The sequence below is a fragment of the Flavicella sp. genome, assembly GCF_029238425.1.
In the GTDB taxonomy this organism is placed as follows: domain Bacteria; phylum Bacteroidota; class Bacteroidia; order Flavobacteriales; family Flavobacteriaceae; genus Flavicella.
This window is the reverse complement of the sequence record NZ_JAQWGB010000106.1, coordinates 1-104,628: the sequence shown is the minus strand read 5'-3', so window position 1 is coordinate 104,628 and position 104,628 is coordinate 1. Positions and strand designations below refer to the sequence as shown.

84 protein-coding genes are annotated in these 104,628 nt (G+C 32.2%); 65 read left to right on the top strand and 19 right to left on the bottom strand.

The features are described from left to right. The 30 genes from P8H68_RS08140 to P8H68_RS07995 form a co-directional block, all read left to right on the top strand. Positions 1-1,060 (top strand): ABC transporter ATP-binding protein (locus P8H68_RS08140; protein ID WP_300323280.1); only part of this gene is annotated, 1,060 nt, incomplete at its 5' end. A gap of 1 nt (position 1,061) precedes the next feature. After that, on the top strand, positions 1,062-2,141 hold the full coding sequence (locus tag P8H68_RS08135) for a DegT/DnrJ/EryC1/StrS family aminotransferase (protein ID WP_300323277.1): 1,080 nt from the start codon (positions 1,062-1,064) through the stop codon (positions 2,139-2,141). Positions 2,142-2,143: 2 nt separating this feature from the next. Further along, positions 2,144-3,256 carry an ATP-grasp domain-containing protein gene (locus tag P8H68_RS08130; protein ID WP_300323275.1) on the top strand — a complete coding sequence of 371 codons (1,113 nt, stop codon included), beginning with the start codon at positions 2,144-2,146 and terminating at the stop codon, positions 3,254-3,256. Further along, on the top strand, positions 3,253-4,008 hold the full coding sequence (locus P8H68_RS08125) for a class I SAM-dependent methyltransferase (RefSeq protein WP_300323272.1): 756 nt from the start codon (positions 3,253-3,255) through the stop codon (positions 4,006-4,008). The genes P8H68_RS08130 and P8H68_RS08125 overlap by 4 nt, the downstream gene beginning before the upstream one ends. Position 4,009: 1 nt before the next feature. Beyond that, positions 4,010-4,942, top strand: a complete 933-nt coding sequence (locus P8H68_RS08120) for a hypothetical protein (RefSeq protein ID WP_300323269.1) — start codon at positions 4,010-4,012, stop codon at positions 4,940-4,942. 15 nt (positions 4,943-4,957) lie between these two features. Further along, positions 4,958-5,920 (top strand): glycosyltransferase, encoded by a 963-nt coding sequence (locus P8H68_RS08115; protein WP_300323266.1) that lies wholly within the window; start codon positions 4,958-4,960, stop codon positions 5,918-5,920. Positions 5,921-5,924: 4 nt separating this feature from the next. Next, on the top strand, positions 5,925-6,944 hold the full coding sequence (locus tag P8H68_RS08110) for a glycosyltransferase family 2 protein (protein ID WP_300323263.1): 1,020 nt from the start codon (positions 5,925-5,927) through the stop codon (positions 6,942-6,944). A gap of 45 nt (positions 6,945-6,989) precedes the next feature. After that, a complete protein-coding gene (locus tag P8H68_RS08105; RefSeq protein WP_300323261.1) occupies positions 6,990-8,150 on the top strand; it encodes a glycosyltransferase family 4 protein in 1,161 nt (386 codons plus the stop codon). After that, positions 8,147-9,169: a hypothetical protein gene (locus tag P8H68_RS08100; RefSeq protein WP_300323258.1), complete on the top strand. Its 1,023-nt coding sequence runs from the start codon at positions 8,147-8,149 to the stop codon at positions 9,167-9,169. Before P8H68_RS08105 ends, P8H68_RS08100 begins: the two co-directional genes overlap by 4 nt. Before the next feature lie 159 nt (positions 9,170-9,328). Then, entirely contained in the window at positions 9,329-10,480 is a 1,152-nt protein-coding gene (locus P8H68_RS08095; RefSeq protein WP_300323255.1) for a glycosyltransferase family 4 protein, read from the top strand. A 1-nt stretch (position 10,481) separates the two neighbouring features. Continuing rightward, positions 10,482-11,633: a glycosyltransferase gene (locus P8H68_RS08090; RefSeq protein WP_300323252.1), complete on the top strand. Its 1,152-nt coding sequence runs from the start codon at positions 10,482-10,484 to the stop codon at positions 11,631-11,633. Beyond that, entirely contained in the window at positions 11,630-12,820 is a 1,191-nt protein-coding gene (locus P8H68_RS08085) for a glycosyltransferase (protein ID WP_300323249.1), read from the top strand. Before P8H68_RS08090 ends, P8H68_RS08085 begins: the two co-directional genes overlap by 4 nt. Next, the gene (locus P8H68_RS08080) at positions 12,820-13,818 is read left to right on the top strand and encodes an N-acetylneuraminate synthase family protein (protein WP_300323246.1); all 999 of its coding nucleotides are present in this window, start codon (positions 12,820-12,822) and stop codon (positions 13,816-13,818) included. The genes P8H68_RS08085 and P8H68_RS08080 overlap by 1 nt, the downstream gene beginning before the upstream one ends. Continuing rightward, a complete protein-coding gene (gene neuC, locus P8H68_RS08075) occupies positions 13,815-14,972 on the top strand; it encodes a UDP-N-acetylglucosamine 2-epimerase (protein ID WP_300323243.1) in 1,158 nt (385 codons plus the stop codon). Before P8H68_RS08080 ends, neuC begins: the two co-directional genes overlap by 4 nt. Then, positions 14,972-15,664: an acylneuraminate cytidylyltransferase family protein gene (locus tag P8H68_RS08070; protein ID WP_300323240.1), complete on the top strand. Its 693-nt coding sequence runs from the start codon at positions 14,972-14,974 to the stop codon at positions 15,662-15,664. Before neuC ends, P8H68_RS08070 begins: the two co-directional genes overlap by 1 nt. Next, the gene (locus P8H68_RS08065) at positions 15,661-16,599 is read left to right on the top strand and encodes a D-isomer specific 2-hydroxyacid dehydrogenase family protein (protein ID WP_300323237.1); all 939 of its coding nucleotides are present in this window, start codon (positions 15,661-15,663) and stop codon (positions 16,597-16,599) included. Before P8H68_RS08070 ends, P8H68_RS08065 begins: the two co-directional genes overlap by 4 nt. A gap of 2 nt (positions 16,600-16,601) precedes the next feature. Continuing rightward, positions 16,602-18,317 (top strand): asparagine synthase (glutamine-hydrolyzing), encoded by a 1,716-nt coding sequence (gene asnB / locus P8H68_RS08060; protein ID WP_300323234.1) that lies wholly within the window; start codon positions 16,602-16,604, stop codon positions 18,315-18,317. Continuing rightward, entirely contained in the window at positions 18,314-19,702 is a 1,389-nt protein-coding gene (locus P8H68_RS08055; RefSeq protein WP_300323231.1) for a hypothetical protein, read from the top strand. The genes asnB and P8H68_RS08055 overlap by 4 nt, the downstream gene beginning before the upstream one ends. Beyond that, positions 19,702-21,126 carry an MBOAT family O-acyltransferase gene (locus P8H68_RS08050; RefSeq protein WP_300323228.1) on the top strand — a complete coding sequence of 475 codons (1,425 nt, stop codon included), beginning with the start codon at positions 19,702-19,704 and terminating at the stop codon, positions 21,124-21,126. Before P8H68_RS08055 ends, P8H68_RS08050 begins: the two co-directional genes overlap by 1 nt. Beyond that, positions 21,126-22,040, top strand: a complete 915-nt coding sequence (locus P8H68_RS08045; RefSeq protein ID WP_300323225.1) for a hypothetical protein — start codon at positions 21,126-21,128, stop codon at positions 22,038-22,040. The genes P8H68_RS08050 and P8H68_RS08045 overlap by 1 nt, the downstream gene beginning before the upstream one ends. Before the next feature lie 7 nt (positions 22,041-22,047). Beyond that, positions 22,048-23,637: a glycosyltransferase gene (locus P8H68_RS08040; protein WP_300323222.1), complete on the top strand. Its 1,590-nt coding sequence runs from the start codon at positions 22,048-22,050 to the stop codon at positions 23,635-23,637. A 31-nt stretch (positions 23,638-23,668) separates the two neighbouring features. Then, the gene (locus P8H68_RS08035) at positions 23,669-24,772 is read left to right on the top strand and encodes a glycosyltransferase family 4 protein (protein WP_300323220.1); all 1,104 of its coding nucleotides are present in this window, start codon (positions 23,669-23,671) and stop codon (positions 24,770-24,772) included. Further along, entirely contained in the window at positions 24,769-25,905 is a 1,137-nt protein-coding gene (locus P8H68_RS08030; protein WP_300323218.1) for a glycosyltransferase, read from the top strand. The genes P8H68_RS08035 and P8H68_RS08030 overlap by 4 nt, the downstream gene beginning before the upstream one ends. Further along, positions 25,892-27,226 carry an O-antigen ligase family protein gene (locus tag P8H68_RS08025; protein ID WP_300323216.1) on the top strand — a complete coding sequence of 445 codons (1,335 nt, stop codon included), beginning with the start codon at positions 25,892-25,894 and terminating at the stop codon, positions 27,224-27,226. The genes P8H68_RS08030 and P8H68_RS08025 overlap by 14 nt, the downstream gene beginning before the upstream one ends. Further along, on the top strand, positions 27,216-28,229 hold the full coding sequence (locus tag P8H68_RS08020) for a glycosyltransferase family 4 protein (RefSeq protein ID WP_300323214.1): 1,014 nt from the start codon (positions 27,216-27,218) through the stop codon (positions 28,227-28,229). The genes P8H68_RS08025 and P8H68_RS08020 overlap by 11 nt, the downstream gene beginning before the upstream one ends. Position 28,230: 1 nt before the next feature. Then, the gene (locus P8H68_RS08015; protein WP_300323212.1) at positions 28,231-29,550 is read left to right on the top strand and encodes a hypothetical protein; all 1,320 of its coding nucleotides are present in this window, start codon (positions 28,231-28,233) and stop codon (positions 29,548-29,550) included. Then, the gene (locus tag P8H68_RS08010) at positions 29,537-30,754 is read left to right on the top strand and encodes a glycosyltransferase family 4 protein (protein ID WP_300323210.1); all 1,218 of its coding nucleotides are present in this window, start codon (positions 29,537-29,539) and stop codon (positions 30,752-30,754) included. The genes P8H68_RS08015 and P8H68_RS08010 overlap by 14 nt, the downstream gene beginning before the upstream one ends. A gap of 60 nt (positions 30,755-30,814) precedes the next feature. Next, a complete protein-coding gene (locus P8H68_RS08005) occupies positions 30,815-32,224 on the top strand; it encodes an exopolysaccharide biosynthesis polyprenyl glycosylphosphotransferase (RefSeq protein WP_300323209.1) in 1,410 nt (469 codons plus the stop codon). A gap of 85 nt (positions 32,225-32,309) precedes the next feature. Further along, positions 32,310-32,849: a 1-acyl-sn-glycerol-3-phosphate acyltransferase gene (locus P8H68_RS08000; protein ID WP_300323207.1), complete on the top strand. Its 540-nt coding sequence runs from the start codon at positions 32,310-32,312 to the stop codon at positions 32,847-32,849. Positions 32,850-32,930: 81 nt separating this feature from the next. Next, positions 32,931-34,265, top strand: coding sequence for a dicarboxylate/amino acid:cation symporter (locus tag P8H68_RS07995; RefSeq protein ID WP_300323205.1), 1,335 nt, complete (start codon positions 32,931-32,933; stop codon positions 34,263-34,265). Here P8H68_RS07995 and P8H68_RS07990 read toward each other — a convergent pair. Then, positions 34,257-34,688 (bottom strand): DCC1-like thiol-disulfide oxidoreductase family protein, encoded by a 432-nt coding sequence (locus P8H68_RS07990; protein WP_300323203.1) that lies wholly within the window; start codon positions 34,686-34,688, stop codon positions 34,257-34,259. The genes P8H68_RS07995 and P8H68_RS07990 overlap by 9 nt on opposite strands. Before the next feature lie 10 nt (positions 34,689-34,698). Then, entirely contained in the window at positions 34,699-35,658 is a 960-nt protein-coding gene (locus P8H68_RS07985) for a Gfo/Idh/MocA family oxidoreductase (RefSeq protein ID WP_300323289.1), read from the bottom strand. Between the two features lie 173 nt (positions 35,659-35,831). Here P8H68_RS07985 and P8H68_RS07980 point away from each other — a divergent pair, with 173 nt between their 5' ends. The 8 genes from P8H68_RS07980 (at position 35,832) to P8H68_RS07945 (ending at position 44,357) form a co-directional block, all read left to right on the top strand. Further along, on the top strand, positions 35,832-36,473 hold the full coding sequence (locus P8H68_RS07980) for a protein-L-isoaspartate(D-aspartate) O-methyltransferase (protein WP_300323201.1): 642 nt from the start codon (positions 35,832-35,834) through the stop codon (positions 36,471-36,473). 65 nt (positions 36,474-36,538) lie between these two features. Further along, the gene (locus P8H68_RS07975) at positions 36,539-37,831 is read left to right on the top strand and encodes an MFS transporter (RefSeq protein WP_300323199.1); all 1,293 of its coding nucleotides are present in this window, start codon (positions 36,539-36,541) and stop codon (positions 37,829-37,831) included. Between the two features lie 6 nt (positions 37,832-37,837). Then, positions 37,838-38,530, top strand: coding sequence for an ion channel (locus P8H68_RS07970; RefSeq protein WP_300323197.1), 693 nt, complete (start codon positions 37,838-37,840; stop codon positions 38,528-38,530). Positions 38,531-38,660: 130 nt separating this feature from the next. Beyond that, a complete protein-coding gene (locus tag P8H68_RS07965) occupies positions 38,661-39,347 on the top strand; it encodes a hypothetical protein (RefSeq protein ID WP_300323195.1) in 687 nt (228 codons plus the stop codon). Positions 39,348-39,513: 166 nt separating this feature from the next. Beyond that, positions 39,514-40,530 (top strand): trypsin-like peptidase domain-containing protein, encoded by a 1,017-nt coding sequence (locus P8H68_RS07960; protein ID WP_300323193.1) that lies wholly within the window; start codon positions 39,514-39,516, stop codon positions 40,528-40,530. A 254-nt stretch (positions 40,531-40,784) separates the two neighbouring features. Beyond that, positions 40,785-41,813 carry a histidine kinase gene (locus tag P8H68_RS07955; RefSeq protein ID WP_300323191.1) on the top strand — a complete coding sequence of 343 codons (1,029 nt, stop codon included), beginning with the start codon at positions 40,785-40,787 and terminating at the stop codon, positions 41,811-41,813. A 5-nt stretch (positions 41,814-41,818) separates the two neighbouring features. After that, positions 41,819-42,583 carry a LytTR family DNA-binding domain-containing protein gene (locus tag P8H68_RS07950; RefSeq protein ID WP_300323189.1) on the top strand — a complete coding sequence of 255 codons (765 nt, stop codon included), beginning with the start codon at positions 41,819-41,821 and terminating at the stop codon, positions 42,581-42,583. Between the two features lie 37 nt (positions 42,584-42,620). Next, the gene (locus P8H68_RS07945; protein WP_300323187.1) at positions 42,621-44,357 is read left to right on the top strand and encodes an alkaline phosphatase D family protein; all 1,737 of its coding nucleotides are present in this window, start codon (positions 42,621-42,623) and stop codon (positions 44,355-44,357) included. Between the two features lie 3 nt (positions 44,358-44,360). Here P8H68_RS07945 and P8H68_RS07940 read toward each other — a convergent pair whose 3' ends face one another. From P8H68_RS07940 to P8H68_RS07930, 3 genes are read right to left on the bottom strand one after another with little or no spacing between them, the layout of a single operon-like run. Next, entirely contained in the window at positions 44,361-45,845 is a 1,485-nt protein-coding gene (locus tag P8H68_RS07940; RefSeq protein ID WP_300323185.1) for a TolC family protein, read from the bottom strand. Between the two features lie 2 nt (positions 45,846-45,847). Further along, complete coding sequence (locus P8H68_RS07935; RefSeq protein WP_300323183.1) at positions 45,848-47,203, bottom strand: HlyD family efflux transporter periplasmic adaptor subunit; 1,356 nt, start codon at positions 47,201-47,203, stop codon at positions 45,848-45,850. A gap of 9 nt (positions 47,204-47,212) precedes the next feature. Next, complete coding sequence (locus tag P8H68_RS07930; protein ID WP_300323182.1) at positions 47,213-48,862, bottom strand: ATP-binding cassette domain-containing protein; 1,650 nt, start codon at positions 48,860-48,862, stop codon at positions 47,213-47,215. Positions 48,863-49,088: 226 nt separating this feature from the next. On the opposite strand from P8H68_RS07930, the gene P8H68_RS07925 reads away from it, so the two are divergent. The 4 genes from P8H68_RS07925 to P8H68_RS07910 all read left to right on the top strand — a co-directional run bounded on the left by P8H68_RS07925 (position 49,089) and on the right by P8H68_RS07910 (position 56,139). Continuing rightward, positions 49,089-49,412, top strand: coding sequence for a DUF6660 family protein (locus P8H68_RS07925; RefSeq protein WP_366144934.1), 324 nt, complete (start codon positions 49,089-49,091; stop codon positions 49,410-49,412). Positions 49,413-49,486: 74 nt separating this feature from the next. Beyond that, the gene (locus tag P8H68_RS07920; protein WP_300323178.1) at positions 49,487-53,830 is read left to right on the top strand and encodes a CusA/CzcA family heavy metal efflux RND transporter; all 4,344 of its coding nucleotides are present in this window, start codon (positions 49,487-49,489) and stop codon (positions 53,828-53,830) included. Between the two features lies 1 nt (position 53,831). After that, positions 53,832-55,049, top strand: a complete 1,218-nt coding sequence (locus tag P8H68_RS07915; protein WP_300323176.1) for an efflux RND transporter periplasmic adaptor subunit — start codon at positions 53,832-53,834, stop codon at positions 55,047-55,049. A 55-nt stretch (positions 55,050-55,104) separates the two neighbouring features. Then, positions 55,105-56,139, top strand: coding sequence for a bestrophin family ion channel (locus P8H68_RS07910; RefSeq protein WP_300323174.1), 1,035 nt, complete (start codon positions 55,105-55,107; stop codon positions 56,137-56,139). 38 nt (positions 56,140-56,177) lie between these two features. On the opposite strand, the gene P8H68_RS07905 is transcribed toward P8H68_RS07910, so the two are convergent. From P8H68_RS07905 to P8H68_RS07895, 3 genes are all read right to left on the bottom strand, one after another. Beyond that, positions 56,178-57,341, bottom strand: a complete 1,164-nt coding sequence (locus P8H68_RS07905; protein WP_300323172.1) for a right-handed parallel beta-helix repeat-containing protein — start codon at positions 57,339-57,341, stop codon at positions 56,178-56,180. Positions 57,342-57,514: 173 nt separating this feature from the next. Then, entirely contained in the window at positions 57,515-58,147 is a 633-nt protein-coding gene (locus tag P8H68_RS07900) for an NAD(P)H-dependent oxidoreductase (protein WP_300323170.1), read from the bottom strand. Positions 58,148-58,157: 10 nt separating this feature from the next. Continuing rightward, positions 58,158-58,736 carry a TetR/AcrR family transcriptional regulator gene (locus tag P8H68_RS07895; RefSeq protein WP_300323168.1) on the bottom strand — a complete coding sequence of 193 codons (579 nt, stop codon included), beginning with the start codon at positions 58,734-58,736 and terminating at the stop codon, positions 58,158-58,160. Between the two features lie 116 nt (positions 58,737-58,852). Here P8H68_RS07895 and P8H68_RS07890 point away from each other — a divergent pair, with 116 nt between their 5' ends. Further along, a complete protein-coding gene (locus P8H68_RS07890; RefSeq protein ID WP_300323166.1) occupies positions 58,853-60,490 on the top strand; it encodes a glycoside hydrolase family 25 protein in 1,638 nt (545 codons plus the stop codon). Here P8H68_RS07890 and P8H68_RS07885 read toward each other — a convergent pair. Beyond that, positions 60,487-61,386 (bottom strand): EamA family transporter, encoded by a 900-nt coding sequence (locus P8H68_RS07885; protein WP_300323165.1) that lies wholly within the window; start codon positions 61,384-61,386, stop codon positions 60,487-60,489. The two genes, P8H68_RS07890 and P8H68_RS07885, sit on opposite strands and share 4 nt — an antisense overlap. Positions 61,387-61,765: 379 nt before the next feature. Here P8H68_RS07885 and P8H68_RS07880 point away from each other — a divergent pair, with 379 nt between their 5' ends. The 3 genes from P8H68_RS07880 (at position 61,766) to P8H68_RS07870 (ending at position 66,738) form a co-directional block, all read left to right on the top strand. Next, on the top strand, positions 61,766-62,575 hold the full coding sequence (locus tag P8H68_RS07880) for an SDR family NAD(P)-dependent oxidoreductase (RefSeq protein WP_300323163.1): 810 nt from the start codon (positions 61,766-61,768) through the stop codon (positions 62,573-62,575). A 4-nt stretch (positions 62,576-62,579) separates the two neighbouring features. Beyond that, complete coding sequence (locus P8H68_RS07875; RefSeq protein WP_300323161.1) at positions 62,580-63,593, top strand: zinc-binding alcohol dehydrogenase family protein; 1,014 nt, start codon at positions 62,580-62,582, stop codon at positions 63,591-63,593. 187 nt (positions 63,594-63,780) lie between these two features. Then, positions 63,781-66,738, top strand: coding sequence for a sulfatase-like hydrolase/transferase (locus P8H68_RS07870; RefSeq protein WP_300323159.1), 2,958 nt, complete (start codon positions 63,781-63,783; stop codon positions 66,736-66,738). A gap of 50 nt (positions 66,739-66,788) precedes the next feature. On the opposite strand, the gene P8H68_RS07865 is transcribed toward P8H68_RS07870, so the two are convergent. Continuing rightward, positions 66,789-68,618, bottom strand: coding sequence for a sodium:proton antiporter (locus P8H68_RS07865; RefSeq protein ID WP_300323157.1), 1,830 nt, complete (start codon positions 68,616-68,618; stop codon positions 66,789-66,791). A gap of 265 nt (positions 68,619-68,883) precedes the next feature. Here P8H68_RS07865 and P8H68_RS07860 point away from each other — a divergent pair, with 265 nt between their 5' ends. The 9 genes from P8H68_RS07860 (at position 68,884) to P8H68_RS07820 (ending at position 80,277) form a co-directional block, all read left to right on the top strand. Beyond that, on the top strand, positions 68,884-70,671 hold the full coding sequence (locus P8H68_RS07860) for a hypothetical protein (protein WP_300323155.1): 1,788 nt from the start codon (positions 68,884-68,886) through the stop codon (positions 70,669-70,671). 18 nt (positions 70,672-70,689) lie between these two features. Continuing rightward, positions 70,690-71,853 (top strand): ferritin-like protein, encoded by a 1,164-nt coding sequence (locus tag P8H68_RS07855; protein WP_300323153.1) that lies wholly within the window; start codon positions 70,690-70,692, stop codon positions 71,851-71,853. Positions 71,854-72,166: 313 nt separating this feature from the next. Beyond that, a complete protein-coding gene (locus tag P8H68_RS07850; protein WP_300323151.1) occupies positions 72,167-72,994 on the top strand; it encodes an EboA domain-containing protein in 828 nt (275 codons plus the stop codon). Positions 72,995-73,011: 17 nt separating this feature from the next. Further along, positions 73,012-73,917 (top strand): TatD family hydrolase, encoded by a 906-nt coding sequence (locus tag P8H68_RS07845; RefSeq protein WP_300323149.1) that lies wholly within the window; start codon positions 73,012-73,014, stop codon positions 73,915-73,917. A 1-nt stretch (position 73,918) separates the two neighbouring features. After that, on the top strand, positions 73,919-74,806 hold the full coding sequence (eboC, locus tag P8H68_RS07840) for a UbiA-like protein EboC (RefSeq protein ID WP_300323147.1): 888 nt from the start codon (positions 73,919-73,921) through the stop codon (positions 74,804-74,806). A 45-nt stretch (positions 74,807-74,851) separates the two neighbouring features. Continuing rightward, a complete protein-coding gene (locus P8H68_RS07835) occupies positions 74,852-76,036 on the top strand; it encodes a 3-dehydroquinate synthase (protein ID WP_300323145.1) in 1,185 nt (394 codons plus the stop codon). Next, positions 76,033-77,238 carry a metabolite traffic protein EboE gene (eboE, locus tag P8H68_RS07830; RefSeq protein WP_300323143.1) on the top strand — a complete coding sequence of 402 codons (1,206 nt, stop codon included), beginning with the start codon at positions 76,033-76,035 and terminating at the stop codon, positions 77,236-77,238. Before P8H68_RS07835 ends, eboE begins: the two co-directional genes overlap by 4 nt. A gap of 5 nt (positions 77,239-77,243) precedes the next feature. Beyond that, positions 77,244-78,614 (top strand): nucleotide pyrophosphatase/phosphodiesterase family protein, encoded by a 1,371-nt coding sequence (locus P8H68_RS07825; protein ID WP_300323141.1) that lies wholly within the window; start codon positions 77,244-77,246, stop codon positions 78,612-78,614. Positions 78,615-78,822: 208 nt separating this feature from the next. Further along, complete coding sequence (locus tag P8H68_RS07820) at positions 78,823-80,277, top strand: DUF3360 family protein (RefSeq protein WP_300323139.1); 1,455 nt, start codon at positions 78,823-78,825, stop codon at positions 80,275-80,277. Positions 80,278-80,319: 42 nt separating this feature from the next. Here P8H68_RS07820 and P8H68_RS07815 read toward each other — a convergent pair whose 3' ends face one another. After that, on the bottom strand, positions 80,320-80,946 hold the full coding sequence (locus P8H68_RS07815) for a DEAD/DEAH box helicase (RefSeq protein WP_300323137.1): 627 nt from the start codon (positions 80,944-80,946) through the stop codon (positions 80,320-80,322). Between the two features lie 590 nt (positions 80,947-81,536). Here P8H68_RS07815 and P8H68_RS07810 point away from each other — a divergent pair. Then, on the top strand, positions 81,537-82,049 hold the full coding sequence (locus tag P8H68_RS07810) for a ferritin (RefSeq protein ID WP_300323135.1): 513 nt from the start codon (positions 81,537-81,539) through the stop codon (positions 82,047-82,049). Between the two features lie 143 nt (positions 82,050-82,192). Here the strand turns inward: P8H68_RS07810 and htpG are convergent, their stop codons facing one another. Continuing rightward, on the bottom strand, positions 82,193-84,106 hold the full coding sequence (gene htpG / locus P8H68_RS07805; RefSeq protein WP_300323133.1) for a molecular chaperone HtpG: 1,914 nt from the start codon (positions 84,104-84,106) through the stop codon (positions 82,193-82,195). Between the two features lie 385 nt (positions 84,107-84,491). Here htpG and rpmH point away from each other — a divergent pair, with 385 nt between their 5' ends. Both rpmH and carB read left to right on the top strand, forming a co-directional pair. Next, positions 84,492-84,653 (top strand): 50S ribosomal protein L34, encoded by a 162-nt coding sequence (gene rpmH / locus P8H68_RS07800; protein WP_300323131.1) that lies wholly within the window; start codon positions 84,492-84,494, stop codon positions 84,651-84,653. Positions 84,654-84,779: 126 nt separating this feature from the next. Further along, positions 84,780-87,635 carry a carbamoyl-phosphate synthase large subunit gene (gene carB / locus P8H68_RS07795; protein WP_300323129.1) on the top strand — a complete coding sequence of 952 codons (2,856 nt, stop codon included), beginning with the start codon at positions 84,780-84,782 and terminating at the stop codon, positions 87,633-87,635. Between the two features lie 103 nt (positions 87,636-87,738). On the opposite strand, the gene P8H68_RS07790 is transcribed toward carB, so the two are convergent. After that, positions 87,739-88,653 carry a choice-of-anchor D domain-containing protein gene (locus P8H68_RS07790; RefSeq protein ID WP_300323127.1) on the bottom strand — a complete coding sequence of 305 codons (915 nt, stop codon included), beginning with the start codon at positions 88,651-88,653 and terminating at the stop codon, positions 87,739-87,741. Between the two features lie 156 nt (positions 88,654-88,809). Here P8H68_RS07790 and P8H68_RS07785 point away from each other — a divergent pair, with 156 nt between their 5' ends. Continuing rightward, positions 88,810-89,985 carry a GlmU family protein gene (locus P8H68_RS07785; RefSeq protein WP_300323125.1) on the top strand — a complete coding sequence of 392 codons (1,176 nt, stop codon included), beginning with the start codon at positions 88,810-88,812 and terminating at the stop codon, positions 89,983-89,985. Between the two features lie 55 nt (positions 89,986-90,040). On the opposite strand, the gene P8H68_RS07780 is transcribed toward P8H68_RS07785, so the two are convergent. Beyond that, on the bottom strand, positions 90,041-90,487 hold the full coding sequence (locus P8H68_RS07780) for a DUF1573 domain-containing protein (protein WP_366144933.1): 447 nt from the start codon (positions 90,485-90,487) through the stop codon (positions 90,041-90,043). Positions 90,488-90,647: 160 nt separating this feature from the next. Between P8H68_RS07780 and P8H68_RS07775 the strand changes: the two genes are divergently transcribed. From P8H68_RS07775 to P8H68_RS07750, 6 genes are all read left to right on the top strand, one after another. Continuing rightward, positions 90,648-93,275 (top strand): valine--tRNA ligase, encoded by a 2,628-nt coding sequence (locus P8H68_RS07775; RefSeq protein ID WP_300323123.1) that lies wholly within the window; start codon positions 90,648-90,650, stop codon positions 93,273-93,275. Between the two features lie 413 nt (positions 93,276-93,688). Continuing rightward, a complete protein-coding gene (locus P8H68_RS07770; protein WP_300323121.1) occupies positions 93,689-94,843 on the top strand; it encodes an SAM-dependent methyltransferase in 1,155 nt (384 codons plus the stop codon). 11 nt (positions 94,844-94,854) lie between these two features. Then, a complete protein-coding gene (locus tag P8H68_RS07765; RefSeq protein ID WP_300323119.1) occupies positions 94,855-95,322 on the top strand; it encodes a tRNA (cytidine(34)-2'-O)-methyltransferase in 468 nt (155 codons plus the stop codon). An 88-nt stretch (positions 95,323-95,410) separates the two neighbouring features. After that, entirely contained in the window at positions 95,411-97,030 is a 1,620-nt protein-coding gene (locus P8H68_RS07760; protein WP_300323117.1) for an ATP-binding cassette domain-containing protein, read from the top strand. Between the two features lie 165 nt (positions 97,031-97,195). Beyond that, positions 97,196-97,555, top strand: a complete 360-nt coding sequence (locus tag P8H68_RS07755; protein ID WP_300323115.1) for a hypothetical protein — start codon at positions 97,196-97,198, stop codon at positions 97,553-97,555. Positions 97,556-97,895: 340 nt separating this feature from the next. After that, positions 97,896-98,255 (top strand): hypothetical protein, encoded by a 360-nt coding sequence (locus tag P8H68_RS07750; protein WP_300323114.1) that lies wholly within the window; start codon positions 97,896-97,898, stop codon positions 98,253-98,255. A 65-nt stretch (positions 98,256-98,320) separates the two neighbouring features. On the opposite strand, the gene P8H68_RS07745 is transcribed toward P8H68_RS07750, so the two are convergent. The 5 genes from P8H68_RS07745 to P8H68_RS07725 form a co-directional block, all read right to left on the bottom strand. After that, the gene (locus P8H68_RS07745; RefSeq protein ID WP_300323112.1) at positions 98,321-99,592 is read right to left on the bottom strand and encodes an adenylosuccinate synthase; all 1,272 of its coding nucleotides are present in this window, start codon (positions 99,590-99,592) and stop codon (positions 98,321-98,323) included. Between the two features lie 20 nt (positions 99,593-99,612). Further along, positions 99,613-100,059: a transcriptional repressor gene (locus P8H68_RS07740; RefSeq protein ID WP_300323110.1), complete on the bottom strand. Its 447-nt coding sequence runs from the start codon at positions 100,057-100,059 to the stop codon at positions 99,613-99,615. A 198-nt stretch (positions 100,060-100,257) separates the two neighbouring features. Beyond that, positions 100,258-102,474: a RelA/SpoT family protein gene (locus tag P8H68_RS07735; RefSeq protein WP_300323108.1), complete on the bottom strand. Its 2,217-nt coding sequence runs from the start codon at positions 102,472-102,474 to the stop codon at positions 100,258-100,260. 30 nt (positions 102,475-102,504) lie between these two features. Continuing rightward, on the bottom strand, positions 102,505-103,737 hold the full coding sequence (locus tag P8H68_RS07730; RefSeq protein WP_300323106.1) for a M48 family metallopeptidase: 1,233 nt from the start codon (positions 103,735-103,737) through the stop codon (positions 102,505-102,507). Between the two features lie 78 nt (positions 103,738-103,815). Beyond that, positions 103,816-104,625: an RNA methyltransferase gene (locus P8H68_RS07725; RefSeq protein ID WP_300323283.1), complete on the bottom strand. Its 810-nt coding sequence runs from the start codon at positions 104,623-104,625 to the stop codon at positions 103,816-103,818. Positions 104,626-104,628: the final 3 nt, after the last annotated feature.

The window sequence follows — 104,628 nt, the reverse complement described above, 5'->3', positions numbered from 1 at the left end:
AGACATCAATTTTGAAGTAAAACGTGGAGAGGTTCTAGGAATAATTGGTAAGAATGGAGCAGGAAAATCAACCTTGTTAAAAATTTTATCTAAAGTAACAGGTCCAACTACAGGTTCTATCAAATACAATGGGCGTATCGCTTCTTTATTAGAAGTGGGTACAGGTTTTCATCCGGAAATGACAGGGAAAGAAAACGTATTCCTAAACGGTGCTATTCTGGGTATGACCAAGAAAGAAATAGCTTCGAAGTTAGGTGAAATTGTTGAGTTCTCAGGATGTGAACGTTATATAGATACTCCAGTTAAAAGATACTCTAGCGGAATGAAAGTGCGTTTGGCATTTGCAGTTGCTGCATTTTTAGAGCCTGATATTTTAATTGTTGACGAAGTGTTGGCAGTTGGGGATGCAGAATTTCAAAAAAAGGCGATTGGTAAAATGCAAGACATTTCATCGGAGGGAGGAAGAACTGTATTGTTTGTGAGTCATAATATGGCATCCGTAAAAAGTCTTTGTAATAGAGCTATCATATTAGAAAACGGAGAGGTTTCTGTGGATACCGATATTGATAATGCTATTAGTCATTACTTGAGTAAAAATGCAGGCAAACAATTGTTTGAGGATGGAAAATATGAAACAAATGTTTTTAGGCTGAATAGTATAGAAGTAGTTTCGGGTATAGATAAAGCTAAGTTGGTGGAAGATGATGAACTGTCACTAGTGACAGAGATTTTCTTAAAGAATATTAAAGAAGATCATTATCATCTAACATATCATTTGTATAATGAGATGGGAGAGGCGATGTTTTCTTTTAGTAGTAATAATAACATTTCATTAACAGAAGGGAAAAATATTTTAAAATGTAATTTCCCAAAATCATTTTTTCAATCTGGTCAATATTTTTTATCTTTCTTTTTAGTGAAAAACAGAAAAGAAGCTGTGTTTGTAGAAAAAGATATTATCACGTTTACTGTGATAGATAGAAAAAGAGAAGTAGGGGTATATATGGGAAAAGAACCTGGATATATTAGACCACAATTTAAATGGGAATCCATAGTGTAGTATGATAAATGTAACACAAACTTTTTTACCTCCACAAGAGGAATATCAAAAAATTCTTTCTGAGTCTTGGAACAAAAAATGGATGACCAATAGGGGTGTGTTGGTTAAACGATTAGAGCAGAAGCTATCTTCTAAGCTTACTATTAATAATGTAATACTAACTGCAAATGGAACATTGCCTTTACAATTAGCGTTACGATCTTTAGAGGCTAAAGGAAAAGAAATTATTACAACGCCATTTAGTTATGTTGCTACTTCAAGTGCAATTGTTTGGGAGGGGTACAAACCCGTGTATGCAGATATTGACCCAGAGTACTTAACGATAGATGAAACTAAAATTGAAGCACTGATTAATAAAAATACAGTTGCTATTTTGGCAACTCATGTTTTTGGAAACCCTTGTAATATTGATGCTATTGAAAAAATTGCAAAAAAACATGATCTGAAAATTATTTATGATGGGGCGCATTCATTTGGAGTGAATTATAGGGGGAAGGCCTTATTGAGTTATGGTGATATGAGTACTTGTAGTTTTCATGCAACAAAAATTTTCCATACGGGTGAAGGAGGTTGTCTAGTATCGAAGAATGATGTGGTTCACAAAAAATTACTTCAGTCACATAATTTTGGACATGTTACTTCTAATACTTTTGAGCATGTAGGTATCAATGCTAAAATGTCTGAGCTTAGTGGAGCAATGGGGTTGGCGGTTTTTCCTTATTTTGATACGATAATTTTAGAGAGGAAAAAAGTAGTAGATTTGTACAATAACTTATTGGATTTTTCTAGACTAAAAAAAATTAATTTAAGAGAAGATACTGAGTGGAATTATGCATACTATCCTGTTATTTTTAACTCTGAAGAGGTTTTGTTAAAAGTAGTTGAAGAGTTAAATAAAAATGAAATATTTCCTAGAAGGTATTTTTCTCCATCTTTAAATATGTTGCCTTATGTTGATTATATAGCTTGTGAGGAAAGTGAGAGTGTTTCAAAAAGAGTTTTGTGTTTGCCTCTTTTTGTAGAATTATCATTTGAATCTATAAAACAAATTTCATTTATTGTTAATTCAATAGTTTCATAATTATGAGTAAAAATGTTGTTTTAATATTTTCTGGTTATAATAACAGAGCAGTTGTTGCTTTCTGTAGGTTTGCAATTGAAAAAAAGATACCATTTTATATCGTTTCAAAAGGAATAGATGACCTAATCTACAAAACGGATTATATAAAGAATATTCTTTTTGAAAGAAAAAAACCTGCTTTAACGATTGAGGATGTTTTATATTATTCAAGTTTAATTAGAGATAAAGGGACTTTAGATAAAATTATTATTTTACCCTCAACAGAATATTTAAATAGATTCTTATTAGATAATAATAAAGTATTAATTGAAAATAATATTGAGTTTGGTCTATGTAAAAAGGATGTGTATGAATTACTTTCTAATAAACATTCTTTTGGAGAACTTTGCCAGGGAAATTCGATAAATATTCCATTACAAATTTCAAGAAATTGTGTGGAATATCCTTTAGTGGTAAAACCTAAAACTTATTTTAATCAACAAAAAGAGATTTTCTCTCCAGAAGTTGTTCATAATGAAGAAGAATTAAATAATTATTTTAAAGATAAAGATGAACAAGATTTTTATTTACAAGAATATATAAAAGGTAAAAGTATTTATTTATTATATTATATTTTTTCTAATGGAAACTATTCGGCTTACTCCCAAGAGAATTATATACAGCAGTATAATGGAGGTTCAATGATCTTGGCAGAATCAAGTGAATATCATCTTGATAAAATTACTACTAAATTTATAAACCTTTTTAAAAAAGTTGGATACAAAGGATTAATAATGATTGAAGTAAAATTATATAAAGAAAAATTTTATATGATTGAGGCAAACCCTAGGTTGTGGGGACCTTCTCAATTGATTCTAGATGCCCAAATGGATTTATTTGATTGTTTTGCATATGATAATAATTTAATAAATGAATTAACGGAAAAAAAATACCTGCCAAATACTTGGTATTATTGGTCTGGGGGTTGTATAGAAAACTCCAAAGAAGAGCTGCCTGTAACTTTTTATAATTTCGATGAAAACAAGCTAGAAATTAAAAAAAGTGAAATTAAAAACAATGAAGTGTATAAAAGAAACGATACACTAAAGATTTATGAATTTGAAAACAAATTATGATTGATTCAAAAAAATTAAAAGAACTATATTCTAAAACGAGTAAGCATTCTAATTATCAACTAATTCCAAATTCCTTAAAACCAATTTTATCTAATAAAGATATTGTTGTAAAAACAAGGCAAGAGCTAGAACGAATGAATTACTTAAAGGAACATTTAAATTTTGAGGGGAAAAAAATATTAGATGTTGGAGGGAATACAGGTTATTTTTCTTTCGAAAGTTTAGATGCTGGAGCTTCAGAAGTTGTTTATATTGAGGGGACCAAGGCGCATGCTGAATTTGTTAAAGAAGCTTCGATACAAATAAATAAAAAAATAAAAGTTTATAATAAATATCTAAATTTTAAAGAACAGATAGGTGAGGAACCTTTTGATATAGTATTGCTTTTTAATGTAATTCATCATTTAGGTGATGATTACGGAGATAAAAATATTTCAATAATTAAGGCAAAGGAAGAAATGGCTAATTGTATAAATTATTTTTATGATAAAACAGATATATTAGTTCTTCAAATGGGGTTTTGTTGGCAGGGTGATATTACAAAATTGTTATTCGAAAATGGGACAAAATCTGAAATGATAGATTTTGTAAAGCAAGCAGTGAATAATAAATGGGAAATTTCAGAAATTGGTATTGCAGAAGAAATAGGTGAGAAAACAATTTATAAGGTACTAAATGATAGTAATGTTAAGCGCTTTGATGAATTAGGTGAGTTTAGAAATAGACCAATATTTATTTTAAAAAAGAAATAATATGTGGAAAAAAAAAGGGATGATTTACTTGCCGGATGGTAAAAACGAATTTGATTTATCTCACTGCCATAAACCAACGCCATTAATTATTAGTGATACCCTAGTAAGAGTTTATTTTGGAGTAAGAGATGAAAACCCAATAACTAGAACAACATTTGTTGATATTGATATTTCAAATTTAGAATCAATAAAAATAAATTCCATTCATGATAAACCTATTTTGGATATTGGTAAAATTGGTGCCTTTGACGATTCAGGAGCAAATGTTTCCTCTGTTTTAAGGGTGAATAATGAGGTTTATATGTATTATATTGGCTGGAATCCAAGCACAACTGTTCATACTAGAAATTCAATAGGTTTAGCTGTAAGTAAAGATAATGGGCTTAGTTTCAGTAGGATGTACGATGGGTCAATATTAGATAGAAATAAAAATGAACCATATTATACTGGAGCAGTTGATGTGATTTTTGACGAAGGTATTTATAAGATGTGGTATACTTCGGGAAGTGAGTGGAAAATAATTAATAATAAACCTGAGATTTCTTATCATATAAAATATGCAGAGTCTGTTAATGGAATAGACTGGGTAAGAGATAATATAGATTGTATATTGCCGAGTCATGAGTTTGAAGCAACCGCACGCCCTTGTGTTATTAAGGAAGGAGGCATATATAAAATGTGGTATAGTAAAAGAAATATTGATGGGTTTAGGGATAATATGAATAAAGGATACAGAGGGGGATATGCTGAATCTAAAGACGGTAAAAACTGGATTAGACTAGATCATTTATTTGGTGTGGATTTATCTGATAAAGGGTGGGACTCGGATTCTATAGCATACCCTTATGTCTTTAAGGTAAAAGATAAAAAAATTATGTTGTATAATGGAAATGGGTTTGGGAAAACAGGTTTTGGATATGCTATTTATGAATAATTTAAAACGTGTAAAATGATAACTGTCAGTATTAGTTGTTTAGCTTATAATCATGAAAAATTCATCAAAGAATGTTTAGACGGTTTTTTGATGCAGCAAACTAATTTTAATTATGAAGTGATAATTCATGATGATGCATCAACAGATAATACGACTAAAATTATTAAGGAATACGAGAAAAGATACCCTGATATTATAAAACCAATTTATCAAACCGAAAATCAATATTCGAAAGGCATTAAACCAACATGGAAGTATAATGCACCTAGATGGAACGGTAAGTATGTAGCAATATGTGAGGGAGATGATTATTGGACTGATCCATTGAAATTACAAAAACAAGTAGATTTTTTAGAAAATAGCCCTGATTTTATCATGTGTTATACAGATAGAATTGTTATTGATGAGCTAGGTAAAAAGCAAGACAATTCTGAATTGGGAGAATTAAAAAAAAACGAATTTTCTCATCACGAGATGCCCCTATTCTGCCCAACACTTACTAGAGTTTTTAGAAATACCCCTATGCCTAGTACAGTATATGGTGCACCTGGAGGAGATGCTTTTATGACAATTTATTTATCATCATTGGGGAAAATTAAATATTTAAATTTTGTTTCATCAGCCTATAGGGTAACAGATAAAGGAATTTATTCTGGGCTAAAGAAAGTAGCGAAACAGCAATTTGAACTAAAAACATCAATAGGATGTTTGGTTGTTTCTGATAGAATCTTAAGACAAAAAACGATAAATTTAATATTATTTGATTTATTAAAATTAAAATTAAAATCTGAGGAAGGTTATAAAGCGTTATGTGAAGAAAAAAAGGAAGATCTATTAAATTTTATAGATGAAACTTTTAAGTATTTTCAATGGATTAGGATCAAATTATTTTTAAGATTAATAGATTCAAATTTTATTTATAAAAAATATTTCTTTTATAAAATTTTAAGATCAAATACGAACAAATGGTTGAATTAGTGAAATGACTCAAAATAAACACAATATAAAAGTATCAATAATAATACCTGTTTTTAATAGCGGTGATTTAGTGTTCAGAACATTAGACTCTGTTTTAGAACAGACCTATGATAATTGGGAGTGCTTACTAATTGATGATGGATCGACAGATAATACCAAAGTGATTGTTAAAAATTATTGTGCGCATGATACTCGTTTTAAAATTTTGGATAGAAAATCTAATAATAAAGGGCCGTCTGCGGCTAGAAATACGGGTATTGTAGAAGCTAACGGTGATTATATTGTTTTTTTAGATTCAGATGATTTTTTATCTGAGAGTTGTTTAGAAAAGAGGATTGATTATATTCGAAAATATCCTAGTTTCGATGTTTGGGTTTTTAAGATGAGAATAATAAATGAATCTGGAAAGTTAAAAGATATTTGTAATGTATATCCAGAAGATATTAATAATCAAAACCAGTACATTAAACTATTTATTAGTTTTGTTTTTCCTTTTACCGTTACTTGTCCCATTTGGAAAACAAGTGTTCTTAGAGAACTAAATGGCTTTAATGAATTATTATTACGTTTTGAGGATCCTGAATTACATATTAGAGCATTAATATCGTGTTATAAATTTAAAATTAATGTTAATGACAAAGAAGATTGCTTTTATTATAAAGACAAAAAATATAAATCAAAATTTAATGAACAAAAAATGATCCAAACTATTTATATAAATTATTATAAATTTATATCGATTTGTTTGAATGATTCTTTAAGAAATTTCGAGAAGAATGAACAAATAGTAATATTAAGAAAATCATTGTATCATTTTTTAAGAGGTTATTTTTCAAAATTAAAAAATAATAATTTACATTTTTCCAAGATCTTAATAAAATTAGCATTGCATCAAATATTAAATTATAAAATATTTTTTAGTTTGATGTTCTTTAATTTCTTAGTGTATTTTGGTTATTCTCAGAGTAATGTTGGATTCTTCTGGTTAAAAAAGAAAATTTTTAATCTGTTTGTAGAGAAATAAAAACGGCTATTCCTCATTATTTAGATTATGATATAACTCCAGACAATGAATTTAGTAAATAAAAGTATAGTTTTAATAATAAAAACTCCAGTTTTAGGAGGAGCTGAACGTCAAGCTTTAGGTTTTGCTGATTATGCACAAAATACATTAAATTGTAAAGTGACAATAATCTCCACACACTCAAAAATATGTTCAAACGAATTTGAAGAATATGCGCAAGAGTTAAAATTGGATAATATTCATTATCGAGATGACTATTTTTTAAAATTTTCAAAATTATTTAGCTTTCAGAATTTTAAAAATGTTATCAAAACATTTTTGTATATATTTAGTATGATTTGGTTTGTAGGGAAGTTTAAACCATTTATGATAATTCCATTTCTAAATCCTCCTAGTAAATTAGCAGTTTTAATATATAAATTTACAGGTGCAAAATATACGTTTTGGCATCAATTAGGTCTAGATTTTTTTAGAGAAGATTTCTTAGAAAAAATTGCAATTAATAAAACACCCTTATTCATTGCAAATGCTAATAATGGAATTGATGAAATTCTAAAAACTTATGAAGTACCAAGAGACAAATTATACTGCCTTCCTCAGTATGCCTCATTGAAATTTGAAGATCAGGATTCCAGTAAAATTAGAGAACAATTAAAAGTTGATTCTGATGCTATAGTTATTGGTATGATTTCTCATTTCAGAAAAGAAAAATTATTTGATTTGTTGTTTGATGCTTTTCAAGAATTAAAAGTTGATAGGAAAATACATTTAATTTTATCGGGAGATGCTAAAAACTCAAATGATACAAATGAAAAATATAAGCAATTATTAAAAAAGGAAAATAAATCTTCCAATAAAATTACGGTTTTAACAAACAAATCTGTTTCTGAAATTTTGAATGTACTGGATATTGGCGTATTGGTTTCTACAATTGAAGGAACACCAAATGTTGTGATGGAATATATGTTGTATGGGTTACCTGTAATAGCAACAAATCATATTGGATGTAAAGAGTTACTAAACTCAGATGAATTAGTGATAAATAATAATATTGAAGAACTTGTGTTAAAATTAAATTTTTTAATAGATAACCCTGGTGAGGCAAAAAGAATAGGTTTAAATAATCAGAAAGAGATTCAAAAATACTCTAAAGAAAATTATTTTAAAAAATTGACATCAATAATTTCACAAAATCAGTTGTCATGAAAATAGTATGTGAAGTAGAATTGGTGGATAGTCCTCATTTATATCAATTGTATTCAGGTTTTATAAAACTTGAGTCATTAGGAATTGTCTCTCTTAAGTTTATAAAAAATAAAACGATAAATAAGACATTAAAACCTGTTATTAAGGTAAAAGTCAATAAAACGATAAACATTATTTACGACTTATTGGATGGTTTTAACTGGATTCCTGGTACTAGGGAAGAGAATTTAAAACATTTTCAAACGTCATGTATTGATGTTGATTATTATTTTAAACGAAGTTATAACGAAGAGTTGTTACGATACAATCTTAATAACTGCAAAATAATGCCTCTAGGACTTTTTTATAGAGTAGAGAAGCTAGATGTTTTTAAAAATAAACTTAAAGTAAAAGCAAGACGTGTTTTAGAAGTTTTACAAATGTATGAACAAAAAGAATTAAGATATGAAGCACTGCCAGTTTTTGAAAATTTAGACTCAATGTTATTTACAAGACTTTGGGATCCAAATGATGTTAATTCTAAAACTTTGAAAGAAGAAAGGGAATTAATCAATTTCAACAGAATAGAGTCTATTGAAGCTTGTCGAGAAAAATTTGGAAAATATTTTTCCGGTGGAATATCTGATACTCCTTTTGCACGCAAAACGGCCAAACATCTTGTCTTAAACCAAAATTTGACCAATAGAAGAAGTTATTTGATGAAGTTGAAAGAAACTCCAATTAACATAGTGAATCTAGGCTTGTTCGGTTCAACAGGAGGACGGTTTGCTGAATCAGTTGCTGCAAGTAGAGCAATTATTACAGAGTTTATGCGGTATGAAGTACCGGGTAAGTTTCAAGAAGAAAATAATTATTTGGAATTTTCAGGAAAAGATACTTTATTAGAGAAAGTAGATTTGTTATTAAGTTCTCCTGAAAAAGTTCGAAGTATGATGTTTGAAAACTATAAGTATTATAATACTTATTTAAAACCAGAAAATTTGGTGTTAAATTCATTGTTAAGAATATTTCATGATTAATTATGAAGATGTTTTTGTTTACATTTATTGCATCAATATAGCTAGATAAGTGAAATAATAGAAGTTTTAATACTATGATATGGCTTTCTATTTTGCAAGCTTTAAAGTTTATTTGATATAAACTAGAGGATTGTATTATACCATTAAAAAATAACACAAATGAAAAGTAACGTAAGAGTAGGTTTTTTGTCTATTTTAGATCCTTTTGATAAAAGAGCTTGGTCAGGTACACACTATAGAATGAAAAATTCTTTAGAGTCGGAATTTGAGCATGTAAAAATTATTGCACCAATAGCTAGTAAAAAATATATCAATACTATAGTAAGGGGGATTGATAAAATTCATAGAATATTGTTTAATAAAAAATTTAACAAGCATCAAAATATGATAATTAGTTTGCATAATGCAAAGCAACTACGAAATAAACTAAAAGATGTGGATGTTCTATTTGTTCCTTCAAGTTCAACTTTGTTACCGTTTTTAAATACAACTATTCCAATTTGTACTTTTGAGGATGCTACTTTTGACTTATTACTTGATTACTATCCAAATTATAGTTCTTTTTCCAAGCTAGCTATAACAGAATCAAAATACGTTTTTAAAAGATCTGTAAAAAAGGCCACATTTTCGATTTATTCATCAAATTGGGCAGCAAATAGTGCAAAGCAGATATATGGCTTAAGTAATAAGCAAGTTTTTGAGGTAGGTTTTGGCCCAAATATTGACGTAATCCCTGAACGAAAAGATGTTCTAAATAAAGATTTTACTAAAACCATAAATATTTTATTTTTAGCCAAGGATTGGTCTCGAAAAGGAGGAGAAATAGTTATTGAAACTTTTCACACGTTATTAAAACAAGGTATGGACGTATCTCTTACAATTTGTGGTTGCATTCCTCCTAAGAACTATCCCGAAGTGTCTGTTATTCCGTTTTTAAATAAAAACTTGAATGAAGATTTGAAAAAGTTTAATGAAATAATAGCTCAGACCCATTTACTATTTGTTCCAACTAGGGCTGATTGTACCCCTATAGTTTTTTGCGAAGCGGCTGCATATGGAATTCCGGTTTTAACAACGGACACTGGAGGTGTTTCAAGTATTATTGAGGACGGAGCGAATGGCTATTCTATGCCTTATGATTCGGAAATAGAAAACTATGTGTCTAGAATTAAATTTCTAATGAATGATGTGAGTCTTTTTAAAAGAATGTCCGAAAGTTCTCGAAGTAAATTTGAAAAAGAGTTAAATTGGCAATGTTGGGGAAAGAAGATGAAGGAAATATTGATTAAAGCAAGTAAAAAATATTCTTAGAATGAAGATACTTTTTGTTTGTATGCAGTATATCCATTCAGCTAGATGGATCAACCAATTGAAAGATTCCGGTCATGAAATTTATGTGTTTGATTGTTTAGATAAGCCAATCCATGAAGATTTGTTATGGACAAATTTTATTACAGGTTGGTCAAAACGAAAGCTGCCGTACCTTAAAGGAGAGTACTTTTTGGAAAAAAAACTTCCCTATATTTTTCGTAATATTGAGCCGTTTTTAAAAATAACCGCGTCTGAAAAATTAATTCAAGTAATAGAAGAGATTCAACCTGATTTGGTACATAGTTTAGAAATGCAATCTGAAACGTATCCCTTACTTAAAGCAAGAAAAAAAATAGATTTTAAATGGGCGTATTTTTCTTGGGGAAGTGACTTGTATTTATATCAAAATAATTTATTTCATAGAAAGCGGATTAAAAATATTTTAAAGAATTTAAATTATTTATTTGTAGACAATTCAAGAGATATTGAACTAGCTAAAAAACTGAGCTTTAAAACCACTGTAGCTGGAATTTTTCCTGGTGGAGGGGGGTATGAAATGAAAAGTATGAATCAGTATAAACTTCCACTATCTGAAAAGAAACTTATTTTGATAAAAGGATATCATCATTGGGCTGGTAGGGCATTAGTGGTATTAGACGCTTTTGAAAAAAACATCGATCTAATTCGAGAATTCAATATTTATTTATACTCTGCGCATGATAAGGTTGTTGAAAGAATAAGTTATTTAAACTCAAAGTATAAATTAAATATTGAGTATTCATCTCGATATAAAGAGATCTCTCATGAACAACTTTTAGAAAAATTTGGACAAGCAAAGGTTGCCATAGGTAATAGTATTTCAGATGGTGTTCCAAATACACTTTTAGAAGCCATACTTTTGGGAGCTTTTCCAATACAATCAAATCCTGGAGGAGCATCTGAAGATTATATAACACATGGTGAGAATGGATTTTTAATAGAGAATCCAGAAGATCCAAAAGAGATAGCTTCTCATATAATGAATGCATTAAATAATGAGGATTTACTTTCGCATGCGTATTCATTAAATCATGAGATAGCAAAGGATTTGGATTATCAAATTATTAAGGATAAGGTAGTTGCATTATATAAAAAAATAGAAAAGGAGTTATGAAAAATATTCTTTTTATTGTTAATAACGGGAAAATCTCTCCAAATGTAAATGGGGGGGCTGCTGTGTATTATAGTCATCTCGAATTATTATACAAATCAGGCTTCAATATTACTGTTCTATCTGTGCAATGGGGAGAAACAGATACTTTTAATGATGTTGATTTTTTTGAAATAAAGGATATGGTAAAGAAGATTGTTTCCTATAAGATATTTCAAAAAACACCCACAAATGGAACTGATAGGTTGTTCAATGCTTTTTTTAGACCTCATATTTTTGAGTACTATTTCTTGAACAAGAAAAACCAGAAATACTTAAAAATAATTACGAAAGAACACTCTATTGATCTTGTTTGGGCAGAATGGAGGTGGGCAGGTTTATGGGCAGGTTTTTCAAACTTATCGATACCCGTCATTTATGCGCATCACGATTGGGAATTTAAATTAGCAAAGCTTCGAAAAAAAGGAAATTTATTACAAAAATTTCATACGTTTCAAAAGAAAAGAGTTGAATACAAGTTGGTTAAATCTGTTTCTGCTTGTATTTCTGGATCTAATACAGAAGCTTTGGAAATTGAGAAAGTGAGTAATAAAAAAGCTTTGTATATTCCAACAACATATAAAGATATGATAGTTCAATTACAGGTAAATGACAAACCAAATATTATACATTTAGGAGGAATGGGAACCACTGCCAACCGATTGGGGCTAGAGCGGTTTTTGGATGTTTGTTGGGATTCAATCAAAAAAGAAAATCCAACTATAAAATTAATAATAATTGGAGGCTTAAGTGAAGCCCCTGCTTCCTTATTAAAAAAATTAAAAGATACGAATATAGAATGTTTGGGGTTTGTTAAAGAACTATCCGATGTATTGCATCCGCAAGATATACATATTATTCCTTGGGAATTTAATACCGGCACCAGAACTAGGTTGCCGTTGATCTTTAATTATGAACAAGTGTTAGTTGGGACAAAAGCATCGGTAGAAGCTTTTCCTGAAGTATGGGATAAAGAAAATTCGTTGCTTTGTGATACATTGGAAGAAATGACTTCAAAAATTAACCTAATTTTATCCGATAAGTCAGCTCGACAAAGAATTTCAAAAAAAGGGAAAGAAACTTTTTTAAAGAGTTTTACTGTTGAAAATAGAGTTCAAGAATTGAAAAAATATTTAGAAAATTTAGAATAATGGTATTTACAATTGCAGAAATAGGTCAGGCGCACGAAGGTAGTTTAGGAATTTTACATTCATATATTGATGCCGTTTCAAAAACAGGTGTTGATGCTATTAAATTTCAAACCCATATTGCAGATGCAGAAAGTAGTATTCATGAGTCATTCCGTGTTAATTTTTCTTATGAAGATGATACAAGGTTCGCTTATTGGAAACGGATGGAGTTTACTTTAGAGCAATGGGCTGGGATAAAAAAACACTGCGATGATGTAGGCTTAGAATTTATGAGCTCTCCCTTTAGTAACGCTGCGGTAGAGTTGTTGGAAGAAGTAGGAGTAAAGCGATATAAAATAGGGTCAGGAGAAGTGAATAATTTTCTTCTTTTGGAAAAAATAGCAAAAACAGGAAAACCCGTGATTATTTCTTCAGGAATGAGTTCTTTAGACGAATTGGATGCAACGGTTGCATTTTTAAAAGAAAGAGACGTTGACTATTCTATATTGCAATGCACAACTTCTTATCCAACCAAACCTGAACAATTTGGTTTGAATGTTATTCAAGAATTAAAAGAACGATATAATGTTACAGTTGGTTTTTCTGATCATTCAGCCTCTACTGAAGCCTGTATTGCAGCTACAGCCCTAGGTGCTGAAATTTTGGAGTTTCATGTAGTGTTTGATAAAGAAATGTTTGGTCCAGATGCAAAGTCGTCCTTAACCATCCCAGAAACAAAACATTTAGTCAAAGCCGTTGCTAATATTTCTCAAGCTGTTAAAAACCCAATAAATAAAGAAAAAAATTATGCTTTTTTCGAATTAAAAAGTATTTTTGAGAAATCATTGGCTGTAAATAAAACTTTACCCCTAAACCACATTCTTACATTTGATGATTTGGAAGCCAAAAAACCTAAGGGTTTTGGAATTCTTGCTTCTGATTATGAAAAAGTTTTAGGGAAAAAATTGAGTAGGCCTTTAAATAAATGGGATTTTTTAAATGAACCCGATTTGATATGAGCAAGAGAAAAATATGTATTGTTATAACAGCACGCCCATCCTATAGTAGAATAAAAACGGCCTTAAAAGCTATTGATAAACATCCAAAACTAGAATTACAATTGGTTGTGGCAGGATCAGCTTTATTAGGACGCTATGGGAATGCTGTGGATACTATTGAAAATGATGGTTTTACCATAGATGAAAAGGTGTTTATGGTACTTGAGGGGGAAAACCCTACATCAATGGCAAAGACAACAGGATTGGGGGTGATGGAACTTTCAACGGTGTTTTATAATTTACAACCAGATGCTGTAATTACAATTGCAGATCGCTTTGAAACTATTGCAACCTCAATTGCAGCTTCTTATCAAAATATTCCTTTAATTCATATCCAAGGTGGTGAAGTAACTGGGAATATTGATGAAAAAGTTCGACATGCAAATACTAAATTAGCTGACATTCATTTAGTAGCTTCAGAAGATGCAAAAGAGCGCGTATTGAAAATGGGAGAAGAGGAATATTTTGTCATCAATACAGGTTGTCCGTCAATAGATTTAGCAAACGAAATTAAAGAGAATCCTGATTTAAACTTTAATCCAATTGAAAAATATGGAGGCGTAGGTGAAAATTTAGATTGGCAGTCAGGGTATATTGTTGTTATGCAACACCCTGTAACCACAGAATATCAAAAAGCAAAGGAAGATGTTCTAAAAACTTTAGAAGCTGTAGATGAGTTGAATATTCCAACATTTTGGTTTTGGCCAAATGTTGATGCAGGTTCTGACGGAACTTCAAATGGTATTAGGTCTTTTAGAGAAAATAAAAAACCTAAAAACATTCATTTCTTCAAGAATATGGAACCACATGATTTTTTGAGACTATTGACTAATAGTCAATGCCTAATTGGTAATTCAAGTGTTGGAATTCGTGAATGTTCGTATTTAGGAGTTCCCGTTGTAAATATTGGTACAAGACAAAACAGACGCCAGCGTGGAAGTAATGTTTTAGATGTTACTTATGATAAAGCGGCTATTAAAAAAGGAATTGAAGATCAAATTATCAATAAAAAGATTGTTTCTGAAACAATCTATGGAGATGGTGAATCTGGTGAAAAGATTGCCAAAATTTTAGCAGAAATCCCATTAAAATTTCACAAAACTATTCAGTATTAATGAAGGTATTAGGTTTAATTCCAGCAAGAGGAGGATCCAAAGGTGTTCCTAAAAAGAATATCCGAAAGGTTGATGGTATTCCATTAATAGGATATTCCATTAATATTGCTAAGCAAAGCAAACTCATTACTGATGTGGTTGTTTCTACTGATTCTGATGAAATTATTGAGGTTGTAAAATCATTCAATTGTGAGTATTTAAAAAGAACTTCTGAAAATGCTCAAGATAATTCAAAAATTGATGATGCAATTCTTGAAGTTTTGAGAAAATTAGAGGCAACTTATGATTTAATTGTTTTATTACAACCGACATCTCCAATACGAGAAGTAGAAGATATTGATAATGTTATTCAAATGTTTGTTGAAGATGTTAATTTGGATTCTGTTGTTTCTTTAGTTGAATTAGAGGATATTCATCCAGCTAGAATGTATAATTTGAATGAAGATCATAGAATGATTGGATTACGCCCTGAACTAGAAAGAAAAAGAAGGCAAGATTTGAAACCTGTATATCTAAGAAATGGTGCTATTTATGCCACAAGAGTTTCTGCGTTTTTAAAGACGGGGAAGTTTATTTCAGATAATAAAAAAGGTTATGTAATGCCTGAGTCTAAATGGTCTAATGTAGACACGGAAAGAGATTTGTTAATTACTGAAACACTTATTAAAGAGTGGAAAAAAGGAAACTTATGATGCATACGTGTATTTCAGGGATAGCAAAACTTTCGGAGGATAATGAACAAAAATTACGCTCAGTTTCTACAATTAGTTATGAAAGAATTCAGACTATTGAAGAATTAAAAATAGCACTTCAAAATTGTGATGTATTTTGGTTCCGATTGAATCATAAAATCACTGAAGAGATTGTTAAGAACGCTCAGTGTAAATATATCCTTTGTGCTGCGACTGGTTTAGATCATATAGACGTTGAAGCCTGTAAAAAAGTAGGAATACATATATTGAGTCTTAAAGGAGAAAGTGAATTTTTAAAGGAAGTAAGAGCAACTGCTGAACATACAATCGGATTGATTTTAAGTTTGATTCGTAGATCTAAAAGAGCTTTTCAACATGTTGAAAATGGCGAATGGAACCGTTATGAATTTCAAGGTTTTGAACTGTATAAGAAAAAGGTTGGGGTTTTAGGAATGGGACGTTTGGGGAAAATTGTGGCTGAATATTATTTGGTTATGGGAATGGAAATTTTCTATTATGACATTACTCATGAAATAATCGACTCGAAATTCAAAAGAGCTAATTCTATGATAGAATTGTGTTCTAAAGTAGATATTCTCTCAATACATTTACCTTATCAAAAAGCAACGCATAATATTATAAATGGACATGTATTATCCCATTTAAAGAATACTGCATTTATTGTCAATACTGCTAGAGGAGGAGTTATTGATGAATTGGATTTAATAAACGCTTTAAAAAACAATGAAATTGCAGGATATGCAACTGATGTCCTTTTCGGCGAACCTGATATTTCTAAACATCCATTAGTAAGTTATGCACGTGAAAATGAAAATGTTATTATAACACCTCATATTGCGGGAAATACTTTTGAATCTATTGAAAAAACGGAAGCTTTCGTTTTAAATAAACTTATTGCAAAAGTTAAAAATTAAGTATGTGTGGAATCTCAGGAATTATAGGAAAAGAAGCACTTCCAAAGATATTAAAGAAAATGGCAGATGTGCAAACACATCGTGGGCCAGATCATACTGGGTATTGGAATGATACACTTTGTTTTTTCGGACATAATAGATTGTCTATAATCGACTTAACAGAAGATTCAAATCAACCCTTTCATGATGTTTCGGAAAGATATTGCATTGTTTTTAATGGAGAAATTTATAATTATCTAGAGCTTAAAAGAGAACTTTCATACAACTTTAAAACACATTCTGATACTGAAGTTTTATTAGCTTCCTATTTAAAATGGGGAAAGGAATGTTTGCATAAATTAAATGGAATGTTTGCTTTTGCTATATGGGACAAACATGAAGAAAAATTGTTTGCGGCAAGAGATCGTTTTGGTGTCAAGCCTTTTTATTATCATTTGTCTCAAGGTACACTTTATTTTGCTTCTGAAATTAAGGGATTGCATGCAGCAGGAATTTCTAAAGTTCCGAATGAAAAAACATGGGCTAATTTTTTATGTTTTGGTAGTTATGGTACTTTAGACACAACTTTTTGGAAAGATATTTCTCAATTACCAGCAAGTCACTGTTTAGAATATAAAAATTGTGAACTAGCAATCGAAAAATGGTATTTTTTTGAAAAAGAAGTTCAAAAACACAAAGAGAAACTTACGTATCAAGAGGTTAAAACTAGATATACAGACTTGTTAAAAGATAGTTTGAAATTGCGTTTCCGTTCTGATGTACATGTAGGCTTTAATATTAGTGGTGGGTTGGATAGTTCAGCATTGTTAGCTTTTGTAAATCATCAAGAAACAAAAGAGAAAATACAAGCCTATACTTTTTATACAAACGATTCTCGTTACGATGAGTTGCCATGGGTAGAAGAGATGATTTCTCTTACAGAGAATCCGTTATCTAAAGTCGCTTTGAATGCTAAAGAAGTGCCTCAATTGACAAGAGATATTTCATTTTTTCAAGATGAACCTTTTGGAGGTGTACCTACATTGGCTTATGCAAAAATATTTAAAGAAGCGCGTGAAAATAATGTATTGGTATTGTTAGATGGGCAAGGTATGGATGAGCAATGGGCAGGCTACGATTATTATTTGTCAAATGCCAATCAGAATATCATTCAAGCCACAACAGAATCACCCTTTAAATTAAATGTTTTTTCAGATAAATTAAGAGGTTTAGCTGAAAAACCTGAATATCCAAAACCTTTTGATGATGATTTGTTGAACAAACAATACCGTGACTTATTTTATACTAAAATTCCACGTGCATTGCGTTTTAACGACCGAGTATCGATGGCTTCAAGTACAGAATTAAGAGAGCCCTTTTTAGATTATCGACTGGTTGAATTTGCTTTTGCTCAGCCTTTAGAATATAAAATAAAAGACAAGATTCAAAAATATGTATTGAGAGATATTGTCTCAGAGTTTTTAAGTGACAACATTTCTTATGCACCGAAAAGACCATTACAAACTCCGCAAAGAGAGTGGTTAGGAGAAGATTTAACAGGTTTTGTGTCTTCAGAAATTCAAAAAATAGAAACTTCTGAATATGCTTCTTGGTTTGATCTTGAGGAGTTGAAATTAGAGTGGGAGAAATACATAAAAGGAAATAAAGAATCAAGCTTTCATATTTGGCAATGGATAAGTGTCAGTATGTTGTTAAATGACAAAACTAGTAGCATATGAAAAAAATGGTCATCATACTCCCGAGAGGAGAGTCTATAAAGAACTTTGTCTATTCTGGAATTACAGATAAATTAAGAGAAGAATATAAAATTATATTTTATTCAATTATTCCAAATATTGAAATTAAAGAATATTTAATTTCAAAGTGTGATGAATTTTATGAATTGCCAGAAGAGTCATCGAGTAATAAATATGCTGATGAACTTAAGAAAATAGTGCAACTGGCTCATTTATACAGGTTGAATTGTGTTACAGGAAATTTAAAGATATTAAAAGATGATATTTCTAGTAAAAAAAGTATAAAGAATAGAGCTGTTAGGATTTTTAGGAGACTGATAGCAAAACTATATACTTCTGATGGAAAAATCTTGCGTCTTACCAATCGCTATATAAAAGCCAATTTTAGTAATGCCGAAGTTTTAGGTTTTGAAAAAGAACTAAAGCTAATACAACCAGATATTGTTTTTAATACGTCACATATTCATAATCTTTTGTCGTTAGATTTGATGTATGCTGCAAAAAAATTAAATTTAAAAACGGCTACTTTTTTGTTCTCTTGGGATAATTTAACTTCACAAGGAAGGATTCTGCCTGATTATGATTTCTATTTTACTTGGAATAAAAAGATAAAAGACGATTTATTAAATTACTATCCTAACTTATCTTCAAAAAATATATTTGTTACAGGTACACCGCAATTCGACTTTCATTTTAATGAAGATTATATTATGTCGAAAGATGAATTGTATAAATATTTAAAACTAGAGCCTCAAAAGAAAATTGTTTTGTATTCAACGGGAATGTCATATTACACCCCAAAAGAATATGTAATCGTAAAAGATATTCAAGAAAGGCTTAAAAAAATTGATGAAAATTTAGTGTTGGTTGTACGTATTTATGCAAAAGACGACAATACGGAATACTATAAATTGAGAGAAGAAACCAAAGATATAGTTATTCCTGATCATTTTTGGGAGTTGAATCATTTAACACCAACAATCAAAGATATAACCTTATTTAATAGTCTATTAAATCATTGTTTGGTAGGAATCAACGTCGCTTCTACTGTAAGTTTAGATCTAGCCGTATTAGATAAGCCAGTAATTAACGTGGCCTATAATCCTCCAGGAGAGAATGTATACCCTAATGATTATTTAAAGATTTATGAATTTGATCATTACAAACCTATAATTGAAAGCGGAGCGATTTCATTAGCAAAAACACCAGAGGAATTAGAAGTTTTTATCAAAAAAAATGCTCTAAATCCAAACTTTCTAAGGTCGGAACGAAAAGCTTTGGTGAGCTCTTTTTTTGGACCTATTTTAAAAGAGGACAAACTCTTATTATTTACGGATTTGTTTGAAAAAATTATTAAAACAAACTAATGTTATTCAATTCATTCGAATTTTTATTGTTTTTACCAACTGTATTTATTCTATATTGGTTTGTATTTAAGCAAAGAAAATCTCAAAACATCTTGCTGCTTGTAGCTAGCTATGTATTTTATGGTTGGTGGGATTGGCGCTTTTTATCATTAATCCTTTTCAGTACTGTTGTGGATTTTACACTAGGTCTTGCACTCAGTAAATCAAATGATTTGTCAAAAAGAAAATATTTTCTTTGGATAAGTTTATGCGTGAATTTAGGTTTGTTAGGTTTTTTTAAATATTATAATTTCTTCGTTGATAGTTGGGTAGAGTCGTGGGGAAATTTTGGAATTCAAATGCATCGATCTGCATTGAATATTATTTTACCAGTAGGTATTTCCTTTTATACTTTTCAAACTTTGAGTTATACAATTGATGTTTATAGAAATAAATTAGACCCTTCAAAAGATTTCATAGCATTTGCAACCTATGTGTCATTTTTTCCTCAATTGGTTGCAGGACCTATTGAAAGAGCTACTAATTTATTACCACAGTTTTATAAAAAAAGAGAATTCAATTACGAACGAGCCGTTTCAGGGATGAAATTGATTTTATGGGGATTGATAAAAAAAGTTGTTGTAGCTGATACTTGCGCTAGATTAGTCAATTTAATTTTTGAAAATTATCAAAATGAATCAGGACTTGCATTAGTTATGGGAGCTGTGTTTTTTGCATTTCAAATTTATGGAGATTTCTCAGGTTATTCAGATATTGCTATTGGAACATCTCGTTTGTTTGGGTTTGATTTGATGAGAAATTTTAACTATCCTTATTTTTCTAGAGATATCGCTGAGTTTTGGAGAAGATGGCACATTTCGTTAAGTACATGGTTTAGAGATTATTTATACATTCCTATTGGTGGTTCAAAAGGGAAACAGCTGGTAAAAATTAGAAATGTATTCATCATATTTTTGGTGAGTGGGTTTTGGCATGGTGCCAATTGGACTTTTGTTTTTTGGGGTGGGTTAAATGCTTTATTTTTTTTACCATTACTTCTTAGAAATAAAAACAGAAAAAACACAAATCAAGTTGCTGAAAAGAGGCTAACTCCGACATTTCAAGAATTATTACAAATATGTATCACTTTTTCAATAACTACCTTTTCTTGGATCTTTTTTAGGTCAGAAACTATTAATGATGCTTTTGTGTATATAGAGCGCATTTTTAATTTTTCAAATTTTATCCCAGATGTTATTAAACATAAAAAAGGCTTACCAATAATTCTTATCTTTATAATTATTGAGTGGTTTTCTAGAAAACAAGAATATGCTATAGTTTTGGATAAAAAGTTGAGATATGTTTTTTATCTAATTTTCGCATTTGTAGTTTTATACTATGCATCAATACAAAAAAATTCAACCTTTATTTATTTTCAGTTTTAATGAATTTATTTATAAAAAAAATTTTGGTTCTCGTAACGATACTGACAAGCACTTATTTGTTCTTAGGCTTTTTTGCTGATGGTTATACGGATCCCTTCTATTTGAGGTTTACTTCTCCAAAACAAAAATCCTTAATTATTGGAACTTCTAGAGCTGCACAAGGTATTCAGCCTAAATTGTTAAATGAAAATTTAATACATTCAAGATATAAACCTGTATTTAATTATTCATTTACGCTTCTGCATAGTCCTTATGGTGAAACATATTTTAATGCAATTAAGGCTAAGGTTAATGATAAAATAAATGATGGTTTATTTATTTTAGCCGTTGATCCATGGAGTATTTCCTCAAGAAATAATATTAATTATGAAATAGAAACTAAAAAAGAATTAGGAAGATTACAATTTTATAACATGAATCCTAATTATGATTATTTGATGAATGCTTACAGAAATTCGGTGTTTGGTTTGTTGAATAAAAAGGACACATCAATGTTATTGCATCAAGACGGTTGGTTAGAAGTTAATGTTTCCATGGAATCAGATGAATTATTAAGAAGGAAATTGTTTAAAAAAAAACAATATTTAGATAATGCGAAAATTTATGAGTTTTCGAAAAAAAGAATGTTTTGGTTACATAAAACTGTGGAATTCCTTCAAAAATATGGTACAGTAATTTTAGTTCGTATCCCTGTGGGGGATGAAATTTTAAAAATTGAAAATACTTTTTTTCCAAATTTTGATTTAGTAATAAATCAAAATTTTTTAAATATTTCTTATTTAAATTACAAAGAATTTGGGAATGAGTATTCGTATATAGACGGTAATCATTTGTATAAAAAATCTGGAGAAAAATTTACCTTAAAATTAGCAAAAGACATCAATAATATTATTGTATGTAATAGTCTCAACTAAAAATTTCATGAAACTCCCAAAAATTATATTAGTACTATTTGATTGTGATCTAGATGTTCAATGGAATTTTGGATATAAATTAAATATTCAATATTCAAGAAAAGCATTAAATGATAATTTTGATGCGATTGGTAACCTAGACACTGATTTTATTCTATTTTGGGATGGAACAATTGAACTTCCAACGGAGGATAATCTTATTCAAATTATGAAGTCTAAAGGGAATCTATGGCATATCGGCCCCAAGATTGGTACAAATGATTTTGTTAAGTTGTTAGACGATATCAAGCCAACAGATATGTTACATACTAAGGTTGATGATATGATTGATCATACCTCATGGAAAATGTCTTTTAGAGGTTGTCTCATGAGAAAAGACGTGTTTGAATTTATTCCGCTTGAAAATTATTCAGATTCTTTGGATATTATTGCTTTAGATTTTGGTTACAAGGCAATTAAATCCGGGATCCTTACAAGGTACTCAAGATTATTAGCTCAGAATCACTTAGAAAAAAGGGTATCAATTCAGAATAGCGATGAATTCTTTTTTATCAAGAAGAATTTTGACAAAAAAGCTTTGCTTTGGACGTATTTCATGAATCCTGGTAAAATAAGGCCTTTTCGATTTTTGAATCTTTTAAAAGCACCTAAAAAAATATTTGATTCTACTTATTCATATGACGACTTTAGCGATATTTCATTAGACGAACAACATACAGATGTTTCTATTGTTATTGCAACTTTAGAAAGATACCAGGTTTTAAAAGCGGAATTGGAAGAATTAAGTCGATTAAACTTGATGCCAAAAGAAATAATTATTGTTGATCAAACTCCAATAGAGAAAAGAAGTAAAAAGTTTTTAGAAGCATTTTCAGAATTACCCATTCAATATATTGAAAGTGATAAAATAGGACAATGTACAGCACGTAATATTGGTATAGCGAATGCAAAAGGAACTTATATATGGTTTTTAGATGATGACATGAAGGGAATACCTTCAAATTATTTAGAAAGTCATTTGAAAACGCTTCATAATTTTGAAGCAGATATATCTTGTGGAATTCCTGACGAAATCGGTACAAATTATATTGAAAGATCTAATCCAAAAATTGAAATTTCAGATGGATTTCCTACAAATGATGTACTGGTCAAAAGAACATTGCTTCAAAAAGTTGAGGGCTTTGATATTAAAATGAATCAAAAACAAAGTGAAGATCAAGAAATAGGTTTACGTTGTGTAAAAGAGGGAGCTTTGAGTGTTAAAAATAATCAGCTAAGAATTGTTCATTTGAGGGCCAGTAGAGGAGGATTAAGAAATCACAATGTGAGGAAAATTACTTTTGCATCTTCTAGAAGTAGTCTGATTCAAAGAAGATTTCTACATCATTCTGAAATTTATTCAAATTTGAAACATTTTGGTAAGAGAAAAACAACAAAGGCTTTGATGTTAAATATTAGAGGAACTTTTATTATCAAAGGAAATTTATTTAGAAAATTTTCTAAAATATTAATAGGATTTATTTTGCTTCCTCATACACTGTTTACCACGAAAAAAAATTATACTTTGGCAAAGAAAATGATGAAAGAACAATTGTAAATTATATCACTAAGTTTTTCAAAAAATATCAATGACCAAAAATATTACTTTTGTTACTACTGAATTTCCACCGGAACCCGGGGGGATAGGCAATCATGCTTATAATTTAGCGAATCAATTAGTTTCCAAAGGATACAAAATTGATTTAATTTGTGATTATAGGAAAGTGAACAGAATTTACGAAGATGAATTTGATGCTCAATTGAATTTTGAAGTTACTAGAATAAAAGTAACAAAGCCTAGATTCTTAATGTACTTCATAAGATTATGGAAAATCAATCATTCAATTATGAATAGTGATATTGTTATTGCATCCGGTAAGTTTTCACTTTGGATTGTGGCTCTTATTTCTATGATTCAAAACAAAAAGTGTTATGCTGTTATCCATGGATCAGAAGTGAATTTAAGATCTAAAATATTAAAAATTATAACAAATATATCATTAAAGCGTTATTCAAAAATTATTGCCGTATCCAATTTCACAAAGTCACTTATTTCTGATTTAAATTTGCCATATGTAACTGTTATTCCTAATGGTTTCGAATTATTTGAAGAAAACAATTTAACTAATGATGAAAATAATAAAAGTAAAGATTCTCTTAATTTTATAACAGTTGGAAGTATAACTGATAGAAAAGGTCAATTAAATTTTATTGAAGCGATACCAAAATTGTTAAGTTCTTATCCAAACTTACATTATCATATGATTGGGAATCCTATGGAAAAAGGAAAAATTTTGGAACGCATAATTGATTTGGGAATTGACAAAAATATAACGATCCATGGAGTTGTTTCAGATAGCCAAAAACAGAATATTCTAAAAATGAGCGATGTTTTTGTAATGCTTAGTAATAATACTGCAACAGGTGACGTTGAAGGTTTCGGGATTGCCATATTGGAAGCAAATAGTTTAGGAATTCCTGCAATTGGTTCTGAAAAATGTGGAATAGAAGATGCAATAGATAATAAGCATACAGGTATATTGGTTAATCCCAAAAACGTTAATGAAATACATGATGCGGTAATTGAAGTTATCGCTAACTTTAGTTTTTATAAAAAAAACTCAAAAACATGGTCTGAAAACTTTTCATGGGAATTGATAGGTGAACGCTATATTAAAATAATTGAAGCATGAAGTTAGCAATAATATCACATACACAACATTATCACAATACGGATAATGTTATCGTGGGATGGGGACCTACAATTAAAGAAATCAATCATCTTTTGGATATTGCTGATACGATTTATCATATTGCACCATTACATAGCGAAGAGGCTCCAAAAAGTTCAATGCCATATTGTTCAGATAGGATTATTCATATACCACTAAAACCTTCAGGTGGTAAGGGACTTCAAAAGTTAACTGTATTATTCACGGCTCCATATAATATATTTAAAGTGTTGTCCATACTTTCTAAAGTAGATATGGTGCAATTCAGAGCACCAACAGGTATGGGTATATACATGTTACCATTATTATGGTTGATTGCATCAAAAAAGCATTGGGTAAAATATGCAGGTAATTGGAAAGATGAAAATATGCCTTTAGGAAATAAAGTTCAAAAATTCTGGCTGCGTCATTGCTCAAGTCTTTCAACAAAAATTACAATCAATGGACATTGGGAAAATGAAAAAAGCAATGTGATTCCTTTTGAAAATCCATGCCTCGATTATGAAGATAGAACTTATGGGGAAGAAATAATTTTAAATAAAAATATTGATTCAAAATTAGATTTTTGTTTTGTAGGTGCTTTGAATGAGCATAAGGGGGTTTCTAAAGTTATTGATGCTTTTAAAAATATATCACAGGATAATCAGGATAAAGTTAACACCGTTCATTTTGTTGGAGATGGTGAAAATAAAGAAAGCTATATAGAGAAAGCTAAGGAGCTCAAATGTAATGTAGTTTTTCATGGTTTTCTGCCTAAGAATGAAATAATAAAAATTTATAAATCCTCACATTTTATTATTCTCCCTTCTAAAAGTGAAGGTTTTCCTAAGGTGATTGGAGAAGCTATGAATTTTGGTTGTATTCCAATTGTATCTGAAGTGTCTTGCATAAATCAATATATAAAGGATAAAGGAAACGGTTTTCTTATAAATCCGAATAGTTCCGAGAGATTGACTAAAATAATAAATAATGTACTATGCTTAAATGACTTAGAATATCAAAAAGCAATAGACAAAAACTTTAAAATGGCAGATCGTTTTACTTATGAGTATTATAACAATAGAATAAAAAACGAGATAATTGAATTTATTTAAAACACATAAATACAGCTCCTTAATTCTGATTCTTATCCATGTAATTATGGGGTTTGTAGGAAGAACTGGATCGATTATGAAAATATTTTATATTGGAATATTTTTATTTTCTATTTATGATATTATTATCAAGAAAAATAAAAAGGAGGAGGCTTTTTTATGGGCATGCTACTTTGTAGGTGCTGAAGTGTTTTTTAGGATGACCAAAAGTACAATTTCTTATGAATTTGGTAAATACTCGGTAATAGTTGTATTGGTTATAGGAATATTAGTAAAGAGTGGTAAACAGCGTTTTTCGCTCAGTTATTTTATTTATCTATTTTTACTCTTGCTTGGGATTGTATTTACTGATGTTCCGGATGGAGAATCTATAAGAAAAGCAATTGCTTTTAACTTAACAGGCCCAGTTGTTTTATTTATTAGTGCTTTTTACTTTTTCAAAAGAAAAATCACAAGGAATACATTGCTAGAAGGTATGGTATATATTATTTTGCCTATTTTTTCAATGATAAGTTATATGTATTTTAGGACACCTGATTTGAAAGAAATTGTTTTTAGAGGGAGTGCAAATTTTGAAACTTCTGGTGGTTTTGGTCCAAATCAAGTAGCAACAATTATAGGAGTTGGTGCCTTTATACTTATTCTTTTTCTTTTTTTTAATAAAAAAATTTCTGGCTTTTTATTTTTAGACGCTGTAGTTTTGGTTTATTTTATTTATCGGGGACTACTTACGTTTTCCCGGGGGGGAATTCTTACAGGAGCAATTGCTTTTTTCGTTTTTATTGGTTTTATGTTTTTTCACAATGTAAAAATAATTAAACTTATACTTAAGTATTTTATAGTTGGAACCGTTGCGTTAATTGGAGTTTGGTTATATACCTCTAACATAACTGGTGGTATGCTAGACAATAGATATACTGGTAAAAATTCTAAAGGTGAGCAAAAGGAGGATATAACATCTGGAAGACTTGATATTATAAATACCCAATTTGATAATTTTTATGAGTCTCCTTGGTTTGGAATTGGTGTAGGAAATGGAAAATATGAACGCCAATTAAGTGGAGATGGAGTAACTGCGGCATCACATAATGAAGTCACTCGTCTTGTAGAAGAACATGGGTTTCTAGGTGTAATAATTTTATTTATTCTGATTTTTGTGCCGATTCTACACTTCTTTAAATCTTCGAATTACCAAAGAGCATTTTTAATATCCTTTTATGTTTTTTGGTTTTTAACCATCAATCATTCTGCAATGAGGATTGCTTTTCCTGGTTTTATGTATGGCCTAAGTTTGATTAATATTACAAGAGATGAAGAATAAGATGGTCCTTTATATAGGTAATGATTTGTCAAAACACACGTCCTATGTTACGGCGATGGATGTTTTGAGTGATGCTTTGGAGAATCAAAACTTTGATATCATAAAATCTTCAGACGAGCTATCTAAAATTAAGCGTTTTTACAAAATGATTCAATGCGTTTGGAAGTTTCGGAAAATTACTGATTTTGTGTTGATAGATGTCTTTAGTACTTCCTATTTTTATTTGGTTTATGTGATTTCTATTCTTTGTCGATTATATAAATTGAAATATATAACAATTCTACATGGAGGTGATTTACCAACAAGAATTAATAAATTTAAACATTTGTCAAATCAGGTGTTTTCCAATTCTTATGCAAATATAGCTCCCTCTTTTTATCTTAAAAATGCTTTTGAGGAACATGGGTATGCAACAATATTTATACCTAATGTTCTTAATATTTACAGATATCCATATTTAGAGAGAAAACATCCGAATCCAAAGATTTTATGGGTTCGTGCCTTTAGAGAATTATACAATCCAAGGATGGCAATTGAGGTTTTACATAATGTAAAGAAAAAATATCCGAATGCAACTATATGTATGGTGGGGCCTGAAAAAGATAATTCTATATTAAAAGTAAAGAAAATGGTGGCCAAATACGAATTAGAGGATTCTGTTGAATATACAGGGGTAATGAAAAATTCGGAATGGATAAAAAAGTCAGTGGAATTTGATATTTTTATAAACACAACAAATTTTGATAATACTCCCGTTAGTGTAATGGAGGCAATGGCTTTAGGGCTTTATGTGGTTAGTACAAACGCTGGAGGAATGCCATTTTTGATAGAGCATAGTAAGGACGGTTTATTGGTTGAAAAAAATGATGTAATTGCAATGACTAATTATATAAACGAAATTATAGAAAGACCTCCTGTTTCAATGACTTATTCTGCTCGTCAAAAAGCTGAGTCGTTTTCATCAGAGAATGTGATGAAAAAATGGAATGAAATTTTAAAATAGAATGTATACTAAAGTATTAGAGAAATTTATTTTACCGGTTGGTGATGTTTTAACGTCTAATTCATTTTTGAGGAATCTAAAAAGATGGCGCTCTATAGATAAATTAAATGAAGTAGAGTTGAATACTCTACAAATTCAAAACTTGACGAAACTTCTAGATCATGCATGTGAGAAATCACCTTATTATAGAGGTTTAAATTTACGTGGCGATAATCCAATAGAGCGTTTAGAAAGTTTCCCTGTTTTAACTAAAGACATACTAAGAACCCAATCGGAATCGATGCTTACCGCGTCAAAAGAGAAATTAACTAAAATTTCAAGTAGTGGTTCCTCCGGAATTAGTTCTTCGGTTTATATGAGTAAAGAGGATTTATCGTCATTAAGAGCCGGATTGGTACACTGGTGGGAGTGGTCAGGTTATAGAATGGGCTGTAAACTTGTGCAAACCGGAATTTCTCCGAACCGAGGAATATTAAAATCTATAAAAGATGTGTTGTTTCGTACAATTTATGTAAATGCTTTTGCACATGATGATATTCAGGTAATTAAGGTTTTAAATAGGATAAAAAATAAAGAGTATATGTTGATAGGGTATGCTTCTTCATTAAATGTTTTTGCTGATATCGCTAAAGAAAATAACATAAATATAAAGTTAAAGGGGTGTATCAGTCTAGGAGATAAATTGTTTGATCATTATCGAAAAAATATATCAAAAACATTCAAATGTGATATACAAGACACTTATGGATCCGCTGAGGGATTTTTAATAAGTAGTCAATTGGATTTGGAATATTCTTACATTTTGAGCCCTCAAGTTTTTGTTGAAATATTAGACGACAACAATCGACCGGTTCCTGATGGTCAATTGGGCCATGTCGTAGTAACTCGTCTAGATGGATTTGCGATGCCTCTAATACGTTACAAGATAGGAGATCTAGCAATAAAACTTCCAAAGGAGAAATACCCAAAAAACAAAAAATTTGAATACCCCTTATTAGAGAAAATTATTGGTAGAGACACAGACGTGGTCAAGACAAATAAAGGAAAGATCATGATTGTTCATTCGTTTACAGGCATTTTTGAGTACATTATAGAAATCAAGCAATTTAAAATTATTCAGAATAGTTTAAACGGAATTCATATTCTTGTAGTGAAAGGAGAGGGTTTCGAAACCTCTATTTTGGAAGTTGTGAAAGAGAAGATTTTAGAAAAATTAGAATTTGAAGAATTTTCCATTACTTTTGAAATAGTTTGTCAAATTTCACCAAGTAAGTCTGGCAAACCACAAATCATTGAATCCAATTTGAATGAAGAAAAATAAAATTATTTGGATACTTAATCAAACGGCAGGAAAAAGTGATTCAGGTTGGGGGGAGCGACATTTCTTTTTAAGTAAACACTGGGTAGATACTGGTTATGAGGTCAAAATTATTTCAGGAACTTACAATCACTTATTTACAAATCAACCAAAAGTAGAAAATAAAATATTTACTTTTGAAGCAGTGGAAAATGGAATCGATTTTTGCTGGGTTAAAACTCCTAAATATAACGGAACCGGTTTTTCAAAGTTCTTTAGTAATCTAGTTTTTACATTTAGAACTTTTCTTTTGTCTTCTAAGACACTAGGAGTGCCAAGTGTTATTATAGTCTCATCGATGCCAATATTTCCAATAGTGTCAGGGTTGTTTCTTAAGAAAAAATTTAAAGCACAAAAGTTAATAATAGAAATAAGAGATTTATGGCCATTGACACCAATTCATCTCAAAGGGTATAGCAAAAATCATCCGTTAGTGAAAATTTTAGGATGGTTTGAAAAATTGGCATATACAAAATCTGACAAAATTGTTTCTTTGCTTCCTAATGCCGGAGGATATATTAATTCGATTTCAAAGACCCCAGATAAGTTTGTTTATATACCAAATGGTATTGATGAAAAACTCGTAGGAAAGGATCTTTTAGATCGAGAAATACAAAATAAAATTCCTAAAAATAAATTTATCATAGGTTATGCAGGAACGATTGGTATGGCTAATGCGATGCATGTATTTATTCAAGCCGCTATACAATTAAAGGAAAATTCAACTATTCATTTTATTATAGTAGGGGATGGATTAGAAAAAGAGAATTTAAAAAATCAAGCAAATGGGCTTTTGAATATTACTTTTATAGATAAAATAAAAAAAAGTCAAGTGCAAAATATGATTTCTAAATTTGATGTTTGTTACATCAGTAGATTTAACTCACCTTTGTATAAACATGGTGTTTCTTACAACAAATATTTTGATTACATGTTAGGAAAGAAACCGATATTAGAATCATCTAATTATATAAAAGATCAAGTAGAGCTTTCGGGTTGTGGAATCATTGTACCTCCAGAAGATCCAGTGAAATTGTGTGAAGCATTGATTGATTTAAAGGACCAGCCTTCGCTTGAGCTTGAAACTTTAGGGATTAAAGGATATGATTATGTCTTAAAATATCATAATTATCAGTATTTGAGTGGTTTGTATCAAGATTTGTTTTGAAAATTATTTTACGCTTCGAGTGACAATTCTGATAAAAGATTTACATAACTTTGAAACATCATGGTAAAAGCTCCGAATACACAAGCTAAATCAAATTATTTGAATATCTCAGAAAGAAAAATCCTTCTTAGGTTTTTTGATATTCTGTCTGTTGTACTAGGTATATATGCAATATCTTCGTTTTTAAACGTGAATTACATCACCTTAACAAATGAAATGTCTGTAAAATGGCTTGTTACTTTTGTTTTGTATTTTATACTTTTTGGAAACATATTTGAGTTATATAATTTAAAAGTATCTGCAAGTAGATATCTGGTTTTTCAAAGTATTTTAATTACTTGTTTTGCTACAATTATATTTTATGTTTTTACGCCTATCATAACACCATCATTACCTAAAAACAGGATAGAAATATTGTATCTGTTTTTAGGAATAGTAATACCTCTAACGTATTGGAGACTTATTTATAGTACTTTTATTTATAGCCCAAAGTTTTTAAAAAACATTTTAATCATTGGAAGCTCTAATAAAGTTGAAAACATTTTACAGATTATTGAAAAGAAAAATTTTCAGATAAATGTTGTTAACTATATTTCTGATGAAAAGATTACTTCCCTAGAAAATTATAAATATCAACAATTAGACAAAGCAGATTTGCTAAAAGTGATGGAAGAACACTCTGTTGATGAAATCGTGGTTTCCACTTCTTCTTTAGGTATCAAGCCGAATTCAAAAATAAATCAGCAATTGGTCTATTTATTTGAACATGGTATCAATATTAAAAGTATTGGTAACTTATACGAAGAAATTACTGAAAGTGTTGCAAAAGAAAATTTAAATAAAGAGTTTTATAAATATATATCATTTAGTAAAAATCATGAAAACACGTTTTATTTATTGTTCATGCGTGTTTTTGATATTATAGTTTCGCTTGTAGGATTATTAAGTTTGTTGTTTTATGTTCCTTTTGTTTTTATAGGGAATTTGTTTGGAAGCAGAGGTCCCTTATTTTACAAACAAGTTCGTGTTGGTTTAAACGGAGAACATTTTAACATTTATAAATTTCGATCGATGATTGTGAATGCTGAAACAAATAAAGCAATTTGGGCAGAAAAGAATGATAGACGTATTACTTCATTTGGAAAATTTATCAGAAAAACTAGAATTGATGAAATTCCACAGTTTTGGAATATACTTATAGGGGAAATGAGTTTGATTGGACCAAGGCCGGAAAGACCAGAATTTGTATTGAGTTTGAAAGATGAACTTCCTTTTTATGCCATACGACATGTTATACGACCTGGTTTAACAGGTTGGGCTCAAGTAATGTATCCATATGCAAATACCACAAAGGAACAAGAAATAAAATTACGTTACGATTTATATTATATCAAATCTAGAGGACTTTTCATGGATTTTAAAATTCTTATTAAAACTATTAGTACTGTTATACAATTAAAGGGGCAGTAGATTTAAATAATAAACGTTTTATATACAATTGTTTACAATTTATTAAGTTTTGCTGCATTGAAGTTATGTTTTGTACCTTTATATTATGCACAGAATATCTAAGTTCGTTTTATTTACTGTTTTGAGATGGAAGATAATTGGAGATTTTCCTCGTGAGATTAAGCAGTATGTAGTTATTGCCGCTCCTCATACTAGCTGGATGGATTTTCCATTGGGTATATTAATTCGATCCATTAAAAAAGCTAAAATTAATTTTATTGGCAAAAAGATTCTTTTTAAGAATCCACAAGGTTTTTTTTTTCGCAGGTTAGGTGGATTTCCTATCGATAGAACCCATAGCAATAATACAGTGGATTTGTTGGTGGATATGTTCAAAAGAAATGAAAATTTCAAATTAGGAATATCACCTGAAGGAACACGCAAAAAAGTTCAAAATTGGAAAACGGGTTATTATTATGTTGCAAAAAAAGCAAATGTACCAGTTGTTAAAGTAGCACTTGACTTTAAAAACAAACAAGTATTGATTGATGAGCCATATTTCTTAACAGCAGATGCTGAGCAAGATATGAAAACTATAAAACGCTTTTTTCATGGTGTAAAAGGTCGTTTTTCCGAACTAAGTTAATGGTTTTCATTTTCATTAAATTTCTCTTTATCTAGTATAATATAAATAGTACCTTACCGCAATCCTCAAGAGATTATCATTATGAAGAAATTAGCGTTGCATTGGAAAATTGTTATTGGAATGGTTTTAGGAATTTTTCTAGGATTTGTTCTTCTGCAATTTGATGCAGGTCCACAATTTGCTAAAGATTGGGTAGATCCTATTGGTAGGATTTTTGTAAGAATGCTTAAACTAATTGCGGTGCCTTTGATAGTGGCATCACTTATAAAAGGTATTTCAGATTTAAAAGATATTTCAAAATTTAAATCGATGGGGGTCAAGACAATTGTGGTATACATTGTCACTACAGTTTTTGCTATTAGTATTGGTTTGTCTTCGGTTAATTTATTCAAGCCTGGTGATGGTATATCTCAAAGCACTATTGTTCATCTAAAGAACACCTATGCTTCTAGTTCTAAGATTCAAGAACGAATATCAGAAGCGGAAAATCAACAAAATCAAGGACCTCTTCAATTTGTGGTAGACATGGTTCCTGATAATGCTATCAAGGCAATGAGCAATAACAAAATGATGCTGCAAGTCATCTTTTTTACCATTTGTATTGGTATTAGTATGTTGCTTATTCCGGAAAAAGAAGCAAAACCTTTGAAAAAGTTTTTCGATTCTTTAAATTCTGTTGTGCTTAAAATGGTGGACTTAATTATGTTGTTGGCTCCTGTAGCAGTATTGTCTTTGCTAACCACCGTTATAGTAAGTACCAATGATGTAAATATTTTGATTGCATTGATGAAATATGCGGGTGTAGTTGTATTTGGTTTGGTATTAATGATTTGTTTGTACCTTTTTTTTATTTCTGTGTACACAAAAAAATCACCTATTTGGTTTTTAAAACAAATCTCCCCAGCGCAATTGTTAGCTTTTTCAACAAGTTCTAGTGCTGCTACTTTACCCGTAACGATGGAAAGAGTAGAGGAACATATTGGGGTTGATAAAGAGGTTTCTAGCTTTGTATTGCCCGTGGGTGCCACGATTAATATGGACGGAACGAGTTTGTACCAAGCTGTTGCTGCTGTTTTTATCATGCAAGTTCTTTGGCCAGAAGGATTGGGGTTTACCAATCAATTGATAATAATTGTTACGGCATTGTTGGCTTCAATTGGTTCTGCGGCAGTCCCTGGTGCAGGAATGGTAATGCTTGTTATAGTGTTAGATGCTATCGGATTCCCAAAAGATATGTTACCAATTGGTTTGGCCCTTATTTTTGCTGTGGACCGACCGTTAGATATGCTTAGAACTACAGTAAATGTAACAGGTGATGCCTGTGTAGCGATGTTGATTGCTAAATCTGAAGGGAAATTAGGGAAACCAATTGTGAAAAATTGGGATGATAATTACCCAGGTTCTAAATCAAACTAAGAATTTTGATCTTTGCTCAGAAGTAGGAATCTTACAACTGTCATATTTCCCAAACCATTGATACCTACGTTTAGCAATAAAATCATAAACTGAATCTCTTAAAGGTTTTGGTAGAATAAAAAATATACCTGATAAATACCAATGGGCACTCAACTTTGAAGCAATTTTTAAGGCAGCAGAAGATTTTGTATAAATCTTTTCATTCGTCACCAATAAAATACTATCAATGTTCTGAATTTCTGAATCTTGATTTTTTAAAAATTCCTTACCAGATTTAGATTGTAAGGTGGCATATAAGAATTCATCATCTGGGTCTCTTTTAATCACAAATTGAACCGAATGATCACAAAAATTACACAGTCCATCAAATAGAATGATAGACTTTGTTTTTCTTAATTCTTGTATGGAATTATTTTCTTTCAAATAAATAGTTTTAGAAACAGTCGATAATTTGTAAAGCAACTTGCAAAGCTTCCGCTCCTTGTCCTAAAGACACAACTGGTGTGGTATCTGTGGCAATCGCATTTGCAAAAGATTCTAATTCATCTAAAATAGCATTGTTTGCTTCTACCGTTGGGTTTTCAAAATATATTTGTTTTTTAACCCCTTCAGCATTCTGTAAAATCATCGCAAATTCATCTGGATTCTCTGGTGCATCATTCATTTTAACCAGTTCACTTTTCTTATCAAGGAAATCAACTGAAATGTAAGCGTCTTTTTGAAAAAATCTAGATTTCCTCATGTTTTTCAAGGAAATTCTACTTGCCGTTAAATTAGCAACACATCCATTTTCAAATTCAATTCTTGCATTTGCAATATCTGGAGTCTGTGAAATAACAGAAATTCCACTTGCATTGATAGTTTTTACTTTTGATTTTACGACACTTAAAATGATGTCAATATCGTGTATCATCAAATCCAACACTACAGGAACATCCGTACCACGAGGGTTGAATTCCGCCAAACGATGTGTTTCAATAAACATAGGATTCTGAATAGCATCTTTTACTGCCGTGAAGGCAGGGTTAAAACGTTCCACATGTCCCACTTGTCCACGTACTTTATTTTCTTTAGCTAGAGACCTTAATTCCTCGGCTTCTTCGTATGTTTTAGTGATAGGTTTTTCAATAAAAATATGTTTTCCGCTTTTAAGCGCTTGCTTAGCACAATCAAAATGGGACAATGTAGGAGTTACAATATCAACTACATCAACTTCAACCAATAAATCTTCTATGGTATCAAAAGCCTTATATCCAAATTCTTTCGCTACTGCTGAAGCATTTTCTTTAATAGGATCATAAAAACCAACCAATTCGTATTTTTCAGATTGCTGTAATAACCTTAAATGAATTTTTCCTAGATGACCTGCACCTAACACTCCTGCTTTTAGCATATTATATACGTCTTTTTTCAACTGTGGCTAGCTTATATCTTGGATATCAATAGTCCACAATCTTCGATTTAAATTTCTATGATTGCTCAATGAATTCTTTGAGTAATTTTAAACAAAAATAAAAATCTTTAGGGATTAATTACTAATTTTAAGCCCCTAAATAAAAACATTTCGTGAAGGATACTCTCAAACATCAAGGACTTAGAAATCAATTAGCTAAAGTTGTGCAAGAAAAAGGCATATATGCAAAGAACGTACTAGAGGCAATAACTAAAATTCCACGGCACTTGTTTTTGGATTCTAGTTTTGAGAGTTTTGCTTATCAAGATAAAGCGTTTCCGATTCTAGCGGATCAAACTATTTCACAACCTTACACGGTTGCTTTTCAATCTCAGTTGTTAGAGATTCAACCAGGTCATAAAGTTTTGGAGATAGGTACAGGGTCGGGTTATCAAACCGCAATGTTGTTAGAACTAAAAGCTGAAGTATATACCATTGAACGTCAGAATGAGCTTTTTAAGAAGACCAAAATGTTTTTACCTAAATTGGGGTACCGTCCTAAGTATATGTCTTTCGGTGATGGTTATAAAGGTTTACCGGAGTATGCTCCTTTTGATAAAATAATCGTTACCGCTGGAGCACCCTTTGTTCCTAAGGCTTTATTGGCTCAATTGAAAATTGGTGGCCTTTTGGTAATTCCTGTGGGAGATACCACACAAATTATGCATTTATATAAAAGAACAGGAGTGAAATCTTTTGAAAAAGAAGAGTTAGGGGAGTGTAAATTCGTTCCGATGTTGGAAAAAAAGAATTAAAAATGGGTCCGCTTAGTAACTTGTGTTGAGTTGTTTATATTTACAAAAACTTCATTTAAAAAAAGATGCTGCAAAAAAACGATAAAAAACTAATAAATGCTTGGGCTTCTTTTGACTGGGCAAATTCAGTGTATAACCTAATTATTACTACCGCAATCTTTCCAGTGTACTTTTTAGGGACTACAGAAGATTTTTTTAAAGGAGAAGAACTGTTGTTTTTTGGAATGAATATTTCAAATTCGGTTTTGTATTCCTATGCCATTTCGTTTTCATTTTTAATAATTGTATTTATTTCACCGATACTTTCTGGAATAGCAGATTACTCTGGTAAAAAGAAGCGTTTCATGAAATTTTTCACCTATTTGGGATCTTTTGCCTGTATGGGGTTGTATTTCTTTACTGGAGAAAATGTAGAGTATGGAATCTTATGTGCTGTTTTAGGTAGCGTAGGTTTTGCGGGATCGTTGGTGTTCTATAACAGCTTTTTGCCAGAAGTTGCCACAGTCGATAAAATGGATTCCGTGAGTGCAAAAGGGTTTTCACTCGGATATATAGGATCTGTCATTTTGTTGATAGTGAATTTGGTTTTGTTTCAGAGTTATGAGTCTTTTGGTTTTGAGTCGGGGTTATTAGCAACTCGTTTCGGGTTTATTTTGGTCGGAGTTTGGTGGCTTGGGTTTGCCCAAATAGCGTTTTATTATTTAAAAGACAAAGAGACTACCAATTCAATATCCAAAGAAATTTTAGGGAAAGGAAAAGAACAAATTCTTCAAGTGCTGAAAAAAGTAAAAACCATGCCTAGCATGAATTTCTATTTGGTATCCTTTTTTATTTTTAGCATGGGAGTTCAAACCGTGATGTTATTAGCTCCGTTGTTTGCGAATAAAGTAATAGGAATGGAATCGGACGAAATGATTTTAGTAGTATTAATCATTCAAATTGTGGCCATAGGGGGGAGTTATTTCTTTGCCTGGTTGTCAAGAAAAAAAGGAAATGGAACTTCAATAAGTACGGCTTTAATTATTTGGGGGATTATTTGTGTTGCGGGTTATTTTCTGAATTCTAAAATTCCATTTTATGTCATGGCCATGTTTTTAGGATTTGTTATGGGGGGAATACAATCCATTTCAAGATCAACATACTCAAAACTAATCCCAAAAGATACTAGCAACCATGCTTCTTTTTTTAGTTTTTATGATATAACAGAAAAACTGGGAATCGTTATTGGAACTTTTAGTTATGGTTTGATAGATCAAATAACGGGTAGCATGCGAATTAGTATGTTGTGCATGACCTTGTTTTTTATTACAGGATTTGTAATTTTACAAAAAGCGAAATTGAATGCTTTAAATAATTAATCTGCTATGAATTTTTCAAAACTGCATCCTTATAGATTTGAAATATTTTTTCTAAGTCAATTTTTTATTCTGTTCGGATCTATTTTAGTTTCGAATTCTTTTTTCGATCTGTGGTTGTTGCCAGCAATGTTTTTCATAAATATCTTTGCGGGTTTGATTATGATGTCTAAAAAGCGACTAAAATTCATTGTTTTTTTAATACTGATTGGGATTAGTGGATTTTTATTGGTGTATAGATTACTAACCAATGAATATGAGGAGGAAATAGTGTTTCTTAGAATGGCTATTAATTTTCTGTTTTACTTGTTTGTAACCTATGAAATTGTGCAACAAGTTTGGGATGCTAAAAAAATATCATCACATGTTATTTTTGGGTTGATTAGTGGATATGTATCCATTGGTTTGATTGGGTATTTTTTATGTATGACTATAGAGTTAGCAGTTCCAGGATCATTCCATGCTTCCTTTAAGGGAGCATTTTCCAGGGATACCTTCAATGATGAGTTTATGTATTTTAGTTATATCACATTACTTTCTATAGGATATGGGGATATTACTCCTGCTTCCACTTTGGCTCAAAAAGTGAGTGTTTTGATAGGGCTTATAGGCCAAATGTATAATGTTATTATCACAGCAATTGTGGTAGGGAAGTATATCAACCAATTAAATCAATCAAAAAATAAATTAGAAAAGGAGTGAAAAAATTTGGCCCGATTTATGATGTTAAAATAAGGAAGGAGTAGCTTGTCTTATCTCAACCAAATTGCATATATTGTGCACTATTAATAAGATGGTAACTCATTTTATAAACCGTATTAAAATAAAATTTATGAAAACAATAGTAAAAATCTCAAGTATCCTTTTGGTTCTTGTTTCAATGGTAAGTTGTTCAACAGTTAAAGTGTCTGATGCTTGGAAGGATTCTAGAATTCAAAATATTGATGGTGGAAAAGTAATTATCGTATTCAAATCAAAAGATAATGTTGCTAGACAGCGTTTTGAAAAAGATATGGCGGCTCAATTCAAAGCGAAAGGACCAGAATTTGAGGTACTTCCAAGTTATGTGAATTTCCCAGATGCAGCCCCAGATGAGAAACATACACCAGAGGAGGTAAATCAAATTCGTGAAAAATTGAATGAAATGGGAGTTGATATTGCCATTGTTACAACTGTAAAATCTGTCAAAGAATCAGTTGTTACTAATGTAACAGAAGACCCTTCAGCTTATCCTTATTATGGATATGGTGGTTACGGTGGTTATGGTTATTATTCAGGACGTTATAGAACTGGATACTATCACAATATGAATATGGGATATGTTGGTGGAGGAAGCTCTACAGCAATCACCTCTACAGAGAAAGAATTTGTGGTAGAAACTTTATTATATGACTTGTCTTTGCCTGAGTCTGAACAATTATTAGCCGTGGTAACTTCATTGGTTGATAACCCTAAAAGTTTGGTAACTACTTCCGATGATTTCGCTAAAGCGGTTGTGAAGCAATTATTTAAGAAATAGAAGTTTAAAATAATTTATGAAAGGCTGTTAATCATTTGATTTAACAGCCTTTTTTTATGTTTATTACTTAAAGAAAAAGTGATTAAAATTTCAAATTTTAATTACTTTAGCAAAAGAGGAACATCCACTTATTTTAATTAACCTAAATCCTCATATTGATATTATTATGAAAAAAATTGTTTTTTTACTTGCTCTTGTTTCCTTAAATATTTCAGCTCAAGATTTATCAAAATTATATAAAAAGGTCAGCAGTTCTGTCGTTTATATAAATATAGAGAGTTATGACTATTCTGATGTACTTTTTAGTCAACAGGTTAGAAAAGAAGAGTCGTTAGGATCTGGTGTATTGATTGCTGAGGAGGGATTGATTTGGACCGCTGCTCACGTAATTCAGGCTTCTGAAAAAATCACGGTTGAATTTACAGATGGAGATGTATATGAAGCAGAAGTTATTTCTTCTGATACCAATGCAGATGTAGCCCTGATTAAAGTAAAAGATTCTTTTCAATTGAAAGAGAAAAATATTGCTAAAATAGGGGATTCCGATAAAGTTCAAATAGGTGACAATGTTTTTATTATTGGAGCTCCTCATGGATTCAAACAATCCTTATCAAAAGGAATTATAAGCGGAAAATATTCTCCTGAAAATTTAAGTAATAGGTTTGAAAAGGTAGATTTCTTTCAAACAGATGCCTCTATTAACCCAGGAAATTCTGGTGGGCCAATGTTTAATATGAAAGGTGAAATTGTAGGAATTGCAAGTCGAATATATACTGTTTCAGGTGGTTTTGATGGGATTGGTTTTGCCGTTACCTCGAATGTAGCAAACAAGATACTTGCGAACAGAGAAAACTGGTCAGGATTTGAGTCGATGGTATTGTCACCAGAGCTTGCGGCTTTATTGAATTTACCGCAACAAGGTGGGATTTTGATCACCAAAGTTTCTACGCAAGGAAAAGCAGGGAAACTTGGTTTAATGGGAGGATTTGTACCAGTTGTGATTGCAGGACAAGAATTATTGCTAGGAGGAGATATTATTTTAGAAATTGCAGGAGTAAAAATATTAGATCATTCTTCTTTAGAGTTGGTTCAAGAAAGATTGATCAATACGAAGGATGGCGAAAAGGTAAGTATTGTTATACTTAGACAAGGACAAGTTGTTTCTACAACATACGACAAGTAATTCATTGAAGATATTTGACGGTTCACTTAAGTTTTTTTACACTTGAGTGTAATAATAAACATTAAAGAACGTTTCTGATATACTTTTAGAGTCTAAAACTAAAAGGATATATTATGAAAATAGCTCAAGATGTAACTAGAAAAGAATTGATTAAAACAGTAGTTCTAATTAATTTCGTATTTGTAATTTTAGCAATATTGGTGAAAGTAATTTGATTACAATCTAACCTCTAACTTTAATTTAATTATATTTTATTGGAAACTAAAGCGGTAAAACAGAGAGAGATATTATTGATATCATTTTTGGTGAGCTTACTACAAAACTCACCGAGGTTGTTAGAGTTGATAGGTTTCTTAAAATACACCAAAGACTCTTATATAACGCCTCCCTCAACAATTGATGTGGTGTTTAGAATGTTCTTTTTGTTTGGGTTTTCTTATGTGGTTTTACTTTACAACACAAACTTAGATACTTATTTTAAAAAATTCGGTCAATATTTATTTATTACCTCGTCAATTTTAATAAATGGATTAATTCTATACGTTTGTTCCTCTTTTTATTTTGATCTTTATGATGATTTCACAGGTCATGAATTGTATGTGAGAGATGAAAAATTATTGATTTTTATTCTTGTAATTTTGATGTTAGGACTTATTGCTTTGGCAAAAAATCTAATATACAAGGCTCGTAGAGAGGCTGATATCCAAGAAAAAGAACGACTAGCTAAACAGAATCTTCAAAATGAACTTTCTGCACTTAAAAATCAAATAAATCCTCACTTTTTATTCAATTCTCTAAATTCTTTAAATTCTTTAATTAGAGAAAATAAAGAAGCCACGAATTTTGTAAATCAACTTTCTTATATGTATCGATATATATTACAAAGTGGAAATAGAGATTTGGTGGAGTTAAGAGAGGAGTTGAAGTTTATTGATAGTTATGTATTTCTAATTAAAACAAGATATAGAGATAAATTTTCTATTGAGGTTTTGGTGGATGAAGAAATTATGTCGTATCAAATTCCAGTGTTAGCTTTGCAATTATTAGTTGAAAATGCTGTGAAGCATAATGAAATATCTAATAGAAATCCTTTACATGTAAAAATATTTCATGATGATGACTTTCTAATTGTAGAGAATAAAATACAACCGAGAAGTACATTTGTAGATAGTACCGGGCAGGGATTAGTTAATATTAACAAAAGATATATGCTATTGAAGGAAAAAAGCATAAAAATATCAAATGAAAACAATATCTTTAGAGTCAAAATGCCTTTAAAATAAAAAAAATGAAAGTTGTAATAGTTGAAGATGAAATCGCAGCAAGTGATAACCTAACTTATATCTTAAAATCTATCAACTCAGAAATTGAAGTCTTAAATGTTATAGATTCTGTAGCTGATGCCATTGATTATTTCTCAAATCCAACGGAAGCTGTATTGGTTTTTATGGATATTCATTTAGCTGATGGGATTTCTTTTGAAATTTTTGAGAAAGTAAAAATTGAGATTCCAATAATTTTTACAACCGCTTATGACCAATATGCCATCCAAGCCTTTAAAGTAAATAGTTTAGATTATTTATTAAAGCCAGTCTCTGAAGAAGATATGGAAGGCGCTTTACAGAAATATGAAAAAGCATCTGCGAATAGCGTAGCGATCGAAGACCAACTAAAAGGTGTAATGTCTTTACTTCAAGCCTCTACAAATAACAACTATAAATTAAGTTATTTGATCCAAAAACGCGATGAATTAATCCCTATAAAAGTTGCTGATATTGCTTACTTTTTTATTGATATGGGAATTGTGAAAGCCGTTACTTTTGAAAAGCAAGAATATACTTTAAACAAAAAACTTGAAACGATAGAAGAGGAGTTAGATCCCACTAATTTTACTAGAGTAAACAGGCAATATATTTTAAATAAACAAAGCATTGATAAATTAAAATTCCATTTCAATGGAAAATTAATTGTTGATGTACATCCAAAAACGGAGGAGAGAATTATTGTAAGCAAATTAAAGGCTAGTGAAATAAAAGCTTGGTTGAACTCTTAATAGCCCCTTCTTCTTTATAATTATTAATTAATTTATTATGGCAATAAAGAAGGACAGAAGAAGCTTTATAAAAAAGAGTATCCTCGGTACTGGAGGTTTATTAATTGCTACGAATATTATTAGTTGTGAAGATGATTTTCAAGAGGAACAAGCTATTAATTCATTCTTAAATAATGAAAACGATATGTTCCCTTTGGGAATTGCTAGTTTTGATCCCACTGCAACAAAAATAATTATCTGGTGTTATATTGAGACACATATAATAGAAGGCAAATTAGAGTGGCAAATTGCTACAGATGCTAGTTTTAATGATATTGTACGTTATGGAAGAGTTTCAACTTCCTCAGAAGTGGATTACACAGTTTCTGTAGAAGTACAGGATTTGGATGAAAATAAAATATATTATTACAGATTTATTGACATCATCTCTCGGTCGGTTTCTGACGTTGGAGAAACAAGAACTTTTTCAGAAAGCAATTTAAATAATTTAAAGTTGAGTGTTACTTCATGTTCACATTATGAAGTAGGGTATTTTAATGTTTATAAGGAAATTGCGAATTCAGATGTAGATATTGTTTTGCATCTTGGGGATTATATTTATGAAAACAGGGCCAATGGTTTGTCTCAAGCTGAAGAAATTATTTCCTTAGGGCGAAGCCATCTTCCCAGTAATGAATTGTTAAAACTGGAGGACTATAGGACTCGTTATAGACAGTATAGATCCGATGATGATTTGAAATTGTTACATCAAAAAAAGCCTTTTATATGCATTTGGGATGACCATGAAATTGCGAATGATAGTTATAAGGAAGGAGCTAGTGCTCATCAAGAAACTGAAGGAAGCTTTGAAGAAAGGAAAAACGCAGCCTTACAGGCATATAGTGAATTCTTACCGTTTACCACAAACGATAAAGCAGTTGGTTATAGAAGTTTTAAATTTGGCAATTTGGCAAAATTAGTTGTTTTAGATACAAGATTAGCAGGTCGCGATAAACAATTAAAGATCAATGAATATTACAATGTAGATGGTAATTTAAATGAGCTTTTGTTTCGGCAAGATTGGCTGGAACCTACTCGGACAATTTTGGGAGAAACTCAAAAGGATTGGCTCAAATCTGAAATATCAAATACATCAGAAGAATGGTTGATTGTTGGCCAACAAGTGGTCATGGGAAAAATTTATTTTCCGTTAGAATTGATAACAGAGTTACATGTATTGAACATAGAGAAGACGACAAGTGGTACTATTTCAGAAGAAAGTTTGAACCGATTGGAGATTCTAATGTTCGAATTGGTACAAATAAAATTAAGAATGCAAGCTCTGGATCCAACTGTGACAACACAAGAAAAATTTAGAGTGACAAATGTATTTTCTTATAATCTTGATTCTTGGGATGGATATCCCGTAGAAAGGGAGGAAATATTGACTTTGTTGGAAACGAAAAAAACAATCGTTTTAGCAGGGGACTCACATAATGCTTGGCACAATGAAATATTGAAAGAAGAGGGCAATTCAATTGTAAACGAGTTTGCAACTTCCTCCGTTACCTCTCCGGGTTTTGAATATATCATAGAAGATCCTGATCAAAGACAAAATTTTCAGTCTGGCATTAAAGCATTGGTGGATCAATTGTCCTATTTTAATAGTTCAAATAGAGGATATATTGAATTGAATTTACAACCTGGTAATGCCAATGCCAATTGGATAATGGTGGATACTATTCTTTCAAAAGACTTTAATGCACATAGTGATCACAGTGTCTCAGTTTCTTAAAAATTAAAAAACAACCAAGCTGTTATATAATTTAGCTTTTGTTTTCAAATAGTTGTTTATGAGTTGGGTGTATTTTAATTCAGCTTCTATTTGTTTTGATTCCCTGATATTCACATAGAAAATAGAGCTTTCACCCAAATTGAACTTTCTTTGTTCTGCTTTTGACAAAGCACCATAATCTCTTACCAAAATTTTCGAAAAGTCGATTTGACTTTCAAAGGAATTCAATTCTTGTAACAAACCATTCACTTTATTAGCGATAGAAAGTTGTTGTGTTGACCTTTCATAATTCAAAGCTTCAATTTTTAGCTTAGATAACTTTAAATCAGATCGTTCTTTTCTGATAAAAATAGGAACACTTACTTTAATTCCAGCCTTGTAATTGTCAAGACCAAACGCATTATCATTTCCTAACGAACCCGAGAGGAAATTATACTCTCCTTCAATGGTTGGTAATAATTTATTGAATTTTAGTTTTCTTTCAATCTCTAAATTCTCAGTTTTAAACCCCAATGCCTTTAATTTGGGATGTTCGGTAATATCAAATTGTTCCGTTTCAATCTTAGAGGTGTTTAATGCCGTGTCAACATTTTCAATAGTTAGCGTATCTGGTATTATAGTAGAATTTAATTCTACAGGTACATTGTTCTCAAGCCATAGAAAATTCGACAAATCTAAAGTAGCTTTGATGTATTTGATATTTGCCTTTTCTAAATTTAATTTTCTATTTCCAATGGCAATGTTTGCTTCCAAAGTATCAACAGCAGCCATTTCTCCCGAATAAAAACTTTTCTTTATGGCAACAAAACGCGATTCCGCATTTGTCAAAAACGATTCATGAATTTTTCTTTCATTGTAAAAACGTAACCAATCAAAATAGGTGTTTGCAGCGTCGTATAAAATATTATTTACAAGTATTTTCTGTTCTTCTAAAGCTTGTTTCTGATAATTTTTAGCCTGCTTAACATCTGCCATTCTCTGGTTCATAAGCATATTTCCTCCAATGGATGCCGTAACACCTAGTCCATAAAGTCCATCCTTAGGAGTGGTACTTTCAGGGTTTAGATATTCACCGTCGTTATTTTCGTAATTCGCTTTTACCCCAACACCATACCATACAGGTATTTTGAAAGTAGCATTCAGTTTATCATAATATTCTTTACTTTTAAACTGTTTTGTAGCGTAATCAATTTCTAGTTTAGGGTCAAAAGCACCTCTTGACTTTAAACGTTTGATATCACTTTCAGTAACAATCAAATTAGCTTGTTTTACAATTGGGTGAAATGTTTTAACATAACTCAAAAATTCAGACAAACTGATAAAATCATCAAATGTGCCTAACGGCGCGGTGTAATTCAACTCTTTTGGAACAACCAAAGAATCAATACTGTTGGTTTCTAATGGAGCGTTTACCTCAGTAGAATCAGTTGCTGTTTGCGCCTTCATAATTCCAAATCCAACAAGAAAAAATAAAATAAAATTTTTCATACTTATTTTTCAGATTTTTCTTTTCCTTCCATTTGAGTTGGTTGATAATAGTTAGGAGGGAAGCTATTAATTTGTCTCCATAATTCATACCAAATAGGGACATCTTCTAACAAAGCAAAGGTTCTTGCTCCAGATCCAATTCTTATCGCATCTGGCCAAGTATGATCATCAGAATCTGGTGCTAACAAAACACGATACTTACCATTTGGACTAATGAAATTTTGAATGGCAACAACTCTTGCACCATAAGTTCCATAAGATTGATTTGGCCATCCACTAAATACAATAGCTGGCCACCCTTCAAATTGAACTCTTACTTTTTCGCCTACATGTAATAGAGGTAAGTCATTTGGTTTTACAAAAGTTTCTACAGCCAATTCATAAGATGCAGGCATAATTCCTAAAAGTTCTTGACCTTCTTTAAAGGTTTCACCAATACCACCAATGATGGCTTTGTTGATGTATCCATTTTGTGGACTGGTTATAAAAAGAAGATCATTTCTTTTTTGATAATTAGTATAACTATTTTCAAGTTTAGATACTTGTACTTGGGTGTCATAATGACTTGATTTCGCCGTATATAAAGCACTCTGCGCCTTAGAGATTTTATCTACATAAGTGTTTTCAATTTGAGAAACATCCACCTGTGCATTGATGATGTTATTCAAACTAGTCAATAGTTTATTCTCTTGTGCTATCAATTTTGCATTTGATTCTTGTAGCTTAAGATTTTTTTCTTCCACATCCCTGATAGCTTTTAGGCCATCCTCGGCAAGTACAACCGTACGATCATACTGACGTTTTGAGATTTCTGCATTTATTTTTGCTGCTTCAAAATCAATACTATCACTTTTTGCCTTTAAATACGATTGTAAAAGTTTATTTTTCGCTTGTTTCATTTTCAGCTTTTGTTCTTGCTGTAAAGCTACAATCTGTCTGTTTAAAGCTTCAATCTTCGATTTATAGGCATCAACGGAAGAACTTTTTGCTGTTATCTGATCATTGGTTCTTTCTATCAATCTATCATCGAAATAATCAATTTTAATTTCAGATATTCTTAAAATAGTATCACCTTTTTCAACATAATCACCTTCTTGAACAAACCATTCTTCAACTCTTCCTGGTATTTGAGATTGTATCGTTTGTGGACGTTGATTAGGTCGTAGGGTAGTTACAATACCGTTACTTTTAATATTTTGAGTCCATGGCATGAACAAAGTAATTATCCCAATCAAAGCAAAAACCATTAAAAACCTATTGAAGTGTTTATAATGCTTTTTATAATATGCAAATTGTCCTGATTTATAGGACAACAAATCTATGTTACTTCGTCCTTTTGTGTTTGATATATTCAGCATATTTAATTCTTATTTTAATTTACCCTCGTCTAAATTGATGACTTCATCGGTGTATTGCTCCCATAATGGATTGCTACTCACAACAATCAATGTCCAAGGTTGCGATGGGTTTGACAAATATTCTACAATTGACTTTGTTTCTTCCTTATTGAATCTATCCAAAGGATCTTCCAAAATCAAAACTTTTGGCTTTTTAGCAATCGCTCTTGCTAAAACTATCTTTTTAGCAATCGTATACGAAATCTGTTTCCCATCTGGCTGCAGTATAGTTTGAATTCCATTCGGAAGTTCTTTTACATACTGTGTAAGTCCAACATATTTAATGATCTTAAAAACTGTTTCATCAGACACTTCTTTGATTCCGAAAGTAATATTGTCTTTCAAACTTCCTTCAAAAGGAGTTTCTTCAGATAAAGACAATCCTAATTGTGAACGATAATGATTTAAGTTTAAACTTTGAGCAGAGACATTATTGATATACATATTACCTTCAGTAGGTTCAATAACCGCCGTGATAACTCGTAATAGACTCGATTTTCCTGAACCACTTTCACCTTTTATTAAAACTCTTTTTTTGAATGGAATATTTAAATTAATGTCTTTTAAAATAGATTTCTTTCGGTTTGGAACATCATAGGTCACATGCTCTAGTTCAATATTGAATTCTTCTTTGAAAGTAGGTTTTTCTCCAACTTGTGCCTCTAGTTCCTTGTCTACTACTTGACCTAACTTTTCAATGGACGTTAGCACATCATAAAAAGATTCCAATCCTAGTATTAATTTTTCTACAGAAGCAATCACCAAAAGAATAATAATTTCTGCTGCAACGAATTGACCAATATTCATCTCTTGATTCAGTACCAAGGCTCCACCAATAATTAATAAACTAGCCGTAATAAGCATTTTAAAACCTATCATCTGAGAATATTGAATCACGAGTACTTTAAAATGTTTTTCACGTGATTTCAAATATTTTACTACCAATTCATCATTCTTGTCTAAGGCTATGTTAGAATCTCCCGAGAGTTTAAAACTTACTATAGTTCTGGCAATTTCTTGAATCCAATGGGCTACTTTATACTTGTTTTTTGATTCTTCTAAACTAGTTTCTAATCCTCTTTTAGCCGTATATTTAAAAACGATATAAACCAAGACCATTAACAAGAAACCGAATAGGATAAAGAAGGGATGATAGAATGAAAGTAACATCAAAGCAAAAATAATTTGCAATAATGCTGTGGGTACGTCAATTAATATTTTAGAAAGGCTTTTTTGAATCGTTAAAGTATCAAAAAATCTGTTGGCAAGTTCTGGTGGATAATAATTTCTCAACTCATGCATTTTTATTTTAGGAAAACGATAACTCAATTCGAAAGCCGCCCTTGTAAACACTCTTTGTTGAATGGTTTCAATAATTCTTAATTGCATCAATTGAAGTCCACCGTTGAACAAAACACCAATGGTAACTAAAACTACTAAAACAACCCAAGAAGTAGATATTTGCGCACCTTGAATTAAGTTTATAATTGCTTGAATTCCAAGAGGAAGAGACAAAGAAACGATTCCTGAAAAAATTGCGTAATAGAAAATTTGAAAGATTTCCTTCTTTTCTAGTTTTAATAAACCTATGAATCGTTGCCAAGGAGTTAAGTTATTCATAATGAGTTGTAAAAATTACATTTAACTGCAAATATAATAGTAATACTATCGAAAAAAAGCTAATTACTGTTAAAAATATTTAATACATCCATAAACAAAATCTATATGTGTCGATTTAAAATTAATAAAAAGCCTATATTTATTTACCAATTTCAATGTAGGTTGTTCAATTTTTATCTGTAAAGATAGTGTAGTTTGAATCAATTTTATTTATATTTTTGTAATCATGAAAAGCTTAATTTTCTTACTTTCTTTTTATATTTTTTCCTTGTCTTTTATTACATGTAACGATGCTATGTTATCTTGTGAAAAGCAAGATGTAGAATTGGAGAAAGTTTCAAATGAGCATCAAGATTCACATTCGCATTCTGAAGAGGACCTGTGTTCACCTTTTTGTTCTTGTCAGTGCTGTCAAATGGTAATCAACACTGTTGAGTTGAATACCTTTGAATTGACATTAAATTCATTTACACAGAGAGAAATTTCTAAACCGTCTACAGAAACTGTTCAAGAAGTGTTACATTCCTTATATCAACCACCCATAATTTAAGTTAAAGTTTTTATGGGATAACTATATCCTTTTGTGTCAGAAAATGACATTTTTTTAACTTAAACAACTATTAAATGATCAATAAAATCATACAGTTTTCAATCCATAACAAGTTAGTTGTTGGTTTGTTAACCATTGGATTAATAATAGCTGGTGTATTTAGCGCCAGTAAAATACCCGTTGATGCAGTACCTGATATCACAAACAATCAAGTTCAAATTATTACACAAGCTCCTAATTTAGGAACGGAAGAAATTGAACAGTTTGTTACATACCCTGTAGAGATAGCGTTGGCAAACTTGCCCGGAGTAACAGAAATTAGATCCATTTCAAGATTTGGACTGTCAGTGGTTACCATTGTTTTTGATGATGGTTTGGACACCTATTTGCCAAGACAATTAGTTTCTGAGAAACTTGGAGAAATAAATGCAAAAATACCTGAAGGATTTGGTAAACCTTTTATGGGACCTATTTCCACGGGTTTAGGAGAAATTTATCAATATACCTTAGATATAGAGGAGGGGTATAAAGATAAATATTCACCACAGAAGCTAAGAGAAATTCAAGATTGGATCATCAAAAGACAAATGGCAATGGTTCCTGGCGTTGTGGAAGTGAATTCATTTGGTGGTCATATTAAACAATATGAAGTTGCGATTGATCCTGAGGAGTTGAATGCTTTAGGATTGACTATAAAACAAGTATATACTGCTCTTGAACGTAACAATCAAAATACAGGAGGGGCCTATATTGAAAAAGATCATCAAGCGAATTTTATTAGAGGTGAGGGTTTGGCCAAAAGTATTGATGATATTAAAAATATTGTGGTAAGGAATAAAAATGATCTACCAATATTAATTAAAGATATTGGAGTAGTTTCGTTTGGTAGCGCAATTAGGTATGGTGCTGTTACTAAAAATGGTGAAGGTGAGGCTGTCGGAGGAATGATCATGATGTTAAAAGGAGCGAATACCAATTCAGTTATTAACGCTGTGAATGAAAGAGTAGCTCTGATTCAAAAATCCTTGCCAGAAGGAGTGAGAATCAAACCATTCTTGGATAGGTCAAAATTAATTGAAAATACGACAAAAACAGTTCAGAATAATCTTTTTGAAGGTGCATTAATTGTATTATTCATCTTGGTGTTTTTCCTAGGTAATTGGAGAGGTGGTATTATTGTGGCTTCAACAATTCCATTGGCCTTACTTTTTGCTTTTATCCTGATGTATGTTTTTGATGTTTGGGCGAACCTAATGAGCTTAGGAGCTATAGATTTTGGTATTATTGTGGATGGCTCTGTTATTATTGTTGAGAGCACTGTTTTTTATATCTACAAACATATTACATCAAAGAAAGTATTGACGCAAAAGGATAAGGACGTAATCACCTACAAAGCTTCCTCTAAAATGATGAACACTGCCTTTTTTGGTCAATTTATTATTTTAATTGTGTTTCTGCCCATACTATCTCTTGAAGGAGTCGAAGGAAAAATGTTTAAACCAATGGCTTTTACTTTTATGTTTGCTATGATTGGTGCCATGATTTTATGTCTGACCTATGTGCCAATGGTTACTTCATTATTTCTAACAGCACCGAAAGTTAAGCATAAAAGAAGCTATGGATATCGTGCGGTTCATTGGGTAGAACGTATTTATGGAAGAGCGTTAATTCAAATCATGGGATATTCCAAAATAATAGTAGGTATCGCTATTTTAATGTTGACCGCGAGTATCTATATTTTTTCAAATTTAGGCGGAGAATTTATCCCAAAGTTAGACGAAGGAGATATTGCCTTTCATGTCATCCTAAAACCAGGTAGTGCTTTATCTGAAACCGTAAAAGCAACAACGAAGGTAGAAAAACTGATAAAACAAAAATTCCCAGAAGTTATTGATGTAATCAGTAGGATAGGGGTTGCTGATGTTCCTACAGATCCAATGCCTATGGATTTGGCCGATGTGTTTTTAATACTGAAGCCTGTGCAAGAATGGACTTCAGCCTCTTCTAAACCAGAATTGATTGATAAAATAAAAGAGATGTTGGAAAGAATCCCAGGAATCAATTATGAATTTAGTCAACCTATTGAAATGCGTTTCAATGAATTGATAACAGGTGTGCGTGAAGATATTGCCATTAAATTATATGGAGAAAATTTAAATGTATTATCAAAGAAAGCTAATGAAATAGGTGTTTTGGTCTCCGATATTGACGGGGTAGCAGATTTAAAGGTAGAAGCTACATCGGGTCAACCGCAAATAACGATTGAATATAACAGAAGAAAAATTGCCCAATATGGATTGGCAATCAATGATATGAACCGACTGGTTGAGACTGCCTTTGCAGGTGGTGTGGCAGGAGTTGTATTTGAAGGAGAGAAACGATTTGATTTAGTAGTACGATTAAAAAAAGAGTTGCGACAAGAGTTATATGATGTTGAAAATCTTTTTGTGAGTTTGCCGAACGGTAGTCAGATTCCATTAAAAGAACTTGCTGAAATTAGTTTCAAACCTGGCCCTATGCAGATAAGTAGAGATAATACAAATAGAAGAATTTATGTTGGTATTAATGTAAGAGGAAGAGATATCAAAACCTTGGTGGAGGAGATTCAATTAAAGATAGAACAAAACATAAAACTACCAGCGGGATATTATATTCGTTACGGTGGCGCTTTTGAGAATTTAGAAAGAGCCACAAAAAAATTAAAGACCGTTGTTCCCATTGCCCTTATATTAATTTTTGTTTTGATATTCTTCGCCTTGAAATCTTTTAAACAAACCATGATGATATATATGGCGATTCCGTTGGCTACTATTGGTGGAGTTTTATCATTATATATGAGAGGCATGTCTTTTAGTATTTCTGCTGGTATTGGTTTTATTGTTCTTTTTGGAGTTGCCGTCTTAAATGGTTTGGTGTTGGTTAGTGGTTTTAATGAGCTTAAAGAAGAAGGTGTGACAGATTTAAATGAGAGAATTAAAGAAGGAACAAAAAGACGTATTAGACCTATTTTATTAACTGCATTGACAGATATGTTAGGTTTTTTACCAATGGCATTGTCTACTACCGCCGGTGCTGAAGTACAGCGCCCATTGGCAACTGTTGTGATTGGAGGTTTGTTGACTTCCACATTGTTGACGTTATTTATCATCCCGATTTTGTATAAAGCGGTTGAAAATTTCAATCAACAAAGAAGCATTAAGAGATCGAATCTTGCGGTCACAATTTTATTTATTGGTTTTATGCTGTTCCCTTCATTAGGCTCTTCACAGAATCAGAAGATTGATTTGAATCAGGCGATTGAATTGGCACAACAGAATTATCCAGAATTAATAGTTGCAGATTTAGAGATTGAAAAAGAGCGAGCTATAAAATCTACTGCATGGGATTTTGGTAACACAAAAATTTTTACCATGGGAGATGAAATTGGTGATGATGGTAATGGAACATATACGACTTTGGGGCTAGGGCAATCTAACATTGCTTTATTTTCAATTGCTTCTAAAAACAAATTAGCAAATGAAAATATAAAACTAGCTGAAACCAATAAATCCTTAAACACTATACAGTTAAAACAAAGGGTTGAATATGCTTGGATCAAGGCATTTACAACTAAGAAAATATACGAATCATATAAAGAGATAGACACGGTGTATTCGGGATTGAAAAAGGCGTTAGAGCTGCGTTATGAAACGAAAGCCATTTCCAATTTAGAATTTCAAACAACTATAAATCAAGGGGAGTTGATAAAGCTTCAGAAAGAACAATATCATATGGCTTATAAGATAGCTGTACAAGAGTTAAACCAATGGTTATTTGCAGATCAGTATTTCGATATTGCAGATGTTTCCATAGAATTGATGGAGGAACCTTTAGATCTTGTGGAAATTAATATTGAAAGTCATCCTTTGATTTCTTTATGGGAAAGCGAGTTGTCTGTAGCAAAAGCTGAATCCAAGGTTTATAGTTCAAAATATTTGCCAACGGTGTCAGCACAATATGGTTTTCAGAAAATTGGTAATGAAAATGGTTTTAATAGTTATCAAGTTGGTATTCAACTACCATTAATTTTTTCTAAAGCCAAAGGGGAATCCAAAGCATCAAAGTTGAACGTTGAGATAATTGAACAAAACAATAAAATAAAACAACTGAAACTAGCCAACAGTTTTAAAATTGCGATGGCAAACTATATGCGATTAAAAGAAAATTGGGAGTATCATAAAAGTCATGCCTTACCCTTGGCTGTCCAGCAAAGAGATGGTGCAACTTTGGCTTATCAGGAAGGAAGTATGAGTTATATTGCTTTTATACAAACCATAAAAAATGCTATTGAGCTAGAGATTAACTCATGGACGATTTTCCAACAATATTCTGAAAGTAAAATAAATGTATCTTATTTTTTAGAAACTAAAAACGAATAAAATGAAACATATCTATATACTATTACTTTGTGTTTTTCTAGGAGCATGCAAAGAATCAAATTCTAACAAAGAAAAAGGAGGTGGAAAGTCAAATTCCAAATCAGAATCACATAAAAACTCAAATGAAAAGCATGACGATGAGGAGGAAGAGCATCATGATGAGCCTTTATTTTTGACGAAAGAACAATTAAAAATTCTTGATATAGACACAGGTGAAATTCCGGTTCGTAACATGAATGGTTTTATCAAAGTAAATGGAAAAATAAGTGTACCTCCACAAAATGAGGCTGTCATAACTACGAGCATTGGTGCTAATATTGTGAGTATTGAGGTTATTGAAGGACAGCAAGTGAAAAAAGGAGATGTCTTGGCATATATTTCGCATCCTGATTTGATTCAACTTCAAACAGATTATTTAAAGATGTACAATCAGCTAAATTTTTTAGAACAAGATTTTTTGAGACAGGAAAAGCTTTATAATGCAAAAGTAGGTTCAGGTAGAGATTATCAGCAAGCAAAAGCAAATTATAATAGCGCCAAAGGCTTAGTGAAAGGTTTGGAAGGTCAATTACTACTGTTAGGATTAAACGCCAGTTATATAAACAAAGGGGAGATATATACAAAAGCTCCTTTAAAAAGTACGATTGATGGATTTATAGAAAAAGTAGGAGTCAAAACAGGGCAATTTGTACAACCTCAAAAAGAATTGTTTGAGATAGTGAATACTGATCACATTCATGCAGATTTGATGGTTTTTGAAAAAGATATTTCAAAAGTGAAAAATGGTCAAAAGGTGAAATTTTTGATTAAGTCTGTAGGAAATAAAGAATTTGAAGGTCATATTATTTCTGTTGGTAAATCTATTGAGGAAGGAACGAAAGCAATGCACGTTCATGCCGAAATTGACGGCCATTTTGATAATTTAATATTGGGAATGTATGTGAACGCACGGATTATTTTTAACGAGAAAAAAGAACAAGCATTGCCCTTAGAAGCATTTTTTAGAGATGGCGATAGACTCTTTGTATTCTCTGTTTCAAAAGAAACTGAAAAAGGTGTTGAATTTGAACCGTTGGAAGTTTTGCAAAAAGAAAATGTACATGGTTATATTTCATTTATATTTAAGAAAATTCAGAATGATACAATCGCTGTAGCGAAATCTGGTGCCTACTATTTAATGTCTGAGCTGAAAAAAAGTGAAGCAGAGCATCATCATTAATTATTTCTTTTAGTATGTTTGATATGAACAAAAAGAAAAACCTAATTCGTATTTTATGATAATCACAAAAAACATTAGTCTTGTAAATCTTTTAAAATGGTCAGGAGGCCATATCATTTGGCTGTTATTGTTTACCGGTGGTGTGACATTTTTGTATGAGGCAAAGATTATAAAATTTGAAATACCATGGCTTCCTGTTTCTGTAATTGGTACCGCTGTAGCATTTTATGTAGGTTTTAAAAATAACCAAGCATACGATCGTATGTGGGAGGCAAGAAAAATTTGGGGTGGAATTGTAAATGATAGTCGATCTTGGGGAATGATGGTAGATGGATTTATCAGCAATCAGTTCACAGAGAAAGAAGTAGATAAAAAAGAGATAGAAACAATCAAAGAACGTTTGATATATAGACATTTAGGTTGGATGTATGCACATAGAAGTCAATTATTAGTGCCAACTCCTTGGGAGCATATTAGTCAGAAGGGAATGGTTGGTTTTGCTGCCAAGCGTTATGTAAGTAAATATGGTGTGGGCATGGTAGATGATGAAGTTTCGAAGGCACAACTCAAATGTTTTTTACCTAAGGATGAATATGAGCGATTGATACACAATCAAAATACTGCAACTCAAATAATTAATGAGCAATCTAGAGACCTGAAAGCTTTAAGAAAAGCAAATTTGATTGATGATTTTAGACATATGAATTTAACTCGTTTGCTTAAAGATTTTTACACTTTACAAGGGAAAAATGAAAGAATTAAAAAATTCCCCTTACCAAGACAATATGCAAACATGAGTAGAGTTTTTGTTTGGATCTTTATAGGGCTACTTCCGTTTAGTATGGTGCCTGAATTAATGAGAATAGGAAAAATGGCGATGTGGGCCTATATACCAGTAACGGCATTAATTGGTTGGGTCTATTTAATGATGGAGGTGATTGGTGATTATTCAGAAAGCCCTTTTCAAGGAATGGCTAATGATATTCCTATGTTGTCATTATGTAGAACCATTGAAATAGATTTAAGAGAAATGTTAGGGGAGAAGAATTTACCTGAGGCCATAGAGGCAAAAAAAGGAATATTGATGTAATACAAAATGAATTACATCAATATTTTCATAAAGTACGATTAACTTTTTATGAAAAAGTAAGTCTCAATTTCTTTTGAGTTTTTTAGGGTACTGTATTTTTTTCCGTTCATGAGCACATCATCATCAATATGAAATTCCATCGTTTTTTTTGTTTCATAAGCCTTGATGATTTTATCTTCTGAATTGATACTATTGTTTCCAAGAATTTTCAAATAACCACGTCCATATCCAATCATAATAGCAGCCTTTTTTGAGCTTGTAATGGTATTTCCATCTAAGGTGATATTAGAAGAACCGAAATCTATTTTTTCTTCATTTGGAATTTTTCGCCCATTACCATGTCCTGTATAACCTGTTGAAAATATGATAATCGCATTTCCAATATCATTTTTCATAGTATTGTTTTTAATCAACACATCTCTTGTGTCATGTTCAATGTGTATCGCTTGTGAATAGCCTTGTAATCCACCATCCATTCTTTTATTATTACTAATTATAGTATTTCTGGTGTTTGCTAAAGCAATATTAAATCGTGCCGCAACATAAAATTCACAATCATCTATTAGAATATTTTCATGTTCTATTTTATTGGTATCAGCAAAAGCATTGTCAATACTTATTTGATGATCACCTCTTTTAAAAACTGATTTTTTTACAATAAAATTCTTTAATATTTCGGAATCCATGGTTTGCAGTCCAAATTTGCAATCATCAAACAAACAGTTGGTAACCCTAATATCAGTAAAATCACCTCTAAAGTCGGCCCCAGTATATCTAGAATTTAGAAATTCGCAATTGTCGATAGTAATATTAGTTAAAGTTTGTTTCTTGGCTTCTACTCGAAGTAAATTGACAGCAGTTGAAAAACGTAAGTTTTCAAATTTTGTATGGCCAACAGTCAATACAATGATATTTCCTTTTTTAGAAACTCTCGATAATTGATATTTTACACCTTTGTTGTTTTTGGCTCCTTTGAAAGTAAGTCCGGATTTTTTTATGGTAAAATGCTTTTCGGAATCATTGAAGGTAACATTCATGTCGATAAGAATAATGTCTCCGGCGTTCGCATTATTGTACGCAGCCTTTAATTTCTCAACTGAATTTCCTTTTTGTTTTGATAATTTGATGGTTTTGGCTGTAGCGTTTATTGTGACTCCCAATAGCAGGTAAAATGCTATTATAAATTTTGTGCGTAGTTTCATAGATATCCATATTAATTTATTCCAAAACTATATAAATAGTAATGTTTGAAGTGCAACAAAAATGTGAAACACTAACTCTTATGGTTAAATATTAGATTTGAGGCAAAAAAAAAGCCCACGACATTTAAAAAAAATGCTGCGGGCTAAATTCAGATCAGGGGTAATCTAACTTTTTATTCTATTAAGGTGACTAAGTCATCCGTGCTTTTTCTAACTTTTACAAGTGAAGACAACCAATCATTCTCTTCTTCTCTGTATCCAATGGGTAACATCACGGCGCTGCGCAATCCTTTTTCTTTTAATCCTAAAATTTCATCCACGGCAGATGGGTCAAACCCTTCTAGTGGAGTTGCATCCACTTCTTCAAATGCAGCAGCTATAATTGCTTGTGAAAATGCAATATACGCCTGCTTAGCGGCATGGTTAAAGTTAATTTCTGGATCTCTTTGAGGGTAGGAGTTTAATAACATTTGACGATAATCTTCCCAACCTTGATTTTCAAAACCTCTAACTTCATTTGTTAAATCAAACATCTTATTGATTCTATCAGCAGTATAGGTATCCCAAGCTGCAAAAATGAATAAATGAGAACAATCACTAATCACCGATTGGTTCCATGATACTGGACGTATTTTTTCCTTTAACTCTTGATTGGTAATGACAATAATTTCAAAAGGTTGTAAACCACTAGAAGTTGGAGCCAAACGAGCAGCTTCAATAATTCTATCAATTTTATCCTGGGCTACTTTTTTGCCATTCATGGCTTTTGTAGCGTATCTCCAGTTTAGTTTATCTAATAATTCCATACGTTTATTTTTATTTTCGGATACTATCCCAAGCCGACTCATATGCCTCATCAATGCTTTTAGGGTCTAAGTTATAAGCCTCACGGTTTTGCATTACAATTAAAAAAGAAATAGGAGTGATGGTATAAGCATAAAGCAAATAGTCTGATATATCTTTAATAATTCCTTCATTCTTTCCTTTGTGCATCACTTCAATCAATGGTGTTAAATGCACAATTCCTTCTTGTCTTATGTTTTCATCTACAACAGGAGTGTTGTCACATTGAGCCAAAAATAAAGCTTCGTCTATTTCTTTTAATTTGTAGGCGGCAATTCGATACCACATATCCTTAAAATTTTCTTCAACCTCTAATTCAGGTTGATAGTTGACAAATGAATATTTCGTAAATTTTTCTTTTACTTCTAAGTAAACTTTGTTCACTAAATCCTGTTTGTTTTCGAAATACAAATAAATGGTTCCGGGTGAAACACCAGCTAATTTAGCTAGCTTAGACATAGGCGTCGCATGGAAACCATTACTGTTAACCAGTGCTAAAGTTGCCTTAATAATGGCATCTCTTTTTATTTTACTTTTTTCTTCTTGTTTCATTGTAACCATGCAAATGTACAAAATAAAATGAACATTCATTCATTATTTATTATTGAGAGAGAAATGAATCAGTTTCAAATAACATTTTTTTGTATTTTACGTCGCAAAAAAATGATATGAAAAAGATTCTCTTTCAACTAAAAGCCAATAGTTGGTTTTATGGCTGTGCTCTAATTTTATTAGGGATGGCAATTGCAACACCTTTTCACAATACGCTTATTTCCTATTTAGAAAAACTTATTGATAATGGAACCCTATCGTTGGGTGTGCTGATTGATTTAAAGTCCGTTTCTGAGGCAGCTGGCTCAAGTAAGTTGATTCTTATCGCAGGAGCTTCAGAAAATATTACAGATTTGTTAGCCAGCTCAATTAAATACTTGTCGTGGTCAGATCTGTTATTGTCAGTCCAATTGGTATTGATTAAACTATCGGGTTCCTCTCTTGTAAAAATTTTATCGGTTCTTGCTTTTATTGGTACATTTTTTATCAATTACAGAACGATAGCCACCAAGATACTATTGTTTCTATTTGTTTTGAATCCAGGATTACCCGCATTTGTCTCTGGGGTAAAATATATATCCAAAGAAATGCAGTTTGAGCAAGCTGATTCTTTGCATAAAAATTTGTCAGATTTACATGATAAATATAAAGAGAAAGAATTGAGCTATGAGCATTTTGAAAAAATAAGAGATGAAAAACAACTTGCTAAAGCAGAGAAATCAGGAAAAACAAAATTAAATTTTTTCACTCGAGTTGGTGATGCTACTGAAGACGATTTTCATTTAGCTGCTGAACATATTGAAGAAGGTGTTTCTGAGTTTTTGATAATACTAAAATCTGCTTCCAAAACAATAATCATTCAAACATTGAATCTATTATCTTCAATAGTCTTTCAGTTTCTTTTATTGCCTTTTGCATTTTTTTATGGTATTCATAGATTGTTAAAATATAGTACCGAAGCCTCCGGTAAGGATCAAACCTATGTTTTTCAAAAGTTGGTTGTTGTTGAAACAATTTTTGTCTTTTTAATTGGTGTTTCTGTAATGACAGGACAGAACACAGAAAAACAAAAGAAATCAGTACCGCCAATAGATAAAAAATCAATGATTGGAAATCAGAATCATGCAAAACAAAAACATCACTTAGGCATTGATGTGTCTCATTTTCAACAAGAAATTAATTGGGAAGAGATCAAAGAAGCGAATATCAGTTTTGCCTATAGCAAGGCAACACAAGGAAAAGACTATGTGGACCCTAGGTTTCATGAGAATTGGAAAAATATGGGGAATGTTTCTTTGTCTAAAGGTGCATATCATTTTTATCAATCAAATGACTCAGGAAAAGAACAGGCAATTCATTTTTGCAAAACGGTAGGAAATGTTGGAAAAGGAGACATTCCACCAGTTTTAGATTTAGAGGGAGGTGGTATTATCGGGACTGTACATAAAAAAGAATTGCAAAAAGAAATTCATATTTGGCTGAGATATGTTCATCAGAAAATGGGAGTAAAACCTATTATTTATACCAATAATGTTTTTGCAAACGATTATTTATTGGGATCAGATTTTTCTGAGTACCATTTGTGGATTGCAGAATATGGTGTTGAGGAACCGAAAATTCCTTTGGCATGGAAAAATAAAAAATGGCTGATTTGGCAGCGAACTCCTAGAGGGAAAATTGAAGGTGTCTTGGGAAATGTCGATCATGACATTGCAACGGAACATTTTGAAAATCTTATTGTAAAGAAATATTAAGAATACAATATTAAAGCAACTCCGATAAGAATCCCAACGAGCGGAATCAATTTTTTTCTTTTGTTTTTTTCCTTGAAAATCAATCCTCCAGCAACCACTGCAATTAGAATTTGACTTCTTTTGATAGCTGAAAGTAGCATAATCAAAGCTTCTGGATCTTGAAGTGCTTTGAAATAAAAGTAGTCTGCTGTTTGCAATAAGATACCTACCGCTGGGATGGACCATCGGAAAGTAAATGCTTTTCGTTTTTCTTTATATGGAAACCAATTAAAGCAAAGGATCACTAGTAAAATTAAAACCGTATACCAACAAAACCAAAATTGTAATGTTTGTGGATTTAGCCCTTGATATTGTATCAGAAATTTATCATATAATCCACTTGATGCTCCTAAAAAGGTAGCCCCAATAATGGCGAAAATCCATTTGTTTTTTTTGAAAACAATTCCTTCCTTTTTTCCAATTCTTGAATAAAGAAAAACTGAAAAAATGATAAGAAAAAACCCAATCCATTGATATCCATTGGGTTTTTCTTGATAAATAAATATGGCACCGATAAACGTAAAAAATGGTCCTGCAGATCGAATGGGGGTAACGATAGTGATGGGTAAGTGCTTCAAAGCTTGATAAGCCAACACCCAACTACTTGCCATAATCATTGATTTTATAAAAATAAATCCATGAGTACTCCATGGAATATCATTGATATAAAAACCAAGGTTTTTTGTTTGCTCAGGAAAATATTTTGAACCGATAAAAAATGGTAGAATTAATAAAAATCCTGAAGAAATAGTTCCTAGCAAAACAGGAAAAACTTCATTCCCTTGAACCGCATGTTTTTTACATAAATTATGTAATCCTAAAAATAAAGCCGACAGTAGGCCTAAATACATCCACATGGCGGCAAAGGTACTTTTTCTGAAAACTCTTCAAAGAAAAAAAGTAACTTATTTCTATGTCAATTTTAAGTTTTTTGGAGATACTTATTTTTTAAAATATGCACTTTCATAATTTGGGAAGATCATGGTTGTTTTTGTTAAACGATAAATGAATTATTATTGAAGATTATAAGTTAATATTGACATTTTTCCATAAGTATATCTTTCAGAGAATAGCGTAGTTTTTATTTGATAGTTTATCTGATTCAAGTAAAAAAAATGTGTTTATCACCTTACATCAAACCTGAGATTTAATTAAAGAAATTTTATACATACTGTGTTTGAATTATCCGAAAAAGTAGTACCTTTTTCCTGATTTAAAATTAGAAAATTTATAAATATGAAAAAGCATATACTTATCACCGGAGGAACGGCAGGAATAGGAAAATTAACCGCTGTAGAGCTTGCAAAACAAGGTCATTCCGTAAGTATTCATGGGAGGAATAAAGAAAAATTAGAAGATACTATTGCAGAAATAAAAGAATCGACAGGTAATAAAAACATCCAGGGATTCTTGGCAAATTTTGCAGATTTGACTGCTGTAAGACAAATGATTGAGGAAATTAAATCTTCTGTGAGTAAAATAGATGTCCTAATCAATAATGCAGGAGTGTTTAAATCAAGTGTAGATAGAAATGATGATGGGCTAGATGTACGTTTTGTGGTAAATTACTTGGCACCTTATATGTTGACAAACGAGCTTTTAGATGTATTGAATGATAAAGAATCGAGAATTATCAATTTGAGTTCTGCAGCACAAGCAACGGTTTCTTTGGTACAATTGGCAGGGAAAGCACTAATTACAGATAATGAGGCTTATGCTCAAAGCAAATTAGCCCTTACCATGTGGACTTTTAAATTAGCGAAAGAATTAGAAGATACAGTTGTCATAGCAGTAAATCCGGGCTCTCTATTAGATACAAGAATGGCTCAAGAAGGTTATGGTCAAACATGGGCACCAGCCGAGAAAGGAAGTAATATTCTTGTGGATTTGGCATTGAATGAAAAATACGATCATGATTCTGGTAAATATTTTGATAATGATAAAGGAGAGGAAAAAGGTTATTTCGCTCCTGCGCATGCTGATGCTTATGATTTAGAAAAAATAAATGAATTGATAGAAGTAACAGAAAGTATACTTAAAGGTTAAACTGATGAAAGCAATAGGGTTTAAAAAGTCATTAGATATATTAGAGCAAGAAAGTTTTATTGAGTTTGAGATGGAAAAAGGAAAACCATTCGGACGAGATTTGCTTGTAAAAATTGAAGCAACTTCAGTGAACCCCGTAGATTTTAAAATCAGACAAAATGCAGCAAAGGGTTCTGTATTAGAAATCCCTAAAGTTATCGGTTGGGATGCTGTTGGGAAAATAGTAGAGATTGGTGAGAAGGTTACTAATTTCAAGGTAGGTGATGCTGTTTTTTACGCAGGTGATCTTACGAGAACTGGAAGTAATACCGAATATCAATTGGTAGATGAACGCATTGTTGGGCATAAACCAAAAAATATTTCTAACGCAGCAGCTGCCGCAATGCCTTTAACCACTTTAACAGCGTATGAATCTATTTTTGATAGAATTAAGGTAGATGCTGATAAAGACAAAGGAAAATCCATACTAATTTTAGCGGGTGCCGGTGGAGTCGGCTCAATCGCTATTCAACTTGCAAAACAGCTTACTGGTTTGGTAGTGATTGCTACTGCATCAAGAAAAGAGTCCATTGATTGGTGTCATGAATTAGGTGCGGATTATGTTGTCAATCATAGAAATTTAAAGGAAGAGTTAAAAGCCATTGATCATGATGAAGTAGATTATATATTAGATTTTGTGGATTTAGAAGGATATTGGGAAACTATTGGAGATATTATCAAACCTCAAGGTCATATAGTTTCTATTACAGGGAGCAGTGTCCCATTAAACCTAGATATTTTAAAATCTAAGAGTGTTTCATTTTCTTGGGAATTTATGTACACTCGGTCTATGTTTTCTACCAGAGATATGGAAAGACAAAGTGATATTTTAAATCATGTTTCAAAATTATTGGACGAAGGAATTTTAAAATCAACTGCAACTACTGTACTCAAGGGTTTTTCTGTAGAAAATGTAAAGAAATCCCATCAACTTCAAGAATCAGGAAAATCTATTGGTAAAACAGTGATAGAATATTAATCGTCATATACAACCATTTACTGGTGTTGGTAATAATATTCTTACGATAGATTAACAGATGTTTAGTATTTATATTCGGAATATCTAGTGTCAGTGTAGGGCAAAATAGTTGTGTTTTGCTTTGAAATACCTCTATAATTTTGTGTTATGCAGTTCAAAATGAATTGCAGATATAGAAATTATAGATATGACTAAACTACAACAACTACTACTTTCTTTAATTATGCTAAGTGCATCTCATTTTGTATTAGCACAAAGTACCAATGGATCTAGACCCAATGTCATCGTTATTTTAGCAGACGATTTGGGGTACGGTGATGTTGGTTTCAATAGAGAAGATGATTTTCCAATTGATAGAGGTGTAATTCCAACACCTGAGATAGATAAACTTGCAAATAGCGGTATCGTCTGTAAAAATGCACATGTGGCACATCCTTTTTGTGGGCCAAGTAGAGCGGCATTGCTTACAGGTATGCTTCCTCATAGAATAGGAGCACAATATAATTTACCAAATGATATTACAACCCCGCTAGGGATTCCGGTAAACGAAACTTATTTTACTACAGTATTGCAAGATTCTGACTATAATACTGCGGCCTTTGGAAAATGGCATTTAGGTTTTACAGAAGGATCGTATCAACCTTTGGATCGTGGTTTCGACTACTTTTTTGGTTTTTTAGGTGGTGGTAAAAACTATTTTGAATCTATTTATGAAGATGCCTTTTACAATCGTCTTGATGGTGATAACCCAGTTACGAATGAATATCAAGATCCGGTGTGGAGAAATAGAGCATATGTAGATAGAAATGAGTTCAGCAACACCAATGAGGAGGATTATTTAACTGATGTAATAACGGATGATGTGATTACTTATATCCAAAGCATTTCAAATTCTTCTGATCCTTATTTTATGTACCTGTCCTATAATGCACCGCACACACCATTGCAAGTACCTGCAGCAGAAGAAGCTCGGTTTAAATTAGACAATCCTAATTTTGAAAGCTTGATAAGTAATAGTACTTATATTACAGAGTCAACACCAGTAGAGAAGGTAGATGACCCCGCAGAGAAGCAAGAATTGATTGATAAGTTTGTCGATGCTAGAATTACTTATGCGACTATGGTTTCCAATATGGATACAAATATTGGAAGATTGGTTACAGAACTTAAAAAAGACATGACAAAATTCAATAACACCGTTATTATTTTTTTAAGTGACAACGGAGGTTATACACATAGTAAAGGAGCAGTTAATTATCCTTTAGATGCGGGAAAAGGTAGTGTTAGAGATGGCGGTCACAAAGTTCCTATGTTTGTTTCTTGGCCAGATAAGATTTCACCAGCAACTTATGATCATCAAATAAGCTCATTAGATATTTATCCAACCTTAATTGGTTTAGCAGGAGAATCTGTTCCTGCAGGTAAAATTATTGATGGGGTTGATTTTATGGATGCTATGATTGATGGAGATGATGCCAGGCCTGACGAAGGACTTTTGGTAATGAGACCACAAAATGGCTTTCATAACGGAGCTTTTGCTTATGAAAATTATAAAATTGTAAAAACAGCCAATGGTGGACAATGGAACTTGTATGACATTTCTACAGATCCAGGAGAAAGCACCAATATAAGAAGTCAGTCAGGTGGTGAAGAAATTGTTCAAGACATATTAGACAAAGCAATTACTTTGGTTAAGGATTTCAAAGATGTTAAGCCTGCTTGGTATGACAATGCTCATTATGACAGTGATGCCGATGGTGAAGGGGATACCCATGTTCATGGTCCTTTATGGAAAGATGGAACATTACCGGGGTATGATAGACTTTTTGAAAGCCCATTGTTAAAATTGGAAGGCGAACTAAGTATTGTTTCGATTAGTGGTACAAGTGATGCAATTGAGGGTGGAACTAACGGAATCTTTAAAGTGAGTTTGCCTGAGGATGTTTTGGCAACAGAAGATATTGATATCAGTTATTCAATTTCAGGAGAAGCTACTAATGGAGTTGATTATTCTACAATTTCGGGTACAATCACAATTTTAGAAGCTACCAATTCGAGTGAGATCAGTATCAATGCAATTGAAGACGGTATTGATGAGACTAGTGAAACAGTAATCTTGACTTTAACCGGAATTTCAACGGGAACTGTAAACGAAACTCCTGCACAAATTACTATTTACGATGTTATAAACCCTACAACCTTAACAGCTGGAGATATTGCTCTTACAGGTTGGAAAGCTGGTTCTGGAAAAATAGGATTTGTTTTATTAAAAGATATAAGTGCTACAACTAAAATTTCGATATCTAATAGAACATGGAGCAATGGTTCTAGTCAATTTACTGGTGACTATAGTGTAGATGATATTTGGACTTGGTCTGCGGGAGAAGCTTTAGCTGTTGGGGATCACTTTATATTGGATTCTGATGGATTGGTAAAACGGGTCAATATGGATTCCCAGGAAGTAGTTGGTACCACTTCTCATGATCATACAGGAAAAGCAGCTGAAAGCAGTGATGGTGATTTTGACTTATCCACAAATGGAGATGGAATACTATTTTTTCAAGCAGACCCTTTTGCATTGCCAACTGATGCTTCTGCTAGTTTATGGATAACAGGATTGCATACTGGTTCTGGTTGGGGCTTAGGAGGTGGAAATTCGTATTGTGAATTGCCTACCGCTTTAACAAATGGATTAAATGCAAACCAAGTAGGAGAGAAGCATAATTATGGAGTGTACACAGGGGCTTTATCTGGTACTGCAGCAGAACTAAGAGCTAGTATTAATGATAGTAGTAATTGGTTGTTCTCTGAAGATACAGAATATAATTTATGGAAATACAACGAGATAGTGAACGGTGTATCGGGGAATATTGGTTCTGAAGGTGAGTTGAGTGTCAATGAAGAGTTTAGTAGAAAATTACAGGTATACCCAAATCCATCAAATGGGTATTTCTATTTCACCATCGCAGAGAGGATCCAACAAATGGAAGTAGAAGTGTTATCTGCATCAGGGCGTTTAATTAAAAAGATTCAAGTTGACTCACGTTTACCGAGAGTTGATGCTTCTCAATTGGCTACAGGTATGTATATTTTAAAAATAAGTGCTGATTCTTATACTGCCTACAAAAAGGTTATAAAAATATAACAAGAATATTTTAGTTTACAAAAAAGCCACCATTTTCATGGTGGCTTTTTTTATGAATTATTTTCAATCTCTTTCCCTAGATAAACAAAGCTAGTTCCGGGTTTTATATTCTCTAAACGAGTTTTATTCACATAAGTTATAATATCTAAATGACCGTCTGGGTATTTTACAAATAAAGGTATCATATCCGCATCTTTTTCAGTCAGGCGAATCAAACCAATATATTCCTCTTTCGTAGTAAAAGGAACCTCTTGTACTGTCGGAAATTGATTGGCTACTTCCATTACAGAAACATAATCGTTTTTATGATACATCAAGTTAGAATTCCTTGGGTTTTCAATGATTTCATCATGTGTACGTATTCTAAAAACTCCATTTTCTCCAAATTGCTTTTTAAAACGTTGTATTGCATATTTATTGATTTCTGCATTTCCTGTCAAAGCAATTAAAAAACCAATATTACTAAGTTCAATATTATCAATCAATTCATCAGAGTAGATATCGACTAAAGAAGCATCCAGTCCCATCTTTTTTGCCTTTTCAATATTCGCTATATTAGAATCCATCAAAACAACTTGTTGGTCGTTTTCATTAAGGTATTCAGCAATTAACCTAGAGAATTTAGAAGCTCCAATAATTAAAATCCCATTGGAGTTTTGTAAAAACACTTTAGAGATTTTCGCAAACAATCTTGCTGTGGTTGCGTTAAAAAGAACCGTACCCAAAACAATAACAAATACTAAAGGTGTTATGTATTCCGCTCCCTCAACATTATTTTTTACCAATTTTAAACCAAAAAGAGAAGCGATACCAGCAGCTACAATACCACGTGGTCCTACCCAACTGATAAATAGTTTTTCATTGAATTTTAAAGTAGAGTTGATTGATGATAAAAAGACTCCTAAGGGCCTTATTACAAAAACAACAATTAAAAAGATAGCCAATGTTTTCCAGTTGTAAATCAGCATCAAATCGCTCCAATTTACATTTGCAGCTAATAAAATAAATAAAATAGAAATCAATAAAACACTGATGGATTCTTTAAAATCTAGTATTTCATTCAAATGTGGAAGATTAGAGTTTCCTAACACCATTCCCATCACTACCACTGATAACAATCCTGATTCGTGAGAAAAGGTATCAGATAACACAAATATCCCCAAAACAGAGGCAAGCACAAATACGTTCAATAAATAATGAGGAATGAGTTTTCTTCGAATGGCATAGCCTAAGGCATGCGCAAATGTAAAACCAAAAGTAGAACCGAATAATACAATTTTTCCGAATTCAACAAAGGCTGTTTTTGTATAAGTGGTTCCTGTACCTACATTGATAAATTCAAACACTAATACGGCAACTAAAGCCCCAATAGGATCTATCAATATCCCTTCCCATTTCAATACAGCAGAGATATCTTTTTTTAAGGGTATATTTCTTAAAATAGGAGTGATTACTGTAGGTCCGGTTACAATAATCAAAGCTGAGAATAGAAAGGATACCTGCCAAGATAAGTCGAAAATAAAATGAACAGCAAACCCAGCTCCCCAAAACGTTACAGCGGAACCAATGGTTATCAATTTAGTGATGACAGGTCCAACGTTTTTAATTTCATTTAATTTCAGTGTCAATCCACCTTCAAATAGAATCAAACTAATGGCCAAGGAGACAAAGTAATAAAGACTTTCTCCAGGGAACAATCCTTTTTCACCATTCCAAACAGGTTCAATCCATTTAGTTCCATCAGAACTAAGCCACTCTGAGGCAACAGGTCCGACAAGTAACCCTATTAAAATCAAAGGTAAAATAGCAGGAATTTTAAATTTCCATGCCGACCATTGTGCTAAAATTCCTAATATAATAATTCCGGAAAGTTCTATCATTTTAAAATGTTATCAAGTTCATCACTTTAAACAAATATAACAATCCTTTTGAATAATGTAGGCCGTTCCTTGAATTGCTGACTAAATAATTGGAAATCGTATTCTTTTTCGATAAAGTTATTCAGGACACTTATGCCTGTTTTTTTGGTACTTATGGAATTTATAAACTAAACATTTCTCTAATTATTTAATATTGAATTGAGTTTTGGTCGATCTGTTTTCGGTCGCATTAAATCTAAATAAATTTCAACCTAAAAAATATAAAATGTCTTATTTACAAACCCCTAGACTTACCTTTTCCGGAAGGTTTCAGTCAGATGTATCTACAGTAAACAATGATCCCAATCATTTTAATAATGCAACCTTCCAATCAAGCTATCAAGATTTTCAAGATGGTAAAAATGCCAATGGTTGGTGGAATCCTACCGGAACTGGAAATTTTCGTTTGATAGACCTAAAAATTCAAAGTGTTACGTATTTGGATGGTACAAGTACAAAAGATCCCAAAAAAGACCCCATTATTGGTATGAATATTATGGATACCGACTCTAGAGTAGCGGGAAAGATGGTAGATTTAGATTCTCAACAACAAATGGTTTCTGAAATTTGGGGACTTATTGTTCGAATTGGAAAAGGAGATTCAACTTATGTGAAAGGTGATTATGAAGTAGCAGCATTTACTAATATCTGGTTCAATAGGTCTTTAGATAAAAAAGCCGATTCTGCTGCAGCAGCCACCTATCAATCACAAATAAAAAATTTAGAGTGGGATATAGAAAACGTTGGTTCTAGGTATCTGAAAGAATTGATGCAAACCAGCAAAGATAGTTTATCTATACAGTTTACCGTTGATAGATACAATGGAGATCATACTTCTCCTGAATTTACTTTAGGTAGGATGGTGGGGACTATCGGACCTGTATTTGATGAGGAGCCTGTGCATCACATTCAAGGTAGACAGTTGTTTCCTAGCGTATCTTCAGTTAATTATGCAATGGCTATTGTAGATGAAAAATTAAGTCAAGTCGTTTTAAATTTCTCAAATTCTTTACAATTTGGAATTGCACCTCAAGCACCTATTGATATCATCGATACGGAAGGAAAGCCAGAAACGATTGCAACAGCACAAGTAGGGATCATCGAAAACGCAAACATGACTTTGGCTATAAATACTGGTACAAAGGAAAATCCGAATTATGTTTATTTAGGAGCTGTTAATTATAATGAACCAGGTTGGTACGAAAAGGATTCGGGGATTTGCACTTTTGATTTATCCAAAGAAAATTTAGAACTGGTTCAAAAGAATCCATTGGTGATCCTTGATTACTCTACAAGTCAAACAAATAGTTTAGGTCTTAAACAATCTGCAACTCCAATGTTAGAGGAAAGAAAAAATTATGTGGTTGCTGATACCTATGTATTTCGTATGAACCCAGAAGATACTGCCCATGTAAAGTTTTATGCTACTGAATTTGGAAAGCCATTGGCAAATAAATCGATCGTGGTAAATTATGATACTGCGAATTTATTACAAGGAGCAGACAATCCTACATTAGGAGTTCCTTTGAGTGCCTTGATATTTACTCCAGCTGTGAAAACAGATGAGAATGGAGTGGCATACATGGAATTAAATGCTGCTGACCCGGGAAATCCAAGAGAATTTATTGACGGTCAGTTGTATGCTTTGAATTATAGTTTAGAGGGATCGTTTTTTGTGGATTGCAATCCAATAAATTTTATAAGTATTATGGTTTTTGACAAAGTAGCGAAGGATGTGATTGAAAACCCTAAGTGGTCCGATTTACAGCCAACGATGCAGCAGTATTCGAACTTATATCCGATAATGTCACGAGGAGTGTTTAAACTATCCAATCAAGAAGTAGTGGATAAACATGCCGAAATACTAAAATTTGTTTTTGGTAAAGAAGTATCAGACCCAAATTACATGCCCGTTACCAGAGATTTATCAAGAGATAAACAACAAATGATTCTTAATTATTTAGAGGGTATCATCAACGACAAACAAATGAATGAAGCAGTAGCTGCAAAATAGAAACAACCTTATAATATTATGATTTTACTTAAAAATAAAAAGATAGATTCTCTTAAAAAACTTAAAGATTCTATACAGACTGCGATTGAATTAGAGCATGCAACAATTCCTCCGTATTTGACAGCAATGTTTTCATTGGCAAATACAAAGAACACTAAAATAGCAGGTTTGATTCATTCCGTTGTGATTGAAGAAATGCTTCATTTGACCATTGCTTGTAACTTATTGAATGCCATAGATGGTTCCCCTGTTTTGAATGAAAAAGGATTTGTTCCTACATATCCTGGACCTTTACCTGGTGGAGTTGAATCTGGTTTAACGGTACCTATTGCAAAATTTTCTAAATCCTTGGTTAAAGATGTTTTTATGGTGATAGAGGAACCTGAGCATCCGATTGATATCAAAATATCGTCTAACAAATTATTGGCAAATTCAGATTTGAAATCTCAGTTAGAGCAGAGAGTTTCAGAATTAGAAGCAAAAGACAATTTAACAATAGGTGAATATTATGAATATATTACACTGCTTTTAGAAATTTATGAAATTGTTGCAAAGCTAAAAGGTGAAACTATATTTTGTGGAGCTATGAGCAAGCAAGTTGTGAATCCTAATTGGTTTCCTGAATCAGAATTATTTGCTATTACGGATTTAGAAACCGCAAAAAGAGCGATAGAAATAATTGTAGATCAAGGGGAAGGAAGTACGACAGATCCTTTTGTGGAAGCGGATATTGATGGGGATACCGCAAATGAACCAGCGCATTATTATAGATTCGGTGAAATCTATGCGGGTAAAGAATTGATCAAAGACAGTTCATCTGAAGTAGGGTATTCTTATGGAGGTGATGAAATACCGTTTTATGCAAATGAGGTTCCAAATATGACGGAAAACCCAAAAATGAGTGATTATTCCGTAAACTCTTTAGCTTATCTAAATAGTAAATTGTTCAACTATAACTATACCAATTTATTGAATAGTTTGCATGAAACCTTTAATGGTCAGCCAGATAAATTGAGCAACGCCATGGGATCTATGTATGCATTGAGATTATATGCATTGAAACTTATGGCTTTACCAGATCCAAATAATCCTGGTTTTGTGGCAGGTCCGAGTTATGAATATGTGGTTTCACAAGACTTGAGCGAAAGTGAGAAGTTTTCATTAGAAGTAGCACAGGAATAAACTGTTTAGTTTTTTAGCATGATATTTGTTACTACTGTTTTTAGTAAGTAAAATAGAAAAAATCCGATAGTACATAAACTGTCGGATTTTTAATTGATTTTACTATTTAGGATCGATTTTGCTTAAACGATTAAGCACTGATATTTCCTTAAAAAATAACGGATTAAATAAAAGATAGAATTAGTTCTGCATTTTTTATGGAAACCATTTGATTATTTAATTATATCAAAGTAATTTTAAGGACTTAAGTGGTGGTTGTTCATAATATCAGATACAATAAATTAGAATAGAACCTCCAAGAAGGGAAAGGAATATGTCGGAAATCTCAACAGTATTTTTTTTAGAAAAGCTATTAAAGCATCATTTAACGGATAAAGAATTTGAGTGGCTAGCTTCAAATTTTAATAAAATTGATGAAGATGCTACAGGTAAAAAGTTTTTGTTAGCCTATAGTTTGGTGTATCGTTTTATTTCTAGAAATGATATTTCTTATTCAGAGAACGAATTAGCAGTTCTGGAAGATATCTATCCTTCATTCCATGCGAAAGGATGGAATACACATTCTCTCACAAGGGCTTTATTGATGCTGCACTTGGATCCGAAAACAAATAAAAAAACCTTGCAATTTCTTGAAAACACAGCAAGTGATAAGGAGCAAGAAGATTTGTATAAAAGTCTATATTTTTTAGAAAATTCAGAAGACTTCATTTCGTTTATTGAAGAAGGTATTCGTAGCAATGTAATTACCATTTATGATGCGATTGCACACTACAATCCGTTCCCAGCGACATATTTGTCTGAAAATAGTTGGAATCAATTGGTCTTAAAAGGTATTTTTAATTATCGCCCATTGTATCCAATTTATAAACTTCAAGAAAGAAATAATGAAAAATTAGCCTTGGTTGCCAATGATTATGTTCATGAACGTTGGGCTGCCGGAAGAAATTTCACTCCAGAACTTTGGCAGTTAATGCTGGGTAACATCAACCAAGATTTAGAAAAAACAGTTAGCAAAGCTTGTACTTCAGAAAATGCCATAGAGAAGAAAGTTGCTACAAAAGTACTGGAACTAAATAATACACAGACTAATACAGATACAGGGTTTTGGGAATCTGTAGGAAAAGAATACTATAACATTTAATACTTAAACACTTAACAATGCATTTTATTGATCCACATATACACATGGTTTCTCGTACAACTGACGATTACGAAGCGATGCGAGCAGCAGGAATTGTTGCGATTATTGAACCCGCTTTTTGGATGGGACAACCAAGAACTTCAGTTGGTTCTTTTCAAGATTATTTTAATAGCTTGGTCAATTGGGAACGTTTTAGGGCTTCTCAATTTGGTATCAAGCATTATTGTACCATTGGACTGAATTCTAAAGAAGCTAATAATGAAGCTTTGGCAGAGGAAGTTATGGACCTATTACCATTGTATGCAGCCAAAGAGGGAGTTGTAGCTATTGGTGAAATTGGATATGACGATCAAACAGCGGCTGAGGATAAATACTTTAGACAGCAAATAGAATTGGCTAAAGAGCTAAATTTACCGATAATGGTTCACACACCTCATAGAGACAAGAAAAATGGAACCATAAGAAGTATGGATGTCATTAAAGAACATGGTGTAGCTCCAAACATGGTTGTAATTGATCACAATAATGAAGAAACAGTAAAAGATGTTTTAGACAGAGGATATTGGGCTGCTTTCACCATTTACCCAAATACCAAAATGGGAAATGAAAGAATGGTAGAAGTTGTAAAACAATATGGTTCAGAAAGAATTATCGTTGACAGTTCGGCAGATTGGGGGGTAAGTGACCCATTAGCTGTTCCAAAAACCGCTGCACTTATGATAGAAAGAGGTGTTTCTCAAGAAGACATGCACCTAACTTGTTATAAAAATGCATTGGATGTTTACGGACAGAGCGGTCAATTTAACGAATCAGATTGGTTGACAGAAATGAAGATTGAAGAGCAGGAACTTTTGAATGGAAATTCGGTTTTACGTGGACAAGAATTTGTCAAAAAAACGTATTCAAATATTATCAAAAACTAACATGAGGTTAGGTAGTTTTATCAAAATGGCTCGTCCAGCCAATATCATAACAGCGATATCAGATATTGTTGCAGGTTTAGCGATTTCTGGAGTTTTAATAAATTCTTTTGATGAAGAATTATTGAGGAACAGTTTTCTTCTTATACTCGCAACAATAGGTTTGTATGGGGGTGGAATTGTTTTTAATGATATTTTTGATATTGAGGACGACAAGAAAAATAGACCTGAGCGAGTGCTTCCATTAGGAAAAATTTCAAAACAAGAAGCGATTTATTTTGGAAGCCTATTGTTTTTAACAGGAATCAGTTGTGGGTTTTTGGTCTCTGTTTTTAGCGGAATGCTAGCGACTACAACAGCAGCTTTAGCCATGTCATATGATAAGTTCTCGAAACATAATACTGTTTTAGGGCCTATAAATATGGGGTTATGTAGATCGGCAAATTTATTATTAGGGATGAGTATAGTTCCTTCTGTTGTTTCGTCTATGTGGTTTATTGGTTTTGTTCCTTTGGTGTTTGTTGCTGCTATTACTCTTGTAGGGCAAAAAGAAGCACATGGTCACAATAAAAACTCAATTTTTAAAGCTATATTACTGGATACTTCTGTAGTTGGTTTTTTTATTGTTTTGATGCTAAAAGGATATTTGGATATTCTTACATCAAGTCCATTTTTAATATTCTGGTATGGAATTAACTTGAATGCAAAAATAAGAGCGATAAAAAATAATATTCCAGAAAAAATTAAGAATGCTGTAAAAACAGGGGTATTATCCTTAATCCCATTAAATGCTATTTATGTAGCAGGCTTTTCAAATGGAGTTTATGGATTGCTTTTATTGTGTTTGTTACCACTGTCAATTTTTGTGGCCAAACGTTATGCAGTCACCTAATAGAAGTAGAAAGAAAATAAGTAGAAGATTATTTAGGTTTAATTTATGAATAAAGTAATACAACAAAACTTTCAAGTTCAATTCAATTATAACATCTCTTTTACTGAAGATGTATTTAGAGCTGAGAATACATTTTTAAAAGAAGTATTGACAAGTGTACCTTCTATAAGAACGGCAAAAGCTGTGGTGGTTTTGGATCAAGGGTTGTATGCGCATCAACGTCAGCTAATAGATAAGATTGAAACCTATTTTCAAACCTATCATAAAAATATCACTTTAATGGGAACTCCTCTTATCGTGGATGGTGGTGAAAAGGTTAAAAATAATTGGAACTCTGTAGAAAGTGTCTTAGAATTATTAAATACTCAGAAAATCGACAGACATTCCTTTATTATCTCAGTCGGAGGTGGTGCTGTACTTGATATGGTTGGCTTTGCAAGTGCAATTGCTCATAGAGGTGTTCGATTGATTCGAATTCCGACCACGGTACTTTCTCAAAATGACTCAGGTGTTGGGGTGAAAAATTCCTTCAATTATTTTGAAAAAAAGAATTTTTTAGGAACCTTTCAACCTCCGTTTGCTGTAATCAATGACAGCTACTTTTTAGATAGTTTATCGGATCGTGATTTTCGTTCTGGTATCTCCGAGGCCATAAAAGTTGCTTTGATAAAAGATGTATCTTTCTTTGAATGGATAGAAAATAATAGTACCCTTTTAAATAACAGGGATTCTAAAACCATTGAGCATTTGATATTCCGATGTGCTGAATTGCACACAGAGCATATAGGAACTGCAGGGGATCCTTTTGAACAAGGCTCTTCAAGGCCTTTGGATTTTGGGCATTGGGCGGCACATAAATTGGAGTATTTAACCAATTACAAACTCACACATGGTGAGGCAGTTGCAGTAGGTATAGTATTAGATAGTTCTTATTCTTACTTTAAAGGATTTTTGACGAAAGAAGAAATGTTACGTATAATAACATGTTTTCAACAATTGAATTTTCAATTGGATCATGAGTTATTATTCGATCCTGAGGATAAAAATGCGATAAATCCAGAATTAATAAGTGGTCTAGAAGAATTTAGAGAGCATTTGGGAGGTGAACTGACCATAATGCTATTAAAATCGATAGGGAAAGGGGGGGAAATTCATGAGATGGAGGAAGAAAAATTAAATGAATCTGTTGCCTTTATAAAAACCTTTGTCATAAATTTACATGCCGTATGAAGATTGGAACAGGCCATTTAAGTTATTGTACAAATATTCATGCAGGTGAATCTTGGAGCGAGATTTTTAAAAACTTGGAGATTTATATTCTAGAAGTTAAAAGTAGGATTTCACCCGATGCTCCTTTCGGTATAGGCCTGCGTTTGTCAAATATTGCTGCTGAGGAATTGAGTAAAAAAGAAACTTTGCGCAATTTTAAAACCTGGTTAAAAGAACATCAGCTGTATGTATATACTATGAACGGGTTTCCTTTTGGTAGTTTTCATGGGGAAGTGATAAAAGATCAAGTTCATGCACCGGATTGGACAAATATTTCAAGGAAAAATTATACAAAGCAATTGTTTGATATTTTAGGTGAATTATTACCAGAATCAATGACTGGCGGGATTTCAACATCACCGATTTCTTATAAGTTTTGGCACCATAACCCATCGGAATTAGTGAAAGCAAAAACGCAAGCTTGTTCGGCAATTATAGATGTAGTTTTTCATTTAATGGACATAAAATCCAAAACAGGAAAAACACTCCATTTAGATATAGAGCCAGAACCTGATGGGATCATTGAAAATTCAAATGAGTTCGTAGCATTTTACAATGAATTTCTTATCGGAAAGGGAATTTCAGAATTACAAACTTTAAAAGAATGTACTAGGGCAGAAGCTGAACTAGCGATCAGAGAGCATGTTCAGTTGTGTTTTGATATTTGCCATTCTGCTGTTGCATTTGAAAAGCCTTCGGAGGTTATTTCGTTGATGAATACCCATAAAATAAAAATAGGGAAGTTACAACTGAGTTCAGCTTTAAAATGTCATATTGATGGGAATTACGCTCTTAATGAATTGCAAGATCATCTGCTGGCCTTTCATGAACCAAATTATCTTCATCAGGCAATTATAAAAACTAAAAATGGAGAATTTAGGAAATTTCCCGATTTAGATGTTGCCATTGAAGCAATGGAAAGTGCTACTTTTCGGGAATTAAGAACACATTATCATGTACCAATATTTCTTGCAGATTATCAAAAACTACAATCTACTCAAGATGATTTAATTGAAGTTTTAAAATTATGGAAGGACAATGCCTTTACGAATCATTTAGAAATAGAAACGTATACTTGGGACGTGTTACCTGATCAAATGCAAACAGATATTACGACGGCAGTCTCTAGGGAAATGGAATGGGTTTTGAATCAAATAAATTAAAAAGAATGAAGCAAACAGTGGTAATTAATGTAGTTGGATTGACTACAAAAATATTAGAGGACCAAAGTTTATTCATCTCACAATGGAGTAAAAGAAACAAGAAGGTCTCTACAATTACTCCTGTTCTTCCAGCTGTTACCTGCACCATGCAAACGACTTATTTGACTGGTAAAACTCCTTCGGAACATGGGATTGTCGGAAATGGTTGGTATCATAAAGAGCAATCAGAAGTGCAATTTTGGAAACAATCCAATAAATTGGTTGAGAGTCCAAATATTTGGGATGAGGCAAAAATCAAAAACGAAGATTTTACTTGTGCCAATATGTTCTGGTGGTATAATATGTACTCTAGTGTTGACTATTCTGTTACCCCTAGACCTCAATATAGAGCTAACGGGCTAAAAAAGCCAGATTGTTATAGTCATCCTTCAAACCTTAGAGACGAGTTACAAGACAAATTTGGGGTTTTTCCTTTGTTTGATTTTTGGGGACCTAGAACAACAATAAAATCTAGTCAGTGGATTGCGGATGCTTCTAAATATGTGCATGACACGTGTAATCCGACTTTGCAATTGATTTATTTACCTCATTTAGATTACTGTTTCCAAAAATATACGGCGGATTCACCACAGGTAAAAAAGGATATTTTAGAAATTGATGATGTATTAAAAGATCTTATTTCCTTTTACGAAGCTAAAAATGTAACCCCAATAGTTGTTTCAGAATACGGAATATCTCCAGTAGATACACCTATTCATTTGAATAGGATTTTCAGAAAATCTGGTCTTTTAGCGGTGCGCACTGAGAACCATAAAGAATTGTTGGATGCGGGTACTAGTAATGCGTTTGCAGTAGCAGACCATCAAGTAGCACATATTTATTGTAAACCTGAAGTAGAGCAGGAGGTATTGGCAATATTAAAGCAAACGGAAGGCGTTGAAGAAATATTGGATAAAAAGGAACAAGTCTCTAGAGGTTTGTGGCATAAAGATCGATCAGGAGCATTTATGGTTGTGGCTAAAGCAAATGCTTGGTTTACCTACTACTATTGGTTGGACGATAAAAATGCACCAGATTTTGCAAGAACTGTAGCGATTCATGACAAACCTGGTTATGATCCGGTAGAAATGTTTTTGGATACTGATAAAACCGCTATCAAACTTCAAGTTGTGGCAAAGTTGTTGCTAAAAAAAATGGGATTTAGAGTGTTGTTCGATTTTATTCCTTTGAAAGGAGAAATGATTCAAGGATCTCATGGTAGGGTAGATGTACCTTTTAATGAAATGCCTGTCATTATTTCAGAAAACAATCATAGTGACAATATTGAAGCTGTGGCTGTTAAAGATGTTATTCTTTCTAGTGTTTTTGACGCGTAGAATTACCATCCGATTTTAGTATTAAAAGCTATACTTTTCTTTGTATCTTATTTTGAAGTTAAACGCTTCTATTTTTAATTATATTGAATTGCAACAATTTTCATTTTTAAAGAGGCTTGATTTTTATCATAAATCAAGTGTTTTTTAGAATTTATATTTAGGCCCTAAACAAATAGCTTAAAATAAGCATAAGCCAATATCATAATTTATGAAAATGAAATCAGAGAATAGCTATAAGAAACAGCGCAAGAAATCAAAAGAATTTAAAACACGTCAAGAGTATTTAGAGCATGAATTAGAAATCATGAACTTTAAGAGATGGAAGGTTCACTTGCCATTTCGTGATTTTCATATAGAAATTGAAGATTTGGTACCCGCACTTGCAGCGACTATTGGAAAGGTGGTAATGGTGACAGCCATGGTTGCTGCATTTGCTATCCAGTTTGGCTTAACTCCTGAATTTATTGCAGAAAATGTCAGATACGAATTATTAATCGCTGGAGGGATATTTGTTATTTTGTTTTCGGCTATATTAAACCCTACAGCAAATCTTGCAGGAACACATGGCCCTATGATTCCTCTTATTCCAATCATTGCACTTGCAGGAGGACATCCTTTAGCCTTAGGGATTTTGATTGGTGTGTTTGGAATATTATTAAGTATAACCAAAGGAGGGTCCAAATTAATGAACCTAACAAGTGTGGGAGTACGTGGAGGCTTGCTCATATATCTTGGTGCCGTTGGACTGATCAGTCAAATAAAAAAGTTAGAACTTTGGTCTGCAGATACTGAAATTATTGCACTTTCCTTTGTGATTATTGGTGTCACAATTTTTATATACGCCTATTTGGCTCGAGTAAACAAAAGGTGGTTGGCAATTCCATTATGTTCTGCATTGGCAGGATTGATTGCTTTTTTAATGGGAGCCGATTTTGCTTTTACTACCAAACCTGGACTTCCACATTTTAGTCCATTTTATTGGTGGGGAGAAACTACCGGTTGGAAACTGGGGTGGCCTAACTTTGAGCATTATATAGCGGTAGTTCCTTTTGCAATTTTAGCGGTTGCAATGTGGTCTCCGGATTTTTTAGGTCACCGAGTGTTTCAGGAAATAAACTACCCTAAAAAAGCAAAAAAAGTATTAATGGATGTTGATGATACGATGACAGTTGCTTCCATCCGTCAAATAATTGGTTCTATTTTAGGAGGAGGAAATATCGCTTCCTCATGGGGAACTTATATGATTCCAGCAGCAATTGCGAAACGACCGATTCCTGGAGGAGCTGTTTTAACGGCTATCTTATGTATTGCATTTGCCATTTTAGGATACCCTATGGATTTGGCTATGTGGGAACCTGTCCTGAGAATTGCACTTATCGTAGGAGTATTCTTGCCACTACTCGAAGCGGGAATGCAAATGATTAAAACACAAAAAAGTTCCTTAAGTGCAGGTACTTGTATTTTTGCTTGTGCCTTTGTAAATCCAGTTTTTGGTTGGGCTTTGACTATGCTGTTAGATAATTTAGGGTTGATAGGAGATAAGGAGCGGGCTAAGAATTTATCGATGAAGGAAAAATTAATTATTCCTGGTGTCATGTTCTTAGTGTGTGTGATCTCTTTAGCACTCGTGGGACAATTGAGAGGAATCCCTGGAATGTTTTAATATATAAAGTCCCATTTTTTAGATGGGACTTTTTAGTTGTATTTAAACCGAAACAATCTTTGCATATTCCATAAAATAGGAATCTAACGACTGAAGTTTTGGTGTCATTTTTTGAGCGTATAATACAAATTGGCATTTTGTAATACTTGGTGTTATGGACAATAAAGTAGAAAAAGCAGCTCTTTGTGAAAGAAAATCAGCATCATCAATACTAAACAACATCAAAGAAGAAGTACTTACTCCGTTGGATAATAGCAATTTATTTAAAGATTGTGGGGTTGCAATAAGAATATCGACGCCTTCAAATATTTCTGATTTTAGTAAATCTATATGAATCTTCTCATCAGCCAAATAAACACGCAAACTATTGTAACGAGTATACGCTGTCAAAGTATCATAAATTGCCAACGCTTTTTCTCTGTTTTCCACCAGAATGATGGCTCTAGGTGCCGTGCCTACCGCTTCGCATTTCAATTTATGCATGGTAGTTAGAATTAGTGTCGTAGTTTTTCCTAATTCAGCAGGTCCCGTGCAAAATACATTCGCACCACTTTTAATAACTGGAATACTTTTAGTCTGGAATGTAGTTGGTTCAGAAATCTCTAAGTTTTCTAATAATTCTTTGATTGTAGCATGTAGCTTTTTAAAAGGCATGGGTAGTACTGACATGAAAAATATTTTTAGATGATTTTCAAAAGGCAAATATACTATGAAGCTTTTAAAAAAGCATGTTAGAACAGATGAAACAATTATAATTTATAGATCGAAAAATATGACAGTATATTGATAAGTATCAATTGTTTTATTCTCCTTCTTAAAATTTTCTCTGAGAAATCTATAAAAAAACCTTCTTTTTTATTTGTATTAAATCTAAATAAAAGTATTTTCGCATCGTGATTACATTAACAACAACATCGAACAAATATTTACTTAAATTTTACCATAAGCAAGTAACCTTGACTTTTTGTAATTTATTGGCTTTAAGAAATACTATAAATGCTATAAATATAGAATCTCATTTTTATGAGGGACATAGCGGAGTAGAGCTAATTTCTGTTTGCAATCTAAAAGAAATTTTATTGCTGGATACATTAGATGTTTTGGAGTTAAAAAAAATCATGGATTCTATTTTTTCTCCGAAAAAAGAATTGGTTTACTAGACTTTATACGTTTTGTTTAAAATCAATCCAAACTATGGATTGTGCTTTCAATCATCTTTAGAATTTTATAAATTTGAGAGTAACTTAAAAATTTTGAACATGGAAAATCTAATTCGAGAAAATCTTTCTATAAATATTAAAGTAATTGATTTATTAAATGATCAAATAAAAATGGAAGCAAAGGCTTCTGCAACTTATTTGGCGATGGCATCTTGGTGCGATCAACATGGTTACGATCATAGTGCTAAATTCTTCTATGCTCAGTCTAGCGAGGAGAGAGAGCACATGTTGAAAATTTTCAAATATATAAATGACAATGGAGGAATGGCATATTCTCCTACAGTTGAAGGAGTCAGTCATGACTATGAGTCGATTTTAGATTTGTACAAAACTGCATTACAAGAAGAAATTAAAGTAAGTAAATCGATTCAAAATATATTTTTGACTTGTAGAAAAGAAAAAGATGTGGCTTCAGAGTTGTTCTTACAATGGTTTGTGAATGAGCAACAAGAGGAAGAACAAAAAATGCGTCATGCCGTTAAAATATACGATTTACACGGTGAAGATGTTGAGAACTTGTATGCAATTGACAAACGTATTGCTGGAGTTTAAAACACGAAATACTTTTAAAAAATAAAAAAAGCAACTTCATTTTGAAGTTGCTTTTTTTTAGTTATCATTTTACAGTTCTATTTGAAACAAAAAAATCGCCGTTATATATAACGACGATTTTTAATTATATAGAGCTTTTTCTATTACTTGATCATCTTGTAACTACGCTTGATAAAGTTTGTCAACTCCTCACCATGCAATAGGTTTTGAGACAATTTTGCTAAATCAAAAGCCTGACCAATCAATTCTTTCTGAATACCTTCGTCTTTATTATCAAGTATTTCTTTTACTAAATCGTTGTTCGTGTTTACAACCAAATTGTACATTTCTGGCATATTTTGCATTCCGAACATTCCGCCACCACCAGTCTGACTCATTTCTTTCATTCTTCTCATGAATTCAGGTACAGTAATACTGAAAGGGTTAGCGTTAGAATCTAAAGATTCTAGTTGAACCGTATAGCTTTCTTTAGGAACATTTGCTTCGATAATAGGTTTCAAAGCTTCTTTTTCTTCGTCAGAAAGTTTGCTGATTTTTTCTTCATCCTTTTTGATAAGGTTGTCGATATGGTCAGAATCTACACGAGTAAATTTAAGCTTTTCATTACTAGCTTCAATTTTTTGAATCAAGTGAGAAACAATAGGAGAGTCTAGAAGTAATACTTCGTATCCTTTTTCCTTAGCTTCTTGGATATATCCATGTTGTGCTTCCTTGTTGGCGGCATACAACACAATTGTATTTCCATCTTTATCTGTTTGAGCTGCTTTAATTTTTTCTTGAAGTTCCTCAATAGTAAAGAACGTATCGTCTACAGTTGGAAATAAAGAGAATTTCTTAGCCTTGTCATAAAACTTATCGTCAGATAACATTCCGTATTCAATAATAACCTTGATATCATTCCATTTTTGCTCGAAATCCGCACGGTCTTTTTTGAATAAAGAAGTAAGCTTATCAGCAATTTTTTTAGTGATATAACCAGAAATCTTTTTAACAGCACCATCAGCTTGCAAATAAGAACGAGATACGTTTAATGGAATGTCTGGAGAGTCAATTACACCTTTCAACATCTGTAAGAAATCAGGAACAATTCCTTCTACGTTGTCAGTAATAAATACTTGGTTTTGGTACAATTGAATTTTATCCTTTTGGATATCCATGCTTTGACTCAACTTAGGGAAGTATAAAATTCCTGTTAAGTTGAATGGGTAATCTACATTTAAGTGAATATTGAACAAAGGCTCCTCGAATTGAGAAGGGTATAATTCTCTATAAAAAGTATTGTAATCGTCAGCTTCTAAATCAGATGGTTTTTTTGTCCATGCTGGATTTGTATTGTTGATGATATTATCAACTGTGATTTGTTTGTGTGGCTCCGTAGTTTCTTTTCCATCAGCATCAGTCGTGGTCTGTGGTGTAAACTCAGGATCGTTAATTTCCTTAGTTCCAAATTTAATTGGAATTTGGTTGAAACGATTGTATTTGTTTAAAAGCTCCGTAATTTTAGAATCTTCTAAGAAGTCTAAAGAATCTTCTGCAATATGTAAAACAATTTCAGAACCTCTAGTTTCTTTTTCAACTGGCTCAATCTCGTAGTTTGGAGATCCATCACATGACCATTTTACAGCAGCAGGATCTTTATAAGACTTGGTAATGATTTCAACTTTATCAGCTACCATAAATGCAGAATAGAAACCTAAACCAAAGTGACCAATAATTCCAGAGTCTTCTACTTTATCTTTGTATTTGTCAATAAATTCCTCAGCACCAGAAAAGGCAATCTGGTTGATGTATTTCTCAACTTCTTCTTCGTTCATACCAATCCCTTGGTCAATAATACGAAGCGTTTTGTTTTCTTTATCAGCGATAACTTCTACAACAGGTGAACCGTATTCTTCGTTTCCTGCTTCCCCCATAGTTATAAGGTGTTTCATTTTAGAAGTTGCATCTGTTGCATTTGAAATCAATTCACGTAAAAATATTTCGTGATCAGAGTACAAGAATTTTTTAATCAACGGAAAGATATTCTCTACCGATACATTAATGTTTCCTTTAGCCATAATTATATGTTTTAATTATTATTTTAATTTGAATAACAAACCACAGTCAAAAAAAATACCAAAAGGAAATTTATGACGACAAGACAGTGAAACGTGACAACATGACATTTTACTTTTGAGAAAGATTATCAATGCGACTTATTATGGTATCAAATTTTATGATTGTAATTTAGTCTTTACAAGCCTTTTTTATAGTAAGTTTGTTAAAATTAAACGTTTAGCTATTTAGTTTAACAGACTTTATTTAGGGATTAAAAATATTTTTATTTTTTTTGTAAAACACCTTGCTAGACGTAAAAGGTTTTGTATATTTGCCAACGCTTTTAGTGGATGGTTTTTGTACCGAAGCTAGTATAAATAAAATAAGATTTTAAAAATATAAGTAATGCCGAAAAGAACATTCCAACCATCAAAGAGAAAAAGAAGAAACAAACACGGTTTTAGAGAAAGAATGGCTTCAGCTAATGGACGTAAAGTTTTAGCTAGAAGAAGAGCTAAAGGAAGAAAAAGATTATCTGTTTCATCTGCCGCTAGACCAAAGAAATAATGAATATTTAATTCATATAAAACAGGTGTTACTATTTATTAGTAACACCTTTTTTTTGAATAAACGAATCAGAAGTAAGTTAATAATTAAAGGTGCTGATTACCTTTTCGTTATAAAATTAATAGGATGCCAAAAAACACAAACATCAAATCGGTTTTAATTATAGGTTCTGGTCCAATTGTAATTGGGCAAGCGTGTGAATTTGATTATTCAGGTTCTCAATCTATACGATCTTTAAAAGAAGAAGGTATTGAGGTGACATTGATCAACTCAAACCCTGCGACAATTATGACAGATCCGTCATTAGCGGATAATGTTTATTTGAAGCCATTGACTGCACAGTCAATTAGAGAGATTTTAGATGCTCACCCTGATATTGATGCTGTATTACCTACCATGGGAGGTCAAACAGCATTAAATTTATGTATTGAGGCTGATGAAAAAGGAATCTGGGAAGATAATAATGTTAAAATGATTGGTGTTGATATCGACGCAATCAATGTTACAGAAGATAGAGAACAATTCCGTGAGTTGATGGGGAAAATTGGTGTTGATATGGCACCTCAAGCAACAGCAACTTCTTTCTTAAAAGGAAAAGAAATTGCTCAAGAATTCGGTTTCCCTTTATGTATTAGATCTTCTTTTACTTTAGGTGGAGCTGGTGCTGCAATTGTTTATGATGAAAAAGATTTTGACGATTTATTATCTAATGGTTTGGAGATTTCTCCTATTCATGAGGTGATGATTGACAAAGCCATGATGGGATGGAAAGAATACGAACTAGAGTTGTTACGTGATGGTAATGACAACGTAGTTATTGTATGTTCTATTGAAAATATGGATCCAATGGGAATTCATACTGGAGATTCTATTACAGTTGCTCCGGCAATGACATTAAGTGATTCTACTTTCCAAAAGATGCGTGATATGGCAATCCATATGATGCGTTCTATTGGAGACTTCGAAGGAGGGTGTAACGTACAGTTTGCAGTTTCTCCAGATGAAAAAGAAGATATTATTGCAATTGAAATTAACCCTCGTGTTTCGCGTTCGTCTGCATTGGCATCGAAGGCTACGGGTTATCCAATTGCTAAGATTGCTACTAAATTAGCTTTAGGGTATAATTTAGATGAATTGAATAATCAAGTAACAGGAAATACTTCTGCCTTGTTTGAGCCAACATTGGACTATGTGATCGTGAAAATTCCTCGTTTTAACTTTGATAAGTTTGAAGGATGTGATAGAACTTTAGGATTGCAAATGAAAGCAGTTGGTGAAGTGATGGGAATTGGACGTTCTTTCCAAGAAGCATTGCATAAAGCAACTCAGTCATTAGAGATCAAACGTAACGGTTTAGGAGCAGATGGTAAAGAAGAAACTCACTACGATACGATTATTTCTAAATTAACAAACGCCTCATGGGATAGAGTATTTACTATCTATGATGCTATTAAAGCAGGTATTTCTTTAAAGAAAATTTACGATATCACTAAAATTGATATGTGGTATTTAAAGCAATATGAAGAATTATTTACTTTAGAAAAAGAAATTTCATCTTTCAAATTAGATACGTTATCTAAAGACTTGTTGTTAGAAGCTAAGCAAAAAGGATACGGAGACAGACAAATAGCACACATGCTTGGATGTCTAGAATCTGAAGTTTATAATAAGCGTGAGGAGTTAAATGTGAACCGTGTTTATAAATTGGTAGATACTTGTGCTGCAGAATTTGCTGCAAACACACCTTATTACTATTCTACTTTTGAAAGCACGATGACTACTGCAGATGGTAATACATTCTCTGCAAACGAATCTGTTGTTACAGATAAGAAAAAAGTTGTTGTTTTAGGATCTGGACCGAATAGAATTGGACAAGGAATTGAGTTCGATTACTGTTGTGTGCATGGTGTTTTAGCTGCTCAAGAAGCAGGTTATGAAGCTATCATGATCAACTGTAATCCGGAAACAGTTTCTACAGATTTTGATACGGCTGATAAGCTATACTTTGAGCCTGTATTCTGGGAGCATATTTATGACATCATTCGTCATGAAAAGCCAGAAGGTGTAATTGTTCAATTAGGAGGTCAGACTGCCTTAAAATTAGCTGAAAAACTAGAAGCTTATGGTATTAAAATTATGGGTACTTCTTTTGAAGCATTGGATTTAGCAGAAGATAGAGGACGTTTCTCTGAGATGTTAACTTCTTTAGATATTCCTTTCCCTAAATTTGGAATGGCGACAAATGCTGATGAGGCTTTAGAAATTGCTGATCAGTTAGATTTCCCAATTTTGGTTCGTCCTTCTTATGTTTTAGGAGGTCAAGGAATGAAAATTGTAATCAACAAAGAAGAACTAGAAGAGCATGTAGTTAGTTTATTACGTTCTATTCCTGGAAATAATCTTTTATTAGACCATTACTTAGAAGGCGCTATTGAAGCGGAAGCGGATGCAATTTGTGATGCAGATGGTAATGTTTACATTATCGGGATTATGGAGCATATAGAGCCTTGTGGAGTGCACTCTGGAGATTCAAACGCTACATTACCTCCGTTTAATCTAGGGGAGTTTGTAATGGATCAAATAAAAGAGCATACTAAGAAAATTGCCGTAGCATTAAAAACGGTTGGATTGATGAATATTCAGTTCGCTGTAAAAGACGATACAGTTTATATTATTGAAGCAAATCCAAGAGCATCTCGTACGGTACCATTTATAGCGAAGGCTTATGGAGAACCATATGTAAACTATGCTACTAAAGTGATGTTAGGAGTGAATAAAGTTACAGACTTTAACTTCAATCCTCAATTGGAAGGTTATGCTATTAAGCAACCAGTATTCTCTTTCAATAAGTTCCCTAATGTTGACAAGAAATTAGGACCTGAAATGAAATCTACTGGAGAAGCAATTTTATTTATTGATGATCTTAAAGATGATACATTCCATGAGTTATACTCAAGAAGAAAAATGTACTTAAATAAATAAAAGCGAATCGCTTTTGATAATTAAAAAAGGCTTTCCAATCGGAAAGCCTTTTTTGATTCTGACTCCGAGCCTTTCGAAGCGTTTTATTAAAGTTCTACTATTATTACTGTTGTATAAAGCCTGTTGCAATCCAAGTATTTAAAAGATCAATATTGGCTTGTTCCAGTTTTGAGCTATTTTTCGGCATATTACCTCTTTCAATCCTACCTATAGAACTATTGGTTCCGGTAGCTTCGAAAGCTGTTTTAACTTCTGAATAATTAGTAAGTGATGGTGATCTTGTTCCACCGTGACAATTGGTTGTAGCACAACTTTGATTTACTAATGGAGCTATATTAGAAATATAACTAACGGTTACCAATTCACCTGAAGGGTACCCAGCGTTTATCCAAAGCTGTAAATTATCTTTGTCTTCTTGTGTTAATGACGGTACACCTGGTTTGGGCATTCTTCCTGATTGTATTTCTCCCCAAGAATCATCAATAGTAAATCCGTTTTTTACTTCTGTAAAGTTGGTAAGTGCCACTTGACCTGCCGGATTAGCGCCAGAATGACAACCAGTTGTGGAACAACTTTGAGCCATAATAGGGGCAATTGTATTTTCGTAAGTTTTTGCACTTGTAGAAGCTATTCCTGTTCCTGTTACGCTGATGATAGATGCCGTACTTGTTGAATTTGAAGTGATTGACATATTACCGCTAAAAACTGAAATTGTAGTTGGCGTAAACGCTACTGTAAACGTTTGTGAGTTCCCAGCAGCAATACTTCCTGAGGAAGGAGTCACGCTAAAACCTTCGGGTGTCGTAATATTCGAGATAGAGATTTCTTCGGTACCTGTGTTAGTGACAGTAAATGTTTCCTCAGCAGTATTTGTTACTTCAACATTTCCAAAACTCAAAGTGGTTTCAGATAACTCAGTTGTAAAACTCTTTGTTGCAATTTCTCCAGAATCAGAAGAGGAACAAGCACTAATCATCAATAGTACTGATAGAAATGCAAGGGGTGTAATTTTTTTCATAAATAAGTTTAGTTTGTCTTTTGGTCGATTGAAATGGATCATCTTACATAAAATGATATTTTAAAAGTAATGATTTTAAATGAGTTGGTAAAATCTGGTGTGTTTGTGAAACTAAATTGTAGTCATTTTGATACCTTTGTTTAAAAGAAGTTGACCATGAATTATATTTTATTTGACGGACCTACTAGGAACAGTCTATTGCCATTTACTTTTACAAAACCAGTGTCTGAAATTAGAGTAGGGGTGATGACAATTAAAGAAAAATGGGAAAAATTATTGGGTTGTACTCTAACGTATTTAACCGAAGAATATTTAGAAGCTAAATATCCAATGGTTGAGTTTGATGAAAATGTATATATTGATGCTTCTGTAATGCCAACGAAGGAATTAGCTACCGAAATTAGTTTCATAGCAGAGAATCAAATGTTAATGCGAAATGACGACATGATTGCTTTTTTCGCTTCTAAAAATCAAGAAGAAGTTGATTTTGAATCCTATGAAGTTATTGAGTTTAAAGAAGAGCTTTTTAAAATAGAAACTAAATCAGACATTTTTTCTCATAATTACCAAGCTATTAATGATGATTTTCAATTGTTGACCAAAAATAGATCATCGGTTGATTTATCTGATACCAATACCATCATTGGTCCAGCAGAAAATGTGTTTCTTGAAGCCGGTGTGGCTGTGGAATGTGTAGTGATAAATGCAACAGAAGGCCCCGTTTATATTGGAGAAGATGCCGTTGTAATGGAAGGTTCCCTGTTAAGAGGCCCCATTGCAATAGGAGAGAAGGCTGTTGTAAAAATGGGAGCGAAAATTTATAGTGGTACCACAATCGGTCCTAATTGTACAGTCGGTGGAGAAATAAAAAATGTGGTTTTCTTTGGGAATTCAAATAAAGGACACGATGGTTACTTGGGGAATTCTGTGGTAGGAGAGTGGTGTAACTTTGGAGCGGATACCAATGTTTCAAATATGAAAAATAATCATAGTGAAGTGAGTGTTTGGGATTATGCTGAAGATGGTTTTATGAGCAGTGGACTCAAATTTTGCGGGTTGTTTTTAGGTGATTATTCAAAATTAGGAATCAATACTATGATCAATACAGGAACTGTCATTGGTGTTTCTAGTAATGTTTTTGGTTCTGGTTTTCCAGACAAGTTTATTCCTTCTTTTAGTTGGGGAGGAAAAGAATCTCTTGTAGAATACAAAATAGATAAAGCCTTAAATGATGCGAAAAAAATGCGTGCATTAAAGAAAAAGACTTTTGAGGATAAAGATCAGAAAATTTTAGAAGCTATTTTTGAGGAAACTAAAACCTATAGACCATAGGAATAAAAAAAGCCTTTCAAAAAATGAAAGGCTTTTTATATTTATATGAATAAGGTTACTTTTTTGGAGATAAAACCTCTCCCTTAATTCTAAGAACTTTTTTAGGTTCTGATGCATTTGAAGTTAATGTTACTGTTTTAGAAAAACGTCCCACTCTGTTTGTAGCATATTTTACTCTAATCTCACCAGATTCACCAGGCATAATAGGTTCCTTATCATAGGTAGGAACGGTGCATCCACAACTTCCTTTTGCATTTGCAATGATAAGTGGACTACCTCCCGTATTTGTGAATTTAAAAACTCTATTACCATCAGCGTCTTTTTCAATAACACCATAGTTAATTACTTCTTCTTCAAACTGAAATACAGCAGCATTGGCATCAAAATCTTCAACCGGTTGTGCGACAGGTGAATTAAGTGAATCTTTTACTGCTTCGGTATCCTGTGCATTGATAGCGATAGTCCCTGCAAACAAGGCAATAGCCATTAATATATTTTTCATAATTATTAGTTTTACAAAACAAAAATAAACATATTTATGAGCCTACAAAATATAGGTTTGTTAACTTTTTAGTTAAAAGAGATAATTGTACTTTTGCCATCACTTAAAAAGTCCATTTGACTTTTAGAATAAACAGAAAAATAATTTCAACTCATTTCAAATGATCCCAAATAAATACAATCCAGAAAAAGTAGAAGATAAATGGTATAGCTATTGGATGGAGAATGGATATTTTCATTCAACTCCGAACGAAAAGGAAGCTTACACTATTGTCATTCCTCCACCTAACGTAACGGGTGTATTGCATATGGGACATATGTTGAATAATACTATTCAGGATGTATTGATTCGTCGTGCCAGGTTGAAAGGTTTTAATGCTTGTTGGGTACCAGGAACGGATCATGCCTCTATTGCAACTGAGGCAAAAGTAGTGGCCAAATTGAAAGAAGAAGGAATCAATAAAGAGGACTTAACAAGAGATGAGTTTTTAAAGCATGCTTGGGAATGGACTGACAAACATGGTGGAATCATCTTAGAGCAATTAAAAAAGCTTGGAGCATCATGTGATTGGGAGCGTACTGCTTTTACCATGGATGATGATTTGAGCGGAGCGGTTAGTAAGGTTTTTGTTGATTTGTATGCAAAAGGCTTGATTTACCGCGGTTACAGAATGGTAAATTGGGATCCTGAAGCAAAGACTACTTTGTCGGATGAAGAGGTTGAGTTTGTTGAAAAACAAGGGAACTTATATTATATCAACTATAAGATTGAAGGCTCTGAAGAAACGGTTACTGTTGCTACAACGAGACCGGAAACATTATTGGGAGATACTGCTGTTTGTATCAATCCTACGGATGAACGTTTTACTCATTTGAAAGGAAAAAAAGTAATTGTTCCTATTGCGAATAGAGTGATTCCAATTATTGAAGATGAATATGTTGATTTAGAATTTGGAACAGGTTGTTTGAAAATTACCCCTGCTCATGATCAAAATGATAAAGCAATTGGAGAGAAACATAATTTAGAAGTTATTGATATTCTAAATGATGATGGTTCTTTAAATTCTTTAGGATTGCATTATGAAGGAAAAGATCGTTTTGTTGTAAGAAAAGAAATAGCCGAAGAATTGCAGAATATTGGTGCTTTGGTTAAGACAGAAAAGCATATCAATAAAGTTGGAGTTTCTGAAAGAACAAAAGCGGTTATTGAACCAAAAATATCGGTGCAATGGTTCCTTAAAATGGAAGAAATTGTGAAACCAGCATTGGATGCAGTTTTAAAAGATGAGGATATCAAATTTTATCCAAAACATTATAATAGTACCTATAAATACTGGTTAGAAAATATTAGAGATTGGAATATTTCTCGTCAATTATGGTGGGGACATCAGATTCCAGCTTATTTCTATGGAGAAGGTTTGGAAGACTATGTGGTTGCTGAATCTAAAGAGGAGGCATTGCTAAAAGCTCAAGATGTAACCGGAAATATAGAATTAACTTTAGATCAGATCAAACAAGATCCAGATGCTTTAGATACTTGGTTCTCTTCTTGGTTATGGCCAATTTCATTATTTGATGGTATCAAAAATCCAGATAATGAAGAATTTAAATATTATTATCCAACGAATGATTTAGTAACTGGACCAGATATTATTTTCTTTTGGGTTGCACGTATGATTTTCGCTGGTTATGAGTTTGCAGAGGCAAAGCCGTTTAGCAATGTTTATTTTACAGGAATTGTAAGAGACAAACAAAGAAGAAAAATGTCTAAATCTTTAGGAAACTCACCAGATCCTATTGAGTTGATGAAAAAATATGGTGCTGATGGTGTTCGTACAGGTTTATTGTTGAGTGCTGCAGCGGGAAACGATTTATTGTTTGACGAAGAATTATGTGAACAAGGACGTAATTTTTCGAGTAAAATATGGAATGCTTTCCGTTTGATTGATGGTTGGGAAGTTTCTGATTCAGTTGCACAGCCTGAATCTTCAAAAATAGCAATTGAATGGTATACAGCAAAGTTTCAAAAAGCACTGGTAAGTATTGAAAAGTCCTTTGAGGAGTATAGAATCTCTGAAGCGTTGATGACGATTTATAAATTAATTTATGATGATTTTTCTTCTTGGTTCTTAGAAATGATCAAACCAGGATACCAACAACCAATTGATAGTGCAACGTATAAAGCTGCAATTTCTTGTTTGGAGGATAATTTAAAAGTATTACATCCTTATATGCCTTTCTTGACAGAAGAAATATGGCAACATTTAGCTGAGAGAACTACTGAAGAAGCCTTGATTATAGCTACTTATCCTGAATTAGTTTCATTTGATGAAAAAATTATCACCGATTTTGAATTTGCCTCTGAAGTAATTTCTGGGATTAGAAAAATCAGAAAAGATAAAAATATTAGTTTCAAGGATGCGATTGAATTATCTGTTTTAGATAATGAAAATTCAAGTGCTACTTTTGATTCAGTAATTGAAAAACTTGGAAACACATCAAAATTAAATAAAGTTGATGTTGCGGTAGAAGGAGCTTTGAGTTTTAGAATAAAATCAAATGAATATTTTATTCCCATTTCTGGAGCTATCAATGTGGAGGAGGAGATTGCCAAAATTACTGAAGAATTGAAATACACAGAAGGTTTCTTAAAATCTGTACAAAAGAAATTAAGTAATGAGCGTTTTGTAAATAACGCACCTGAAAAAGTAATAACCTTAGAAAGAAATAAGGAAGCAGATGCCTTGGCTAAAATTGAGACTCTAAAAGCTAGTTTGTCTGCATTGTAGAAACCTATTAACCGTCTTTCCGAATAATATTTTGGAAGACGTTTGATAAATAGATTCTCGATACAATTTTAAACTTCGTGTAAAATCACTCGAATTGACAATTGCGAAAGAGTTGTCAGTTCAATAGAAACTCTGAAAGAATTAAATGTCAGGAATTTTTAGATGATATTCTTGATAGAATTATAAACTTCGTAGAAAGTCACTAGAATTGACAATTGTGAAAGAGTTGTTAGTTCGAGTGGAATTCTGAAAGAATTAAATATCAGGAATTTTTAGATGATATTCTCGATAAAATTTTAAACTTCGTAGAAAGTCACTAGAATTAACAAATGCGAAAGAACTGTCAGTTCGAGTGGAATTCTGAAAGAATTTTGTATCGAGAACCTATTAAATAAGTATAAAAAAACATAGTCATGAGTGAATTCAATACATTTTCAGAAGTAATACAAACAAGTATCGCCGCAGATGATTTTGTTAAAATTACTCTAAGCAAACCGTTACGAAAAAATGATGGATTGAGAAATATCTATGTTCGATTGGTATTGATTAAAGAGGAGTTGAAAATGTCTTTTACCTATCATTATAAAACGAATGATCAAGTAAAGAACTTTGGAATTACTGAGGGAACTGAAGAGTTGCAGAATTTTTTGTTAACCACGTTCAGAACTGCTGTAGTTTTTACTTTAAAAGAAGATTTACAGGTTTTTGTTTCGAAAAAGAAAGTGGTGTCTTTCAAAAAAGGTGCTCCAAGTTTCACAAATAAACCACCTGTAACTCACGATAAACCTAAAGAGAAACGAGCTGAAATGGGGGCTTATCTACGTTATTTAGGGGTTACCGACTCTGATAATAACGTGATTCCAAAAATGGCGGATAAATTTCGTCAAATCAACAAGTATTTAGAAATCATGGAAGGATTGATTTCCAATGCAAAGCTACCGAAGCAGGTGCAGATTGTGGATATGGGATCTGGAAAGGGTTACTTGACTTTTGCCTTATATGATTATTTGGTGGTTCAAAGGAAAATGAATGTCACAGTTACAGGGATAGAATTGCGCAAGGAACTAGTAGATTACTGTAATGATGTTGCCGAAAAATGTGAATTTGAAAACTTGAAATTTGAATGTAAACCGATTCAAGAATACGAAAATCAAAAAATCGACATATTGATAGCATTGCATGCTTGCGATACCGCAACAGATGACGCTATAACAAAAGGAATTATTGCAAAGGCAGGACTTATTGTTTGTGCTCCTTGTTGTCATAAACAAGTGCGTCAATCCCTGAAAGGGAAAGAACAAGAAGATCCGATTTTGAAATATGGTATTTTTAAAGAACGTCAATTTGAAATGGTAACGGATACCATTCGTGCATTGATTCTGGAGAAAAGACATTATCAAACAAAAATATTTGAATTTATCTCCAATGAGCATACCCGTAAAAACGTTATGTTAGTAGCTACCAAATCAACGAAAGATGTTGATGAAAAAGCTTTGAATCAAAAAATCAAAGGAATAAAAGATGCTTATGGTATCGAAGAACATTATTTAGAGACTCAAATACAATAGTTTTTAAACCAATGAAACAATACAATTTCAATATAGTTCTAGTCAATCCTCAAATCCCCAATAATACTGGGAATATTGGTCGTTTGTGCGTAGGAAGCTTGAGTAGGTTACATTTGGTAAAACCTTTAGGTTTTGAAATTACCGACAGTCGAGTAAAACGTGCTGGTTTGGATTATTGGGGGGATTTAGATTTGAATTATCATGATAGTTTTAAGGGGCTGTTAGAGACTATTCCGGATATTTCACGTGTCTTCTTTTTTACAACAAGAGCGGAAAAAGCTTATTATGATGTAGATTTCAAGGAAGGCGACTGGCTTGTTTTTGGTAGAGAATCGGATGGATTACCACAAGAAATTGTCGATACATATCTAGATCAATGTATTAAAATTCCTTTTCCGGGTACTGTTAGAAGTTTTAATTTAGGAAATGCAGTTGCAATGGCTTTAGGTGAAGGCTTACGTCAATTAAACAGTAAATAGTTTACTTATTAGTTCTTAAGTATTCTTCCATTTACAGGCATATTTCACGCTTTTTATTTATTTTTGCAAAAAAATAAAAAATCATACAATGCTTTCAGTATCAAACTTATCTGTACAGTTCGGTAAACGTGTTTTATTCGACGAAGTAAACACCAAATTTGTTCAAGGAAACTGTTACGGAATTATCGGAGCCAATGGAGCTGGTAAATCAACATTTCTAAAAATATTAACAGGTCAGTTAGAACCTACTTCAGGACAAGTTTCTTTAGAGAAGGGTAAAAGGATGTCTGTATTATCTCAAGATCACTTTGCGTTCGATGAATTTCCAGTATTGGAAACTGTGATGATGGGAAACAAAGAGATGTTTGCAATCAAAAAAGAAATTGATGATTTGTATGCCAATTATACGGATGAAAACGCTGATAAGATTGGAGAACTTCAAGTGAAGTTTGAAGAAATGGGAGGATGGACAGCAGAAAGCGATGCTGCCACAATGCTATCTTCTCTTGGGATCAAAGATGATGCTCATTATACTTTAATGGGTGATTTGGATGGTAAACAAAAAGTACGTGTGTTAATTTCTCAAGCTTTGTTTGGGAATCCTGATGTATTGATCATGGATGAGCCTACCAATGATTTGGATTTCGAAACAATAGCGTGGTTAGAGCATTTTTTAGCAAATTATGAAAACACTGTTATTGTGGTTTCTCATGACCGTCACTTCTTAGATGCAGTTTGTACTCATATTTCTGATATTGATTTTGGTAAAGTAAATCAATATTCTGGTAACTATACTTTCTGGTATGAATCAAGTCAGTTGGCTGCCAAACAAAGAGCTCAGCAAAACAAAAAGGCTGAAGACAAGAAAAAAGAGTTAGAAGAGTTTATTCGTCGTTTCTCTGCAAACATGGCAAAATCTAAACAGGCTACAAGTAGAAAAAAGATGATTGAAAAATTAAATGTAGATGATATCAAACCTTCAAGTAGAAGATATCCTGCAATTATTTTTGAAAGAGAACGTGAAGCTGGAGATCAAATTTTGAATGTTGAGAATTTATCTAAAGAAATTGATGGTGAGGTTTTATTTAAAAACGTGAACATCAATTTAGCAAAAGGAGATAAAGTAGCTGTTATTTCTAAAAGTTCAAAAGCAGTGACTTCTTTTTATGAGATTTTGAATGGGAATTTAGATGCTGATTCTGGTTCTTTTGATTTTGGAGTAACAACCAACCAATCCTATTTACCATTGGAGAATGCAGAGTTTTTTCAGAATGCTGAATTGGACTTAGTAGATTGGTTACGTCAATATGCTAAAACAGAAGAGGAGCGTGAGGCGGTTCACTTAAGAGGATTTTTAGGGAAAATGATATTTAGTGGAGAAGAGGCTTTGAAAAAATGTAATGTTCTTTCTGGAGGTGAAAAGGTGAGATGTATGTTGTCTCGTATGATGATGGTTAGAGCAAACGTATTAATGCTAGATGAACCAACCAATCACTTAGATTTGGAATCTATTCAAGCACTGAACAATTCTCTAACTAATTTTAAAGGAACGGTATTGTTCTCTACTCATGATCATGAGTTTGCACAAACAGTTGCCAATAGGATTATTGAAATTACTCCTAAAGGAGTGATTGATAAATATGCAACTTTTGATGAGTATTTATCTGATGCAAAAGTAAAAGAGCAAAGAAAGAAAATGTATAGCTAATCTTTAGATTCAGCGTAAAGTAAAAAGCATCACTTTAAAAGTGATGCTTTTTTTTTGCAAAAATATACAGATACAGACAATTCAATAACTCTTATTGACAGTTGTTGAGATGTCAAGTTGTAATTTTCAGGTAACTTAAAATAGTAATAACCAAAACAATTAAACATGAAAAAATTATTTAGTCTTGTAGCCGTATTATTTTTTACCTTTTCGGTATCAGCTCAAAAAACAACAAAATGGATTGATAAAAAAGCAACTGCTATATCTCAGGATATGAAAGAATTTTTGTCACTAGATGATGCAAAAACAAAAATTATGTATGATGAGGAAGTTAAAAAACAGTTGGCTATTTATGAAGCGAAGGAAGCAAATGGTGGTAAAAAACCAAGCAAGGAGAAATACAAAGAGATTTGTGCCCCTTTTGTAGCCGCACAAACAGAGGCAGCAGGAGGAAAGAAAGAAATGAATAAATATTGGGCACATGCGAAGGAGGAAAGAGCAAAAGCAAAGGCCAATCAAAAATAAATAGTTTTGTAAATGCAAAAGCCCAATCATTTCTGATTGGGCTTTTTATTTTATTCTTAGCAAAGATTAAATATTTAAATTGCAATTTCTTAAGGCTCTTGAATGAAAAGGTTATGGTTGAAGGTGTAAAGGATTTGATATTTAAGCCGATAACTAGTTTTTCAAAAGTGGATCTTCAGTTTTTTTGTTTTAAATTTTAACGACTAGATGTCTGTCCTGGGTATATTAAAATAAGTAGCTTTCATAAGCGTATTATTTTTAGACTATTATAGGAAACTTTAGTTTTCTAAGTTGTATATTTCTATTCTAATTAAACATATTTTAACCAAAACAAATAACCATGAAAAAATTATTAAGTATCGTTGCCGTATTTTTCTTTGCCTTTTCGGTATCAGCACAAAAAGTACCAGAGTGGATAAATAAAAGAGCAACCGTTATGTCTCAAGATATGAAGACATTTTTATCCTTGGATGATGCACATACAAAAATCATCTATGATGAGGAGGTTAAAAAACAACTAGCACTTCTTGAGGTGAAAAAAGCTAATGGTGGTAAGAAACCAACTAAAGAGGTGTTTAGAGAAATAACTGCTCCATTTATTACAGTTCAGACGGAAGCAGCCGGAGGGAAGGAGCAAATGAAGAAATATAAGGTGCATGCTAAAGAAGAAAGAGAAAAAGCGAAAGCCAATAAAAAATAAATAGTTTTGTAAATGCAAAAGCCCAATCATTTCTGATTGGGCTTTTTATTTGAAATAAATACAAATTATCTTACAATAGTTTGTTTTCTGTCTGGTCCTACAGATACGATACTGATTTTAGTTTCAGTTTCTTTTTCTATAAAAGCAATATATTCTGATAATTCTTTAGGGAATTCTGCTTCAGAAGAAATTTCAGTAATATCTTCTTTCCATCCTTTGAATTCCTTGTAAATAGGTTTTACGTTTTCTGGCTCAATATTGTAAGGGAAATGTTCGATAACCTCTCCTTTATACTCATAAGCTGTACATATTTTTAATGTCTCAAAACCAGAAAGAACATCTCCTTTCATCATGTTTAATTGAGTAACACCATTTACTTGACAAGCGTATTTTAAAGCTACTAAGTCTAACCAACCACATCTTCTAGGTCTTCCTGTTGTTGCACCAAATTCATGACCTACTTTAGCCATTCTTTCTCCATCTGCATCAAATAATTCAGTAGGGAATGGTCCTGAACCTACACGAGTTGTATAAGCTTTGAATATTCCATAAACTTCTCCAATTGTATTAGGCGCAATTCCTAATCCCGTACAAGCTCCGGCAGCAGTAGTGTTAGAAGATGTAACAAATGGATACGTTCCAAAATCAACATCTAATAAAGAACCCTGTGCTCCTTCGGCTAAAATTGTTTGATTTGATTTAATCGCTTGGTGAAGGTATTCTTCACTATCAATAAAAGTCATCTCTTTCAATCTAGCAACAGCAGTAAAGAATTCAGCTTTTAACTCTGCTAGATTGTATTCTAAAGCAACATCAAAAAAGTCTAACATTTTTAAATGCTTCTGAGTTAAGATATCAAAGATTTCTTCCCAGTTACTTAATTCTAAATCTCCAACACGCATTCCATTACGTCCCGTTTTATCCATATAAGTTGGTCCAATCCCTTTTAAAGTAGAACCAATTTTAGCTTTTCCTTTAGATGCTTCTGAAGCTGCATCTAACAAACGGTGCGTAGGTAGAATTAAATGTGCTTTTCTAGAGATAAGAATTTTAGCATTTAAATCTAAGTTAAACTTGTCTAAGTTTTCTAATTCTTTTTTAAAGATAACAGGGTCAATAACTACTCCGTTTCCAATAATGTTTAAAGCGTCATCATGAAATATTCCTGAAGGAATTGTATGTAACACGTGTTTGTGTCCATCAAAAATCAAAGTGTGTCCTGCGTTAGGTCCTCCTTGGAAACGAGAAATTAAGTTGTAATTCTTTGTAAGAACATCTACAATCTTACCTTTCCCTTCATCTCCCCATTGTAAGCCTAATAATAAATCTACAGCCATTATCTAAAAATTAATTTGTTTTATTGTTTTGATTGTCTTTTTTTTCCGTAGAAATAAAGTGAGTGATCTTCAATATCTATATTGAAAAACTCTTCTATTGATTTTTTAATATTTTGGATTCTAGGATCGCAAAATTCAATAACCTCACCTGTGTCTAGTATAACATGATCATGTTGTTTGTTGAAGAAACTTTTTTCGTAATGAGCTTGGTTTTGACCAAATTGATGTTTTCTAACCAAACCACTACTCAATAATAATTCAATTGTATTGTATAAGGTAGCACGACTTACTCTATAGTTTTTGTTCTTCATACTGATGTACAAAGATTCAATGTCAAAATGATCATCTAAATCATAGATTTCTTGAAGTATAGCAAACCTTTCCGGAGTTTTTCTGTGACTGTGTTTCTCTAGAAACTTCACAAAAACCGCCTTAACTGTTTCTTGATTATTATTGTTTTCTTTCATTCGATAAACTATTTAAAATAGCAAAACGCAAATTTAACTTTATTTTTCATTTAGACGAGTGGATTTGTTAATTTATTTACTTGATATTGAAGAAAAGGTACAAGAAAACCAATAATCAAATAATAAGCATGCTGAAAAATAAAAACCACCGATCTTTTTTATCAAAAACAGGTGGCTTTTTTGTTGACTAGATATATGTTAATCTACTCTTGAAACCTTGTTGATACCTTCAATCTTTAAGATGTTTTCTGTCAGTTTTTTCAACTGAGTTTTGTTTTTAACATCAATCGTAATTTTACCTTGGAAAATAGAGCCTCTAGTAACTGAGTTGATATTATAGATATTCATATTTGAATTTCCAGAAATTAATCGAGTCAAATGATTCAAGATTCCAAGTTTATCTTCTCCGCTAATTTTCAAAGTAACTTTGAAACTTTGTTTAGAGGAATCAATCCACTTAGCAAACATAACGCGGTACGCATAGTTAGACTGCATACTGATCGCATTAGGACAATCGTGTTTGTGTACTTTTATTCCATCATTGATAGTCAAAAACCCAAATACTTTATCCCCAGGTATTGGATTACAGCACTTTGATAACTTGTATTCTAATTTCTCTTCGTCTTTTCCAAAAACTAATAAATCATAGTTGTTGGTCAATTCATCCGGTTCTTCTTTCCCTTTTTTATTTCCTCCGTTACGTTGAATTTTATTTTTAAAGAAGTTGTAAATAGAATTACTTCTTTGGTTTGCAAATGCTTTCAGTTCCGAATTCTCAATGGTCCCAGTTCCGACTCTATAAAACAAATCAAAGCTCGTTTTTAATTTGTTAAAACGGACTAAATCATTCACTGTTTTATCATTGAAAGGAATTTTTAGCTGTCGTAATTTACGTGTCAGTAAAACTTTTCCTTCTTCGGCAATTCCTTTTTCTTCTTCTTTTAAGGAAGCTCTAATTCTGGCACGTGCTCTTGCAGTAACCACAAATTCAAGCCATCTATTATTTGGCTTTTTGACATTAGAAGTCAGTACTTCTACCTGATCACCACTACCTAAAACAGTGTCTAAAGGTGTAAGTTTTCCATTTACTTTAGCACCTCTACATTTTAAACCAATGTCTGTATGTATGGAAAAAGCAAAATCTAGTGCCGAAGCACCTTTTGGGAGTGTTTTTAATTCTCCTTTGGGAGTAAAAACGAAAATTTCTTCTGAATAGAGATTTAATTTAAAATCTTCAACAAAGTCAACAGCATTGATGTTTCCCGTCTCTAACGAATCTTTTAAACGATCTAGCCATGTTTCAAGACCTTTTTCGTTTTGGTTTCCTTGTTTGTACTTGAAATGGGCCGCGTATCCTTTCTCAGCAATTTCATCCATTCTATTCGAACGAATTTGTACTTCTACCCAATTACCTCCAGGTCCCATAACCGTGATATGCAAAGATTCATATCCTGTGGTTTTTGGGTTTGTAATCCAGTCTCTTAATCGTAAAGGGTTCGGGTTGTATTGCTCTGTAATGATGGAATAAATTTTCCAAGCATCAAATTTCTCATTATTTAAGTCAGAGTCATAAATGATTCGAATAGCAAATTTATCGTACACTTCGTCAAAAGAAACATTTTGTGCACGCATTTTTCTGCGAATAGAATAAATAGATTTTGTTCTTCCTTTAATTTTATATGAAAACCCTTCTTTGTCTAAATTCTCTCTTATATTATCAGAAAATCGCTCTATATATGCATTTTGCTCATCTTTGTTGGCATTCAGGTTTTCTTTGATATCATTAAAAACTTCAGGTTCTGTGTATTTCAAACCTAAATCTTCCAATTCTGTTTTGATATTATAAAGTCCTAAACGATGCGCTAGGGGAGCGTAGATATATAATGTTTCAGAGGAAATTTTTACCTGTTTGTAACCTGGCATAGATTCCATGGTTTGCATATTATGCAAACGATCCGCAATTTTAATCAAAATTACACGTACATCATCGTGTAAAGTAAGAAGCATTTTTCTGAAATTCTCAGCTTGAATTGAAGCATCCTGTTCTTTGTTTAACTTTGATATTTTAGTAAGTCCACTTACAATTTTAGCAATGGTTTCACCAAAAAGGCGCTCCATATCATTTACAGTATACGGTGTGTCCTCAACAACATCATGTAATAAAGCAGCTGCAATAGATTCTGCTCCTAAACCAATTTCGTAGGCAACAATTTTAGCTACAGCAATAGGGTGGAAGATATAAGGCTCTCCAGTCTTTCTTCTTTGATCACTGTGGGCTTCTAGGGCAAGATCAAATGCTTTACGAATCAATACTTTATCACTTTCGGACAATGTTTGATACGTTCCTTTTAAAAGATCTTTATATCTATTGGCTATTTCTTTATTTTCTTCTTCTATAGTTACATTATACGTCATAAAATAAAAGACATTTTTGAATTCTAAATATTATTTTCTCAGGCTACGTATACGTTGTAATAGCGTAGGATGAGAATAGTGTGCAAAAACAGTTGCTTTATGCGGAGTTAAGTTACTCAAACTATTTTTAGATAGCTTTTTTAAGGAACTTATCAAGTCTTCCGCATTTGTATACTTTTTTGCATAATTGTCTGCTTGATATTCAAAAGTACGAGAAATTGAATTCATAGCAAGACCTGTAATTTCTGAGATAGGACTGTAAAGTATACTAAAAGTAATAAGTCCAATATGAAAGCTTGGTTCATCGATACGCAAAGCATCTGATAATAAAGGGTTTCCAATTAAAAGAGACAGGATAAACAAAGTGAGACCTGTTAAAACAATGGAAGTAATTAGATTGAAAATAATGTGTTTTTTCTTATAATGACCTACTTCATGTGCAAATACCGCCACAATTTCTTGAGTTGAAAGCTCTTTTATTAAGGTGTCGTAAAGTACAATTCTCTTTTTAAAACCAAAACCAGAGAAATAAGCATTTGCTTTGGTTGATCTTTTGGAACCATCGATCACAAAAATTTTATCTAACTGAAATCCAATTTTATTAGCGAAGTTTTCTAGTTCAGTTTTTAACTCACCATCTTCTAATGGAGTTTGTTTATTGAACAGAGGAACTATCAATGAAGAATAAAACAAATTCATAAATAGGGTAAATATGGTAATCACCCCCCAAGTATAGATCCAGAATTGATTTTCTGTCTGTTGGTAAAACCATGTTATTAATGCCAATAAAGGTCCACCTACTAACAATGCCAAAGCCCAACCTTTTAATTTATCTAAAATGAAAAGTCTTTTTGTTGATTTATTAAAACCAAATTTCTCTTCAATGATAAAGGTTTTATAAAAAGCAAAAGGAGTGTTTAAAATATCACTACCAAAAAATAAAATTGCAAAATAAATCAAAGTTTGTAGGATTTCATTATTTGCAACGCCTCTAACAAGAGTATCTATCCAAGCAAAACCTTCAAAGAAAAAAAGGGATAGTGTAAGAATGATAGAAAAGCTATTAGTATAAAAAGAAAAATCATAATTGGTTTTCTTATAATCTTGTGATTTTCTGTAGGCTTTTTCGTCGTAAACATCCTGCAACTCCTCGGGTAATTTGTCGTTAAAATGTTTGGCATTCAAAAAAGAAAGAACCTCTTCTTTGATAAAATTAATGATAATAATTCCAATTAAAATTTTAAATACTAAAGATGCAGTCATGTTTAATTAATTGAAATGGTTGAAGATAACAAAAATAGGAAGATTGTTTTAGTATTTTGCAATATGTTCAAAGATATATTAATTAAAATTTCTTTGTCTACTAGCCTCAAAGATAAGAATAGATGCAGCAACAGAAACATTCATTGAATCTATTTTACCATTCATAGGAATAATTATTTTTTTAGAGGCATTATAGAGCCATTGATCGGAAAGTCCCGTGGCTTCTGTACCAACTACAATGGCACTGGCTTTTTTATAGTCTTGCTCTTGATAAGGTTCTGAGTCGTCTTTTAGGGCAGCAGCATAGGAAGTAATATTATGCTTTTTTAAATAGGCTAAAATTTCATCAGTGGTACCGGTAGCTATTTGAGTGGTGAATAGACAGCCCACGCTGCTTCTGATTATGTTAGGATTGTACAGATCCGTTTTGGGGTTGGCAATTAAAACTGCATCTACGTTGGCTGCATCAGCAGTTCTCAACAAAGCACCAATATTCCCCGGTTTTTCAGGAGCCTCCGCTATTAATAATAATGGCTTTTCTCTTTTGAAAGATATGTTTTCTAATTCGTGTTTCTTTGCGTTTACAACAGCTAAGATTCCTTCGGTTGTTTCCCGATAGGCAATTTTTTGATACACCTCTTTTGACACCTCTAAAAACTCAATAGAAGAGTCGAGGTTTGATTCTAGAAGCTCTATTTTTTCCATACTGGAAATCTGAGAACAGTATATTATTTTTTCAATAGTATAAGTTCCCAGAGTTGCTAGTTCAATTTCTCTTTGGCCTTCTAATAAAAACGTTCCGCTTTTTTTTCGAACTCTTGATTTTTCTTTCAATTGCACCAACTCCTTTATAAGAGGGTTTTGTAGGCTAGAAATTTTTTTATGCATCAA

Excerpts from the sequence above, each read along its gene's own strand:
- P8H68_RS07770 (WP_300323121.1), top strand. The coding sequence starts at position 93,689 with ATGAGTGAATTCAATACATTTTCAGAAGTAATACAAACAAGTATCGCC.
- P8H68_RS08055 (WP_300323231.1), top strand. The coding sequence starts at position 18,314 with ATGAAAAAAATGGTCATCATACTCCCGAGAGGAGAGTCTATAAAGAAC.
- P8H68_RS08015 (WP_300323212.1), top strand. The coding sequence starts at position 28,231 with ATGTATACTAAAGTATTAGAGAAATTTATTTTACCGGTTGGTGATGTT.
- eboC (WP_300323147.1), top strand. The coding sequence starts at position 73,919 with ATGAGGTTAGGTAGTTTTATCAAAATGGCTCGTCCAGCCAATATCATA.
- P8H68_RS07755 (WP_300323115.1), top strand. The coding sequence starts at position 97,196 with ATGAAAAAATTATTTAGTCTTGTAGCCGTATTATTTTTTACCTTTTCG.
- P8H68_RS08125 (WP_300323272.1), top strand. The coding sequence starts at position 3,253 with ATGATTGATTCAAAAAAATTAAAAGAACTATATTCTAAAACGAGTAAG.
- P8H68_RS08095 (WP_300323255.1), top strand. The coding sequence starts at position 9,329 with ATGAAAAGTAACGTAAGAGTAGGTTTTTTGTCTATTTTAGATCCTTTT.
- P8H68_RS08080 (WP_300323246.1), top strand. The coding sequence starts at position 12,820 with ATGGTATTTACAATTGCAGAAATAGGTCAGGCGCACGAAGGTAGTTTA.
- P8H68_RS07835 (WP_300323145.1), top strand. The coding sequence starts at position 74,852 with ATGAATAAAGTAATACAACAAAACTTTCAAGTTCAATTCAATTATAAC.
- P8H68_RS08105 (WP_300323261.1), top strand. The coding sequence starts at position 6,990 with ATGAATTTAGTAAATAAAAGTATAGTTTTAATAATAAAAACTCCAGTT.
- P8H68_RS07730 (WP_300323106.1), bottom strand. The coding sequence starts at position 103,737 with ATGACTGCATCTTTAGTATTTAAAATTTTAATTGGAATTATTATCATT.
- P8H68_RS07935 (WP_300323183.1), bottom strand. The coding sequence starts at position 47,203 with ATGCTGAATATATCAAACACAAAAGGACGAAGTAACATAGATTTGTTG.
- P8H68_RS07915 (WP_300323176.1), top strand. The coding sequence starts at position 53,832 with ATGAAACATATCTATATACTATTACTTTGTGTTTTTCTAGGAGCATGC.
- P8H68_RS07905 (WP_300323172.1), bottom strand. The coding sequence starts at position 57,341 with ATGAAACTACGCACAAAATTTATAATAGCATTTTACCTGCTATTGGGA.
- P8H68_RS07750 (WP_300323114.1), top strand. The coding sequence starts at position 97,896 with ATGAAAAAATTATTAAGTATCGTTGCCGTATTTTTCTTTGCCTTTTCG.
- P8H68_RS08065 (WP_300323237.1), top strand. The coding sequence starts at position 15,661 with ATGATGCATACGTGTATTTCAGGGATAGCAAAACTTTCGGAGGATAAT.
- P8H68_RS07930 (WP_300323182.1), bottom strand. The coding sequence starts at position 48,862 with ATGAATAACTTAACTCCTTGGCAACGATTCATAGGTTTATTAAAACTA.
- P8H68_RS08010 (WP_300323210.1), top strand. The coding sequence starts at position 29,537 with ATGAAGAAAAATAAAATTATTTGGATACTTAATCAAACGGCAGGAAAA.
- P8H68_RS07965 (WP_300323195.1), top strand. The coding sequence starts at position 38,661 with ATGAAAACAATAGTAAAAATCTCAAGTATCCTTTTGGTTCTTGTTTCA.
- P8H68_RS07950 (WP_300323189.1), top strand. The coding sequence starts at position 41,819 with ATGAAAGTTGTAATAGTTGAAGATGAAATCGCAGCAAGTGATAACCTA.
- P8H68_RS07940 (WP_300323185.1), bottom strand. The coding sequence starts at position 45,845 with ATGAAAAATTTTATTTTATTTTTTCTTGTTGGATTTGGAATTATGAAG.
- asnB (WP_300323234.1), top strand. The coding sequence starts at position 16,602 with ATGTGTGGAATCTCAGGAATTATAGGAAAAGAAGCACTTCCAAAGATA.
- P8H68_RS07860 (WP_300323155.1), top strand. The coding sequence starts at position 68,884 with ATGTCTTATTTACAAACCCCTAGACTTACCTTTTCCGGAAGGTTTCAG.
- P8H68_RS08135 (WP_300323277.1), top strand. The coding sequence starts at position 1,062 with ATGATAAATGTAACACAAACTTTTTTACCTCCACAAGAGGAATATCAA.
- eboE (WP_300323143.1), top strand. The coding sequence starts at position 76,033 with ATGAAGATTGGAACAGGCCATTTAAGTTATTGTACAAATATTCATGCA.
- P8H68_RS08005 (WP_300323209.1), top strand. The coding sequence starts at position 30,815 with ATGGTAAAAGCTCCGAATACACAAGCTAAATCAAATTATTTGAATATC.
- P8H68_RS07865 (WP_300323157.1), bottom strand. The coding sequence starts at position 68,618 with ATGATAGAACTTTCCGGAATTATTATATTAGGAATTTTAGCACAATGG.
- P8H68_RS07995 (WP_300323205.1), top strand. The coding sequence starts at position 32,931 with ATGAAGAAATTAGCGTTGCATTGGAAAATTGTTATTGGAATGGTTTTA.
- P8H68_RS07880 (WP_300323163.1), top strand. The coding sequence starts at position 61,766 with ATGAAAAAGCATATACTTATCACCGGAGGAACGGCAGGAATAGGAAAA.
- P8H68_RS07745 (WP_300323112.1), bottom strand. The coding sequence starts at position 99,592 with ATGGCTGTAGATTTATTATTAGGCTTACAATGGGGAGATGAAGGGAAA.
- P8H68_RS07775 (WP_300323123.1), top strand. The coding sequence starts at position 90,648 with ATGATCCCAAATAAATACAATCCAGAAAAAGTAGAAGATAAATGGTAT.
- neuC (WP_300323243.1), top strand. The coding sequence starts at position 13,815 with ATGAGCAAGAGAAAAATATGTATTGTTATAACAGCACGCCCATCCTAT.
- P8H68_RS08035 (WP_300323220.1), top strand. The coding sequence starts at position 23,669 with ATGACCAAAAATATTACTTTTGTTACTACTGAATTTCCACCGGAACCC.
- P8H68_RS08085 (WP_300323249.1), top strand. The coding sequence starts at position 11,630 with ATGAAAAATATTCTTTTTATTGTTAATAACGGGAAAATCTCTCCAAAT.
- P8H68_RS07920 (WP_300323178.1), top strand. The coding sequence starts at position 49,487 with ATGATCAATAAAATCATACAGTTTTCAATCCATAACAAGTTAGTTGTT.
- P8H68_RS07985 (WP_300323289.1), bottom strand. The coding sequence starts at position 35,658 with ATGCTAAAAGCAGGAGTGTTAGGTGCAGGTCATCTAGGAAAAATTCAT.
- P8H68_RS07780 (WP_366144933.1), bottom strand. The coding sequence starts at position 90,487 with ATGAAAAATATATTAATGGCTATTGCCTTGTTTGCAGGGACTATCGCT.
- P8H68_RS08130 (WP_300323275.1), top strand. The coding sequence starts at position 2,144 with ATGAGTAAAAATGTTGTTTTAATATTTTCTGGTTATAATAACAGAGCA.
- P8H68_RS07735 (WP_300323108.1), bottom strand. The coding sequence starts at position 102,474 with ATGACGTATAATGTAACTATAGAAGAAGAAAATAAAGAAATAGCCAAT.
- P8H68_RS08030 (WP_300323218.1), top strand. The coding sequence starts at position 24,769 with ATGAAGTTAGCAATAATATCACATACACAACATTATCACAATACGGAT.
- P8H68_RS08090 (WP_300323252.1), top strand. The coding sequence starts at position 10,482 with ATGAAGATACTTTTTGTTTGTATGCAGTATATCCATTCAGCTAGATGG.
- P8H68_RS07900 (WP_300323170.1), bottom strand. The coding sequence starts at position 58,147 with ATGGAATTATTAGATAAACTAAACTGGAGATACGCTACAAAAGCCATG.
- P8H68_RS07975 (WP_300323199.1), top strand. The coding sequence starts at position 36,539 with ATGCTGCAAAAAAACGATAAAAAACTAATAAATGCTTGGGCTTCTTTT.
- P8H68_RS07890 (WP_300323166.1), top strand. The coding sequence starts at position 58,853 with ATGAAAAAGATTCTCTTTCAACTAAAAGCCAATAGTTGGTTTTATGGC.
- P8H68_RS08050 (WP_300323228.1), top strand. The coding sequence starts at position 19,702 with ATGTTATTCAATTCATTCGAATTTTTATTGTTTTTACCAACTGTATTT.
- P8H68_RS07815 (WP_300323137.1), bottom strand. The coding sequence starts at position 80,946 with ATGTCAGTACTACCCATGCCTTTTAAAAAGCTACATGCTACAATCAAA.
- P8H68_RS07825 (WP_300323141.1), top strand. The coding sequence starts at position 77,244 with ATGAAGCAAACAGTGGTAATTAATGTAGTTGGATTGACTACAAAAATA.
- P8H68_RS08100 (WP_300323258.1), top strand. The coding sequence starts at position 8,147 with ATGAAAATAGTATGTGAAGTAGAATTGGTGGATAGTCCTCATTTATAT.
- rpmH (WP_300323131.1), top strand. The coding sequence starts at position 84,492 with ATGCCGAAAAGAACATTCCAACCATCAAAGAGAAAAAGAAGAAACAAA.
- P8H68_RS07910 (WP_300323174.1), top strand. The coding sequence starts at position 55,105 with ATGATAATCACAAAAAACATTAGTCTTGTAAATCTTTTAAAATGGTCA.
- P8H68_RS07845 (WP_300323149.1), top strand. The coding sequence starts at position 73,012 with ATGCATTTTATTGATCCACATATACACATGGTTTCTCGTACAACTGAC.
- P8H68_RS07785 (WP_300323125.1), top strand. The coding sequence starts at position 88,810 with ATGAATTATATTTTATTTGACGGACCTACTAGGAACAGTCTATTGCCA.
- P8H68_RS07725 (WP_300323283.1), bottom strand. The coding sequence starts at position 104,625 with ATGCATAAAAAAATTTCTAGCCTACAAAACCCTCTTATAAAGGAGTTG.
- P8H68_RS07790 (WP_300323127.1), bottom strand. The coding sequence starts at position 88,653 with ATGAAAAAAATTACACCCCTTGCATTTCTATCAGTACTATTGATGATT.
- P8H68_RS07810 (WP_300323135.1), top strand. The coding sequence starts at position 81,537 with ATGGAAAATCTAATTCGAGAAAATCTTTCTATAAATATTAAAGTAATT.
- P8H68_RS08120 (WP_300323269.1), top strand. The coding sequence starts at position 4,010 with ATGTGGAAAAAAAAAGGGATGATTTACTTGCCGGATGGTAAAAACGAA.
- P8H68_RS07925 (WP_366144934.1), top strand. The coding sequence starts at position 49,089 with ATGAAAAGCTTAATTTTCTTACTTTCTTTTTATATTTTTTCCTTGTCT.
- P8H68_RS07875 (WP_300323161.1), top strand. The coding sequence starts at position 62,580 with ATGAAAGCAATAGGGTTTAAAAAGTCATTAGATATATTAGAGCAAGAA.
- P8H68_RS08110 (WP_300323263.1), top strand. The coding sequence starts at position 5,925 with ATGACTCAAAATAAACACAATATAAAAGTATCAATAATAATACCTGTT.
- P8H68_RS07870 (WP_300323159.1), top strand. The coding sequence starts at position 63,781 with ATGACTAAACTACAACAACTACTACTTTCTTTAATTATGCTAAGTGCA.
- P8H68_RS08115 (WP_300323266.1), top strand. The coding sequence starts at position 4,958 with ATGATAACTGTCAGTATTAGTTGTTTAGCTTATAATCATGAAAAATTC.
- P8H68_RS07855 (WP_300323153.1), top strand. The coding sequence starts at position 70,690 with ATGATTTTACTTAAAAATAAAAAGATAGATTCTCTTAAAAAACTTAAA.
- P8H68_RS07765 (WP_300323119.1), top strand. The coding sequence starts at position 94,855 with ATGAAACAATACAATTTCAATATAGTTCTAGTCAATCCTCAAATCCCC.
- P8H68_RS07970 (WP_300323197.1), top strand. The coding sequence starts at position 37,838 with ATGAATTTTTCAAAACTGCATCCTTATAGATTTGAAATATTTTTTCTA.
- P8H68_RS08040 (WP_300323222.1), top strand. The coding sequence starts at position 22,048 with ATGAAACTCCCAAAAATTATATTAGTACTATTTGATTGTGATCTAGAT.
- P8H68_RS07895 (WP_300323168.1), bottom strand. The coding sequence starts at position 58,736 with ATGAAACAAGAAGAAAAAAGTAAAATAAAAAGAGATGCCATTATTAAG.
- P8H68_RS08070 (WP_300323240.1), top strand. The coding sequence starts at position 14,972 with ATGAAGGTATTAGGTTTAATTCCAGCAAGAGGAGGATCCAAAGGTGTT.
- P8H68_RS07760 (WP_300323117.1), top strand. The coding sequence starts at position 95,411 with ATGCTTTCAGTATCAAACTTATCTGTACAGTTCGGTAAACGTGTTTTA.
- P8H68_RS07960 (WP_300323193.1), top strand. The coding sequence starts at position 39,514 with ATGAAAAAAATTGTTTTTTTACTTGCTCTTGTTTCCTTAAATATTTCA.
- P8H68_RS07740 (WP_300323110.1), bottom strand. The coding sequence starts at position 100,059 with ATGAAAGAAAACAATAATAATCAAGAAACAGTTAAGGCGGTTTTTGTG.
- P8H68_RS07945 (WP_300323187.1), top strand. The coding sequence starts at position 42,621 with ATGGCAATAAAGAAGGACAGAAGAAGCTTTATAAAAAAGAGTATCCTC.
- P8H68_RS08020 (WP_300323214.1), top strand. The coding sequence starts at position 27,216 with ATGAAGAATAAGATGGTCCTTTATATAGGTAATGATTTGTCAAAACAC.
- carB (WP_300323129.1), top strand. The coding sequence starts at position 84,780 with ATGCCAAAAAACACAAACATCAAATCGGTTTTAATTATAGGTTCTGGT.
- P8H68_RS08045 (WP_300323225.1), top strand. The coding sequence starts at position 21,126 with ATGAATTTATTTATAAAAAAAATTTTGGTTCTCGTAACGATACTGACA.
- P8H68_RS07850 (WP_300323151.1), top strand. The coding sequence starts at position 72,167 with ATGTCGGAAATCTCAACAGTATTTTTTTTAGAAAAGCTATTAAAGCAT.
- P8H68_RS07885 (WP_300323165.1), bottom strand. The coding sequence starts at position 61,386 with ATGTGGATGTATTTAGGCCTACTGTCGGCTTTATTTTTAGGATTACAT.
- P8H68_RS07820 (WP_300323139.1), top strand. The coding sequence starts at position 78,823 with ATGAAAATGAAATCAGAGAATAGCTATAAGAAACAGCGCAAGAAATCA.
- htpG (WP_300323133.1), bottom strand. The coding sequence starts at position 84,106 with ATGGCTAAAGGAAACATTAATGTATCGGTAGAGAATATCTTTCCGTTG.
- P8H68_RS08000 (WP_300323207.1), top strand. The coding sequence starts at position 32,310 with ATGCACAGAATATCTAAGTTCGTTTTATTTACTGTTTTGAGATGGAAG.